Source organism: Aquamicrobium sp. LC103, from assembly GCF_001014615.2.
GTDB lineage: Bacteria > Pseudomonadota > Alphaproteobacteria > Rhizobiales > Rhizobiaceae > LBCQ02.
Window position 1 is genome coordinate 112,320 of record NZ_LBCQ02000013.1, and the last position, 111,452, is coordinate 223,771.

Genomic DNA, 111,452 nt, shown 5'->3' on the forward strand with positions numbered 1-111,452 from the left:
ACGTCGCGGCCGCGGCCGGCGTCCACTACCTGGACCTGACCGAGGACGTTGCCTCGACGCGCGAGGTCAAGAATATCGCGGCGAGGGCAGGGACGGTCTTCATCCCGCAATGCGGGCTGGCGCCCGGCTTCATCTCTATTGTCGCCAATGATCTCGCCAAGCGATTCGACACGCTCGACAGCGTCCGCATGCGGGTCGGCGCGCTGCCACAATTCCCGTCGAACGCGCTCAACTACAATCTCACTTGGAGCACCGACGGCGTCATCAACGAATATATCGAGCCTTGCGAGGCGATCGTCGACGGACAGCTCGTCGAAACGCGTGCGCTCGAAGAGCGCGAGGAATTTTCGCTCGACGGCGTACGGTATGAAGCCTTCAACACGTCAGGCGGATTGGGAACGCTTTGTGACAGTCTTCAGGGCAAGGTGCGCACGCTCAACTATCGGACGATCCGCTATCCGGGCCACGTCGCGATCATGAAGATACTGCTCAACGATCTCGGGCTAAGGGACCGACGCGACCTGCTGAAGGACATCCTGGAGAACGCCCTGCCTTCGACCAGCCAGGACGTGGTCGTCATCTTCGTCACGGTGAGCGGGCAGATCAACGGCCGCGCCGTGCAGCAGACCTATGCGAACAAAATCTACAGCCAGGTCATCGGCGGGCGCCTCTACAGCGCGATCCAGGTGACGACCGCCGCTTCGATCTGCGCCGTTCTGGACATGGTGGCGCAGGGAGCGCTTCCCGCGAAAGGTCTGATCCGCCAGGAGGAGATCGGGCTCGATGCGTTCCTGTCAAACCGCTTCGGCGGGTATTACGCCGAGCAGCCGAGCTTGCGCGCGGTGAGCTGACGACGCGCAGCAAGGCCCGCCGATTGGATTCGGATCAGGGCGCGGGCGGGTGGGTTCGTCCGCGCCTTGGTCGGCGTTGTTGATCTAGTCACAGCAAGCTTTCCGACGGGGCGGGAAGCGACAGTTTGCTCAGGGACGCATTCCGATCTCCCAACCGTTCACGCGATCACCCTTTGTCGGGGTGTAGTCGATGTTATCGGCTACACCCCAGATCAGATTGTGGTTCCACAGGAAGCACGCGGCGTCGTCGGCGACGATGGCGTCCATCGCGTCGGCCAGAAGCCCGCGACGAGTATCGAGGTCGAACTCGGTGCGCTCGCGCTTCAAAAGTTCGTCTACCTGAGTGTTGGAGTATTTGAGACGCGGCGAGCCGCCGGTCTCGAAATACTGCGCCAGCGCGGGGGAGGGATCGAGCATATTGCCGCGCCCCATGTAGTAGAACTCGACATTGCCGGCCTGCACGCCGCTCCACAGCACCGGCCATTCCGGCGTGTGCAGGCTGATATTGAGGCCGACATCCTGAAGCATCGAGACCACGGCTTCGGAGATCTGGCGATCGGAAGTGTAGCGGCCCACCGGCGTCTGCAGCTGGAGCGGTGCGCCGTCATAGCCGGCTTCTTCTAGGAGGCTGCGGGCGAGGTCGGGGTCGAAGCCCTGCATCTCCTGCGGGTTCTCGCGGAAGCCGAACTGGCCCTCGACCACTGGTCCGTTGAGCTTGGTTGCGTTGCCACCCAGCAGCGCGGCGATGATGGCATCGCGGTTGATCGCATGGCAGATAGCCTTGCGCAAGCGCGCATCGTCGAAGGGAGCCGCCGTGGGCTGCATGGCAAGGAACATCATCTCCGCCGAAACGACTGTCTTGGCCGAGGCGTTCGGCAGGCCGTCAACGCGCTCGCGCAATTGCGGCGGGATGCTCTGCGCTATCTGGATCTCGCCGTTGGCGAGGGCGGTGACGCGCTGCTCGGGTTCGATCATGACGCGGAAGATCATACGGCGGGGATTGTCCGGGCCGACGAGCGGATGGTCATCGACGCGCTCAAGCACCATGTGGCTATCGGCCTGCAGGTCGACCAACCTGTAGGGGCCTGCGCCGTAGGGATGCAGCCGGTCGGCGTCGCGCGCGCCATACCGCTCGTGGACGGCCTTCGACGTGATCTGGATCGTCGCCAGATAGTTCGGCAGCGTTGCGATCGGCTCCGTTGTCAGGATGCGCACGGTGCGGTCATCAACGATCTCCACGCTTTCGATGTAGTGGACAGATGCTTGAGAAACACTGTCTGGATCGGACCTTGTCCGCTCGATCGAGTGGACGACGTCTTCGGCTGTGACTGCATCGCCGTTGTGGCGCGGCCAGTCGTCGCGCAGCCGCACGAGCCAGCTTTTCTCGCCGTCCGGCCGAACCTCTTCGGCAAGGAAGGGCACGAAACGCCCCTCATCGAAATCCCAGCGTGTCAGGCAGCCATAGACCTGGCACCAGGTCATGCCGACGAGCACAGCCGAATTGGCATAGGGATTGTAGCCGGTGATGCCCTCGGTGATGGCGATGGTGACGTCGCCGTCGTTGGCCTGGGCGCTCGCCGCAAGCATGCTCGACGCGACGAATGCTGCATAAAAACTGCGCTTTTTCATTGATAGTACCTCGTATTGAGTTTGTATGTAAGGATCAGGCGTCCGCGCGGACGAAGTGCTGGTGGCTGACTTCCCGCATTGGGCTCGTTGGGTGATCCGCGCCCAGCGGGCGGATCGGGCTCATCATCGCGCGGGCCTCCATCTGCCTTGCCTTGCGCAAGGCCGGGTGTGCCACGGGGACAGCGTCGAGCAACTGCCTCGTATAAGCGTGGCGCGGGTCGCGCAGCACGGCATCGCGCGGGCCGATCTCGACGATCTCGCCCAGATGCATCACCGCAATGCGGTCACTGACCTTCTCGACCACCGCCATGTCGTGCGAGATGAACAGGATACCAACGTCGAAATCGCGCTGGATTTCCTCGATCAGCGCGAGGATCTGCGCCTGGATCGAGACGTCGAGTGCTGAGACCGGCTCGTCCGCGATGATCACGCTGGGCCGCAACGCGAGCGCGCGGGCGATGCAGATGCGTTGGCGCTGGCCGCCGGAGAAATTGTGCGGATAGCGCTTCGCCGCCGCGATCGGCAGGCCGACCCGCTCGATGAGCTCGGTGACCTGTGCGCGGCGCGAGGCGGCATCGCCGCGCTGGTGGATTTCCAGCGGCTCGGCGATGATCTGCTCGACCGTCATGCGTGGATTGAGCGACGCATAGGGGTCCTGAAAGATCATTTGGATATCGGCGCGCGCCGCCATCATCTGTGCCGCCGTCAGCGACGCGATGTCCCTCCCGTGCAGCCGGATCGCGCCGGAGGTCGGTTCGATGAGGTTCATGAGCGCCTTGGCGGTGGTCGACTTGCCGCAGCCGCTCTCGCCCACGATGGCGAGCGTCTCGCGACGGTGCACCTTGAACGAGACGTCCTCGACCGCATGGACATTGGCGGCGACGCGCTGGAGCAGACCCTTGCGCACCGGATAGCGCACCACGAGGCTGTCGACCTCCAGTACCGGGGCGTCGTCCGTCACCGGTTCGAAGGCGGGCGCCGCATCCGCACCCGCGCCGAGCTTGGGCGCGGCTGCGAGAAGCGCGCGGGTGTAGTCGTGCGTGGGTGCCTCGAAGATGGTACGGACATCGCCGGTCTCGACGCGATCGCCGCGCAGCATGACGACGACTCGGTCGGCGATCTCGGCGACCACCCCCATGTCATGGGTGATGAAGAGGACGGACATGCCCGTCTCGCGCTGGATCGTCTTCAAAAGCGCGAGGATTTCGGCTTGCACCGTGACGTCGAGTGCCGTGGTCGGCTCGTCGGCGATCAGCAGGTCGGGCTTGAGCGCCAGCGCCATCGCGATCATGACACGCTGACGCATTCCGCCGGACAGTTCGTGTGGATATTGCTTGAGCCGCTGCTCGGGCTCCGAGATGCGTACCTGCCGCAGCGCCTCCAGGCAGATGCGGTCGGCATCTGCCTTTGACATCGTCGCATGGCGCAGCACCGCCTCACGCAGCTGGAAGCCGATGGTCAGGACCGGATTGAGCGAGGTCATCGGGTCCTGGAAGATCATCGAGATGCGCGACCCGCGGATCGAGCGCATCTCGTTCTGGTTGAGGCGGAAGAGGTCGGTCCGCCCGCCGTGGTTGTCGTAGAGCCATGCCTCGCCGCTGGCGATGCGCGCGCCCGAGAACTCGACGAGGCGCATGATCGACTTCGCCGTGACCGACTTCCCCGAACCCGATTCACCCACCAGCGCGACCACTTCGCCGCGCGCGATGTCGAGGTCGAACGATTTCACCACGGGCTCGGGAATGAGCCCGAAGGTAACCTGCAGGTCGCGCAGGCTGATGAGGGGGCTCGGGGCGGTTTCGGTCATGGTGCGGCGTAGGCCCTGATCTCGACGAGGCAGTCGCGGCGCGCGGTGGTGCCAGTCACCACCGACAGCGCGGGCGGCTCGTGGCCTTCGATCCACGTGTTCCAGGCATCGCGGAACTCGGCGAACTGCGAAATCTCGGCCAGCCACACCTGCACCATCAGGAGCTTCGCGCGCGAGGAGCCGACCGTCTTGAAATGGCTTTCGATGACGTCGAGGATCCCGATCGTCTGTTCGGCGAGGGTGCCGGACTTGTCAGGTGCGGTGAGGCAGACGGAGACGAGTTCGGACGTTGCCGCACCGAGCGCGATGTTAGGACCTCCAGGCCGCGTGACGCGGCCGAGCTTGACGATGTCCATGTGCTCATTCTCCCCCGTTGCGGCAGGCGGTGACGATGAGTTCGACGAGAAGATCCTCGCGGTAGAGATCGCCGGAGACGCAGGTGCGCGCCGGCGGGTTCTCGGCATCGGCCCATTCGTTCCAGACCGAATTCATTGCGCTGAAATAGCGCATGTCCTTGAGCCAGACATGGACGACGAAGATCGAGCCCTGGTCCTCGCCCATCTCGGCCAGCAACGCGTCGAGACGGGTGAGCGCCGAGCGCATCTGGTCCTTGATGTCGCCGTCCAGCGTCTCGGGATGGATGCCCGAGAAGAAGATCCAGTTGCCCTGTGCAACGATCTGCGACCTGCGTGCGCCGTCGAGCGTGTCGATGTGTCTGCGTTCGATCATGATATCGGCTCCTATATGTTCTTGAGTTTCGGATCGAAGTGGCTTCTGAGTGCGTCGCCGACAAGGTTGATCGCCAGGACGGTGATGAAGATCGCGAGGCCCGGAAACAGCGCCATCCACCAGGAGGTGCTGATGTAAGCGCGCGAATCCGCCAACATGCTGCCCCAGGTCGGAATGGTGGGCGGGACACCGAGCCCGAGAAAGCTCAGCGACGCCTCCGAGATGATGGCGGTGGCCATGGCGAAGGTACCTACCACCACCATCGAAGGCACGATGTTGGGCAGGATGTGACGCGTCAGGATGCGCGCGGGCGATGCGCCGAGCGAGCGCGCGGCGACGACGAATTCGCGGTCGCGTAGCGCCATCGCCTCGGCGCGGGCAAGGCGGCAATAGGGAATCCAGCGCTGCGAGGCGAGCGCGATGATGATGATGCCGAGGCCCTGGCCGAGAAAGGCGACGATGGCGATGGCCAGCAGCAGCGGCGGGAAGGCCCAGAACACCTCGAGCATCTTCTGGATGAGCGAATCCGTGCGTCCGCCGAAATAGCCCGAGATGACGCCGAGGAAGATGCCGACGGCGCCCGACACGAGCACGACCGCGACCCCGATGGCGAGCGAGATGCGCGAGCCGTAGATGATGCGGCTCAAGAGGTCGCGCCCGACATGGTCGGTGCCGAGCAGGTGCGGCCCGCCCCATTGCGGCGCGGTCATGGCGCGCATCAAATCCTGCCGCGCGGGGTCGTGCGGGGCGATCCAGGGTGCGAAGATCGCCGCGGCGATCAGAAGCGCGATGACGGCGATGCCGAACACCACTTTCGGGGCCAGCAGATAGTTGAAACGGTGGCGGAAGCCGAGGGTTGCGGCGCTCATGGTCATTTCATCCGGATGCGCGGATCGATGATCGTGTAGAGGATGTCGATCGCTACGTTCACCAGCACGAAAAGGGTCGTGTAGATCAGCACGAGGCCGACGATCAGCGGATAGTCGCGGAAGGTGATGCTCTGGATGAGCAGCATTCCGATGCCAGGCCACGAAAACACCGTCTCGACGATGATCGCGCCGGAGATCAGTGCGCCGAACTCCAGGCCGATGATGGTGACCACGGCGACCAGCGCGTTGCGGAAGGCGTGGCGCCAAAGCACCAGCCGTTCGGAAAGCCCCTTGGCGCGCGCGGTCATGACGTAGTCCTCGCGCAGCGCCTCGGCGACCGTGGCGCGGGTGAGCTGCATGATGATGCCGGTCATCGAGGTGCCCAGCACGATGGCGGGCAGGGCGAGATGGCGAAGTGCTGTCCACAGCACGTCGAAACGTCCTTGTATCAAAGCGTCGATGGTGAGGAAGCCGGTGATCGACGGCAGGTCCATACCCCACGGCTCGCGCCCGCCCGAAGGCAGGACATTGAACACGCCGGCGAAGACGAGGATGAGCAGGATGCCGAACCAGAAATTCGGCATCGACACCCCGAAGAAGCCGACCAACGAACCGGCATTGTCGAGCAGCGAGTTCGGCCGTGCGGCGGAAAGCACGCCCAACGGAATGCCGATGATGACGGCGAGCAGCGTCGCGTAGACGGCAAGTTCGATGCTGGCGGGAAGCCGCGCCAGCACGAGGTCCATCACCGGCTCACGGTAGCGGAAGGACGAGCCGAAATCGCCCAGCACGGCGTTCTTCAGGAAGCTGAGATACTGGACAGGGGCGGGGCGATCGAGGCCCCACGCCTCCACGATCTTCTGCCTGTCCTCCGGCGAGGCTTCGTCGCTGACCAGCATACTGACCGGATCGCCCGGCGCGAGCTGGGTCAGTGCGAAGACCATGAGCGAAACCATGAAGAGGACCGGAATCACCCCGATCAGACGTCGGACGAGATAGCTGGCCATGTCTGCTTCCTTCGGGAATGCCCGCCGCCCCAATCCGCTTGAGGGGCGGAGGCGAAACGGGCGGTTGCTGCCGTCAGTTCTTGCGGATGTGAATGTCCCAGCCGTCGACGCGGTCGGCCGGGCGGGGTGTGAAATCGATGCCGTCGGCAACGCCCCATGCCATCTGATGCAGCCATAGGAAATGCGCCGGCGCGTCCTCGGTGATCAGTCGCATGGCCTCGCGCATGGTGTCCAGGCGCTCGTCGACGTCGAAGGTGCGGCGCTCGGCCTGAAGCAAACGGTCGACTTCCGGGTTGGAGTAGTCGAGGCGCGGCGAGCTGTCGGTCTCGAAATACTGCCGCAGCGCCCTCGACGGATCGAGCATCTGTCCGCGGCCCATATAGTAGAACGGCACGCCGCCGGCCTGCACGTCGGCCCATAGCGTCGCCCATTCCGGCGTGCGCAGGTTCACCTTGAAGCCGACATCCTCCAGCATCGGCACCATCGCCTCCGCGATTTGGCGATCGGCCGTGTAGCGGCCGACTGGCGTGTAGAAATCGATCTCGACGCCTGACAGGCCTGCCTCCTCCAGCAGCGCGCGACCACGCTCGGGATCGTAATTGTAAGGGGTCGTATAGCCGGGCTCGTAGCCGAACTGCCCTTCGCCGACCGGTCCGTCGAGCAGCGTCGCCCGGCCTCCCAGAAGTGCGGCGACGATCGCCTCGCGGTTGATGGCGTGGGCGGCCGCCTGCCGCGCCTCTTTCACGTCCCACGGATGGGTGCTCGGGTTCATCGCCAGGAACATCATCTCGACGGAATTGGCGAAAGCGGCGTGCGCGTTCGGCAGGCCGTCGACGCGCGCCACGAGCTGTGGCGGTACGCCCTGCGCGATCTGGATCTCGCCATTGGACAGCGCCGTAACACGTTGCTCCGGCTCGGCCATGATGCGGTACATAATCTGGCGGGGATTGGTCGGCGACACCATCGGATGGTCGTCGACGCGCTCCAGGATCATGTGATTGCCGACCGACACCTCGACCAGACGATAGGGGCCGGCGCCGTGGGGATGATTGCGGTCGGCGGCCTGCCCGTACTCGTCGTAGAGACGCTTCGAGGTGATCGGAAGGAGGCTGAGATTGTCGGGCAGCGTCGCGTCCGGCTCCTTGGTGGTGATGCGCACGGTGCGCTCGTCCACGGCCTCGGCGCTCTCGATGGAGACGACGACGAACTGGCGCATCGAATCGGGATCGCTGCGCGAGCGCTCGATCGAGTGGACGACGTCCTCGGCCACAACCGGGTCACCATTGTGACGCACCCAGTCGGAGCGCAGCTTGACTTCCCAGACTCGCTCGCCGACCGCTTCCATGCTTTCGGCGAGAGAGGGCACCATGCGCCCCTCCTCGAAATCGAAACGCGTGATGCAGCCATAGACCTTGCACCACAGGCTGCCGATGAGGACGACCGCATCTGCATAGGGATTATAGCCTGCAATCGTTTCGGTGATGCCGACGGCGATCCTTTCGCGCGTCATTTCTTCAGCCTGCGCCGGTGGGGCTGCTGCGAGAAGCGCGGCGACGGCAGCGCCCATCAGAATTCTGCTATTGCTCATTCCTGCCTCCATTGTGGACCGCGCCGACCGCTCCTTTGGAGTTCTGTGGCGCGGCTAAACCCAGTGTTCCCGTCAGCTTCGGTTGCGAGCCCGAAGCGGCGGGACCATTACACGGCTTTCCCGATAAGTAAATACTTACTTACGTCATTTTATCTGCTAGAATGGCATTCGCTGTAAAGCTGCAGACCGGATAGACCAGGGGTGGGATTTGCGCGAGCGCAGAGGGAGGATCGTCATGCCAGAAGCGACTTCGCAGGAGAAACAGATGTCGTCGAAGGATACCAAGGAGCGGATCCTGCAGGCTGCCCTGGCGGAATTCTGCGACCATGGATATGCGGGCGCCAACATCGCGCGCATCGTGGCTTCCGCAGCGTGCAATGTCCGGATGATCTATCACTATTACGACAACAAGGACGGGCTTTATCGCGCCTGCCTCGAGCGCGTCTATGCGGAGCTGCGCGAAAGTGAGGATAAGCTGCATTTCTGGGATTCAGCGCCGTCGGAAGGCATTGCCCAGCTCACCCGCTTCACGTTCGACTATATGTGGAACAACCCGCAATTCCCCCGAATGATGCTCAACGAAAATCTCAACGAGGGACGCTTCGTTCGAGAGATCACGAGCGTCAATTCCAGATCGCGCCCGCTGCTCGAGCACATTGGCCTCTTGTTGGAGCGCGGAGTGGAAACCGGCGAATTCAAGCGCAGGCAAAAGCCGCTTGACGTCTATCTGACGATCCTGGCTCTTTCCTTCATCCATATTTCCAACCTTCATACCTTGATGGCGACATTCAGTTTCGATGCTCGTTCGCCCGAGTTCCTGCATCGACGCAGGGATCAGGCCGTGGACATCGTGCTGGCGCATCTGCGCGGCGCCTGACCTTCCAACAGACCCAACCAGAGTTTCCTGATGACCCAACATGCACCCCAGCGCGACGGGGGAGTGCTCGCGACCGCCATGGTCACAAGCCCTCATTCGATCGCGAGCGAAGCCGGTCGAGCTGTCCTGGCTGCCGGCGGCAACGCCATCGAAGCCGCAATCGCCATGGGTGCGGTGCTTGCGGTCGTCTATCCGCATTTTTGCGGGCTCGGCGGTGACGCAGTCTGGATCGTAGCCGACGGTGAAGGCAATCGGACGAGCTTGCTCGGCATCGGGCAAGCCGCGGCCGCGCTGCAGGGCATCGAGGGCACCGTTCCGACTCGTGGGCCGCTTTCGGCTCTGACCACGGCCTGCGCTGTCGACAGTTGGGGCAAAGCCTACGAGTTCTCAAAAATCCGTTGGGCCGGAGGCCATCCCTGGTCGTCCCTTCTCGAACCGGCAATAGACCTCGCCGAGCGCGGCTTTCCCGTGAGCAGTTCGCAGTCGTTCTGGCTCGATTATCGGCGTGCTGAATGGTCAGACTGGCCCGGTTTCGCGGAGCTTTTCGGAAGCGCGGGCGAGGCCGGTTCACCATTCAAACAACCTCGCCTTGCCCGTGCTCTTTCACAGATTGCAGCCGAGGGGGCGCGCAGCTTCTATGAGGGGGATCTGGCGCAACGAATCGCAGCCGCCCTGAGGGAGGCCGGCTCCCCCATCCGCGCGAGCGATCTCGAGCGGACAGCGACACGTATGGCGGATCTCGAAAGCGTCGACTATCGCGGATTGACGCTTCTGGCGCCGACGGCGCCGACGCAGGGCGTGACGACGCTTTCCATCATGGCGACGCTAGAAAAACTCAGCATTGACGCGGTCGAGGAGGGCTCGGCCGACTTCTACCATTTGATCGTTGAAGCCATCAAACAGGCATTCCTGGAACGCAACCTGATAGGTGATCCGGACTATCACGCATTCGATGGATCGATGTTGTCTGAAGCTGCCATCGTCAGGAAAGCAGCAGCAATTGATCGGCAAAAGGCGCTCCCGTGGGCGAGGAAGTTTACCACCGGTGACACGGTCTTCTTCGCCGCCCACGACCGACAAGGTCGTAGCGTCAGCGTCCTGCAAAGCATCTATTTCGACTGGGGAAGCGGGGTGGTCGCCGGTGACACGGGCATCCTGTGGCAAAATCGGGGAGCTGCCTTCGCGCGTGCCGGCCAACCGGTCAACGGCCTGCGATCGGCGGCGCGTCCTTTTTATACATTGAACCCTGGCTTGGCATTGAAGAATGGCCGGCCACATCTGCTTTATGGAACGCAAGGCGCCGATGGCCAGCCTCAGACGCTGGCGACACTGCTGGTGCGCTTGATCGACCACAATCTGTCGCCGGCAGAAGCATTGGCGGCCCCGCGCTTTTTGCTTGGCCGCACCTTTTCCGACAGCAGGGACAATCTCAAGCTCGAGGAAGCCATTCCTGCAGGCACATTAAAGCAGCTCGGCGCAATGGGGCACGAGACGGCCCTTCTGCCAGCCCATAGCCCCCTTTGCGGGCTCGCCGGCATCATACGGGTGAACGATGACGGTGTCGTTGGCGCCCATGATCCTCGTGGCGATGGGTGCGCGGTCGGCGTCTAGCCCCAATGCGAGCCGAGCAAGGCTATTGCTGGAGCGCCTCACCACGAGAGCGGCGGCAAGCCTCGATGCGCGGCCAACGAACGTGATGTGAATTCCTCAAGCACTGGCAGACCCGGAGCCCTTATTGGTCGGCTGGCAGTCGACGCGGTAGAGCCTTCCGAAAATAATGACGCACCAGGAGCCGTCGCGCTCCAACTCGCCGTTGCATGATCCCCGGATGCCGTTTTCGAACTCCGAAAACGACGCCGATGACCGGGTGGCGCAACCCCTTCAGATGTGACGACGTCATCATCGAGGTTCCGCCGATCGACGCCATCGTGTTCCCGAGGTTCCGGCTTCCAAGACAATCTCGCCGATAGGGCAAAAAGCTCCACATTTTCGCCTGACGGTCCGGAACCAGCGGTTCTTGAGGATTGCCTGGGGCGCTCGCGCTAGGGACCTCGAAATAGGGCCTTCGCATTCGGGCGCAACTTGCGCGTTATCAAGAATGTATTCTCATTATGTCGTCCCCGCCTGTCGTTTCGGCAGGTGATCGACGAGAAATAGTGGATTTTTGCCGATTGACAAACCCAAATCGCTGCGGATAAAAATAAGAATGCATTCTCAAAACTGCAAAAACGCAGAGCGAAGATGCTTTCTTGGTTAATGGGGAACTGACATGAGATTTTTCGGCATTTCGAATGCTGCTGCGACCGTGGCAACGCTTGCGCTTCTGGGTTTTACCGGCGTCGCGAACGCGGAGACCGAACTCACCAAGCTTCTGCCGCAGGGCGTGCGCGATGCGGGTGTTTTGAAGGTCGGCGGCCCGACAGCGATCTCGCCTTATATGTATGTGGACGAAAGCGGCAAACTGGGCGGCGTCATCCATGATCTGATGAACGCCGTCGGCGAAAAGCTGGGCGTTCCGGTCGAATTCAGCAACATCAACTACTCGGCTCTCATCCCCGCCCTGCAGGCAGAGCGGGTGGATGTGGGTATCGGCACGTTCACCGACACGCTGCAGCGTCAGGAGCAGATCGACTTCGTCGACTACATCAAGACGAACATGGTTTTGATGGGTCGCCCCGAGACGGAAGAACGTATCAAGGCAGTCGCGGATCTGTGCGGTTTCACCGCCGCCTCGCCAAGCGGTACGACCTCCGAAATTGTGATGAAGGCGCAGGTGGATAAGTGCAAGGAAGAAGGTAAGCCGGGCATGAACGTGCTTATCGTCCCGAGCCCGGCAGAAGCCCAGCTTCAGGTGCAGACCGGCCGCGCAGACGTATTCATTCAAGCCTATGGCGTCGGCATCGGCATCCAGGCCAGCGGCCAGGGCCTCGAGATTCTCGGCGAGCCGTTCCGTCCTGAATACCACGGCGCCGGTATCAGCAAGGGCAATAAGGAACTTGCCGATGCGCTCATAGCAGGCTTCAAGGCCGTAATGGAGGACGGCAGTTATGCCGAGATACTGGCCAAGTACGACATCAGCGTGCTTGCGCTTGATGAGCCGGTCTTCAACGGCACCTCGACGAAGCCGCTGGCTGAGTAAGCCGTCGGCATTCGTAGAGAAGGATCGGATCATGGCTGTCCAGGAACCCGCTGAACCCATGCTGCTGCCGCCGCGCCATCACTGGCGCGCCGTTGCGGCCGTCGCAGTATCGGTGGTGCTCGCCGCCTTCGTCGCTTCATTGGCAGGCAATCCCAACATGCAATGGGATGTGGTAGGTAACTACTTGTTCAGCGGCCAAATTCTCGATGGTTTGGCCAACACGATCATTCTGACCATTCTGTGCATGGCGATCGCCATCGTGCTCGGGATCATAATCGCCATCATGGCGATGTCGGGCAATCCCGTGCTCTACTGGGTTGCCCAAGCCTATATCTGGTTCTTCAGAGGTGTGCCTCTGCTGGTCCAGCTTGTGTTCTGGTTCAATCTGGCGCTGCTGTGGCCGCGGATCGGACTATCGCTTCCCTTCACGGATATCGACTACACGATCTCCACCAACGTCCTCATAACGAGCTTCGTGGCTTCGGTGCTCGGTCTCGCTCTGCATGAGGCCGCTTACATGGCCGAGATCGTTCGCGCCGGTCTCCTCGGCGTGGACAGCGGACAGTCCGAAGCGGGTCGTTCACTCGGCATGTCGGACGGACAGCTCCTGCGCAGAATCATTCTGCCCCAGGCCATGCGCATCATCGTTCCACCGACTGGAAACGAGGTCATCTCCATGCTGAAAGCAACCTCGCTTGTCGCTTTCATTGCAGGCGGTGACCTCATGACCGCGGTGCAGAACGTCTATTCGCACAATTTCCGCGTCATGCCGCTGCTGATCGTTGCAAGCATCTGGTACCTCATCGTGACCACGCTCGCGACCTTCCTGCAGTTCTATCTCGAAAAGCGGGTCGGGCAGGGCTTTTCTTCCGTCGCCAGCCGCTCCAAGCGTGCCTAGGGAGCCCAACATGCAGGCAATGGTCCAGATTTCCCGGCTCAACAAATCCTTCGGCGCGCATCACGTCTTGCAAGACATCAACCTCGATATCGAGGCAGAAAAGGTGACCTGCGTCATCGGCCCCTCGGGGTCGGGCAAGAGCACGATGCTTCGCTGCATCAATCGCCTCGAGACGCCAAACTCGGGCACCATTACCGTGGACGGCGAATTGATCGGATACGAGCGCGAAGGCGCCAACCTTCGCGAACTCTCCACCAGGCGCATCGCGCAGCAGCGCGCCAGGATGGGCATGGTGTTCCAGCGCTTCAACCTCTTTCCGCATCTGACGGTCCTGCAGAACGTCATCGAGGCGCCAATCCAGGTTCGCAAGATGGCGAAGGCGCAGGCCGAGGCCGATGCGATGCGCCTGCTGGGCCAAGTAGGCCTGACGCAGAAGGCGTCGGCCTATCCATCCGAGCTTTCCGGCGGGCAGATGCAGCGTGTCGCGATTGCGCGCGCGCTCGCGATGAAGCCGCAGCTCATACTCTTCGATGAACCGACAAGCGCCCTTGATCCCGAACTTGTCGGCGAGGTTCTGGAGGTGATGCGCGAGCTCGCCACCACCGGCATCACCATGGTCGTCGTGACGCACGAAATCTCCTTTGCGCGCGATATCGGCGACAGGCTGGTGTTCATGGCCGATGGGCAGATCGTCGAGACGGGCGAGCCCAAGGAGATGCTTGCAAACCCCATTCAAGCCCGCACAAAGGAATTCCTGTCGCGCATCAAGTAGCGAAGATTCCAAAAGGAAGGGGAGCAATCATGAAGAAGGACGCGGCTCAGATGGGACGCGGGGCAGCCGCGCACCAGCGAACCGAAATGCGGCGGGCCCAGCTTCTGGAAGCCATGGCGGCAATGATGCGCAAGGGTACGTTGCCGCATACGCTCTCCGACCTGGCCAAGGCGGCAGGCATGTCCACGGCCACGTCGTACCGCTACTTCCAGTCGCTGGACGAAGTCGCGCAAGCCTATCTGGTGAAGGTGATGACCGAGTTGCGCGACTTCGCGAACTCGCGACCCGAGACCGGCCGCGAACTGCTTCATGTGGTGAGTCGCTTCTGGATCAATGTGGTGATGGAGCATGGTGCGGTGCTGGTCCAAATACGCTCCAGACGGGGCTTCTTCGACCGCCTGCACGGCAAGGTGGCGAGCACGGTGCGAGGGCATGAGGCACGCAAGCGCGCACTCTATGGCGTGCTCCTTGAAGAGGGCCTGCCGGTCAGCCTGCAAGAGGATGCGGCAATGCTTTACAATACCATGTTCGACCCTCGCGACATTCTCGATCTCATCAATCTGCGCGGTCTCGACCCGGACCGCGTGACCGATGTGCTCATCCAGTCCTTTGTCGGCGCCTTGAAAGGCTGGCACCGCGGCATGGGTGACCTTCATCCCGCGATCACCGCGGTAAAATAAGCCTACAGGAGCAGAGAATATGATCGGGTTCAGGGTGGTCGAGGTTCAGCGTCGCGTGTCACGCGATCTCGTCGAGCAGTTTCGCGAGCTGCCGGTCGCCAATGTGAGCGACTGCATGTCACGCATTTCGTCTCTTGGCCCGGAACTGCGACCGTTGCATGGCGGCGGGACGGTGCTGGCGGGACCCGCCGTGACGGTACGCACCCGTCCAGGCGACAACCTCATGATCCATAAAGCCATCGACATCGCCGAACCCGGCGACGTGATCGTCGTCGACGCCGGCGGCGACCTCACCAACTCCCTCATCGGCGAGCTGATGCTCTCGCACGCGATTACGCGCGGCATTGCCGGGTTCGTTCTCAACGGTGCGGTTCGCGATCTCGGATGGATCAAAGCTCATGACCTGCCGGTCTACGCGGCGGGTGTGACCCATCGAGGTCCCTATAAGGATGGGCCGGGCGAGGTGAACCTTCCCATCTCCATCAACGGCACCGTCATCATGCCGGGCGATCTCATCCTCGGTGATGAGGACGGCGTTCTGGCCGTGGCCTATGACGAGGCTGAAAGCCTGCTCCCGCAGGTCGCGGCCAAACATTCCGCCGAGGTCAAGCAGCTTCAGGCGATCAGCGAGGGGCGCAACAAACGCGAATGGGTGGACGATACGCTTCGCCAGCGCGGTTGCCTTATCGGCTGAGCCAGCCTCACCCCATTGTTTCCGGCGCTTGCCAACTGGCCGCGCCAAGGAGAATCGACATGCTGTATTTTGCGGATTCGCTGAAGCGAATGAAACCATCGGCGACGATCGCCGCCACAAGCAGGGCCCGCGAAATGAGAGCGGCAGGCCGCAGTGTCATCACACTCAGCTCCGGTGAGCCGGATTTCGACACACCCGATAATATCAAGGCGGCGACCTGGGAAGCCATCAAACGTGGAGGACTTGGCTACCCGCCCGTCGGTGGCATACCGCAGTTGCGCGAGGCCGTCAGCCGCAAGTTCGAGCGCGAGAACGGCCTGAGCTATTCATCGAAGGAGATCATCGTTTCAACGGGCGGCAAACAGGTCATCTCCAACGCGCTGCTGGCTACACTCAATCCGGGAGACGAAGTCATCATGTCGGCTCCCTATTGGGTCTCTTATCCGGAGATGGTCGCGCTGTTCGCCGGAACGCCGGTCGTCGTCCACACATCGGCGGAAGCCGGGTTCAAGATGACGGCGGCTCAGCTCGAAGCGGCGATCACGCCACGCACGCGTTGGCTGATCCTCAATTCCCCGTCCAATCCGTCGGGCGCGGTTTATTCCGAGCCTGAATTGCGGCAACTGACGGATGTGCTGTTGCGCCATCCCAATGTGATGGTGATGTCGGACGACATCTACGAACACCTCATCTACGAGGACGTGCCTTTCGCAACGCCGGCAGCGGTGGAACCGCGCCTCAAGGAGCGCACGCTGACGATCAACGGCGTATCCAAGGCTTATGCCATGACCGGCTGGCGCATCGGCTATGCCGGCGGCCCGGCAGCGCTCATATCCGCGATGGAGAAGGTGCAGGGACAGTTGACGTCGGGCGCCTCCGTTCCCTCGCAATGGGCAGCGGTCGAGGCGCTGAACGGCGATCAGGATTTTCTCGAGGAGCGCCTGGAGGCTTTTCGTGAACGTCGCGATCTCGTCGTTGCAATGCTCAATCAGGCCAGCGGCATCTCCTGCCCCGAACCTGAGGGCGCCTTCTATGTCTTCCCCTCCTGCCGAGGAACCTTTGGAAGGCGGACGCCGGGCGGAAATGTGATCGGGAAAAGCCAGGACTTTACCGATCTGCTGCTCGAGGACCAGGGCGTGGCGCTCGTGCACGGTGAAGGTTTCGGCACACCGGGTCATTTCCGCATTTCCTACGCGGCAGCGAAATCGCAACTCCAGGAAGCTTGCGAGCGTATCCAGCGCTTCTGCGCGAGTCTGCTTCCGCAGAACTGAGAAGGTAAAGAAGATGAACTACGCAGTTTCCGTCGGAACCGCCACCGCCAAACCGGGCGAGCGCGCGAAGGGCGTCATCGAGGTCAGTAGGCTGGCCAGCGGCGACATGGTCACGCTGCCGGTGCACGTCATCAACGGCGCCAAGGACGGGCCGCGTTTATGGATCAATGCCGCGCTTCACGGCAATGAGTTCAACGGTATCATCTCCGCTCTGCGTCTCGTGGAGGCCATCGATCCTGCGGAATTGTCCGGCGCGGTGATCATAACCCCGATCAGCAATCCGCTCGCCTTTTACGCGCGCGCGCGCTTCAGCCCGCAGGATGGCGGCAATCTCGGCGAAAGCTACCCGGGCGCGGCGACCGGCCCGATTACCAAGCAGATCGCGTTTCATCACTTCAACGAGGTGAAGAAGAATGCGGACTACCTGATTGACCTACATGCATCCGGCGTCACCAACCGTTCGAAGTCGTATTCGGTACTGAAATATTCCGGGCATCCGGAGACTGAAAAGCGTGCGCTGGACCTCCTGCTGGTGAACGGCATTCATCTGAACTGCAGCGTCGATACGCTCGGCAAGAACGACGAACCCGTACCGCTGACGGGCTCGCTGGATCTCGAGTGCATGCAGATCGGCATACCTTCCTTCATGCTCGAACTCGGGCATGCAAACCGCGTGGAGGAGGACGTCGTCCAGTCCGGTTTCAACGGCCTGGTAAATTCCCTCCGTCATTTGAAGATGATCGAGGGCGAAGTGGTAAAGCACGAAGGACAGGTCGTAACGACCGAGCGCTTCATTGTTCGCTGCAAGCGGAGCGGCCTCGTCGTACAGGCGGTCCAGCCTCACGACCATGTCCACAGGGGTGACATTCTCTGCCGCATATACGATCCGTTCGGCGAGCTATTGGAAGAAGTATGTGCCGAGAAGGATATGCACATCATCAGCCTCAAGGAAGATTGCGTGGCAAGCTCCGGCGATCGCGTCGCATTTGGCGCGGCTTGAGACCCGGTAGTACCGTCGCCGCCCTATAGGCTTAACGAGTGCATGAGTGGGATTATCGGCCGCGATTGCCAAAAAGCATTGCGGTCTCCCGCCCGAGCGGTGTTGTCAGCCTTCGGTTGCTCTTCTTCTAAGGTAGAAGTCGGCACGAGAACGCACGGATGGATTTCGATCGCTCGCAAGCAGTTGGGCGATCTGATCCATCTCTGCTGTTGCCTCGCCTCGCGTGACAATCAGAACATCACCTGCAACCTTGCGAACATGCGCTGATTTATCCTGCGCTGCGTTTTGCAACAATGCGTGGAAATCGACGGTGCGTTCAATGTGGCGCATTCCGAATTCGGCCGTTCGCCTTTTTAGGCCGTGGACTTTATCAGTCCATTCGTGCCTATAGCCAATGAACCACTTGGCACGTCGCATTAGCAGCGCGTCGATCGCGACAGCACGAACTCGCGGCAATGTGGCATCCTGTGCCAGTTCTTCAAGATGATGATCAAAATCTGATCGTTGTAGCAATTCCTGCAACGTGTGGCCGACCCTTCCGGCGCGGATGGTCAGAAACCGCTCCTTGAGTTGCATCAGGACTTCGGGCCGATAGATCGCATTCTCTAGCTGATGCTGTCCGTCCCGATCCCAGCGTTTGAGGATACGGGATTGCGGCAGGAGAAAGACGGCACTCTCAGCGACAATATCTGGTTCGGTGGTTGGGAATGCTTGCTTGGCGTAGTTGAGGGCGGCATTGCGGACATTTCCAACCCAGTCATTCAGTCGATAAACGATTGCCGAGAATTCAAATGGCGACACTGGACTGGCGGCCAGACGTTGAAGCGCGGCTTGCCGAACGAAGCCATTGCTATGGAACTGAAGGAACCATCCGAGATCGGGATGTTTGGTCAGTTGATCTAGAATGCGGGGTTGAGGCTTGAACAGCCGACGTAACCGCTCGGTCAAGTCGGTCGAGGGCTTCACGCCTTGATACATTTGCCCGATCTCACGGATTTCGTCGGAGGCTCGCGGAACGGCACAAGCGGGCACAGCACTCAAGCTGCTTCGGAAATGACTGAGCTGCTGGCAAATTGGCTGGTTCTCTCGGATGGCCTTGCCAAGATCGTGGGTTGCCTTTTGCGCTTCGAAGGGCAAGATCGATCGCTTGCGATGAGAAAATTGGGCGGGATAATCGATAATCTTCGGCACTGTTGCATTCCAAATTGCAAATCAGAAAAACAGTCCACCCGAAGATGCGGGTGTCAGTGCCATTCTTCAACGGCAGGATTGTCCATTCAATCCACAACCATAAGGCACCGGAATGCCCGCAGTCAGCTCGCTGCTGGTGCATTTCGGCAGAAGTGCCCAAAACCATTTGTAGCACTCGTTGGCGAAAATCGGGCTTTGGACGGGAACTCCGCAGATTGATCCGTTATTGCGGAAAGCCGCCGAGGTGTAAGCAGGTGCGCGAAGCGAGCACTGCCGCGTCATCCGCCGCCTGTCGCGATGTCTTGCCGGTGAAAATGGCATAGAGAAAGCCGGCCGCGAAGCTATCGCCCGCGCCGGTCGTGTCGAGCGGCGTTATCTTCTCCGCACTGCGCTCGAATGCGTTTTTCGAAAAGAAGATGGAGCTGCCCGCGCTGCCGCGGGTAAGCACCGCATTGCGTGCCCCTTTCGACAACAGACATCGTGCTTCGGCCTCGACTTGATCGTGGCTTCCCTCGAGCGAAGCGAAGACGATCGCTAGGCCCTCAACGCCGAGGTGCCGTGGCTGTGAATTGACGGAAATGTCCTGCGACACCGACACACCAGCTTTTGCCAGTCGCCGTCGCAGCGCACCTCCGTCATTGAGCCAGCCGATATGGACATGATCCATCGTCAGGAGCGCGTCGATTGCCGCGCCTGTCGGCGCGTAACCGTCGCAGGCTCCGAAATCCTCGTGGTCCATATGGCGGTCGCCGGCCGCATCCACCGAAATGATGGTGTGAGAGGTCGGCGCGGACCGTCGTACCAGATGGCTGGAGTTGACGCCGTTGGCGCGCAAGGCGGAGGCGACGAGGTCGCCTTGCTCGTCGCGACCTACCGCGCCGAAATAGAACGCATCGGCGCCGAGTCTTGCCAGTTGCACCGCCACGTTAAGGGCGTTGCCCCCCACCAGACGCCGGTCGATGGGTGGCAGCAGCACGTCGATGCAATTGTCGCCGACGGCGGCGATGCGGGGCTTTCGCTCAATAGGCGACACGGCGGTAGTAGCGGCGGGTCGTGAGGGGATGGTTGCGCAGCACTTCGAGATGTGCGGCGGCCCGCTCGAGGACCGTCGCCAGAAACGCCGGCGACAGCCAGGCCCGCAGTTCGTGCGACAGCCCGTCGGCGGTAAAGCTGTTCGTGTCGAGTACGGTCAGGCTTCCGCCGATCTGGGGCACGAAGCGCTCGACGCGATCCGCCAGCGGGCGCATCTCGTCCTCACCCTTCAAAAGCACCACGCTCACATCCTTCTCCACCAGTTCGAGCGTTCCATGGAAGAAATCGGAGGCGTGCACGGGGCGCGTCCTGATCCATTGCATTTCTTCGAGAATGCACATGCCGAAATAGAAAGCTTCCGGCCATGCATTACCCGCGCCGGTGAAGATATGATAGTCGCTTGCAGCCAACGTGCGTGCAAAATCCTCTGCCTGCGGCTCGAAGGCCTCCTTCATTGCCAGCAGGGCGGCCGGCACCTTCTTCATCTCGGCGAGAAGGATGTCGTGATTGTCGATTTCGCCGAGGTGCTTCATCACCGCCAGGGCCGCGATCAGCGATTGGATGTAGAAGCTCTCCGACGATGTGTCGTCGGCTGCGAAGTTGACAAACACATGGTCGCCGCCCTTGCCGAGCGGCGTGTCCGCGTGGCCGACCAGCGTGAGCACCGTCGCGCCTCGACCCTTGGCGAACTCCAAAAGCTCCACGCTTTCCTTGGTCGTGCCCGACAAGGAGGGCAGAATCACGATGGAACCCTTGGTCAGATTGACCGACCCGCCCGCCATGATCTCGGCGATGTTGTCCGAGAAGACCGGAAAGGTGGATTTGCGGCGCAGAAGCTGCACCGCCGGTTGCATCAGGATTGCGGCGCCGCCTGCGCCAAGGAAGTGAATGTTGGGCGCGCCCTCCTTCATGAGCCTGGTTATGGTCCTTTCCAAGTCTTCGGCGAGCGCGACGGCGCCGGACTGGATCTTCAGAAAGCGTTCCTTGTCGAAATTCAGCATCGTGTTTCCTTGTCGATGACGGTGTCGCAGCATGGCGTTCGGGCGTAAGTTGTCAGACAACATTGATGTGAGACTTTATGCGGCAAGTCAAGAGGTGGGAAGGAAGTCCATCGACGTCTGACATCGTAGGCCGTTGTCACTCGGCAAAAAAGCTGGCACCTCTTGGAGAGATTTATGAGGGTCTGGAGACGCGGAATGCTGGAAAACGGTGGTGCGGGAAAGACGGTGGCATTGCAGCTCAGGGATCGGATTCTCACGCTCTTGACGGAAACGGGAGTCCGACCGGGCGAGAAGATTCCGACCGAGGCGGAGTTGAAGGAGACGTTCGGTGGATCGCGCCCGACGATCCGCGAGGCGCTGAAGCTTCTGGAGCAGGACGGGGTAGTCCGCGTCGAGCATGGCCGCGGCCGGTATCTGACGGCAGCGGGGTCACTGCATGTCGATAGGCCGATCACCAAGTTCGAGAGCATAACTCATATGGCCGCGCATTATGGTTATGCTTTGGAAAACAAGGTGTTATCCATTCAGGAAGAGAAGCCGGAGCGTGACATCGCGCGTTTGATGGAGCTCTCTGCCGAGCAGACGGTGATCCGGCTGGAACGGTTGCGCCTGCATGGGCGAGAGCCGCTGGTCTATTGCGTCGACTTCGTGCGCCGGGACGTGGTCAGCGACCGCATCTTCGATGTCGACTGGTCGGGATCCCTGCTGGACGTCCTGGAGGGTTATGGCGCGCGTCCGCGCATGTCATCGGCCAAGGTGCGGGCGCAGATGCTGCCGGACGATGTCGTGCTGCGCCATGATTTGCGCGACTTCGGCCCGGCCCTCGTGATCGAGGAGACGACGTTCACTGATGCCGGTGTTCCGGTGAACCACGCGATGGATTTCCACAGGGGCAGCCATTTCGCTTTCAGCCTGCTGAGAAAGTGAGAACGCAAACAAAATTCTTGACAGACGTCTGACAACAGGTTCCGATTACAACGAGCGTCGCGGATCAACGCGTGCCAAGGGGAGCCGATCGTATGGACGACACAACGCCTGCACTGAGCACCGAACAGACAGCGCTGCTGGATTCCAGGATCGATGCCCTGGCGGTCGAGGCGATCGAGCTTCTCCGGCGTCTGGTGAAGACCAACAGCGTGAACCCACTGTTTCCTGGCATCCAGCGTGAAGACGTGGTGGGCGGCGAGACCGCCTGTGGCGCGCTTCTGGCAGATCACATGGGCCGGTTCGGCTTCGTAACCGAGACGGTGGCGCCCGATCCACAGCGCGCGAACACGATCATGCGCAAGGCGGGTGCGGGTGGCGGCCGGTCGCTATTCATCAACGGCCATGTCGACACTGTCGCGCCGTTCCGTCCGGCAGAATGGATCGGTGGTGGTCCGTGGTCCGGTACGATCCGCGACGGCAATCTTTACGGACTCGGCTCGACCGACATGAAATCGGGACTTGTCGCTGCAGCGCTCGCAGCGTCTGCGATCGAGGCGGCGGGACTGCGCCTCAAGGGCGAATTGCAAATCCACGCTGTCGTCGGCGAAGAGACCATGAGCCATGAACTCGGCACCACCGCCGTGCTTGAGGCCGGCTTTGGCGGTGATGCGGCGATCGTGGTGGAACCCACCTCTCAACCGCGCCCGCTTTCGGTTACCGCCGTGTCGGCCGGCAATTTCAACCTCCAGATCGACGTCAAGGGATACGGCACGCATTCGGGTAATCGCGGCCCGTCTATCCGCGCGGGCGGGGAAGGCAACGCAGCCGGCGTCAACGCTGTCGAAAAGGCGATCCTCGTCGTCCAGGCGCTGCAGCAGCTCGAACAGGAATGGGGTATCAGCAAGTCGCATCCCGCCTTCCCGGCCGGTATCTTTTCCATGGCACCGGGTGTCTTCCACGGTGATGCCGGCGTTCCGAGCGTCGGCTACCTGGCCGAAGCCGCCACGATCGGCTACCTCGTCTGGTATCCGCCGAACGAGAAGCCGGAAGATATCCGGGCCGAGATCGAGCGGCACGTGCATCATGCAGCCCAGCTCGACAGCTGGCTTCGGCACAATCCGCCCGTGTTCCGCTGGGAAAGCCACTGGCCGGTGTTCGATACGCCGGTGGGCCACCCGCTTGTACGCTCGCTCGTCGCCGACCGCGCGGCGGTGCTCGGACCGTTGCCGGCGGGCGTGGCGCAGACCCATTCGTTCAATGCGGTCTGCGACGCATCCTTCATCGCCGCCAAGGGCGTTCCCGTCGCCACGATGGGACCGGGCGACCTTCGCTGCGCCCATGCGGTCAACGAGTTCGTGCGGATTTCCGAAGTGACGGACTGCGCGCGCATCCTTGCGAGAACCATGGTGAGGTGGTGCGGTGTCGCCTGAAACCGTCAATTTCAACCGGCGAGGACGCGACCTCGACTTCGGCAATCCTGCACGTGGCGTGGCCACGTGCGCAAAAAACCAGCCAGGGGAGTAACTGCATGGCATCTCCGATCCTTCAGGCCCGCGACATTCACAAGAGCTACGGCTACATACGCTCGCTACAGGACGCCAGCCTCGAGGTATTTCCCGGAGAAGTCGTCGCACTTATCGGAGATAACGGTGCCGGCAAGTCGACCCTGACGAAGGCATTGTCGGGCGTCATCCGCATCGACAAGGGAGAAATCCTCGTCGACGGCAAGCCCGTCACCTTTGCGACACCGCAGGATGCGCGCGAACACGGTATAGAAACGGTCTATCAGGATCTCGCACTGGCGGTCGATCTGAATCCCGCCGAGAATGTCTATCTCGGCCGTGAAATCCCCCGGCCCGGTTTCCTCGGCAAACTCGGCTTCATGGATCGCAAGGCGATGCAGCGCGAAACGGAGCGCCGTTTCAGGGATCTCGGCGTCAACCTGAAGGATATGCGCAGCGCGGTGGCCAACCTGTCGGGCGGCCAGCGCCAGGGCGTTGCGGTCGCCCGCGCGCTGATCTGGGCCAAACGCGTCGTCTTCATGGACGAACCGACCGCGGCACTCGGTGTCGCCCAGACGCGCAATGTCCTCAACCTCATCAGGCGGGTACGGGATCAAGGCGTCTCCGTGGTGCTGATCAGCCATTCGATGCCCGATGTCCTGGCGGTGTCCGACCGCATCGTCGTCCTGCGCCACGGCTCGACGGTGGCGCGATTCCAAAAAGGCGATGCCAAATCCGACGACCTGGTCGCAGCGATGACCGGATCCCTGCAGATGGAAGGAGCTGCCTGATGAGCACGATCGAAAGCAGCAAAGACAACGCAGAGGTCAACGACCCGGCCGCACGTCCGCAGCCCTCGCTGCTGCGCCGCTTGCTGGTGGACCGCCCGGAAATGATGATCATTCTCGCATTGGTGATCATCGCCGGCTTCTTCGTTGCGGTGCGTCCTGACGCGTTCTTGAGCGGCATCAACATCCGCAACATGTCGATCGAGGCGGGGATGATGATGTTCCTCGCCGTCGGCATGACCTACGTCATCATTACCGCAGGCATCGACCTTTCCGTCGGCTCGCTTCTGGTGCTGTCGGGCGTGTGCGCGGTGCTGGTGATGCGCATGATCGGCATCGACCATCCGGCCGCGCCCTGGGTCGGGCTACTCGTCGCGCTCGGATGCGGAACCTTGTGGGGGCTGCTCAACGGCTTCTTCGTCGCGGTCACAAGGCTGTCGCCGCTCATCGTCACGCTAGCCAGCATGGGTATCGCGCTCGGCATCGCGCGGCTGCTTTCGGGCGGCGTTGATATCACCGGTGTGCCACGCTCCGTGGTCAACACCATCGGCATCGGCCGGGTCATGGGCATTCCGGTGATTTTTTTGATTGCGACCGCTTTCGCGGTCTTGGCGGGCGTCATTCTGCATCGCACCCGCTTCGGGCTGCACACATTCGCCATCGGCTCGAATCCGCAGGCGGCTGAACGCGCCGGCATCAAGGTGCGCCGCCATCTCGTGATGGTCTACGCGATCTCCGGCTTCTGCGCGGGCCTTGCCGGCTACATAACCCTGTCGCGTTTCGCGTCGACCACCATCGCCGGTCATTCGATGGACAATCTGCGCGCAATCACCGCCGTGGTTCTGGGTGGTGCGAGCCTGTTTGGCGGTGTCGGCACGATGTTCGGGACGTCGGTGGGCGTTCTCATTCCGGTGGTACTGGCTTCGGGGCTGGTGATCGTCGGGCTCCCGAGCTTTTGGCAGGAGGTTGCCGTCGGCATCGTGCTTCTCGCCGCGGTTCTCGTCGACCAATGGCGACGTAGCAGCCGCAGTCGATGACCGCTCCTCGATCGCGAGCACCGGCCTGCCTTTGACAGCGACAAGAATACATAGAGGCGGGAAGCAACCTGCCCGCGAACCTTAAATCCAGATGGAGACGAACATGAAACTTGCTCGATTGGGAATGGCGGTTGCCGCGATGGCGGTGCTGGTGGGACAGTCGCATGCGCAGGAGGAGCGTCCCAAGGTGGAACTCGTCCTGGGAATTCAGATCGGCTTCCATGAAGCCATCGCCTGCGGTGCGCGTGCCGCTGCCGAAGAGTTCGGCGCTGACGTTACGGTTCAGGCGGCAAAGAACTACGGCCCTGCCGATCAAGTGCCGTTGCTGAACTCGGTGCTGGCGCGCAGCCCCGATTTCATCATCCTCGATCCAACCAACCGCACCTCGCTGGTGGCGCCGTTGATGGATGTCGCCTCGCAGGGCGTAAAGGTCATCGCGGTGGACACCACGCTTGACGACACGTCGATGCTGACTGCTCGCATCGGCACCGACAATGTCGAGGTGGGCCGCCAACTCGCGCGTGCACTCGCCGAGCAGGTGGGTCCCGAAGGCGGCAAGGTCGTCATGGTCGGGTCCAGCCCGGGCATCTCTACCGTCGACCAACGCATACAGGGCTTCGAAGAGGAAATCGCCACCATCGAGAACATCGAGTTCATCGGCACCCAATATGCCGGCAACGAAGTCTCGCAGGCGCAGAACATGTTCTCCTCGCTGCTGTCGGCAAATCCCGATCTCGTCGGTGTCGCCTCTCCGTCGGAAAACCCGTCGATGGGGGTGGCGGGCGCGATCCGCAATGCCGGTGTGAGCGATACGGTGTCGGCTGCCGGCGTTGATGCGAGCGAAGCGCAGATCGAGCTGTTGCGCGAGGGCATCCTCGACGCCCTCGTGATCCAGCAGCCTTACGAGATGGGCTATCAGGCCGTCGAGGCGGCGGTGAAGGTCGCCAATGGCGAGGAGGTTGCCGCGGAGTCGGGCACCGGCGCGATCATCGGCACGCAGACCAACATCGATGATCCGGAGGTCTCCAAGTACCTCTACAAGGGCAGTTGCATCTGACCGCCGGCACCGCGTCCGGGGTGCAACTCGCGCCCCGCGACGCTACTTCAAACATGGGACCATGCGACTGAAAATGAGCACTGTGCTTGGAATTGATATCGGCGGCACCTTCACCGACCTGATCCTGATGCGCGACGACGGCGCTGTGGTGGAGAAGGTTCCGAGCACGCCCTCCAACCCGGCGCAGGCGATCGTCGATGGGCTGCGGGTACTGAAGGAACGGCACGGCGTAGATCTGGCAACGCTGGACCTCTTCTGCCACGGTTCGACAGTGGCGACCAACGCGCTTCTCGAAAGCAAGCTGCCGGCGACCGCGCTGGTCGTGACCAGGGGCTTTCGCGACGTGCTGGAAATCGGCTCGATGATGCGGCCGTCGCTGTTCGATCTCAAGGCGCAGAAGCCGCGGCCGATCGTGCCGCGCGAATTCGTCTTCGAGGTTGAGGAGCGCATCGGTCGGACGGGCGAGATCGACATTGCGCTGACGCAGGCAGCCATCGACGGCGTGATCGAGACCTTGCGCGCGGCGTCCGTGCGCTCGGTGGCGATCTGCCTTCTGTTCAGTTTCCGCAACGACGTGCACGAGCGCGCGCTGGCGCAGGCGATCCGCGTTGCGTTGCCGGACGTGTCGGTGACGGTCAGTACCGACGTCGCCCCGGAGATCAACGAATATCCGCGCGCATCGACCACGGCGATCAGTGCCGCGCTCGAACCGCTGGTGGCGCGCTATATCGACGAGATGAGGTGCGGCGTCGTCTCGGAAGGGCTGATGGCGCCGGTCTATGTCATGCAGAGCTCGGGCGGGGTGATGACGGCGGAGGAAACCGCCGTCAACGCGCATCGCATGATCCTGTCGGGGCCCGCGGCGGGCGTTCTGGCCGCGCAACGGCTCGCCGAATCGACGCCCTATGCCGACATGATAACCTTCGACATGGGCGGCACCTCGACCGACATCTGCCTGATCAAGGACGCTCGCGCCGATCTGGAGCGTGAATCCATGTTCGAGGGCAGGCCGCTGCGCGTGCCGCAATTCGCCATCCACACCATCGGAGCGGGCGGCGGTTCCATCGCGCGCGTCGATGCCGCCGGCATGTTGAAGGTCGGCCCGGAAAGCTCAGGCGCGATGCCCGGCCCTGTCTGTTACGGACGCGGCGGCACGCAGCCGACCGTCACGGACGCACATGCCGTGCTGGGTCGCATAGATCCCGGCAATTTCCTCGGCGGCGAGATGAAGCTGGACGTCGAAGCGGCCCGCCGCGCCATCGAGGAGCGGATCGCAAAGCCGCTGGGGCTGAGCGTCGAAGAGGCCGCGCAAGGCATTCTCGACATCGCGGACGCTGCCATGGCGCGTGGCGTACGCGTCGTCAGCGTCAACAAAGGCCACGACCCGCGCGACTTCGCGTTGATGCCCTTCGGCGGTGCGGGTGCCATGCACGCGCTGACCGTCGGCGCGCTGGTGGAAGTGGGCCGCGTGGTGGTGCCGCAGCGCGCGGGCATCTTCTCGGCGGTCGGGCTAGCCAGCTCCGACGTGAAATACGACTTCATTCGCATCGTGGAAAAGCCGCTCGACACAATGCCACCAGAGGAGTTCCAGGCGATCTATGAGCCGCTGGATCGGCAGGCGGTGGAACGTCTCAACGACAAGATGCCGGCGGGCGCATCGATCGACCTCGTCCGCACGGCGCAACTTCGCTACATGCGCCAGGACAATAAGGTCGAGATCGAGTTGTCTTCGGGCGATATCACCGCCGAGGCGCTGGAGAAGCTGGCGACGGAGTTCCACGAGGCGCATAGCTTCCAGTTCGGACACAACGATCCGGAAGGCCGCATCGAACTCGTTTCGCTGTCGCTGGAAGCGTTTGGCCGCATGGGACATGCCCGCTCCGAAGCGATGGCTGCGCCGCCCGACGCTTTCGTCGCCGCGCCGCGCTCGACGCGGCGCGTCTATTTCAGGGAAACCGGTTGGGCGGACGTCGGCGTCTATGACCGGCGCGACCTGAAACCGGGAGCGTCACTGACGGGGCCGGCCGTGGTCGAGGAGCGCGAGGCGACCATCATCGTCACGCCGGACGTTTCGGGCCGCGTCGATGCAGGCGGCAACATCATCCTCGAACGCATGCAGGCCGGGGCAACAGAATGAAGCACGATCCGATCACCACAGAAGTCGTGCGCCACGCGCTCGAGACCATCGCCGAAGAGATGGGCACGTCCATGCGGCGCACGGCCATCAGCGTCGTCATCAAGGATCTGCGCGACTATTCCTGCGCGGTGTTCGATGCGAAAGGCCGGCTGCTGGCCTGCGCTCTGGATATTCCGGGCCTGATGGCGGCGATGGCGCCGGCGCTGCAGGCGACGCTGGCGAAATGGGGAGACGACGTCGCGGAAGGCGACGTGTTCATCACCAACCATCCCTATATGGGCTGCGCGCATACGTCCGATATCAACGTCTTCGTTCCCGTCTTCGGCGACGATGGCAAGCTCGTCGGCTTCACCGGCGCGATAGCGCACCATGCCGACTGGGGCGGACGCGTGCCGGGCACGGCGGCCTATGACAGCCGCTCGCTCTATCAGGAAGGCGTGGTTCTGGCGGCGCTGAAGCTCTACGAGGGCGGCAAGCCGGTTCAGGCCATCTTCGACATTATCCGCGAGAATGTTCGCCATCCCGACCAGAACATGGGCGACCTGCGTGCGCAACTGGCCTCGGCGCGTGCGGGACGCGACCGTTTCGCCCGGCTCGGCAAGTCCTACGGCGCGGAAAATCTTCGCGCGATCCTCGCTGGCCTCATCGACTACACGGCCCGGCGCGTGCGCGCCGAGCTGGCCAGCCTGCCGGACGGCACCTGGAGCGCGGAAGGCGCCATCGACGATAACGGCATCACGCCCGGCGCGCGGGTGCGCTACGTCGTCGACGTGACGCTGAAGGGGGAGGCGATCACCTTCGATTTTTCGCGCGGCGACAGGCAGATGCCGGGTGGCATGAACATTCCGTGGGCGTCTCTGCGCTCGGCGGTTCAATATGCGCTGACCTGCATCCTCCCCGACGACATCCCGGTCAACGAGGGCGTCATGGACGCGGTGGAGATCCTCGCGCCGGTGGGCGGGGCGGTGAACCCGGCGCATCCCGCCGCAGTCGGTGACAGGCACATCGCCTGCGAGCGGCTGTGCGACGTGCTGGTGAATGCCATGGGCAAGATTTCGCCGGAACGGACATCGGCCGGCTGGTGCGTGGGCTTTCCTGTGTTCATCTGCGAAAGCGTCTCTCCCAAGACGGGCGACAGCGCCGTGCTGCTGGGCATCATCGCCGGAGGCGCGGGTGCGGCGAACGACCGTGATGGCGCCAGCGGCATCGACGTGCATCTGTCCAACTGCGCCATCATCCCGGCGGAGAGCATCGAGAGCAACTACACGCTGCGCATCGACCGCTACGAGCTGATTCGCGACAGCGGTGGCGCGGGCGAGTTCCGCGGCGGGCTCGGCATCCGCGCCGATTACCGCAACATCTCCGGCAAGGCGATGGACGTGCAGACCGAGGTCGAGCAGAGCGCGGCCGACTCGCCGCCATGGCCGCTGCCGGGCGGACAGCCGGGCACCAACTGTTCGGTCTGGATGCTGGCCGACGGCAAGGAGGAGGCCCTGCCTTCCAAGGGATATTTCTCGATTCCACCCGGCGGCGTCGTGTCGATGCGCGGCGGCGGCGGCGGCGGCGCGGGCGATCCGCGCACGCGGCCGGTGGAACATGTGTTGGCGGACGTGAAGGCGGACCTCGTCAGCGCCGAGGCGGCCAGAAGCATCTACGGCGTCGATCCGGCAACCGGAACGAGGGTCTGAGAGCGATGGAACAGGCGCGCCGGAAGGGTACGGCCTTCGGCACACCCTATTGGAATGAGGGAGTCGACAGGGCGGCGACCACGCCGGTCGCCGAGCTGTCTGCCTCGGCCGACCTCGTCGTCATCGGTGCGGGATATACCGGCCTCAACGCCGCGCTTGCGGCAGCAAAAGCGGGGCTCGACGTGGTGGTGCTCGACCGCGAACATCCGGGCACGGGCGCCAGCGGCCGCAATGGCGGCCACGTCTCGACATCGATGAAACCGGGTCTGGCCGAGCTTTCGGCGAAGGTCGGCAAGACGAAAGCCCGCGAGATCCTTTCGCTCGGCTTTTCGGCCGTCTCCTACCTGAACAGGCTGATTGTCGACGAGGGGATCGACTGCCAGCTCGAAAATTGCGGTCATTTCACCGGTGCGCACAAGCCGTCCGCGATGGCGGGCCTGAAGGCCTGGGCCGACGAGCAGCAGGCGCTCGGCAATCCTGTCGAGATGGTCGCGAGGGAGGACCAGCGCGCCTATTGCGGCAGCGACCATTTTCATGGTGGCGTTTTCATGCCGGCCTGGCAGTCGATCCACCCCGGCCGTTATGTGAACGGGCTTGCGGCGCGCGTGATCGCCGCGGGGGCGCGGGTCTTTTCCGGGCAGGACGTCGTGGGGCTGACGCAGTCCGCGGCGGGGGTGGAGGTCACGCTCGCCGGCGGCGCGACGATCGGGGCGAGGACGGTCGTCGTGGCGACGAACGCGCATACCGGGTCGATCACGCCGCGCCTGCGCCGGCAGATCATCCCAATCGCCTCGGTGCAGATCGCGACCGAACGCCTCGATCCGGAACTGGTGCGGCGGCTGCATCCGCGCCGGGCGATGAGCTACGACAGCCGCCGGCTGGTCACCTATACGCGCCCGTCGCCTGACGGGACCCGTGTGCTGGTGGGTTCGCGCGTGCGCTTCACCCCCGGCGATCCGGAAGCCTCGCGCGCCCCGATGCATGCGCGGATGGAACGGTTCTTTCCCGAGCTCGCCGGCATGCGCAGCGACTATCTCTGGGGCGGGCTGGTCGGCTACACCTTCGACCATCTGCCGCATATCGGCACCGACGGCGCGATTCACCACGCCATGGGCTACTGCGGCACGGGCGTGGCGATGGCGAGCTATTTCGGCCACCTGCTCGGCCGCCGCGTGGCGGGGGACACGGATACGGTGACGCCGCTCGACGGCATGCCTTTCGCCTCCGCGCCGTTCTACCGCGGCGAGCCGTGGTTCCTGCCGTTCGCCTTCGCCTGGTACGCGTTCAAGGATCGCTTCGGGTGAGGTCGCTCACGATTCCGCTGGACGACCTGCCGTTACGCGAGGAACTGCCGGCGGATCTGGTCGAGGATGGCGGCGAGCTCTGGCAACGCGGCGCCCGCCTCGTTGACAGGAGCGTGCCGGGACACGGGCGCATCACGGCGGGAAGCTGGCTCAGCGGCCGGTTCGAGACGAAGCCGTTCGTATTCGGCGGTTGCGAGTGGCTGTTCGTGCTTTCGGGCCGCATCGTCTTTATCATTGAGGGACAGCAATACGAGATCAGGCGGGGAATGAGCGCGCTGATCCCACGCGGGCTTTCCTGCCGCTGGGTGCAGCCCGAACCGGTGCTGAAATATTTCCTGCGCTGGGACCATGACGGCGACGATCAACCGCAGCGATTCTGGTCGTCGGCGATGCTTGGTGTAGACGCTCCGCGCGGCGTGTTTTCCATCTCGGCAGGCGAGGCCTCCTGGCGGCAGGGAACTTCGTTTGTGACTTTGCTGACACGGGCGGGGCATCTTGAACTTGCCGGCGTCTTTTGCGCTCTCGGAGCCTGAAACCGGCAGCAGCCCAGGGGCTTCATGGCTCGGAGTGGGAAGCCGCCATACGTGCATGACAACGGTGGAGCCGTTTGCTGCCTATCCGGTTTTGACCGAGGGATCAGTCAAAGCCGTCTTTCGGCTGACGACCCCTTCCAAGACGTTCATTGGGCTTGATCAGACGACCACAAACCGGACATTCTGCTCCGAAGAAAACCGTGTCGCGGGTATTGGGATTTTTGCTACAGGAAGCTTATGGAATGGCCTCTGTAAAAGACCTTTTCGTTGTAACCCATACAGAGTCCGTCCACCATCTGGAGAATAGGGTTGGGGGTTGGTACGACACTGATCTAACTCCTCGTGGCAGGTGGGATGCGGAGGCCACGGCCGAACGTCTGGCCGTGTTGGTTGGTCAGAGACAGGTTGAAATCTACAGTTCCGACCTTCGCCGAGCGTCCCAGACGGCCGCCGCTGTTGCTCGGCGCTTCGGCGTACATGTGACGGAAACCGCCGATCTGCGCGAGATCAGCTACGGTGTGGCAGGCGGACAACCGCAAGATTGGCTTGATGCTCGCTATAATCCTGTCTCAGATGGCAATCGGCTAGATCACCATTGTGGGATTGAAGGCGCCGAAACCCGCCGGGAGGTTGCAGCCCGCGTATTTCCTCGTGTGAATGCGATTGTGGATCGACCGTGCGGAACTCAGATCATTGTGACCCACGGCTTCACACTTAGTTTCGTCATCGCTGCGTGGATGAAGATACCGATTGATGGGACCGGCTTCCTAAGTTTTCCCGCGAAATCAGGAAGCATCACGCATCTGCGTGAAGACGACTTTTTCCGAAGCCGGGCTTTGATCAGGTTTGCTGACGCGTCCCACTTGAACCCGGAATCGTCTCAGAAAGCCTAAGTTCCGCGACTGAATCGAGACCGCTGATTCTTCGGAGAAATTTCTGTCGCGAAAGTCGGGTGCAAAAGTCCGACTTGTCCGCCAGATTTTTGCGACGCTGGAAGACCGCTTCCACCCTCTGCGAGCCCGAAACCTGCCTTTCCGCATTCCACCCAGACCTTGCCGATTGTGGTTCGTCGGGTTCGGGGTCGGTAACTGCCGGCCCGCTTTCCGGGCGCGATGTAGCGTCACCGCAGCTACCGAAAAGTTTGAGATGCCTACTGTGTACCGCTTGAAGCCAAAGAGATTTATCGACCTCAATCAAATGTCATCCAGCGGCCAGATCGGCCGCCTTGTGTTCCTGTAGGGCCGGATGAAGAAGTTCTTGGTCGAAAGCGCACCCGTATCGACCTCGATCACCTTGCGGGCGATCGGTTGGAACGCAGCACGGAAATGCTGCATCGACTTGACGACAAGTGTGGATTTACGTTGCGGCTCCACGCCGAGGGAAGTGAATTGCGCCAGATCCGTTGCCTGGCCATTGTTGGTGATCACCGCGATCTCGACCCCATCAACCCGCAGAAGCGCGCTGAGGCCATGATTGCGCCATGCCCCACCACCCATGGGACCATAGGCGATGAAACGGCCATCCGACAGCGTGACGACCTCCGCCGTGATGTCTAGAGGCGAGCCGCCGACGGTGGGGTCGACCTTGCCGCCCAATTTCAGGCGCACCCTGTTGCCCACGCCTGCTTCCTGTGCCCTCAGGACCGCTTCGGGATCGCAGATGGCATAGAAGCCGACATTGGTGAGCCTCGCGTCGAGAATTGCGCGGAGCAAGGTTGTCGCGTCGCCATAGGCGCCCGATCCGGGATTGTCGGAATAGTCGGAAATCACGAGAGGCTTGCCTTCGGTTGACGGCAGGGCCGCCTCGGCGATTGCCTCCTCAAGTGGCGTGAAGGTGATCGTGGACCAGTGGCGTTCCTGCCAGACATAGTCCATCAGCTCTTCCGCAATCGCCCGGGCCCGGGTTCCGTCTTCGGCGGTGACGGCGATCGAGGGGCCGATGTCATGGACATCGGCCGACGAGAAGCCTGCCTGGACGCTTACGACGAGCGCTTCGCCGGAAGCCTCCAGCGCGTCCGCCCGCTTCAGCAGTTCCACCATCGGCGCGGACGTCGTCCGGCCGCCATCCATGGCGTAGAGGATAGGGCGGCGGGCGATGGCGACCTTCGGCCGGATCGCGCCCTGCATGGCACGATCGAGCAGGGCGGCCGCTTGGTGGCCCCGCTCATACTGGTCGATATGCGGATAGGTGCGATATGAGATCAGGGCGCTGGTGTTGTCGGCCATGCGCTGCGTCACGGTGGCGTGGAGATCGAGCACGACCACGATCGGAATGGCAGGGCCGACGGTGGCCCGGATGCGCGCAAGCAGCTCGCCTTCGCCGTCGTCATGACTTTCGGTGGACATGGAGCCGTGCAGATGCAGCAGGATACCATCCACCTCTCCGGTCGCCGCCAGAAGGATCGCCGCGAATTCCTCGAAGCATGCGTCCGTTACGCGTCCAGCCGGCGTGGCTCCGGCAACGAGAGGGGTGACGATCGTCCAACCGAATTCTTCGGTCGCCTCATAGCCCGCGCCCATGAAGGTACGGGTATTCACGAATGCTGCGGATATTTCGTTCTCCAGATAAAGACTGCACTTCTCGAAACTGGTCCGGTCGGTCTTCTGCACGCTGAACGTGTTCGTTTCGTGCATGAACTCGGCGATCAATACGCGTGCAGGCATATGTCGAGGCCTCTTGTTGAATGAGCGTCGGTAGCGCCGAGGTCGGACGTGACGGGCACCACTATAGCCAGAAGCAGAATTCACGCTTCAGATATCATTGTTCCAGAGAGCGCAGGTGGCGTGGTCTGGCGTGCCGGTCTGGACCGATGACGCGCGGTCTGCAACATCTATGCAGACCGGGCATGGCGCGCCATGCGGAGAGAGAGACGAGGAATGGGGGAGTGGGATGGCGACCGCACGTGAACTGGGGCTGGTGACAGGAGGCCTGCGCGTCGGCCCGCTCAACGCGATCACGGATGTGAACGGCGTTTCGGTCGGCCATCGCACGCTGTCGGGTGACGGGCTAGCGACGGGGGTCACCGCGATCCTGCCGCACGCGGGCGATCCGTTCCGGCTCAAGCCGCGGGCGGCCGTCGACGTCATCAACGGTTTCGGCAAGTCGGCGGGCCTTATGCAGGTTGCCGAGCTTGGCACGCTCGAAACGCCGATCCTGCTGACGAATACATTTGGCGTTGCCGCCTGCATGCAGGAACTGATCCGCAGGGCGATCGCGGCCAATCCTGGGATCGGGCGCAGCACCTCCACGGTCAATGCGCTTGTCTGCGAATGCAACGACGGTGGCATCAGCGATATTCAGGCCATGGCCGTCACGCCCGAGGACGCCGGCGCCGCGCTGGATGCCGCGAAGCCCGGTCATGTCCCACAGGGTACGGTCGGCGCGGGCACGGGCATGACCGCATTCGGCTTCAAGGCCGGCATCGGCACGTCCTCGCGGCTGATGCGCATCGGCGACGAGGACTTCACGCTCGGCGCGCTGGTTCTCGCAAATTTCGGACCGGTGGGGCAACTGGTGCTGCCAGACGGTCGCCGCCCCGTGCCTGGCGCGGTTGCCGAGACGGAAAAAGGCTCGGTGATCGTCGTTCTGGCCACGGACCTGCCGCTGGGTGACCGGCAGTTGCAGCGCGTGGCGCGCCGGGCCGGGGCGGGTCTGGCGCGTCTTGGCGCGTTCTGGGGCAACGGCAGCGGCGATCTGGCCATCTGCTTCACGACTGCCGATCCGGTCGAGCACGAACCGAAATCCGCCTTTGCATCGCTGCGCCGGCTGGACGACGGCAAAATCGATCTGGCTTTCCGCGCGGCTGCCGAGACCACGCAGGAGGCGGTCCTGAACGCGATGTGCGAGGCTCAGGCGACCCGCGGTCGCAACGGCCGCATTTATCCGGCGCTGGCCGACTGGCTCAAGGAGAACCGTTGACATGAAGATCTTCATTTCCGCCGATATCGAGGGCACTGCCGGCATCAATCATTGGGACGAGACGATCCATGGCCATGCCGACTGGACGGAATACCGCGCCCTGATGACTGCCGAGGTGCTTGCCGCCTGCGAAGGCGCACGTGCCGCCGGCGCAACCGAAGTGGTCGTCAAGGACGCGCATGACAGCGGCCGCAACCTGCTCGTCGAACGACTGCCCGACTATGTCCGGATCGTGCGGAATTGGTCGGGGCATCCGGACCAGATGATGTTCGGTGTGGATGACAGCTTCGCCGCCGCCATTTACACGGGTTACCATTCCAAGGCCGGGACCGAGGACAATCCTCTGGCCCATACCTCTAATCTGAAAATCTCGCGGCTGCTGCTGAATGGCGAGGTGGCGTCCGAATTCACCATCAACGCGCTGTGCGCGGCGCTCTACGGCGTGCCATCGGTGTTTCTGGCGGGAGACGCCGGCATCTGCGCCGACGCGCGTGCGATGATCCCCGGCATGGCCACCGTGGAAACGCTGTTCGGCGCCGGTCCGGCGTCCAATTCCATCGCGCCGGCACGCTCCTGCCGGCTGATCTGCGAAGGGGTCGAGGCGGCGCTGGCGAACGGCGCCGGCGGCGTTCCTTCGACCAACGGTCCATGGGAGGTGGTGGTGGAATTCGTGAACCCGGTCAACGCGTATCAATCGCGCTGGTATCCGGGGGCGACGGCGCATGGCCCGCGGGCGGTGGCCTTCGAGGCAAGCAATTTCTTCGAGATCTTGCGCGCCCTGCGGTTCATTAAGGGGTGAGGGCTGCCCGGATCTGCGCGGCGGCATCCCACATCGTCTCGACCGCCTTCATCCTTTTGGCCGAGTGGCGGTAGAGCCGGATTTCCAGATCGAGCAACCACTCCCGGGAGGCGCTTGCGGCGACCAACCTGCCATCGGCCAGTTCCTTGGCGACTAGGCTTTCGGGCAGCCAGCACAGGCCGGATCCGGTGAGGGCGACGGTCTTCAGGCCGGCGCTAATGGTGTTCTCGTGCACCGTCCGACGTCCGAATGGCGGGCGTTTCGCCAGAAGCTGGGCAAGGGCCACGCCGAAAAAGGACGAATAGCCGTAGGAGAGGCAGGGCACCACCAGCTCGCCGGATACCGCCCGGTCGAGGATGCCCGCCCCCGGATGAAGCGCGTCGGCGATGCGCACCTGCGGTGCTGCCACCGGGATCAGGCGGTCACGGCCAATGGTCAGATATTCGAACTTGTCCCGGTCGAGGTGAAACGGCACCTCGGGATGCGCGTAGGTCAGGAACAGGTCCGCCTCGTCCATCACCATCGCCTCGACATTGGCCTCGATGCCGCCGCGGTCGGGGATGAAGGCGGTGCCGAGCGGCCCGGCTATCGACTCCAGCCGTCCGAGCCAGTCCGGAAAGAAAGTCAGTGTGAGCGTGTGCAGGGCGGCGATGCGAATGAGACGCGCTTCCGGGGCAGGGCGGAGCGTTTCGCGCATGGTGTAGAAGGTGCGGATCGTCTCTTGCGCCACCGGCAGGAAGCTGCGGCCTTCAGGGGTCAGTTCGGCGGGCATGGTGGCACGGCTGATCAGGGTGACGCCCAACCATGCTTCGAGCTGCCTGATCCTGCGGCTGAAGGCTGATTGCGTGACATTGCGCAGTTCCGCCGCACGGGAAAAGCTCGAGGCGTCGGCGAGCGCCACGAAATCTTCGAGCCACTTGATTTCCAACGCAACGCTCCTTTCCGCTCGGCAGGAATATCAACTGCGCGTCGTGGGACGACATCGGCCGTTAGTTATACTGATTTTGCATAATCATTTGTCAAAAGCGAATTTGCCAAGCGCCGCTTCGGGGTTCCACTGTTGGTCGCAACGCAAGGGCGCAGGAAGACGCCCGAGACACTATGAGAGGGGAATGTATGGTGGGGATTGCCCGGCGATCGGGGAAATCCGGCCGATGTGGTGCGGGGTCGGGGTGTGGCGTTATCCGTTGCAAGCCCGTTGCTGTACGTCCAGACCGCGGTCCGACGCTGCAATCGTCCAGTTCCGGGGGGTATCTTGTCCAACAGCATCCTTGCTGATCTCATTCTGCACAATGGAGACATCTGGCGTGGCCGCGAGGACGGCCGCTGTCAGGCACTTGCCGTATGGCAGGGCAAAATTCTCGCCACGGGTTCGGATGCCGGCATCCTTGCGCTGAAAGGACCGGAGACCGAGGTGATCGACCTTGAGGGACGCTTCGCGAGTCCCGGCCTGATCGACAACCACCTGCATCTGATCTCGACCGGGCTGGTGATGGGGATGGTGGATGTCACCCCGGATGCCGTGCCGACGCTGGAAACTATGGTCGAGGCGATCGCGACCCGCGCCGCCCGGACCCCGAAGGGCGCCTGGGTGCTGGCCCGCGGCTACGATCAGGTCAAGCTCGACACCGGCGCGCATCCGACCCGCGAAGACCTCGACCGTGCCGCGCCCGACCACCCCGTTCTGGTTACCCGCGCCTGCGGCCATATCGCGATCGCCAACTCGAAGGCGCTGGAGCTCGCCGGCGTGTCGGAATCCACACCCACGCCCGAAGGCGGCGTCATCGGGATGGATGGAAACCGGCTGAATGGTCTTCTGGCGGAGAACGCCATCGGCCTTGTCAGGTCCGCCATTCCGGAAGTGCCGGAGGACCGGCTGGTCGAGGCGATCGAGCTGGGTGGCCGGCTGTTGCTTTCCTACGGCATCACCAGCACCATGGATGCGGCGGTCGGGCAGGTGTCCGGGCTGCCGGAGATTCGCGCCTACGAGCTGGCGAAGCTGGCGGGCCGCTTGCCGGTGCGAGTCTGGCTGACGCTGCTCGGCGATCCCGGCAAGTCCATCGTCGAGGATTGCTGGAAGATGGGGCTGGTCTCAGGGGCGGGGGACGACATGCTGCGCGTCGGCGCGGTCAAGATCTTCCTCGATGGCTCGGCCGGTGGTCGCACCGCCTGGATGACCCAACCCTACAAGGACGAGCCCGAAAACCTTGGCGTCCAGATGCTGCCCGACGAGCAGGTCTTCACTCTGGTGAAGGACTATCACGGCAAGGGCTATGCGCTGGCCTGCCACGCGATCGGCGACGGGGCCATCGAGCAGCTCATCACCGCCTACGAGAAGGCGCTTGCGGCGTCGCCCGATCCGGAGCGCCGGCACCGGATCGAGCATTGTGGCTATCCTAGCGCGGAGCAGAACCGGCGGATGAGGGCCGCCGGCATTCTGCCGGCGCCGCAGCAGGCCTTCATCTACGATTTCGGCGACAGCTATGTCTCCGTGCTTGGCGAAGAGCGTGCCGCGGGATCCTATCCGATCGGCACCTGGATGCGCATGGGTCTGCGGCCCTCGACCGGGTCCGATTCGCCGGTGTGCTCGCCCAATCCATTCCCGAACCTCTACACGATGATCACACGCCGTACCTGGAAGGGTACGGTCCTGCGCGAATCCGAGTGTCTGAGCCGCGAAGAGGCCTTGCAGGCCTTTACCGAGCATGGGGCCTACTCGCAGAAGGCCGAAGGCGTAAAGGGCCGGCTGGTGCCGGGGCAATGGGCCGATATCGCGGTCTTCAGCGAGAACTTGCTGGAGGCTGCCCCCGAGACCTTGCGGGACACGACGCGCTGCGTGCTGACTCTGCTTGCAGGCCGCGTCGTCCATGATGCACGATGAATAGAAGGGCGGCCCGCATAGAATTGCCGCCACGGAGGAGACAACGACAAGAATAATAAACTGCGCCGGAGCGTAACGGGCCAGCGCGCCACCAGAGGAGAGACGAAATGCTGAAGACCCTTTCACTCGCCGCGTTGCTGAGCCTCGGCACCGCGACGCTGGCATGGGCGGACGAGCCGCGCCATGGCGGCACCTTCAACTTCACGGCGCCCTACGGCTCGGCCTTCGCGACGCTGGACACCCATTCCAGCCCGAACATCCAGGAACAGTTCCTCACCTTTGCCATTCACCGCAGCCTGTATTCGTGGGATTCCCATGCCAACACCCCGGTGCTGGAACTGGCGGATTCGGTCGACGTGTCCGAAGACGGCACCACCTACACCTACCATCTGAAGAAGAACGCGAAGTTCCACAACGGCACGCCGCTGACCGTGGATGACTTCATCTTCACCTATGAGCGCCTGGCGACCGCCTCGAACGCGCTGCCCGGTGCCAGCTACATCAACATCATCAAGGGCGTGCAGGAATTCGGCTCGGGCGCAGCGACGGAGATCGAGGGTCTGAAGAAGATCGACGATCACACGCTGGAAATCACCCTGGATGCGGCCGGCAATCCCGGCTTCAACCTGATGGAACCCACCACGGCGATCTATCCGGCGGACGTGCCGCTGGAGCAACAGGCGATCAATCCGGTCGGCCTTGGCGCCTTCGTCTTCAAAGAGCACGTTCCCGGCTCGCAGATCGTGGTCGAGCGCTTCGACGACTATTACGAGGAAGGCAGGCCCTACCTCGACAGGGTCAACATCATCGTCATGGCCGAAGGCTCGGCGCGCGACGTCGCCTTCCGCAATCAGGAAATCGACGTCTCGATCCTCGGGCCGGTCCAGTATTCCGCCTATCAGGCCGACCCCGCGCTGAAGGACAACATTCTCGAGGTGGCGGAAACCTTTACCCGCAACATCGGCTTCAGCCAGACTCAGGTCGAGGCGTTCAAGGACAAGCGCGTTCGCCAGGCCATCAACTACGCGATCAACTCGGATTTGATCATCGAGCGTCTGGTCAAGGGCAAGGCCGTGCGCGCCACGAGCTGGTTGCCGTTCGGTTCGCCCGCCTTCGACACCGAGGCCGAGCCCTATCCCTACGATCCGGAAAAGGCCAAGGAACTGCTGAAAGAGGCCGGCTACGAGAACGGCTTCGAGTTCGAGGTGACCGCAACGTCGAACGAAAGCTGGGGCGTACCGATCGTTGAGGCCATCCTGCCAATGCTCGCAGAAGTGGGCGTCACCGTGAGGCCGCGTCCGATCGAATCGGCAGCGCTCGGCTCTACCATCTCCGCAGGTAATTTCCAGGCTTATATGTGGTCGAACCTGACCGGGCCGGATCCGCTGACGGTGATGCGCTGCTACTGGTCGCAGACCCCGCAATCGGCCTGCAACTACACCGCCTACTCGAACCCTGAATACGACAAGATCTACGAAGCAGCCCGTGCCGAGCGCGATCCTGAAAAGCAACTGGAGTTGCTGAAGGAGGCCAACAACTTCATCCAGGAAGAAGCGCCGGTCTGGTTCTTCAACTACAACAAGGCGGTCATGGCCCATCAGCCCTGGGTCCACGGGCTGGTTCCGAACGCGACCGAGCTCGCGCTCCAGCCGTATGACGATATCTGGATCGACGACACGGCACCCGCCAGCCGCCAGTAGGAAGGCGACACCGTCCACGAGGGGAAGTTCCCCTCGTGGACTGCCCTCGGATTCGTTCGCGGGATAGTCGCCACCCATCCCCGACGCGGCCTGACCGGGACCAGCTCATGCTACGTTTTGCGCTTCGACGTATCCTCCAGATCATCCCTACAGTGATCGTCGTCGCCCTGTTGATCTTCGTGATCTTCAGCGTCGTTCCAGGCAGCTTCGCTGCCAGCCTTTTCTCGGACGGCCGGACAAATGCCGATCCGCAGCTCGTCGCCCGGCTCACCGCCGAACTTGGTCTCGACAAACCGCTGCACGAACGGTTCTTCACCTATCTGTGGGACCTTGTGCGGTTCGATCTGGGCACGTCCTTCCGCACCCGCCTGCCAGTGATCCAGATGATCAACGAACGTATGTGGGCCTCGCTGGAGCTGGCCGCTGCAGCCATGGTGTTCGCCATCGTGATCGGCGTTCCGCTCGGCTTCATGGCTGCTCTGCGTCCCGGCTCGATCCTCGACACCGTCACGATGATCGGCGCCGTCTCGGGCCTGTCGCTGCCGCAGTTCTGGCTGGGCCTGCTGATGATGATGCTGTTCGCGCTGCATCTGAACTGGCTGCCGAGCTTCGGCTACGGCGGCGGATCGTTCCGCAACCTGATCCTGCCGGCCATGGCCCTCGGCGTGACCCCGCTCGCGCTTTTGGCGCGTACTACCCGCGCCGGCGTTCTGGACGTGATGAACTCGGACTTCATCCGCACTGCCCATGCCAAGGGCATGAGCGAGAGTGCCGTCGTGCGCCGTCATGTCGCCCGCAATGCGCTCGTGCTGATCGTCACCACCGTAGGCCTGCAGTTCGGGTCGCTGATCGGTCAGGCCGTGGTCATCGAGAAGTTGTTCGCATGGCCGGGCATCGGCTCGCTGCTGGTCGACAGCGTGGCGATCCGCGACATCCCGGTGGTCCAGGGCACGATCCTCGTCATCGTGCTGTGGTTCCTCGTCATCAACACGCTGGTCGATCTGCTCTATGCAGCCATCGATCCACGGATCAAACAGGACTGAGCAGCGATGCGTCTTGGCTTCAACCTCGTCTTCGGAGGCTTCCTGACTGTCGTGGTCATCCTCGCCGGCATTCTTGCTCCTTGGCTTGCTCCGTTCGATCCGGTCATGGATGCGAACCTGATGAACGCGGAGCTGCCGCCCGACGGTGAATTCTGGTTCGGCACCGACAGCCAGGGCAGGGACGTCTACTCCCGCATCCTTTACGGCGCCCAGATCTCGCTGACGGTCGGCATTGTCTCGCAGGTCATCAATTCGCTCATCGGTGTGACGCTGGGAATGACTGCCGGCTATTGGGGCGGCTGGTGGGACGACCTCGTCAACGGGATGACCAATGTCATGCTCGCCATCCCCTCGCTGATCTTCGCCCTGGCGGTCATGGCCGTGCTCGGACCGGGCCTCGTGTCGCTCCTGATCGCGCTTGGCTTGACCAACTGGAGCTGGACATGCCGGATCGCCCGTTCCTCGACGCTGTCGCTCAAGTCGCAGGGTTATGTACTGGCGGCGCAATCGCTCGGCTATTCCGACCTGCGCATCATGTTCACGCAGATCCTGCCCAACATGATGGGGCCGATCCTGGTCATGGCGACGCTCGGCATGGGTAGCGCGGTGCTGTCGGAGGCGGCGCTCAGCTTCCTTGGTCTCGGCATCCAGCCGCCGTTCCCGTCCTGGGGTTCGATGCTGACGGATGCGCGCGAGATGATCCAGCTCGCGCCCTGGGTCGCCATCTTCCCCGGCCTCGCCATTTTCCTGTCCGTGCTGGGGTTCAATCTGCTGGGCGACGGCCTGCGAGACAGTCTCGACCCCCATATGAGGACCCGCAAGGCATGACCGTTCCGCTACTCGAGGTCAAAGACCTTCACGTCGGCCTGCCTATCGGCGGCGGCCAGACATACCCGATCCTAAAAGGGGTTTCCTTCCAGATCATGCCGGGTGAGGCTTTCGGGCTCGTGGGCGAGTCGGGCTCTGGCAAATCGGTGACCTCGCTGGCCGCGATGGGTCTCCTGAAAAAGCCCCTGCGCACCACTGCGGGGCAGATTCTGTTTCATGGTCGCGATCTGCTGAAGCTGTCGAGGCGCGAGATGCGCAAGCTGCGGGGTGACCGCATCGCGATGATCTTTCAGGAGCCGATGACCGCGCTCAACCCGCTGGCCACTGTGGGGCGGCAGATCGCCGAGATGTTCTACCTGCATCAGGGCAAGTCGTGGGCGGAAGGCGAGAAACTGGCGGTCGAGGCCTTGGCAAACGTGCGCGTGCCCAACCCCGACCGCCGGGCGAAAAACTATCCGCACCAGATGTCGGGCGGCCTGCGCCAGCGCGTGATGATCGCCATGGCCTTGGCCTGCGATCCCGACCTGCTGATCGCGGACGAGCCGACCACCGCGCTCGACGTGACGGTTCAGGCCGAGGTGCTGCGTCTCATCAAGGAGCTTTGCACCGAACGCGGCACGGCAGTGCTGTTCATCAGCCACGATCTCGGCGTCATCGCTTCGACCTGCCAGCGTGTGGGTGTGATGTATTCGGGGGTGTTGGTAGAGGAGAACTGGACCGAGGCGCTGTTCACCGATCCGCGGCACGAATACACCCGCGGACTCTTGGGCGCGCTGCCGCGTCTCGGCAGCCGTTCCACACAAGGCCGGCACCGGCTGGTGGATATCGACAGCATCATCCCCGACCGCTCGATCCTGACACAGACGCGCTTCATCAGCCCGCGCGGGGAAGGAGCGTCGGCTTGAGCGCGCCCATTCTCGAGGTCGATGACCTGCACGTCCGCTTTCCCATCTCCGGACGCGGCATACTTGGTGCTGGAAAGCGCACGCTCTATGCAGTGACCGGCGTCAGCTTCTCGCTTGCCAAGGGCGAGTGCCTGTCGATCGTCGGCGAATCCGGGTGCGGCAAGTCCACCACGGCGCTGTCCATCATGGGACTTCAGGAGCCGACCGAAGGCACGATCCGCTTCAGAGGCAAACCGATCACCGGACCCGGCGCGCCGAGCCGCATGGCCCGCGCCAAGGCTGCGCAGATGGTGTTCCAGGATCCCTATGCCAGCCTCAATCCGCGTCAGACGGTGAACGCGTCTCTGGCCCAGCCTCTGAAACTGCACGGCATCGCCGGCTCGGAAGCGACCGACCGCATCGCCGCCATGCTCAGGAGCGTCGGCCTCACCGCCGAGCAGGGCAGACGATATCCTCACGAATTTTCGGGAGGCCAGCGGCAGCGTATCGGCATCGCCCGGGCGCTGATCCTCGAACCAGAGATCGTGGTGCTCGACGAACCCGTCTCCGCGCTGGACGTGTCGATCAGGGCGCAGATCATCAATCTTCTGCAGGATCTGCAGGAGCAGTTCGGCCTGTCCTACGTGATGATCTCGCACGATCTGTCGGTCGTCGAGCACATGAGCGACCGGGTACTGGTGATGTTTTTCAGCCAGATCGTCGAGCAGGGCGGCTGGGGAGAGATATTCGAAAATCCACAGCATCCCTACACCAGACGCTTGATCGACGCGATTCCCGATCCCGATGCCGCGCTCGGCCGTGCCCGCAAGGCGACCGAAAAGGTCCACCCCGTCCCGCCGCCGGGCTGGCGCTTCAGTTCAGACGGCAGTGTGGCGCCAGACGTATTCTCGCCACCGGAGGCATCCGAACTCGTCGATATCGGGCCCGACCACAAGGTCCGCCTGTTGCGCGCCTGACGCTAGGCCGAAGGTCCCGCTCGCTGTTTTGTCTACGACGGCGGAGATGGCGGAACGAAATACCGTTCAGCCGAAGCGCCAGACCAACCTTGCCACGCAAGGTTTGGACTTGCCGCTCGCCACCAGCCACGAGGATCGCCTGATCCACGCCGGGTACAGGACAACAGGCCGCTCAGCGGATCATTCAGTACCAGTTGCAGGTTGTCCCGGCTCCATCTTGCGAGATGTCGGATAGCCCAGGATGCCTGTCGGCGCGAATACGTAGCAGTTTGTCCGAAGCGGATCCCCGGTCACGGCGATCATGAAGTCCTCGGGATCATGCACGATCGGCACAAGCCGCTGCGGATCTTCAGTTTCGAGAAAGCTGGCCGGCGTCTTACCCATCCGTACATAGTCGGCGATGTTCCAGATCGCTTTACGCGTCTCGTCCCCGAAGACAAGGTGCTTCTCGAAATCATCGGCCGGAATGCGGCAGTGCTCGAAGAGACAGCGCTTCAGATCGCTCTTGCTCCAGCCGCCTGCGGCGATCGATCGAGCGATGATCGGGGTGAGGAGCAGCAGCGGCCGCAACATGCCGTCGCCGAAGCCGAGCGTGTACCGCACCTGCCATGTGATCATTTTGCGAATGGCGCCGGCCAGCACCACTGCGATCTCCTGCGGCCGGCTGCCGGAGACGTTGGGCAGCACGTCGCCGCCGGAATAGCGAGCGATGGTCACGACACTGTCATCCTTGCCGTAGCCGGCCTCCTCGGCGATGGAGGGCCAGCCGATCTCGGCCAGCACGTCCTCGTTCTCGGCCATGACCACCCGCCAGGTATTGCCGAAGGTGGCCTTGTCCCGTTGGTGAGGCAGGAAGCCGGCGACGTTGCGGAAATAAAGACGAAAGAAACGGCCGACCGATGTGTTGGCGCGAAAGCCGTCGCGCAATACGCCCTGCTCGAAGTTGAAGCCCAACTCACCGATCGCGGGACCGTTGAGCATGATCAGCGTTTCGGCTCCGCTGCTCGAATTGCGCTCGATGCCGAATGCGGGGTCGCACATCGCCTCGGCGATGGCGATGAGCGCCGGCATATGTTCCGGACGGCAGCCTGCCATCACGCCGTTCACGGCAACACTCCACACAGTTGCCGCGCGATTGTCCGACACCATGACGCCGACCACCTCGTCCGCCTTGCGTCCCGTATGTTGCAGGAATGCCTCGACACGCTCGATCGTGGGCGGGATGATGGGCAGACCGTCGGACCACCCCTGCCGTTCGTAGTGGCCGAGAACGGCATCGAGATCGCCTTCGAAGACGATCTCCCGCGGCTCGTATTCCACTGTCGTGGCCCGAGCCGGTGCCGGTTCGACCGTCGATACTGCCGTGACGATCGCATCGGCTGTCGTCTCCGACACGGCCCGTCGCAGCTCGTCCGTGGACATCACGTCGACGTGGCCGGGAATACGTGCGAGTGCCAGACCCGGCAGACCTAGCCCTTCGGCGTTGACGGAGGCCTGGCCGAGAAACCCTTCGCAGATGAGCGAAATGGTCGGAAAGCCCGCCTTCTCGCAAGCCAGCGAGGCTCTTAGCACCGCTGGGGTGCAGGAGCCGCAGCAACCGATGCCCGAGAGCACGAGGTCAACGCCAGCCTGGCGGAGCCGGGCGGGAAGAGCAGCGAGTACTTCGGCCTCATCGCCGCCATGAGTGCTGCCGAACGTTCGCCATGACACGAACTCCGCGCCCGGCAGTCGTTCCCTGAGGGGATCCTCCAGCATCTCGAAGATCTCGTCTCCGCGGAACAGGAAGTCCCACAATTGCGCGATACGCAGCCCTTCCATCTTTGTGGGGCGCGCCGCATAGCGGGCATCCGCGGCCACGCGGACGCTCCCCGGCCATACCGTCCGGAAGTGCCCGGGATTGTCGCCTAGCATCGATGCACAACCACTCAACATGTATAGACAAGATTGGTTGAGATGCTACATTGAAGTAGGGTTAAGTCAATGCCCAAGGGAGCGGACGTGGTCGGGCTGCTGCGGCGAAATCGATACGATCTGGCGGTGGTCGGTGGCGGAACGGCGGGTCTGACGGCGGCCTGGCATGCCGCCCAGCGCGGCCTGTCGGTCCTTCTGATTGAAGGTGCATTGCAACCCGGTGGGCAGATCGCAACGGTCGGACAAATTGAAGGCATGCCGGGTATCGCGCTGTCCGGGCCGGAATTCGCGGCGTCGCTACTCGCGGACGGTAGGAACGCTGGAATCCGCCTTCTGATGGCTGAAGTTTCGGCGATCGAAACGGCGCATGAGGGCTTTGCCCTGCACCATGGCGGAGATTTTGTCTTAGCCCACAACGTCGTGCTCGCGACTGGCGGGAGGTCGCGCAGCCTCGGTGTCATCGGTGAGACGGAATTCCAAGGGCGGGGGGTGGCGCATTGCGCCACCTGCGACGGTCCCCTCTGCCGCGGCCGTGACATTGCGGTCATAGGCGGTGGCGATGCGGCCTTGCAGGAAGCCCTGCTCCTTTCGGCGTATGCACGGACGGTGACGGTGGTCATACGCGGACGCGCACGCGCTCGACGCCATTACCTCGAACGGGCAGAAACGCGAGCCAATCTGCGTTTCGAGTGGGATTCCACGGTCACCGGGATACGGGGTGCCGACGGCGTCGAGGCGATCTCGCTGCGCCACGCGGACGGCCGTGAGAGCGAGCTCGAATGTTTTGCGATCTTTCCGAGGATCGGCTGCATGCCAAACAGCGAGATCGCCGGGGGCATGGTCGACAAGACCCCAGATGGATACATCCGCACGGGCGCCGGTCTGGAGACCAGGACAGCGGGACTGTTCGCGATCGGGGCCGTTCGCGACGGCTTCCCGGGCGACTTGGTCGAAGCAGCAGCGGAAGGAGCCGCGGTAGCGCGCAGCGTGGCGGGCCGGGCTCGCCATTCTTATTCACGCTTCAATGGAGGAAACCAGCAATGACCATCTTCTCTGAATCGAAGCGGCAAGCCCTGCTTTTGTTTGCTGGGGCCGCCCTGGGCATCGGCGCGGCCGGCACCGTGTCCGCTGCGGATACCGTCCGGTACGGTATCGCCGGCCTCTCCGCCAATCATGCGCCTGCGCTGCTCGGTGAAGCCCAACCCGAGGTTTTTGCGAAGCACGATATCGACATTGAGATCACGGACCTTCGTGGCAACAGCGCCAACTGCATAGCGGCGTTGCTGTCGGAAGCGATCGATGTCTGCCAGGTGGGCTCTCCGACGGGCGTTGATGCGATCGTGGAAGGCGCGCCGCTGAAGGCTGTGGCCGTGACCGCCGGGCCGGTGAGCGAACTCGTCCTGTCGAAGCAGACGGCCGACCGACTGGGTATAGCGGCGAATGCGCCGGTCGATGACCGCATTGCGGCCCTCAAGGGGTTGCGCATCGTGTCGGCGGCACCCGGATCAGCCCACTACATCACGCTCGACCGGATGCTGCGAGAGGCAGGGCTGACTATCTCCGACGTGCAGTATCGGACGCTGGGCGACGTGGCTGCCATGATGGAGTCGATCCGCAACGACCAGATCGATGGGGCGATGTGGGGCATCGGTGGTCTAGGCGGAGTTCTGGCGGACGGCAGCGGTGTGCGGTGGATCAGCCTTGCCGGCGGCGACGTGCCGGAGCTGAAGGCGGTGCCTTACGTCACCGTCTACGCGCGCACGGCCTGGATCGATGAGAACACCTCGGTTGTGAAGCGCCTGCATGCGTCGCTTGCCGACGCGATCGCGATGATCAAGTCCGACCCGGATGCGATCTCTCCGGTGATCAAGGCGAAGTATTTCGAGACGCTGGACGCGAATCTCTGGCACGACGGCTTCCAGCAGGCCGCGGGCTCGTTCCTCGACGGCGCCAAGGTGACGCGCGCCGGCTGGGAGCTACTCCTCGAGCTCCAGGCCGAAAGCACCGGCAAGGATTATGGCTCGGCCGGATACGAGGCGGTGATCCTGGAGATCGCGCGTACCGAGTGAGGACCGAATGGCCGGGCGTCTTGCGACTGCTGCTGCTGACCCGGTCGGCAAGATAACCAACGGGATTTGTGCCGGCGGCGGGTCACCGCGCGCTTCGTTCAATTATCATAGGAGGAATCTACATGGCAGGGCAGGCCAACTGGCTGGAACTGGACGGCAAGGTCGCCGTGGTTACGGGCGGTGCCGGGGGCATAGGGAGTGCGATCATTCGCCGCCTCGCGCATGCGGGCGCGGTACCGGTCGCGCTGGACCGCGACGAGGAGCGGCTGGCCGCCCTCAAGTCCGAAATGGCGGCGGAAGGCCACGAGGTGCTGCCAGTCCAGTGCGACCTCGCCGACGAGAAGGCGATCGAGACGGCCGCTGCCGAGATGCGCCAGCAGGTTGGGCCTGCGGACATACTGGTGAACAATGCGGGGTTGGCCAAACCCGGCCGGCTCATGAGCCTGCCGCTGGAGGACTGGCACGCGCTGCTGGCGGTCAACCTGGATTCGTACTTCCTGTGCGCCCGCGCTTTCGGCGCGCACATGGTCGAGAAGGGCCGGGGCGCCATGGTGCATATCGCATCCGTCGCCGCGCACAATCCGCGCGTCGTCGGCGGCGCCTACAGCGTCAGCAAGGCGGGCGTGCTCATGCTGTCATCGCAACTCGCCGGTGATCTCGGCGCATCGGGCGTCCGTAGCAACGTGGTCAGTCCTGGCCTCTTCATGACGCCGATGAGCGTCGCCAACTACGAGAACGATCCGACCATCCGCGAACGGCGCGAGGCCATGATTCCCCTCGGCCGCATCGGCGAGACGCAGGAAGTGGCGGACGCGGTGCTGTTCTTCGCGAGCGACCGATCGAGTTACATGACCGGCCAGTTCCTCGTGGTGGACGGCGGGATGAGCCAGGGCATACTGACCTTGCTTCCCTGATCGTTGTCCTCAATCGGCACGGACCTGCCGCGGCGGGATGCCGTAGAAGCGCTTGAAGGCCCGGCTGAAACTGGAGGCGTCACCAAAGCCCCAGCGATAGGCCGTGTCGGTCACGGAGGCGCCGCGTGCCAGTTCTTGCCTGCACATCTCCAGCCTCCGCTGCAAGATGGTGCGGCCGACGGTCGTTCCCTGCTCCTGGAAAGTGGAGTGCAGGTGGCCTGCCGTCACGCCGAGTTCCGCCGCGACGGCGCTCGCCGCCAGGCCCGGCCGATGCAGGTGGGCTTCTATCAGCGTGACCGCGCGATCGTAGAGCTTTCGCGGAGAAGTAGGGCGATATTCGCTCTGGCGGCCGCCGCACGCCGCGGATACCAGGCGCAGCGCGTTGGACAGCAGAAAGTCACGTTCGCTTTCGCTGAGGGCGTCGATCTCATGCCAGACCGTTTCCAAATAGCGCAGCGCCACTGCGCCGGAGCCCCTGCTAGTGGCGATCGGAACCGCGCAGAAACGCTCCGGCTCGGGCATCATCTGGCGGACCATCTGGCCGGGAAGCTGGTGGCACATGAATGCCCCGGAGGTCCGCCGTTCGAACTCGTAGGGAATACGAGTGTTGAGCAGTACGGCGCTTCCCGGTTCCAGCATCGCCTCGCGGCCGAACTGGCGATAGACCAGCGAACCGGTCTGCGGTCCGATGAGGATGAACTGGTCTTCCGCCCTCTGTTCGATGCTGGACGCATTGCGCGAACCGCGTATCGGGTCGGGGTGATAGACGAGGCCTTCCGTCACCGCGAACGCACCAGCCTGTCGCCGGCGCAGACGCGTCGACACGGGCGTACGCATGCCGTCCACCACGACGGGGAAGAAGACTTCCTGCACCGCGCGGCAATAGCCTTCGAAGGAATTAGCGGTTCGCGCCTGCACTCTGCGTCTCCGGATCTTGGAGGCATGGGCGGTTTCGTAGCAAGACCGACCGTCCCCCACAGTATCAGCCCACGCTTTACCATAGCCCTTGCCTGACTCTCGGACAAGTTGGCCCGACTCCCTGTCATGTGCGGCTGCGTTCCAAAGCCTATCCTACAGGCATGGTTTCGACACATGACAATACACAGGCCACGTTGCCTGCCGACGCCGCTTCAATTCCGGCGCATGTCCAGTCTCGCCTGGTCTACGATTTCGATTTCGTGCTTGCCCCACTCGGCGCACGGGAGCCGCAGCGCGAGGTCGGGAGGCTGCTTTTCGCCGAGGCGCCGGAAATATTCTTCACACCGCGCAATGGCGGCCATTGGGTGGTGACGCGTGCGGAGGTCGCCGTCGACATGCTGCGCAAAAGCGAGCTGTTCTCGGCAAATCCGCGGCACAACCCGGTGCGCGCATTCAAGCCGCCGTTACTCCCCGTCCAGTCCGATCCGCCGGATCACACCGAATACCGCAAGGTGCTGGGCGCCTTCTTCGCCCCCGGCAACATGCGCAAGCTAGAGCCGGATATCCGCACCTTCGCGGCCTCCCTCATCGACGGTGTGTTGGGCAATGGCGGCTGCGAGTTCATCGAAGAGATCGGCGAGGTCTTCCCGATCATCATCTTCCTGCGGCTGGTAGGCGCGGACATGCGCGATCGTCCGAGGCTTCTGGCCATGGCGCAGAAGTTCACGCGTTCCACCGATCCGCAGGACCGCGCGGCCGCCATCGCGGAGCTCGCCGCCTATCTGCGCGGGTTGCTCGAACAGCGGCGTGGCGAATCGGGAGACGACATCCTGAGCCGCTTCATCAAGTCGGATTACCAGGGACGTCCGCTGCACGCTCACGAGGAAGAGGGGCTGTCGACCCTGCTGTTCCTTGGCGGGCTCGACACGGTGAAATCGGTGCTGTCGTTCATCATGCTCTACCTCGCCCGCAATCCCGACCAGTTCGCAAAGCTGGTCGAGGAGCCGGACAAGATACCGGCAGCCATCGAGGAACTCATCCGAATCAACGGAGTATCTGTTCCCGAGCGCGGCGCTACGCATGATTTCGAGTATCGCGGCGTGCGTTTCCGCGAGAACGACAGGGTCATCTTCCTAACGCAGGTGATGGGTTTCGACGACCGAGCGGTCGCGGAGCCGGAGCGGGTGGATTTCGACCGGGAAGCGAGTCCGCACCTGAGTTTCGGCGCTGGCCATCATCGATGCGCCGGCTCGCACCTGGCCCGCATCGAGATAAGGGTCTTTCTCGAAGAATGGGTGAAGCGCATCTCGTCTTTCAGGCTCGATGCCGAACGCGGGGCGAAGATGGCTCCCGGCGTCGTCTGGACGCCCGATCGCGCATATCTGAAATGGGAGGCTCCACAGCCATGAGCGACGAAGTAGCCGTGCTGACCGTGCGGGTCGACCGCAGCATCTGCGCCGGGCATGCCCTGTGCGCGATGCGCGCTCCAGAAGTCTATGAGCTCGACGCGGAAGGGTTCTGCGCCTCCGACGGCAGGCAGGTGTCGGCGGTGTTGCGCCAGAAGGCCGAGCTTGGCGCCCGAATCTGTCCTGAAGCGGCCATCACATTGGAAGAGATAGGGTGAGCGCGATGGCCGACATCAACGCGGACGCCGCCGCATCGGTCGTCGTCCGCTTCCGCCTTGCCAACGGCACGACCGTGGAGGCGAGCGGCGCATGCGGCGCCAGCGTCATGGAAACCGCAATCTCCGGCTCCGTTCCGGGCATCCTGGCCGAATGTGGCGGCGCGCTTTCCTGTGCTACCTGCCATGTCTACGTGGACGAAGAGTGGCTCGACCGCTTCGGTCCGATGGATCCATTCGAGGATGAGATGCTGGAGGGCACCGCGTCGCCGCGCCAACGAGGCAGCCGCCTGTCGTGCCAGATCAGGCTTTCACCGGAACTGTCCGGAATCGTGTTGACGATCCCGCCGACACAATACTGACAGTCCGGTCCGCATGCGTGCCATATCATAGCTAGCCGACTGGGAGGATAAGCCAGTGAACCGCGTAGTGAAGTCAATATTGGGTGCGGGGGGCACGGTATTGTCCCTGGCGGCGGCATCGACCGCAAACGCCCAGGATACAATTCGCTGGGGAAACATCTCGGCCGCCGCGCTCAGCCACATGCCCTCGGTCATTCTCGAGCTCGACCCCGACATCGCCGCCCGACACGGCCTTGAGGTCGAGATCGTCGACTTCCGCGGCGGCAATTCGAACTGCATCGCCGCGCTGCTCAGCAGGGCCGTTGAAATCTGCCAGAATGGCGTATCCAGCGGCATGCACGCGATATCCGAAGGGGCGGGCATCCAGGCTTTCGCGACGATTTCCGGCCAATATGTTGAGATCGTGCTGACGGACGACGCCGTGGAGCGGATCGGGGTAGGCCCGGACGCGCCGGTTCAGGAGCGCCTTGCGGCCCTGAAGGGCCTGGAGATCGCGTCCGGCCCGGCCAGCACGACGATTTACTACATGTTGCAAGGCATGTTGGAGCAGGCGGGGATGGATGCCTCGGAGCTCAACATGCGGGTGCTGGTCGATCCGGTGGCGATGGTCGAGGGCGTGCGCAACAACCAGTTCGACGGCGCCATGTGGGCGGTCGGTTCGCTGGGGCCGACGCTTGCCGACGGTTCGGGCGTCCGCTACCTCTTGATGAGCCGCGACTTCCCGGAGATTGCGCAATATGCGGCGGTTGCGGCCTTCGCAAACGCCGATTGGCTTGAAAGCAATCCGGATCTTGCGAGGCGTGCTCGGGAGGCCGTGTCCGATGCCATCAAGGCGGCAAAGGCGGATCCCGCCAGATACTCCAAACTGCTGAAGGAGAAGTACCAGCCAGACCTCGAGCAGGTGGTCTGGGACGATGCTTTCGAACAGGCGCTTGCAATCTATATCGACGACGTCAACGGCAGCCGAGAAGGCTGGGATTTCTGGTTGAAGCGCATGGCGGCCGATACCGGAAAGGACTATTCCAACGTCTCCTACGACAAGGCTGTGTGGAAAGAGGCACAGTCCGATTGAGGCTGGGGGCCGTGACTCGTGTGAGCCGGTCCGCCCCGCCGACACCGCATATCAGGCCAGGGAATCTTGCAATGAACTACATCTATCGGATGCCGGTCGGTTTCGGCCCGTCATGGGGACCCCGGCAAGGGCCGGGCGGCAGGCGCTTCGAGGGATCTGTCTCGCGCACGACCTTCCTCACCTGGACCTACGCCACCGAGCCGGACCAGATGGCGCAGTGGCTGCCGCCGGGTTTCAGGCCCGCAGCCGATCCCGTGGTGACGATACGAGGCCTCTACAACAAGGATTTCGCCTGGCTCGCCGGGCGCGCCTACAATTATGTCGAGGTGCTCTTCCGTGCCGTCTTCAAGGGCGCGCAGGATGAAGTTGAGGGCGACTATGTTGCGGTCATGTGGGAGGGCATGGCGGACGCCTGCCTCGTCGGCCGCGACGAAGCGGGCCATCCCAAAATCTACGCCGAGGTGCCGGACACGGAGACGCGTGACGGCAACACTTATGGCGAGATGAGCTGGGAGGGCTTCAAGTTCTTCGAACACGAATATGAAGGGCTGGTGCTCGGCCCGTGGCCGCACGACAAGGAGGCGACCACGCCCATCGCTCCGATGGAGCAGAGCACAATGGTGCGGCCGCGGCTGCACTACAAATATTTCGCCAATGCCGAGACTATGGAGGTGCCGGATGTCGCCTATACGGTGATGACGCCGGCCGGCTCCTATGAGCAGCGCATACTGGAGCGCTGGACGGGTCCTGCGCGTGTCGAGTTCGTTCGCTCGTGCTGGGAGGATCTGCCGACATTCGGCTACATGTCCAATGCGATGGCCGACCTCCCCGTGGTGGAGGACAGGGGTGGTGCTATGACCCGCGTCCTGCGTGGCTTCAACGATCTGCGAGGCAGCCTGAAGATACTGAAGTAGGCGGTGCGGCATCCGGCTGGGATCGCACGATGACGTCTGTCCGCCGGCGGCGGAGGAGGGGGAGGAGCAGGGACGATGTTCAAAGGGTTCGAGCGCAAGCTGGTCGATGTCGGCGAGGTATCCATTAACTGCGTGACGGGCGGGCAGGGCTCGGCGGTTCTGCTGCTCCATGGCTACCCGCAAAGCCTCGTGGAATGGGCAAAGGTAGCGCCCTCCCTGGCCAGGGAGTTCACCGTCGTCTGTGTGGATCTTCGCGGCTATGGCGACTCGTCGAAGCCGCGCGGACAGGCTGATTTCTCGAACTACTCATTCCGCGCCATGGCGGCCGACCAAGTCCGGCTCATGGCAGCGCTCGGCTTCGAACGATTCCACGTCGTCGGGCATGACCGCGGCGCACGCGTTGCACATCGCATGGCGCTTGATTGGACCGATCGCGTCCTGTCGCTTGCCGTGCTCGACATCGTGCCCACCTATGACATGTACAACAACGTCACCCGTACGCTCGCGGCAACGTTCTGGAGCTGGTACTTCCTGCCGCTCGCTGAGCCGCTGCCCGAGCGAATGATCGGTGCCGATCCGGACTTCTTCTACGAAAGCCTGATGGCACGCGTCGGCGGAAACGGACCGCAGTTCTTCGAGCCGGAGATGATGGACGAATACCGCCGCTGCTGGCGTGATCCCGACGCGATCCACGCTTGGTGCTGCGACTATCGCGCGGGTGCCTCCATTGACCTTCAACATGACGAAGCCGATCTCGGGCGCAAGATCGGTTGCCCCACGCTGGCCCTGTGGGGGGCTGACGGCAAGATGTGCAAAATCTTCGACATCGAGGCGCATTGGCGTGAGCGTTGCTCGCATCTCAGCACCGCTTCCGTGCCGGGCGGCCACTGGTTTCCCGAACAGAGTGCGGCGGAAACCGCCGCCATCCTTGCCGCGCATCTGCGGGGAGAACTGCCGCCAGTGTCCTGAACCTGACACGATCGCGAATACGGGAGGAACACGCATGACACATCGATCCCACAAGATCGCTTCACGATTCGTCGCACCCGTCCTTGCGGCCGGGTTCGCGCTCCTTATGGCCAGTTCTGCCTTCGCCGAGCCGGCCAAGATCCGTTGGGGCAACTCGTCTTCCGCTTCCATGGCGCTGTCGACTGCCGAAATGGTTGCGCTCGATGAGGAGTTGCAGCGCAAGCACGATATCGCGGTGGAAATGACCGATTTCCATGGTAACTCAGTTAACTGCATTGCCGCGCTCGTGGCGGATGCAGTCGACATATGCCAAGTGGGCATCACGACTGGCTTGAACGCGATCGCTGAAGGCGCAGAATTCAAGGCGATTGCCGCACTCGGCGGGCAGGTGATGGAGATCGTCATTTCAAAAGACGTCGCCGAACGTGTCGGCATGGATTCCGACACGCCGCTGGACAACAGGATCGAAGCGTTGAAGGACTTGCAAATCGTCGGAGCCGGGCCGGGCACACCAACCTATATGCTGCTGGACGCGATCATGCAGCGTGTCGGAATGACGGTCGTCGAAGACCTGAATTTCCGGACCCTTACAGATACGGCGGCGATGAACGAGGGCATTCGCGGTGGCCAGATCGACGGTGCGCTGTGGTCTCCCGGCGGGCTGGCGCCCGTCCTGTCGGATGGCAGCGGGGTGCGGGTGCTCAGCCTGGCCACGGCGGATATCCCGGAGATGAGCAACATCGCGTTGACCGGCGTCTTCACCAAGAGCGCGTGGCTCGACGGCAACCCGGATGTCGCCCGGCGCGCCAAGGCAGCACTGGTCGAGGCTGTGGCCAAGCTGCGGGCGGACCCCGAGGGCTACAGCGCGGCCTACAAGCAGGCGCAGCTCCCCGAATTGCCGGAAGAGATGTGGCAAGAGGTGCTGACCCAGAACCTGCTGGCTTTCTTCGGCGACATGACGGGCACGAAGGAAGGCTGGGATTTCTGGATCGAGCAGATGACGGCGGAAGGCAAGGAGAACGCGGAGCGCGCGTCCTTCGACAATACCTTCGTCGCCGTCGAGTAGACTTCGGAGAGAATTGTCTCCAGTCTAGGCCCGGACGCGTCGGCCTGCGTCCCGAGCAAGGCTGCGTAGAACGATGTAAGAACGATTTTGGAGGCTCCGGTTTGACCGGGGCCTCCTTTGGTTGCGCGCCGATGAGTTGCGTGCCGGCAACCCGCAGGGGGCTGGAGGAGAGGGCCGAGCCGGCCGCTGCCCGCGATGCGTACGACAACGGTATTTGCATGAAAATGGCCACCCCGTTTCCGAGGCGGCCATGCTGTGTCGATCTGCCCTGCTTCCAAGATAGTTCGGAGCGGAGGAGCTCTCCGTTCCGCTGTCGCGGATCAGCTATTCGAGCGTGTCGAAGGCGTGGGCGAACGCGGCCTTTTCGGAACCTTCCTTGCCCTCGGTTTTCATGATGTCGATCCAGAAGTCCCAGCCGGGGGCGGTACCGGTCATGTCGTCAAAGAACGCCACGAGGTTCTGGTCGACGATGTTATTCCACGTTTCGTCAGGCATGGCCTCGAGATAGGTCTTCTTGTATTCCTCGCCGTAACCTCGCGGATCGGCACGCCACTTCTGGAGCGCCTCCACCATGGCGGCCTTCGCACGCTTGGCGGTGTCCCGGTTTGCTTCGAGCCACGAGGTGTTGGCGTAGATGGCCGTCAGCGCGACGCCTTTGAATTCCGGGAAGTCGCCGCGTGCCAGGCTGATGACCTGAACGGCGCTGCCGTCCCCCAATGCCGGGCCTAGAGCTCCCAGCGACCACCACACACCGTCGATCGCGCCATTGCGCACGCCCTCGTTCATCGCGGTTATATCCACCAGCGTCCGGAACTGCAGGTCGTTGATGCTGAGGCCCGCTTTTTTCAGCATGACATCGAGCAGCATATAGTTCGGCGTGCCCGGGCCGGAGCCGGTGATCTGGAGGCCCTTGAGCTTGCTCAGGCGCTCCTTGATAGGCTCGTCGGCGGTCACAGCCACGCGCTCGGCGGTGGCCTTGTTCAGGGCGAGCTCGCCGACCTGGCCGCCCATCATAGAGAACGACTTGATCGCCGCGCCCTCAGCGATGGCATAGAGGCCCGTCGAGATTCCGGTCTGGCAGAAGTCGACCGCGTTGCCGATCAGGGCGGCCATGCAGTTGGACGAGTTGCCCTGGAAATTGATCATCTCGACCTTGATGCCGTGCTTCTTCTGCAATTCGGGGTCGAGCGCGAGAATGGCCGAAAGCGCGTGCGGCACGGCCGCGGGCGCGGTATTGCCCCAGCGGATCGTCACTTCCTGAGCGCTTGCCGCCGGAACGGCAAGCGCCAGCGCGACGCCGAGCATTACAGCTTGCGCGCGACCCCGAAGGCCGGCCTTGAGAACGGTCATGTGATTTCCTCCCGAATGCAGCGATCTCGCTGAAGCATTTCACTGGCATGTACCGGCAGCGGTCTTGCGGCTCGAAAGCCGACATTGTGCGCCTTCTCCCCCAGCATGCCCGAATTCACGATAACCAGGGAAACGATGCTGCGTCAACAATAGAGAATAGTATTCTCTATTCAGAATATAACGACCTAGCGATGCTCAGGTTCGGAAATGAGATCGGCCGCCTTCTCCGCGATCATCATCGTAGCCGCCATCGTATTGGCCGAAACCATCGACGGCATCACCGACGCATCGGCCACGCGCAAGCCGTCAATGCCGTAGACACGCAACTGGGCATCCACCACCGCCGTCGGGTCGCTGCGCGGCCCCATCCGTGTCGAACCGACCAGGTGGTAGGTTCCATGTCCGCCGGCGCGCGCATAGGAAAGCAAGTCTTCGTCGCTTTGCGTAGCTGGCCCCGGCGTCGTTTCGCTCTCGACCATTCGAGCCATGGCGGGTGCAGCCATGATGGAGCGGGCAAGCTTCATGCCTCCCACGAGGACCTGCTTGTCGCTTTCTTCCGCCAGATAGTTCGGTTGGATCGCGGGCGGAACGGAAGGGTCGGGCGAGACGATGCGAACATAACCGTGGCTGTTGGGGCGCAACTGCCACACACCGACCGTAAAGCCAGGAAATGCGTCCAGCTTGCCGGTCAGGCCCTCGGCGAAGGATGCCGGTGTGAAGGTTATGACGATATCCGGCCGGTCAAGATCCGGCCGCGATTTCCAGAAGACGTTGCCCAGCACCAGCCCGAAACTCAGGACGTTGGGACGCCCCGCCAACCATCGCGCAATCTGTCCGAGCAGACGCGGTCCCCGGGTCAGTTCGTTGATCGTGGTGACGCCGCGGGAGCGGTAGACCATGCGCGCGGCGTAGTGATCGCGCAGGTTGAGGCCGACCCCGGGCAGCGCTTGCTGCGCCGGTACGCCTATGTCAGCGAGATGTGCCGGATCGCCGATCCCGGAAAGTTGTAGCAGCTTGGGTGTGTTGATGACGCCGGCGCAGAGTACCACCTCGTGTTGGGCGCGGACCTGCATCTGTTGCCCATGCCGCCGGTATTCGACGCCGGCTGCGCGCCTGCCGTCGAGCAGGATGCGTGTCGCCGGCGCGTTCGTGCGGACATCAATGCGTCCGGAGCGTTGCGCGGGTCGCAGCAGACGTTTCAACGCATTTTGCCGCCATCCGCGCTCGATCGTATATTGATAGCGTCCGGAGCCGTCCTGTCGTGCGCCGTTATAGTCCGGGTTGAACGGGATGCCGACCTGCCCGGCCGCAGAGACGAACGTGTCGACGGTTTGCTCGCGCCACTGGAGATCGGTTACGGGAATCGCGCCAAGCCCGCCGCGGTACTGGTCGTCGTCGGCGATACCGACACGCCGTTCCGTCTTCCGGAAATAGGGCAGCACGTCCGCATAGGACCAACCGGGATTGCCCCCGGCTGCCCAACTGTCGAAATCCTTTGCCTGCCCGCGCACATAGATCATGCCATTGATAGACGCGGAGCCGCCGAGCACGCGGCCCTGAATGGCGGATAGTCGCCGTCCATCGATGTGCGGCCCCGGTTCGGTCTGGAATCCCCAGGTGTAGCGTGTGCCGAAGACCACCTTGATAAATCCGGCGGGGATGTGAAGCCAGGGGTCCCGGTCGCCCGGACCAGCTTCCAGCAGGCACACGGTGACGCCCGGTCGTTCGGCCAGACGCGCCGCGAGAACACAGCCCGCAGCACCACCGCCGACGATCACATAGTCGAATTCTTCCGCCATGGGATTTGCACCAGGTTCTCAAAACGAGCGCGGTAATCCGAGTATCTTCTCCGCGATGTAGGAGAGAACGAGGTTTTGCGAGATCGGCGCGATCTTCCAGACGCGCGCTTCGCGAAAGTAGCGTTCGATGTGATATTCACGCGCATAGCCGTAGCCGCCCAGCGTCTGCATGGCGCGGTCGGTCGCCTCGAACGCGGCTTCCGTGCCGAGATATTTGGCGATGTTGGCGAGATCGCCGCAGGGTATGTCGTTGTCGTAAAGCCAGGCCGCCTTCAGCGTCAGGATTTCGGCCGCCTCCAGCTTGGCGAGCGAATCCGCCAGCGGGAACTGGACGCCTTGGTTTTGTCCTATCGCGCGGCCGAAAACGGTGCGTTCCCCCGCATATTGCGTGGCGCGACGGATTGCGGCGCGACCAAGCTGGATCGCCGAGTAGGCAACGAGAATGCGCTCGGCGTTAAGGCCGTCGAGCAGATGCTGGAAGCCGCGCCCTTCCTCACCGATCAGGTCGCTTTCGTGCACGCGCAGATTGTCGTACCAGACCTCGCAGGACGAGATCGCGTTGCGACCCATCTTCGGGATCGGGCGGATGGTCACCGCCGAAGGATCAAGATCGGCGAGGAACAGCGTCATACCGTCCGTCTTCTTCTTGCACTGGTCGAGCGGAGTGGTACGCGTGAGCAGCATCACCTTGTTCGACTGCTCGGCCTTGGAGGTCCAGACCTTGCGTCCGTTGATGGTGTAGTGATCGCCGTCGCGCTTGGCGGAGGTGGTGATTTTGGTCGTGTCGGTGCCGGCATCGGGCTCCGTCACGCCAAAGCAGACATGCAGATCGCCGGACACGAGGGAGGGAAGGTACTTTTCCCGCATCGCATCAGAGCCGAACTTGACGACAGGGCTCATGCCGAAGATGCCGACATGGACCGCCGTGCAGCCGGAAAGGCCCGCACCCGAGCCGGAAACCGCGCCCATGATGAGCGCTGCCTCGGTCAGGCCAAGGCCAGAGCCACCATATTCCTCGGGAATCGTGACGCCAAGGAAGCCGTTCGAGACGAAGGTGTTGTAGAACTCCCACGGGAATTCATGCCGGTCGTCCTTGCCTTCCCAGTATTCGTCCGGGAAGTCCGTCATGATCGCCTCTACCGCGGAGCGAATGGCGACCTGTTCTTCGGTAAGGTTGTAGTCCATGGCAGGTCCTCCTCCGCGATGGATAGGTCCACGGACCGAACGCATGTTCGGCCCGCTTCATGTCAGGCTAGTTCGACCGTGCAGCTTCGAGCACGACGTTCTCGAACACGGCGCGCGTGTAATCCTTGCCCGAGCTCGTCTGCTGGATTTCAAGGAAGCGCTGCCAGCTTTCCGCATCGACGCCCGCGCCCTGGATGAAGGTCGGGATCGCCTGCTCGTATCCGTCCTTCCAGAGTTCGGCCTCAAGGTCCGGGAAGTATTTGGCGCGGATCAACTCCGCCGACTCCTCCGGCCGGTCGCGCAGGCGTGCATTGGCATCTGCATAAGCGGCGTGGATACGCCGCGCCACGTCCGGATGCTGCTCCACCCAGTCCTTTCGTGCGAACGCGGTAATGAAAGGCAGGCCCTGGAAATTCTCGACGTCGCCGCGCGCGAAGCTGATCCAGCGCACGCCCTTGCCTTCCAAGACGACCGGGCTTAGTGAGCCCACGGTCCACAGCGCGCCATCGAGGGCGGCGTTGCGGATGCCCTCGATCATAGCGGGCACTTCCGCCAACGTGCGGTAGCGAATGTCGGAGATCGAAAGACCGACCGTCTGCATCATGGAGTCGAACATCGTGTAGTAGGCGCTGCCCGGCGCGGAGGTGACGATCGACAGGCCGGAGAGCGCCCGGATACGGTCCTCCACCGGAGCGTCGGCATTTACCGACAGCGATTCCACGGCTTTCGACGACAGCACGAACTCACCGTTCGGGCCCGACACGATAGCTACAGCCACGAGATCAGCGCCTTCTGCAATCGCATCCGTGCCGGTCGGCGTGCCAACCTGGCAGATCTCGACAGCCTCCGAGATCAGGGCGGCGATGCAGTTGGGCGACGCTCCGCGCAGGTCGGTGACCTCCAGTTCCAGGCCTTGGGCTGCGAAGATTTCAGGATTAGCGGCCGCTAGCGCGATCGGCGCGTGCGCGATGTTGATGGCCGCTGCGGCGACGCGGACCTTGTCCTGTGCTTGCGCGAATGATGGCAGTGCGGCCATCGCCCCCGCGATCGCGGCGGCTGCGATAACCGACTTTCCGAGATTCTTAGACATGAAATCCTCCCTTGAGTGCGCACGCGCCCGGCCATCGGGCCGCTCCCGCGAAGCTATAGCGGAGCGCAGGGTATACCTCAATCAGTATTCTTTATAGGGAATATAATTCTCTATTGAGTAAGGCGGAAATCTTGAATGGTGGACGGCCGAGGCTCTCTTGGAGGGGCTATCGCTGGCGGCGTGTTGTTTAGTCCTGTGAGCGTATTGCGCCCGATTTCTTGAGCATCAGGCCGGCGCGAACCGCGGTGACGACCACTTCGTCGCGCTGGTTGTAGCCGTAGTGCTTGAAGATCACGACGCCGGCGTTCGGATGCTTCCTGCTCTCGCGCCTGGAGACGATGTGGGTCTCGCCGCGCAGCGTGTCGCCAATCCGCACCGGGTTGGGAAAGCGGATTTCCTCGTAGCCAAGGTTGCCGAGCGTCGTGCCGAGCGTCGTGTCTCGTACCGAAATGCCGCCGATGAAGGACAGCGTCCACAGGCTGTTGACGACACGCGTGCCATGCAGCGTGTTCTTCGAAAATTCGTCGTCGAGATGCAGCGGTTGGTCATTGTGCGCGAGCGCGGTGAACAGGATGTTGTCGACATCCGTGACGGTGCGCGTGACGACATGCTTGAACACCATGCCCGGTTCGAGTTCCTCGTAATATTTGCCGCTCATCGCTGGCTCCTTGCATATCTGAAATTGCAGCTGCGTCAGCTGACGAAATCGGCGAAGCGCTTCAGCTCGTCGATCTGCTCGCGCGCCGACTTGCCGGTGAAGCGGGCATGAAGGTGCTTCGCGCCCAGGTCATGCAGCGCCTTGATCTCATCCAGTACCTTCTCCTTGGGCTTGCCGCTTGGATGAATGCCGATCTCCAGTGCCAGTTCGGTCTCGGGATCGCGGCCCAGGTCGCGAGCGTATTGGTTGACGCGGTTGATGGAGGCGATCGCCTCGTCGTTCAGCGTGCGCTCTCCATTCGGCACTGCGAAAAGCGGGCACCAGCCGTCAGCCAATTTGGCGATGCGCTTCTCCGCGGCTTCCGGCGGCACCGGATTGTCGGTACGGCCGGCGCCGAGCCAAATCGGGATAGGCTGCTGCAACGGCTTCGGATTGATGCCGACATCGCGCATGGTGTCGAACATGCCCTCATGCGTCACGGTTTCCTCTGTCCACAGCCGGCGCAGGAGAGGGATTTGCTCGTCGGCGCGCTTGCCGCGATCCTTCAGCGACCAACCCATCGCCTCGAACTCGACGGAATTGTAGCCAAGCCCGCAAGCAAGGAGCGCACGACCGCCTGATAGGAAGTCGACTTCCGCCGCCTGCTTCGCGACCAGCGCCGTCTGGCGCTGCGGCAGATTGAGCACGCCCGTCACGAGCTTGATGTTCTTGGTAAGCGCCGCGAGATAGGCCATCAGCGTGAACACCTCGTGATGGGCGCTTACGTGCGTGTAGGGCGTCTGGTCCATCTCCGGGTGCTTTTCGGCGACCACGCCCACCACGTGATCCACGAAACGCATCTTGTGATAGCCGAGCTGATCGGCCGTGGTGATGAACTCCATCATGCCGTGCCAGTCAGCATTATGCGTGAACTCGTTCACGTTCACTGCGAATTCGACGGTTCCGTCACCCAGCAAGGCTGCCTCCCAATCAATAGTTATCCATACAACTTTGTATCGTAGATAGAAAGATGTCAAGGCATATGACCGTGCTGTCGTTGGATATCGATGTAGCTGCCTGTTCCGCACGAAAACGTGCCGATGGCTGATTTATGGGCTTCGATCTAGTTGCCGCCGGCTTGACCAGACAAGATGGCTTGATCGGACCATCTTTCCAGCGCTTCACCAAGGCTGAGTGACACGCGTCGCTCGGTGAATATCCGCGAAGGGGTTCGGGAAAAGCGCGGCGCTGGAGCCGGCTGCGTCAATCCCTCATGCTCGACGAACGTTCCCCGCGCGGCAAGGTGAGGGTGCTTGGGCGCATCGCCGAGGGCGACGACTGGCGTGAAGCAGGCATCCGTGTGCTCGAGCATCGCCAGCCATTCGGCGCGAGGCCGCGTTGCAATGCGCTCTGCAAGTCTCCCACGCAGGGTAGCGAAGGCCGCCGAGTCCATCCGGTCCGTGAAGTCCTTCGCCTCGAAGCCGAGATGGCGCAGCAGCTCGGCATGAAACTGGGGTTCGATCGCGCCCACCGCTACTTCGAGCCCGTCGGCGCAGCGGTAGACGCCGTAATAGGATGCGCCGCCGTCGAGCATGTTGGCCTCGCGACGGTCGGCCCACATGCCGGCGCAGCGCATTTCCACGAATAGCGACATCAGCGAGGCCGCGCCGTCCACCATGGCCGCGTCCACGATCTGCCCGCGGCCGGTGCGAGCGGCGGAGATAATGCCGGCCAGCACTCCAAGCGCCAGATAAAGCGCGCCGCCGCCATAGTCGCCAACGAGGTTGAGCGGCGGCACCGCGCGCTCCGCCGTGCCGATCGCTGCGAGCGTGCCGGTGACGGCAATGTAGTTGATGTCATGACCGGCATAAGAAGCAAGTGGCCCTTCCTGCCCCCAGCCCGTCATGCGGCCGTAGACCAGACGGGGGTTCAGGGCGAGCAGGGGCTCGGGGCCGAGCCCGAGCCGTTCCATGACGCCTGGCCGGAAGCCTTCGATCAATGCATCCGCGCCGGCCAGAAGCGCCTTGACCTGCTCGATGTCGTCCGCGTTCTTGAGGTTGGCGGTGACGGTCGGGCGGCTGCGCCCGGTCACCTTGTCGGGAACGATCGGGCTGGCGTTCGGGCGGTCGATGCGCACGATGTCGGCGCCCATATCCGCAAGCAACATCGCAGCGAAAGGGGCAGGCCCCAGTCCCACGAATTCCACGATGCGCAATCCGGCAAGCGGGCCTTCCGCCTCGTCGCTCATCGTGCTTGCGGGGCCGCTTTATCCGCGTGGGGCTGGATCATGTGTAGGCCTGAGCCGAGGTGGGCAGCTCCATCGATCTGGATCAATTGGCCGGTCATCAACGAGCCCGCCGGGCTGGCGAGAAAAGCGACCAACTCGGCAACCTCCTCGACCGATGTCGCCCTTCGCATCGGCGTTGCCTCGATCAGTGAAGCGAGCATCGATTGCGCAGAGGGATTGTCCAGTCCCTCGCTCATGACCACGCCGGGACCGATGCAGTTCAACCGAACGCCGTCGGCAGCCCATTCGAGCGCCATGGTGCGTGTCATGGCCAATACCCCCGCGCGTGCCGCCAACGAATGGGCCAGCCCCATGGACCCGCGATCGACTCCGGAGAGCGAGATCGAGATGACGGCTCCGCGCGAGCTTTTCAGGAAAGGATAGGCAGCCCTGGTGACGGTGAAGATCGCGCTGAGGTTGACGTCGATCACGGCATCCCAGCCTTTGCGGCTGATCTCGGCGGCGGGCGCGTAAAACTGTCCACCTGCATTGTTGACGAGCAGGTCTATCCCGAACTCCTCCCCCGCGCCCGCGACAAGAGCTTCGGCTGCCTCGGGATCGCGGAGATTGCAGGGCTTGTAGACGAACCGACCGGGCAATGCGACCGCCATCCGGGCCGTTTCCTCAAGCTTGTCATCGCGCCTGCCGGTGCCGAAAACCGTCATGCCGAGTGTTGCGAGCCTGAGCGCGATCGCCCGGCCGATGCCGGAGCCGGCGCCCGAGACAAAGGCGGACTTCCGTTCGAGTAAGCCCGGATGCAGAACCTCGCAGGCCTGTCCGAGAGCGTTATCGCGCATGATGTTTCCTCCCGTAACCAGACAGCCTAGCGTTGCCTCCGCATAGCGGCAAGAGATTATCTCTATACAGAACGATATTCTTGATAAAGAATATATTCGATACATAGGAGCGCGTATGATCGATCCGCGTGAACTGCTGCGTCTCGACATTCCGGTGACCGAGCAACGCTGGGACGAGCGGGACTGCGCGCTCTATGCGCTCGGCGTCGGCCTCGGTGCCGATCCGTTGGACGGGCGGCAACTGTCTTTTCTCGACGAGCGACGGATGATCGTGGCCGCGCCCACAATGGCCACCGTTCTCGCCTACAAGGGGTTTTGGATCGAGCAGGTGCCGGCCGGGGTCGAGGTCGCCGGTGTGCTGCATGCCGAGCAACGTCTTGAACTCCATCGTCCCTTGCCCTGCCGCGGATATGCATTGCGCAAGACGCGGCCGACCGGCGTGGTGGACCGGGGCGATCGAGGTGCGCATATATTCATCCGGGAAACGATCGAGCATGCCGAGGATGGCGGTCCACTGGCGACGCTCTCTTCCCGCATCGTCAGCCGAGGTGATGGCGGCTGCGGTTCCACCCGCGAGGCTCCGGGGCGGCGCAGGGCCGTGCCTGATCGGGTACCCGATCTTACCTTCGAAGTGCCGACGCTGCCGCAACAAGCGCTGCTCTATAGGCTCTCCGGCGATCACAACCCGCTGCACCTGGATCCGACTTTCGCTCGCGGTGCGGGTTTCGGACGTCCGATCCTCCACGGGCTGGGGACGTTCGGCATGGTCGGCATGGCCCTGCTCGGCCGACTGTGCGACTTCCGGTCCGAACGCTTCCGGTCACTCGACGTGCGGTTCAGCGCGGTCGTGTTTCCCGGCGAAACGCTTGAGGTTTCGGTTTGGTCGACAGGCGAGGGCGAGGCGATGTTCAGTGCGGGGGTGGCCGGACGCGGCGCCGTGCTGGACGCCGGCGTGTTCGGTTTCGCGCCGTGACGCTACTTTCCCGTGTATGAGGGCGCGCGCTTCTCGACGAGCGCCGCTACGGCTTCCGCCTGATCGTCGGTGTTTTGCACGATCGCCTGGAAAGCCGCGGCCAGTTCGAGGCTGTCCGGTAGCGACATGGAAGCCGACTGGCGCATAAGGCGCTTGTTGAGGCGGACGCTGCGCGGAGGGAAAGTGGCGATCTTCTCGGCGACCGCAATAGCTTCATCGAGCAGGTTCTCCGCCGGGACGATGCGCGTCGCCAACCCCCAGCGTTCTGCGCGCTCCGCCTCGACCATCTCGCAGGTCAGGGCCATCTCGACCGCTCGTGGCATTCCCACAACCCGCGGCAGGAACCATGCGCCGCCATCGCCGGGAACCAGGCCCACGCGAAGAAAGCTCTCGGCGAACCTCGCGGCGGGCGATGCGATGCGGATGTCGGCCATGCAGGCGAGGTCGCAGCCGGCGCCGATCGCGACGCCGTTCACCGCCGCCACCACCGGAACATCGAGGGCATGAAAAGCCAACGGTATCTGCTGAATGTGGTTGCGATAGCCTTCCTGCATGTCATGCGGGCTGCCGGCGAACATTTCGTGCGATCTGTTGTACATGTCCTGTACGTTGCCGCCGGACGAAAACACTTCGCCCGCGCCGGTCAGGACGATTGCGCTGAGCGAGGTGTCGGCGTTTGCATCACGCAGGAACGAGACGAGGTCGTGAATGATGCCACGGGAGAGCGCATTTCGGGTCTTCGGTTCGTTAAGGGTGAGGACCGCGACCCGTCCGTGGCGCTTGATGATGACTGGCTGTTCCGACATGCACTCCTCCAATTCAGGCCGCCGCCCGATCAACGATGGCCGACCACAGGCCGTCTCCGCCTGCAGCGCAACCTATGCGGCCGATCTCTGCCTCGCACCAGCCCTGCGCGCCCCAGCGGTCACGCCAAGCCCAGAGACGTTTGGTGAAACGATGGAGGTGATGTTCGTCGGTGAAGCCGATCGCTCCCATCACCTGATGTGCATTGGCCGCGATGACGGTGGCGGCGCGAGCCGCCTGTGCCTTTGCGGCCAGCCAGTCTAGCCTTGTCGCAGTACCACGATCGATGCCGGCGAGCGCGGCTCCCACGGCGGCTTCAGCGATTAGCCGCTCGGATGCGGCGTCGGACAGCATATGTTGGATCGCCTGGAATTTGCCCAATGGGCGACCGAACTGCTGGCGCGTGTTTGCATGATCGGTGGCGATATCGATCACGGTCGACATCGCCCCCAGCATTTCGGCGGCTTGCAGCAGGATCCCGCCAACGGCAATCCGCTCGACTGCAACCGGATCGGCGTCGATCTTGCGGGATGCGCCGAGCGCGGCCATGGGCTCATGCGCCAGAGATTCAGCCGCGGCGCCGCCGATCGTCCCCGTATGCAGGTTTGCGCCGCTCGTTTCCAAGGTCACGACGAATGCCGTTTGCGCTTCGTCGAAGACCGGCACGGAAGACGGAAGCAGATCGTTGACACCCAAACCGGCGCTGTAAGTGGCTGCCGTCGCGTCGAACCCGGCGAGTACGGCGAGAGGCGCGGCAACCAGCATCTCCACGATCGGAAGCGGCGCGGCAGCCTGTCCCCAGCGGTAGGCGATCGCGGATGCTTCCCGATAGCTCACTCCAAGGCCACCCGCATCCTCTCCGGCTAGGGCGAGGAGCAGGCCTGCCTCCAGGATGGCATTGCGCAGGATCGGTGCCTGCGCGTTCCGCTCCAGTATGCGAGCGGCCGTCTCTTCCAGCATTCTTGCCGTTTCGCTCACCTGAGACCGAGCTCCCTTGCGATGATGCCCTTGAGGATTTCACGTGTTCCGCCGCGTAGGCTGAAGCACGGTGCGTTCAAGATGGCGGTTGCAAGCGCCGCTTCGAACGGTGCGCCTGTCGCTGCCGGCACGATGTCGAGCATGCGGCGTGCGACCTCGGGTATCTCCTGTTCCAGCGTGGTGCCCATGTCTTTCATGGCCGTCGCCATGCCGGTGACGGGCAACCCGGCGGAAAGGCGCCCGGAGATCGCGACCGAGAGCGCGCGAATGCTGACGACCCGCGCCAGCAGCCTGCCGATGGCTGCTGCGTCATGGCGGTCGGGATTCCGGCCGGCGGCCTGCGCCATGATGGTCAGCACGCCCATGGTGGAGAGAATGCGATCCGGGCCGCTACGCTCGAAGCCGAGTTCTTCAGTGACCAGTTTCCATCCATCACCGCCTTCGCCCAGCAGGTTCTCGGCTGGAACGAAATTCCCGTCGAAAAGCACTTCGTTGAGTTCGTGCACGCCAGCGAGATTAACCAGCGGGCGGACAGACACCTTGGGGTCGTCGAGCGGGACGACGAACTGCGAAAGCCCGGCATAACGGTTCTCGCCCTTTTGCTCGGTACGGCACAGCACGATCAGGTAGTCCGCATGCTGCGCGTTGGTGGTCCAGACCTTGCGGCCGTGGAGCGTGTAACCGCCGTCCACCCTTTCCGCGCGGGTACGGATCGACGAAAGGTCGGAACCGGAATCCGGCTCGCTCATGCCGATACCGAAAGTGCATTCTCCAGCCGCAATGCGCGGAAGGATGGATTTGCGGACCGCCTCGGTGCCGTGACGCAGGATCTGCGGTCCGCTCTGGCGGTCGGCGATCCAGTGCGAGCCGAGCGGTGCACCGGCAGCCAGCAATTCCTCGCAGACGACATAACGCTCCGCTGCGCTCCGCTCATGCCCGCCATGTTCGCGCGGCCACGTCATGGCGATGTAGCCGCGCTCGGCGCAGCGGCGTGAAAATTCACGGTCGAAGGTCGTCCAGGTCTGCTGACCAAACGTAATGGAGCCGGCCTTGCGCTCCTCCGCCACGAACGCCCGCACCTCTTGGCGCAAGGAGTCGAGACCAGCCAGCGGGTCGTGTCCGTCGCCGAGATGCGGCGGAAGGGACATAGCGGTCATTCGGTATCTTGTCCTCCGTTGCCTGGGGTGGCCAGCTTCCTGCGCGGTCGTTCTATCGCGGTTCCAATTCCTTATCAAGAATGATATTCTCTATTGGAAAAATCAGAAAAGCCCACGAGATTGTCAGCTTAATCTGGCAAACATATATTCTCTATGGCGAAAACTTGCTAAAGCGACCTTGGGATTCTAGGAGCTGATGATGAGCAGGGTGTCCGCACAAGCGGTCGAGAAACCGGTCCGCCGACGGTTGCCGCAAGACCTTGACGGCGACGATGCCGCCAAGATAGCCCCCTCGGGTAAGCTCGTCGGCGCGGTGACCGGGGCGGTCAAGATCCTGCGATATCTCAGCAATGCGCGAGAGCCGGTTGGCGTATCGCGGATCGCCAAGGACACGAAGGTCAACACCTCGACTTGCTTCAACATCCTGCGCACGCTCGCGGTGGAAGACCTCGTCACATTCGATCCCTTATCCAAGACCTATTCGATAAGCCTCGGCATAATGGAGCTCGCCCGTGGGGCGACCGCGCTCGGTGGTGACCTGTCGGTGGTGCGGCCGCTAATGGAGCGTATCGCCAACGCCCGGAACGTGACGCTCACGCTCTGGCAGCCTGTTTCCGCGAGCAGGAAGGTACTCGTCTACAGCGCGCTTGCACGCAGCGCGATGCGCATCCACATGGCCATCGGCCAGCGCATGCCGCTTTTCATCGGTGCGACAGGCCGCCTGTTCGCTGCGTTCACCGATATTTCCGAGCGCGAGCTGGAGACGCGGTTTCGTGAAATCAACTGGAACTTGCCGCTGACATTCGACGAGTTCAGGAAGCAGGTCGAAGAGGCGCGCGAGTCCGGCTGGGCTCGTGACGACGGCAACTTTGCCGCTGGCACGATGTCGATCGCGGTGCCGATCCTGGATCGCGATGGCGTGGCTGTCATGGCGGTAACGGCGACGATGTTCGCCGGCCACTACAGCGACGACAGCCTGCCGGAACTCGTGAACGACCTGCGGGAAGTGGCCGCTTATGTCGCGCGTGTGATCGAGCACTGATCCAGTGCGCAGCGCCGATCAAGCCGTCATTGCTCTTCGGCAGCCTTCCATACGCGCGATCCGGCGATCGCCTCGGGCGACAAGATAGATGCGAGCTCGTCGAGTTCATTGCGGCTCAGCCGGATCGCTTCTGCGCCCACGTTCTCTTCCAGATACCGGATGCGCTTGGTACCCGGAATCGGCAAGATGTCGTCGCCCTGACCGAGAAGCCAGGCAATGGCGATCTGACCCAGAGTGGCTCCCTTTTCAGCCGCCAACGACTTGATCCTCTCCAGCAGGACGAGATTCTTGTCCAGATTCTCGCCACGAAAGCGGTCCGCGTTGAGGCGCAGATCGTTGCTGGCAAGCGTCGAGGTGTTGGTGACCGCCCCGGTGAGGAAGCCGCGGCCCAGCGGGCTGTAGGCGACGAATGTCGCGCCGATCTCACGACAGGCCGGAAGGATCTCGTCTTCCACGTCGCGATGCCACAGCGAATACTCGGACTGTAGCGCGGAGATGGGATGGATCGCATCCGCGCGGCGCAACACGTCCGCACTGATCTCGGAGAGGCCGATGGCTCGGATCTTGCCGGCCTTCACCAACTCACCCAGCGTGCCGATCGTGTCCTCAAGCCTGGCGGAGTGGTCCATGCGATGGATGTAGTAGAGATCGATGTGGTCGGTACCCAGCCGCTTCAGGGAAGCGTCGCAGCATTTGCGGATATAATCGGGCGAATTGTCCAGGTCGCGATCGTAAAGGCTGCCGCTCGGGCCGTTCGGATCCCGCACGACACCGAATTTGGAAGCGATCACCAGCTTGTCGCGCCTGCCGGTCGCGAACTTGCCGACAAGCGTTTCATTGTGGCCGCGCCCGTACATGTCGGCCGTGTCATACATGGTCACGCCGATCTCGAAGGCGCGCTCCAGCGTGCGCATGGAGTTCTCATCGTCGCGATCACCGTAGAACTCCGACATGCCCATGCAGCCGAGGCCGATTGCCGAAGCGTGAATGTCGGTCTGCCCGATACGTATCCGGCGCATGAAAACCTCCGATTTTGCGATCAAAGTCGCTCAATGATCGTTGCGGTGCCGAGCCCGCCATTGCAGCACATGGTCTGCAGGCCATAGCGGCCGTTGCGCTGCTCCAGTTCGTTGATGAGCGTCGTCATGAGACGTGCGCCGCTGGCACCGAGCGGATGACCAAGCGCGATGGCGCCGCCATTGACGTTGAGCTTTTCTGGATTGCCGCCGGTTTCCGCAAGCCACATCAGCGGTACAGGCGCGAAAGCTTCGTTGACTTCATAAAGATCGATATCGTCGATCTTCAGACGGGCACGGGCAAGCACCTTGGACGTGGCAGCGATGGGGCCGGAAAGGACCAGTTCCGGATCCGATCCCACCGTGGTCATGGACACGATGCGCGCTCGCGGCTTGAGACCCGCGCGTCGCGCCGTTTCCGCCTCCATCACGAGCAGAGCGGCCGCACCGTCGGAAATCTGCGAGGCATTGCCTGCGGTCACGCGACCGTTCTCGCGAAAGCTCGTCTTCAACGTGGCGAGCTTCTCTCGCGAGGTGTCGCGGCGGATGGTCTCGTCTTTCGCCAGAATGGTATCTGTCGCCTCAGCGCTTCGCTCATGCCAGTCGCCGATGCGGATCGGTACGATCTGGCTGTCGAACCTGCCTGCATCGGACGCTTCAGCTGCGCGACGGTGGCTTCCGATCGCATAATCGTCGAGCTGGTCGCGCGACAGGTTCCAGCGGTCCGCCAAACGCTCCGCGCCTTCGCCCTGCGACACCGTCTCGAAGCGATCGAGCACGGCGAAGCCGAAGGGGTCGCCATGAATGTCGCGGTTGCTGCCCATCGGCACGCGGCTCATGTTCTCGGCGCCGCCAGCGACGACAATGTCGGCGGCGCCGCTGACGATCGAGCCGACGGCATTGTGCAGCGAGACCTCGGACGAGCCGCATTTGCGGTCGATCGTTAAGCCCGGCACGCTGATCGGCCACCCGGCTGACAGCAAAGCCGTGCGCGCGATGTTGGCGCTCTGCTCGCCGATTTGAGTGACGCAGCCGAAAATCACGTCGTCCACAATCGCCGGGTCGATACCGTTGCGCTTCACCAGGGCGTCCAGGACGATAGCGCCGAGATGATCCGCGCGCACCCCGGCTAGCGCGCCGCGAAAGCGGCCGATGGGCGTGCGTACGGCGTCGACGATGACTGCTTCGCGCATCAGAACGGCCTCAGACCGGAGCCGGGGACCTTTTGACCGTCCTCGTATCTGTAGACGCCGTGCCCTACCTTCCGCCCGTACCTCCCGGCCTTCACCATTTTGATGATCAGCGGGCAGGGGCGGAACTTCTCACCGAGCGTGCCATGCAGGTAGTGCAACACCGATAGCCGCGTGTCCCAGCCGGTCAGATCGCCCAGTTCAAGCGGTCCCATCGGATGGTTGAAGGCCATTCGGAGCGAAGTGTCGATGTCCTCGGCGGTAGCCACGCCTTCCGACAACATCCACATGGCCTCGTTGCCGAGAAGCGCCGAGATGCGGCTGGTAGTGAAGCCGGGGGCCTCGTTGACGACGATTGTCGTCTTGCCGATAGCTGCCCCGATCGATTGCGCGCGCCTCACGGTCTCGTCGGCGGTCGCGATGCCTCGGATGATCTCCAGCAGCTTCATCTTGTGGACTGGATTGAAGAAATGCATGCCGACAACACGCTCGGGATGCTGCGAGGCGGCCGCGATCTCGGTAATGCTAAGCGCTGAAGTGTTGGTGGCAATGATCGCGTTGCTGTCCAACACCGTGTCGACGGTACGGAAGATGTCGAGCTTGACCCCGATCGATTCCGAGGCTGTCTCCACGACGAGCGTAGAGCCGCGGGCGGAGCTGGCGAGATCGGTGGAGACGGTGAGGCCGTCAGCCACGCGCTCTGCGACCGATGCATCCACCTTGCCGAGGCGGATGCCGTCGTCGACGATCCTCGTGACGGTGGCCTTGGCCTTCTGCAGCTGGTCATCCTTGATGTCGACCATGACGACCGGGGACCCCGCCACCGCGAATGCGTGCGCGATACCCAGGCCCATCTGACCCGCACCTACCACGACTGTCTTGCCCAGCGTTGTCACGTAGTTTTTCCTCATGCACTGTGGAGCGCGGCATCCCGTCGACGCCGCCTATTTTCCGGTGAAGACCGGCTTGCGCTTTTCCTTGAAGGCGCGCGCGGCCTCCATCCTGTCGGATGTCGTCGAAAGGAGCGCGAACAGGTTGCGCTCGAACGCCTGGCCTGCCGCGAGCGGAAGGTCGCCCGCGGCGCGCGCCGCTTCCTTTGCATAAGCGGTCGCGCGTGGTGCGCGCGTCGCGATCCGTCCGGCAAGCGCGATGGCTTCTTCGAGCAGGTTCTTGCGATCGGCGACCAACCTGGTGACGAGACCTATCCGAAACGCTTCGGCGGCGTCGATGCGATCGCCCGTCAGGAGCAGATCGAGCGCGCGACCGTGGCCGACGAGGCGCTGCAGACGCTGCGTGCCGCCAGCGCCGGGAATTAGGCCGAGGCCGGTTTCGGGCAGCGCAAAGGTCGCATCGGCACAGGCGACGCGGATGTCGCAAGCCAGCGCCATCTCCATGCCGCCGCCGAGGCAGTGACCGTGAACGGCTGCGATGACAGGCTTCGTGACGCGGTCGAAGGCATCGATCCAGGCGCGCCGCATATTACGCTCGCGCACCTCGATCGAGGTTTCCGCCTCCCGAATCTCCTTGATGTCGGCGCCCGCACAGAAGCCACGCGCCGTGCCTCCATGAAGGAGGATCGCGCGTATCTCGACATCGTCTTCCAGTCTCTGCAGCGCCTGCGGAAGCTGCAGCCGTATCTCCTCGTTGATCGCGTTGATCTGGTCGGGTCGATTGAGTGCGACAACTGCGACGCCTCCCTCGATTGTGACCTCGACAGCACGAGGGTTGTTCTTTGTCGTTTCGGTGTTCAGCATGCCTCGATCCATCCTGTCGGTCGGGCACGGACGATTGTCCGACCACGCCTGCCATGTGTCGTCGGTTCAGACATTCTTGCGTTGTCCTGAGGCGCTCCCGGTCAAGCGCTGGCGGTCCCAGGTCGCGGGGGTTACGCCGGCTTCCCGAAGCTCCTTCTTCTTCACCTTCTCGGAAGGAGTCTGCGGCAGGCTTTCCATCACCTCGACATATCGCGGCACCATGTAGCCAGCCATTCGCTCTTCGCACCAGGCGATCAACGCGTCGTATTCGAGGGCGCCGCCGGGGTCTTTCAGGATGACACAGGCCTTCACTTCGTCCTCGCCGCCGGCTTCGTCCGCCTTCACGCCGACGACAGCGCATTCGGCGATCGCGGGGAACGAGCGCACCACCGACTCTACCTCGAAGGACGAGATGTTCTCGCCTCGACGACGGAGCGCATCCTTCACGCGATCGACGAAAAAGTACCAGCCGTCGGCATCGCGCCGCAGAGCGTCGCCGGTATGGAACCACAGGTTCCGCCAGGTCTCCACCGTCTTCTCCGGCATGCCGAGATAGCCGTTGGAGATAGTGCCGGGACGCTTGTGGCGCATGACAAGTTCGCCGATTTCACCCTCCGCAACCTCCTCATCGGTTTCGGGGTCGACCAGCCGTACCTCGAACCATTGGTCGACCAGCACGCCGGAAGCACCCGCCGGGCGTTTTGCGCCACGCGGCGTCATGAAGACGTTGGAAATCTCGGTCTGGCCGAAACCGTCCATGAATTCGATCGGGCCGAAACGCTCGACGAACTTCTCCGCGAGATCGACCGCCAACGGCGCGGCATAGATCATGCGCAGTTGGTGATCCTTGTCCTCAAACGAAGGGGGCGTAGCCATGATGAAAGCCATGGTGGCGCCGAGAAGGTTTGCTTTCGTCGCTCCGGAACGGCGCGCGCGGCCGAAGAAGTCGGAGGCGCTGAACTTGCGATACAACACCACATGCGCGCCAGCGATCAGCGTCGGGTAGATCGTCAGGAACTGGGCGTTGCCGTGGATGAACGGGAACGCCGTCATGTAGATGTCGTCCTCGGTCAGCGCCATCAGCTGCAGATCTTCCTCGGCGAAGAAGTAGAACTGCGAGTGCGGCATGATCACGCCTTTGGACCATCCCGTAGTGCCGGAGGTGTAGAGTATTGCCGCCGTGTCGAAGCGGGTCACCTCGATGCCGGGATTGGATTCGTCGTCGCTGTAGAGCTCCGCGTGGTCATGCAGGCGGATACGCTTCAGGGCGTCGGCTGCAAGGCCTTCCAAGCCGCCGATGACATAGCAGCGCTCGACCGTGGAGATGCTGTTCTCGACCTCTGCCACGCGCGCGACCAGTTCCGGCTCGGTCACCAGCACCTTGGCCTGCGTAAGCTTGATCTGGTGCTCGAGGAAGGCTCCTCGCTGCATCTCGCCCACCGGCGCCTCGACCGCGCCGATTTTTTGCAACGCGAACCAGGTGAGTACGAATTCCAGCGAGTTCGGCAGGTAGAGCACGACGATGTCACCCTTGCGCACGCCGCTGGCAGACAGGCCATGCGCGATGCGGTTAACCTGCGCATTGACCTCACGGTAGGTCAGCGGTTTGCCTTTGTCCGTCCACTGCAGGAACGGACGGTCGGCGCGCTTCTGGGCCTGATGTTCGAGAATCTTCGGCAGAACCCACATGTCCTGCGGAAAGGTCGGTTCGAAATGCGGATAAGTAAGCATGTCGTTTCCGTTCAGCCGTCACCCCGCCGTGCGGGCAGAAGCCGGTACAAGGAACTGGCCGATCTGGGGAGTTGCCCGCGGGCGCGTGTATCTCGCTGACAATTTTTCGTTGCTCCTCCCGGTCGGACACCCCTCCGGCGCTTCCAGCCAGATTGCAGTCTCATCGACTGTGCAATCAGCCTCATGCTGTCTAACTTCCGCGGACGAGGAATTCAAGCATAATTCTATATACAGAATGACATTCTTTATTGAGATAAAGCTGACACATGATAGAACCGTCCAGCCGGCAGGCCGGCGCAGGGTGGAGTCGGGAGGTTTGCGATGAGCGAATGGCACCTATGGCCGTGGCCTTTTTTCGAGGCTGCGCATATCGAACTGGCTGAGCGCGCGGCGGCATGGAAATCGCCCGTCGACCACGAGGTTTCCGAGGCCGAGTTTCCCACGGCGTGTCGCGAGATCGCACGATCGCTGGGTGATGCCGGCCTGCTCGCACCCGCCGTACCATCTCGGGACGCGGAAGGACGCTGGAACATCGACGTACGTTCACTCTGCATCGTGCGCGAGGCGGTGGCCTATGAGAGTGCGCTGGCGGATGCGGTGCTGGCCATGCAGGGCATCGGCACGGGCGCGATCTGGATGCATGGCAGCGAGGAACACAAGGCGCGCTATCTCGATCGCGTGCGCCGGGGCGAGGCAATCGCGGCCTTCGCTCTGACCGAGCCGACTACCGGCTCAGACGTTGCGAGCATCACGACCACGGCCCGGCGCGAGGGCGACCATTACATTCTCGATGGCGAGAAGACCTTCATCTCCAACGCCGGCATCGCAGACCACTACATCGTCGTGGCGCGCACCGGAGAGGCGCCGGGATCGCGCGGGCTGACCGCGTTCATTGTCGATGCCGACAATCCGGGCGTCGAGTATGGCGCGCCGATCGAACTCATGGCACCGCATCCGCTGGCGCCCATGTCCTTCCGCAACTGCCGCGTGCCGGGGACCGATGTGATCGGGGAAGCGGGGCGCGGCTTCGGCGTAGCCATGGCGACCTTCGACGTTTTTCGCACGTCAGTGGGTGCAGCGTCCGTCGGCATGGGGAGGCGCGCCTTCGACGAGACGCTGGCGCATGTGCGCACGCGCAAGCTGTTCGGCGGCGCGATGGCCCAGATCGCCGGCGTTCAGACCAAGATTGCGGACATGTCCATTGATCTGGAGACTGCGGCGCTTGCGGTTTACCGGGCTGCATGGGTGAAAGACACGGCGGGCGGACGCGGCACACGCGAGGCGTCGATGGCCAAGCTGATGGGTAGCGAGGCCGCGGGTCGCGTGATCGACTCTGCCGTGCAGCTCTTCGGCGGCCTGGGCGTCACGCGCGGCTCCATCGTGGAGCAGCTTTACCGCGAGGTGAGGCCGACCCGCATCTATGAGGGGGCGTCGGAGGTGCAGAAACTGGTGATCGGACGTTCGCTGGTCGAGGGCAAGGGATGAGTATCGCTCGCAAGACCGCGCTCGTCGGCGTTGGTTCCACGCCTTACTACAAGCGCGGCAAATCGCTGCCGCAGACCATGAACGAGCTTGTCTGCAAGGCGATCCTCGCGGCGGTGGACGATGCGGGCCTGTTGGTTGGCGATATAGACGGCTTCGCCTATTATTCCGGCGGCTTCGACACGCCTTATCTGATGGAGACGCTGGGAATCCCGGAGCTGCGCTTCAGCGCGACCGTGACCGCGACAGGCGGCGGCTCTGCCGGAGCGGTCCAGATGGCGGCGATGGCGGTGGCGAGCGGCGTCGCAAAGACCGTGGTCGTCGTCGGCGGCAATCAGCAGGCGGCGCTTCGCTTCGGCGCTTTCACGTCCGGTTATGCGCCGAGCGCGGAGGGGGCGTTCTTCGCGGCCTCCGGGCTTGTCGGTCCGGGTCATATGTTTGCGCTGCTTGCGCGGCGCCACATGCATGTCTACGGCACGAAACGGGAGCATTTTGCCGAAATTGCCATGGCGATGCGGGCGCATGCCATCGGCAATCCGAATGCGGTGATGCAGAAGCCACTGACGCTGGACGACTATTTTGCCGCGCCGCTGATTGCCGATCCGCTCTGCCTCTACGATTTCTGCTTGGAAACCGATGGCGCGATCGCGGTGGTTGTCACCTCGGCCGCGCGCGCGCGAGATCTCAAACAGGTCCCGGTGGTCATTCACGCTGCGATGCAAGGCGGCGAACGCGGCTGGGGTCGTTCGCTCTACTGGATGAACATGCCCGAAGAGCACTTCCTCACCTCCGGTCACCGTTTCGTGGCACGCGAACTCTACCGGATGGCGGGGCTGACGCCTGCTGACATCGACACCGCTCAGCTATACGATCACTTCACTCCGATGGTGATCGCGCAGTTGGAGGATTACGGCTTCTGCAGGCCTGGCGAGGGGGGCGAATATGTCGCCAGCGGAGCGATCCGATATGAGGGAGGTTCGCTGCCGGTCAACACGGATGGTGGCCAGCTGTCCTGCGGTTATATCTGGGGCATGACCCATATACGCGAGGCGATGGAGCAGATTCGCGGCACCGCCTTCAGGCAGGTGCAGAATGTGAATTTCGCGCTCGCTACCGGCGGACCCTCGAACCTGCCGCTCAGCGCCGTGATTCTGGGGAAGTGACATGACGAGCGACACCGCCAAGGTTCCGGCCGAAGAAATCTTCGAACTCATTACCGACCAATGGACCGGGCCTTACTGGGATGCGGCACGCCGGCATGTGCTCACCGTGCCGAAATGCGCGTCCTGTGGAAAGTTCCGCATGCCGCCGACGCCGTTCTGCCCGCACTGTCTCTCGCAGGAAATCGAATGGCCGGAGCTTTCGGGCGGGGGTACCATCTACAGCTACACGGTGGTCACCCGCGCTATCATCCCGCAGATGGAGACGACGCTGCCTTACGTTCCCGCGCTGGTGGAACTTCCCGACGCGCCGGGCGTGCGGCTCGTCACGAATATCGTCGACGTGCCCGTCTCCGAAATCAAGGTCGGCCAGGCGGTGAAGGTACGTTGGCATGACCGGCGCGACGGCGTGACGGTGCCCTGTTTCACCTTTTGAAGATGTCCTCGGCGACCGGAGATGCTGCATGCCGCGACTTCTGATGATAAGCTTTAACAACGCCAAACCCGGTCGGGATGACGACTTCAACCGCTGGTACGACGAGCAGCACCTACGCGACGTCCTGGGCGTGAAGCATTTTGTCAGCGCGCAGCGTTTCTGTATCGATCCGGCGGCCGGCGGTGCAAGTTTCGCATTCGGTTACATGACGATCTTCGAGGTCGATTCCGACGATATCCCGGCACTTACTGCAGCTCTGGCTGAACGCAGCGGCACCGATCTGATGCCGCTCACCGATGCGATGACGGACCAGCGATTGCGGCTGTGGGCCGCTCCGATCGGACTTGAAGAGGCCTCCACTTCTAGGACGAATCCACATTCAGCACTGTAGCGAAAGCACAATCGCTGCGAGATGGGTGATGTTGTGCCGACGGACCGCCTCTGTCGTCGCCTCTCGTGAAGATGGCGGCATCAAAGTTCAGGATCGATCACCTAGCTCGCGCTACGTTTCAGAAGCAACGCTGCCGCTTCCGGTGTCCGCATGCCTTTCCTCACGCCGGCCGCGGCTGCAAGCGCGTTGGCCGCGCTGATCGTCCCGTCGTGATAGGTGCTAAGGCCGTCACCCATCCGTGCGGTGCGTCCATCGACGCAGGCAACAGCGAGATCATGTGCCTCCACGGCGAGCATGCCCTGAATGCCAGAGCGGTCACGCCCCATGCATCCATCGGAAGCGATGAAGCCGAAGGGGCGGGTACGCAACATGTTATGCACGGCCCGTAGAGCCGTATGCCCGCCCGAGACGAGTACGTTCCGGTGATCGATTTCCGGAATGCCGAAGGCGATCGAATCGAGACAAACGATCTGCCGCCCGCCGGGCGTCTCACTGATCACGGTCCGGTTGGTGATCTCGTCGGGTGCCTTGGGCTGTGGATCGATGTCGAGCAGCATTCGCGCCGCGTGCTTCACGCTCATGCCACGAACGACGCCACAGTCGCGGGCGAGTTGGTTCATGAAGCTGATGCGCCCATTCTCGTACATGTCGCGCGAGTCGCCGAGCAGGACGGTCATTACGTCGGCCATGGCACAGGGAATGCCTAGCGCCTCCAGATAATACATTCCGCTGATTGCATATCCCTGGGGGCCCCCGCAGCAGTCAACGCTGATAACTGCGCGCGGCCTGTACCGGCCGATGAAGCGGGCGGGAAGGATGCCACCATAGGATGCGTTGACGATCACGTCGCGATCGCGGTTATCGCCGTCCACATCATAGGCGGCGTCAAGCGCCATGATCCGGCCGCGCCGCGTCGCCAGAACCTCATGCTGCTCCAGTATAAGTACCATTCCCTACTCCTCCCGCGATCGCAATCTGCGCCAACGTATCATTCTGATTAGAGAATGCTATTCTCATTTATTGACTTGGCCGGATGTCGGTCCGAATGTGTCCAGGTCCAAAGGGAGGATTTTGACATGAGAGGATTCTTGACCATCGCACCTCGCGGATGGCGCGCCTTGGCACTGGCCTGTTCCGTCGGCTTCGTCGTGGGGTTGGCAGGCGTTGCCGGCGCACAGGAAACGGTTCGCTACGGGCTGGCCGTGGCGTCGCTCAATCATGGGCCGGCCCTTCTTGCGGGTGCCGATCCCTCCATCTTCGCCGGCCATGGGTTGAGCATGGATGTCACGGATTTTCGCGGTTCGGCAAACAATTGCGTCGCGGCCCTGCTATCGGACGCGGTCGATCTCTGCCAGATCGGCACGACCACCGGTGTCGACGCGATCGCCGAGGGCGCCGATCTCGTTGCGCTTGCGGTTACAAGCGGGCCGGTGGCTGAAATCGTGCTCTCGTCCTCGGCCGCCGCGAAACTGCCGGTCGCGGCAGACTCGCCGATGGAAGAACGACTGCGGGCGTTGAAGGGGCTGCGGCTCGTTTCGGGTGGAACCGGAACGGCGAATTACGTGATTCTGCGCCAGATGCTGAGCGATGCCGGTCTCTCAATCGACGATATCCGGCACAGCGCGTTGCAGGATTCGGTGGCAATGCTTGAGAGCCTGCGTCACGACCGAATAGACGGCGCGATGTGGGGCGCCGGTGCCACCGGCAAGATGCTGGACGAGGGCGTTGCAGTGCGCTGGATTTCCACCGCTAGCAAGGATCTCCCGCAAATCAGCAGCATCCCCTTCGTGACGATCTTCGCCAAGCGATCCTGGACTGAAGCGAATGCTCAGAAGGCGGAGAAGATCCATGCCGCGCTGGTCGAGGCGATCGACCGCATGGTGACGGATCTCGAAGGTAGCTCGAGGCTCTTGCGCGAAACCTATTTCCCCGAACTTGATGAGGCCATCTTCAAGGATGGTCTGACACAGGCTGTCGCAGCCGCCGGCAATTTCCCGGAAGCGAAGGCGACGGCGTCCGGCTGGCAAACGTTGCTTGACCTGCAGCAGGCGAATACCGGCAAGGATTACGCGAACGTGTCTTTCGAAAGGGTGATCATGCCCTTCGCGCGCGCCGACTGATCGAGCGCTGAATTGCCGCCTTCCAGAAATCGTCAAGCGGGTTCGGAGGGCCCGCTTGCTGCACGCGCGCTGAGCACGGCGAAGGCGAGCGCGCTGATACCCAGCGTCGAGGTTACGCAGAGGACCAGGGCCGTCGAGACGAAGATCGAACCGCCGAGACCGCTGAACACTACGCTTGCCGAGGCGGTCAGCATTTGCGCGCAGCCGAAAAGTCCGGTAGCCGAGCCGATCATCGTGCCGCTTTCCGATACCGCGCGTGTGAGGGTTAGCGGGCTAAGCAGGCCCACGCAGACGGTGAAGAGGTAGCTCGGTATGATGAATCCGGGCACGGTGAGCGTGCCGGTCAATCCCTGAACGAGCAGGCTGGCGGCCATCATGAACGCCACCGCCGAGCCGTAGGCGAGCAGTCGCTCGAAACTCATACGGCGCACCAGTGAGCGCGAGACGAGGCCCCCCGAGATGATGCCGGCGATGAACACGATGTAGAACAAACTGACTTCCCAGGCCGGGCGGCCCAGCGTGCCCGTCACGATGAAGGGGGATGCCGTCAGCAATGCGAATTGTGGTGTCGTGCACAGCGCGCCTCCCGCGACATAAGCGAGGAAGCGGGGCCGGCGAAGAAGAGCCAGGTATCCCGAGAAAAGGTCGGTAAAATTCGCGATGCGGATGGCTGAGGTTTCCCGCAGCCACAAGATCGTGCCGGCCGCCACGCACCAGCCCATGAGCGACAGTGCGAGGGGAATCGCGCGCCAGTCGAAGGCTGCGGCGAGCCATTGGCCGATGATCGGTGCGGCGGCGGGTGACAGCAGGATGAAGTTGTTCACCGACGCCATCCGTGCGACGGCGTCGTAGTCCTTGGCGGTGTCTTGGATGACCGCGCGGCCGAGCGTGAGTCCCGCACACCCGCCGAAGGCCTGCAGCATTCGGGCAACGATCAGCGTGGCGAGGTTGGGAGCGAGCGCGGCGGCGATGCTCGCGGTCGCGTAGAGGCACAAGCCGGCGATCAGTACGGGGCGCCGTCCGAACCGGTCAGAAAGCGGCCCATAGATCACCTGTCCGAACGCCAGCGAAAGCATATAGGCGCTGATGACCAGTTGTACCGAGCCCGCGCTGACCCCGAAATCGGCGGCGATCATCGGCAGTGCCGGCACGAAGGCGTGAATCGCCAGGGTCCCTGATCCGGTCACGAAGACGATCAGCCAGAAGGGGTAGGGAGCGGGTGGTGGGTATGCCTTCACCGGGATTGCCGGGCTGCGTCAGGCCAGATCCCACAGTTCGAGGAATTCCCGCGCGGTGACTGCATGGGCAATGTCGATATGCTCGCCTCTGTACATGACAGCGCCATCGCCCTTCTTCTCCGCCTCGGCGAAGGCCGCGATCAGACCCCGGTAGTGGTCTATCTCTTCGGCGCTGGGCGAATATATCTCGTTGACGACGACGACCTGCGCCGGATGCAGTACAATCTCGCCCGTGAAACCGAGCTGCTTGTTGAATTTCGCCTGTCTGCGCAGACCCTCCGCATCGTGCACGTCCTGCCACATGCCGCCGATCGGGAACGGCTTCTTCGCTGCCCTGCTCGCGATGACCGCGCGCGAGCGGTGATAGAGCGTCTCGGTGCCTTCAGCCGTCCAGGTGAAGCCAAGGTTACGCTCCAGATCCGCTCCGCGTGCGGATACGGCTATCAGGTGGTCGAGGCGCGGATGCGAGGCGATTTCGAACGCGAATTGGGACGCCCCGGCGGTCTCGATCGGCACGACGAGCCGGGTCGAGCCGATAGCCATGCCTTTCTTCTGCTCGATCTCCGAAATCAGCCTATGCAGCAACTCGATATCCGTGGGGTCCTCCGCTTTGCTGACGAAGATGCCGTTCAGCCCCGGCTGCACCACGGCGCGCAGATCGTCCACGTCATAGCTGTGGTGGCCGCGGTTGGTCCGCACGAACAGCTTCGACTTGCCGCCTGCAAGATCCGGGATCGCGGCCGCGACCGTTGACCGGGCTTTCTCCTTGAGGGCGTGCGGGACGCTGTCCTCCAGGTCCAGAACGATCGCATCCGCGCCGAAAGTCGGTATCTTAGCGATCCAGCTCGCCTTGTGGCCGGGGACGAACATAAGGCTGCGTATAGGTTTCAAGGTAGCCTCCCAGCTATGCGCCCCGGCGCGGTGCCTGGGCTGGAACTTGTCTGCACAAGATTTGCATTGCCTCGGCATGCGGTCAAGGCGGTTTTATTGTCAAAAGGCGCGGATTTTTAGCGGCTAGCGCTTGCGAGAACCAAAGCTGAATTGACAGTTGAGGGCCAATGATCCTAAAGATGTCCCATCAACTTACGGTGCTAGACACGCGATAGGAGGAGGCCTTTCATGCTCGAAGGAATCAAAGCCGGACCGAGGTCGCGTGACGCGATTGCTGGGCTGTTCGAGACCAGGGCTCTCGCGATTGTCGGAGCGACGCCAGATGCCGGCAAGCTCGGCAGTGCGCCGATGGCGGCGATGCGCAATCTGGGTTTTCAGGGCGAAATCTTCGGCGTCAATCCGCGTTACGAGGAAGTGCAGGGCTTTCCCTGCGTGGAGTCGGTTGCAGACCTGCCAAAGCATGTGACGGCCGCCATGGTTCTGGTTTCGGCCGAGCCCGCCATGGAAGTGGTGGAACGATGCGGCGCACGCGGCATCCGCTCCATCGTCCTTATCCCGCAGGGGTTCGGAGAGGCAGGTGGCGTGGGGCTCGAGCGCGACGAGCGCATCCTGGCTGCCGCTGACAAATACGGCATGGCGATTGTCGGACCGAACACCAACGGCATCAGCAACGTGGCCACGGGGATGGCGATGTCGATGGGCCCTATCTTCGCCATGAATGACAAGGTAAAGCCTGGCCGCGTCAGCGTCGTTTCGCAGAGTGGCGCAATGGTGTCGAACATGCTGAGCAAGATGGGCGCGCGGGGCATCGGCATCGCCAAGACAGCCACCTGCGGTAACGAGCTCGTGCTCACCATGGCCGATTACCTCGGCTACATCGCCGACGACCCGGAGACGGACGTGGTGGTGCTGCTCGTCGAGACGATCCGTGACCGTGAAGGTCTTCGTAACGCTCTGGCGCGTTGCCGCGCTTCCGGCAAGCCGGTCGTCGCGGTGAAGACGGGCGAATCCGAGATGGGCCAGAAGGCTACGCTTTCGCATACGGGCGCAATCGCCGGCTCGTTCAAGAACACGGTCGCCTTCCTGGAAAGGGAGGGCGTGATCGTCGCTTCGGACATTGAGATGATGGCTGCGGCTGTGGAGCTGCTGGTGCGCCACAAGTGGCCGCTCGAAACACCTCAGCGCATCGGCATGGTGTCGATATCAGGCGGCTTTGCGGCACTCGCGGCCGACGAGATGGCGCGGCTCGGCCTGTCGCTGGGCGAGCTGTCGGCCAATGCGGTGGCAGAGTTGCAGCAGCTGCCGAACCAGAGCCACGCGATCAACCCATATGATTTTGCGGCTCAAAACGCGATCATCCCGAGTGTGCTCGATATCTTCCGGCGTGATGGCTACAACCAACTTGTCTTTGGGCTATCGCTTCTCAAGGACGGTATCCGTGAAACCGTGCAGAAGATGGTGATCGATGCCAAGAAGGCGGGCTACGATCAGATATACGTCGTGTCCCCGGAGACAGAACCGGATGAGAAGGCGGTTTTCCAGGAGGCCGGCATCACCGTTAGCGAGGATACTCGCCCGCTTTTCGATGCCATGCGAGTGCTGGGCCGCTGGCGCGGGCCGTCGGCTGCCGTCGCGGAGCCCATCCGTTCCGACTGGGTGTCGGTCGACCTGCCCGCCGCGGACGGGCTGATGGACGAGGTCGCCAGCAAGGCGGTGCTTGCCGAGCTGGGCTTGAAGATCCCCGTCTCGCGCGTCGTAGGCACCACCCCGGATCTCTTGGCGATCGAAGGACTGTCACGGCCGCTCGTGATCAAGGGACTTTCGAAGACGATCGCCCACAAGACCGAACACGGCATCGTCGCGCTGGGCCTGAAAAATGACGAGGAAATAACCGCCGGGTGGAAGAAGGTGGCCGAAGGGCTGGCCAGGGCCGACCCGTCCAGTGACCGCCTGTTGGTCGAGGAGATGTCGTCCTCCGGCCTGGAAGCGATAGTCGGCATGCAGAACGATCCGGCCGTGGGACCGGTCATCATTATCGGCGCCGGCGGTATCCTGGTCGAACTGATCGCCGATGCAGCCATCCTCATTCCGCCATTCACCCGCGAAGAAGTACTTGAAAAGCTCGACCGCACACGCTTCGGCACGTTGCTGCGCGGTTATCGTGGCAAGGTCTTCGACCGCGAGGCGCTGGCCGATGCGGCGGTTGCGCTTGGTCGGCTCGCGCTGTCCGAGCCGCGGCTGGACTCGATCGACATCAATCCGGTCTTCGTGCATGAAAGGGGCGTTGTTGCCGTGGATGGCAAGATCACGCTTAAAAGCTGAGGGTCGGCACGGTCATCAACAGGCTAGCATCGTTCCTCGCTTGCGTTTTCGTTGAAAACCTAAGGGCTAGGCACTAGCCTGCCTGCATCGAGGTTCGAGGCTGGGGGTGTAGCAGATTTCTGAGGAAACCGACACGCAAGAATCCGGTGGCGCGAAAGGTTCGCGAGGCTCCATGGGATATCGGCAGATCGCCTCCACGCTGATCGACGAAATTCATCGCGGTAACTGGTCCCTCAACGAGCGGCTGCCGTCGGAAATGGATCTCGTTGAACGTTTCGGCGTGGGCCGCAACACGGTGCGCGAGGCACTGCGCGAGTTGCAGGATCTCGGTTATCTCAGCCGGCGCCGCGGAACGCGCTCGGTACTCATTCGCACCACACCGGAGAGCAGTTTCGTCAATTCGGTGCGTTCCGTCGACGAATTGCTGGAATACGCCAATACCACGCGCACTACCCTGCTTGCCTCGGAGAACGTTATCCTGTCGCAGGACAAGGCGCGGCAGCTCGATTGTCCGCAAGGCAGCGAGTGGCTGCGGCTGCAATTGCTACGCCGGCGAGAGGCCGGCGGGCTGCCGTTCTGCTACTCGGAAGTCTATATACATCCGAAATACCAGGACGTACTGCCTTACGTGGATGGTGAGCACAACATCTACACGATCATCGAACGGCGCCACAATATCGTTATCCGACGCGTGGTTCAGGAGATCGAAGCGGCGGCGGCGGATGAAAACATCGCCTCGCGCCTGCACGTACCGGCCGGTTCGCCGATTCTGCTTGCTCGCACGAAATTCCATGCCAGCGACAACGAGCTGGTCGAGGTCGGGATGGCGCACTTCGCCACTGGCCGCTATCGTGTGCGCATCGCTCTGGATCGCAAGTCGCGGCCCGACTGATCAGGCCTACGCAAAACGCGCCGGCTGGATTAGTTCGATGCTGATGCCGTCGGGATCGCGCAGGTAGACGGCGCGCGCGCCGACATTCGGCCCTGCTGTGCTGACGATCATGCCGCCTAGGGGATTGAGTTCGAACGACGCGGCCTTCTCGACCATCGCGCCGATGTCGCTGACGTCGTAAGTCAGGTGGGCGAAACCGGTATCGCAGGGGCGCGCATCGAGCCTGGAGCGATCGTTTGGGCCGAGATAGCTTATCAGTTCGACACCGACCAAGCCGGGCTTCCGCAGATGGGCGACCATGATGTCGGCGCCTTCGATGCCGGTGAGCAGCGCTACGTTCCCAGGCTCGCGCGGAGCGAGGGAGACGAGGTCGTAGCCGAACAGATCGCGAAACATCGAGACCGAGCGCTGTAGGTCTGAAACGGTGAAGCCGACATGATTGGTGCCGACGACGAGTTCGCTCACATTTCCCTCCTTACACCGGCGAAGCCATTTCGGGTTGTTGCAGGATTCTGCGCCAGATTTCGAGATCCCTGGGCTCATCGATGTCGTGCGCCAGCGTAGGCTCACGAACGATGCGCGTGCACAGGCCGGCTTCCGCGGCCGCGGCAAGATGCCGATCGAGGCTGCCGGCGCCGTAGAGGAATGGAAAGTGGCGGAAGGCAGCGTTCGTCATTGCGAGCAGGTTCGTACCGTCGTCGGCGCGATCGGGTGCAATGGTCACATCGGCGGCGTGCGACAGGAAGCGCGTGATCGCTTCCGTATCAGCCAGGGGAAGATCGGTAGGCATTATGAGCACGCGCTTCGCGATTCCCGGCAGTGACGCGCGAGCCTGCGATATTGCTGGGTTCAGACCTAGATCCGGATCACCGATTGTTGTAGCGCCCGCTGAACGCGCTATCTCGGCCGCCCTGGGATCGGTGGTCAGCACCACGATCTCGGGCGCCGGCAGCAAGGCGTTCAGCCGACACAATGTAGAGATGAGGAAATCTTCGCATAGCTCGGCGCGCTCGCCCGTGGACAAGACGGGCGCGAGCCGCGATTTGCCGAGCGCGAAAGCCTTGCAGGGAACGATTGCAACCAGGTCAACCATGGCGCAGCGACCTCGCGAAATCCAGGGTTTCCCGCGCCAGCCGGATGCGATCCGCTTCGTCGCGCATCAGCGCGTCGGTAACGAGCACCTTCATGCCGAGCGCCTCTATCGCCGGCGCTTGTTCGGCGTCGGCATGGTCGATGACAAAGCCGTCGGCAAGCCCTGCATAACGTTTGGCGACGGCGAAGGCCGTCGCCGGCATGTCGAGCTCGCGCATCATCTTGGCGGCCGGTCCTTTCACAGCCTGCCCGGCGATGATCGGCGAGATCGCAATCACTGGCACGCGCTCGAGCTCCGTTCGCATGCCGGGAACCGACAGGATGGGTTCGACGCTGACAAAGGGATTGGAGGGGCAGATGAGAATGGTGTCGAGATCGGGATGCCGCATCGTGGTCAAGATTTCCGGCGTCACCGATGCCATCTCGATGCCTGCGAGACGAAAGCCGCTCACAGGTATCTCGCAGCGTAACCGCACGAAGTAGTCTTGAAAGGGCAGTTCGCCATCACCGGAGAGAACCATGGTCCGTACCGGTTCATCGGCCATGGGCAGGATGACAGCTTCGATGCCGAGTCTGGCCGCGAAGCGGGCGACGATGTCCGTCAGCCTTTCGCCGCGCGCCAACCCCATGGTGCGCAGGACATGCATGGCGAGATCCCGGTCGCCGAGCCGGAACCAGTCCGGGCCGCCCAGCCTGCCGAGTTGGTCGAGGAAACTCCAGCTTTCGCCTTCGATGCCCCAGCCTTGCACGCGATTGGCGATACCTCCCAGCGTGTAGAGCACTGTGTCGATGTCGGGGCAGATCGAAAGCCCGACATGTTCGAAATCGTCGCCCGTGTTCACGATGACGCTTAGGTTTTCGCCAAGCAGGTTGGCAAGACCGTGCACCAGCTTGGCTCCACCGACCCCGCCGGCAAGTGCGACGACCCGGCGACTCATCGGAAAAGATCCATGGTCCTCGCCCGGACGAGTTCCCGTGCACTGCCCTTGCACAGGGGGTAGGGAAAACCGCGCATATGCACTACGGGTGTGCGCTCGTCAGCCTGACCCATGACGAGAGAAGCAGCGGCGGCGAGCTCGTCCGCTACTCCGAGTTCCGTGGTCAGCAGCGGACGTCCGTTCATGTCCGGATGGCCGCGCATGTCGATCAGGCCCGGCACGCCGGCCACGCCGATCGCCGTGCCGGTGGTGCCAAGACGCCAAGCGCGCCCGAAACTGTCGATGATGACGATGCCGATGTTAACGCCGGTTCGGGCTTGCAGATCGTCACGCAGACCCTCAGCGCTGGCGTCAGGATTCTCGGGCAGCAGCAGCACCGTCTCTCCGTCGACGGTCACGTTCGACGCATCTATGCCGGCATTGGCCATGACGAAACCGCGGCGATCTTCGACGATGATCACGCCCGGTCGACAGCGCAGGACCTCGACGGATTCGCCCAGGATCAATTCAACGAGGCGTGGGTCCTTCTGCGCCGTTGCGGCCAGTTCGCGGGCGCGTCGGCTGGGCGTGACATCGGCAAGCCTCACCGCGCGGCCCTCAGCCTTCGACACGATCTTCTGCGCCATAGCGATCACATCGCCGTCCGTGATCGCAATGCCGCTTGCCTCGAGCCCGGTGAGGATTAGCCTCGTCAGGTCATCGCCCTCAGAAACTGCCGGCATGTCCGGCAATGGGGTGATCACGAGCGGCGTGCGGGAAGCCATGGCGTCAGCCGCGCGGCTCGGCCGGCCGATCCATGCCGGTGATGCGAATGCCCGAGCCGGCGAGCTTGTAGCGGCGGTTGATGGCGATCAGCACCGAGGTCAGCGCTTCAGCGGCAGCCGAATTGCAGACCGGCCCGCCATAGATGCCGCGCAGGCCCATAGTGCCCACCAGACTCACGACCGTGTCGCAGGCAGCGCCATCGTCGCCAAAAATAAGCACGTCGCAATCGACCTCGTGGTCGAGGTCGTCCAAATTATGCGCGGAGACGTTTTGGAACGCCGCCACCACCCTGACCCCGGGGCCGAGCTTCTCCTGCATCGCGGCGACGGCCGAACCGCCGGCCGGAAGCTGCACGCGGCTCACCTTCGGCGGTACGAGTGGCACCGTCGCGTCCACCAGGATCTTGCCCTCGAGCTCGGCTTTCACCTGCTCCAGCGTACCTGCCTGTGCGGTGAAGGGCACGGTGAGGACGACGATCTCGCCCGCCGCCGCCGCACCTTTCAGGTCGGCGCCCGAAACGGAACCGCCGCCCACGCGGGCATTGATCTCGGCAGCGCGCGCCTCTGCCTTGGCCGCGTCTCGCGAGCCGATGATGACCTTGTGCCCTGCCACAGCGAGCCGTAATGCGACGCCCCCGCCTTCGCTGCCAGTACCGCCCAGTACCGCGACCGCCCCAATGGTTTCCATCAATATTTTTCCTATGCGATTTCGGCCGTAGCGGCCGTGCGTTTCTTCCCAATCGGGCCCATGACCAGAGGCGCAAGTTGCTCGGCCTCGTAGGAGGCGGCAACCTGCCCGGCCGCCGGCTTACCGTATAGCGTCGTGCGCTGTTCGGCCCGTCGATGCGCGCGCGCGATCAGGGTGTCCATCGCCTCCGGCGGCAGCTCCTGACCGTGTTGGGTGCCGGCCGCACGCGAGATGCTTTCGTTCATCAGTGTGCCGCCCAGATCGTTGGCACCGGCTCCGAGGCAGGCGAGCACGCCTTCCGCGCCGAGCTTCACCCACGAGACCTGAATGTTGCCGATCAGCGGATTGAGCACCAGCCGAGCCACGGCATGCATGAGCATCGTCTCGCGGAAGGTGGGGCCCTTGCGCGCCTGCCCCTTGAAATAAAGTGGCGCTTCCATGTGCACGAAAGGCAGTGGCACGAACTCCGTGATGCCGCCGGTGCGTTCCTGCAAGTCTCGCAGCGACAGCAAATGGCGCGCCCATTGCCGATGCGTGTCCATGTGACCAAACATGATGGTTGAGGTGGTGGGCAAGCCGGTGCGATGCGCGGCCTCCACGACATCCAGCCACTTCGCAGAATCCAGCTTGTCCGGGCACAGGATGCGTCGGGCCTCGTCGTCCAGAATCTCGGCGGCCGTACCGGGAAGCGAGCCGAGGCCAGCGTCACGAAGCCTGCCGAGAAAACGATCGAGCGTGATGCCGAGCGTCGCTGCTCCATGCGCGACCTCCAGCGGGGAAAAGGCATGGACATGGATGGTGGGCGCGCCACGCTTGGCGGCCGCCAACAGGTCGAGATATGCCTGACCGGTGAAAGCAGGATGGATACCGCCCTGCATGCAGACCTCGGTGGCGCCGCGCTCCCAGGCCTCCGCCGCCCGCCGCGACACTTCTTCCAGGCTCACCGCGTACGGCTTGCCCCGCAGGTGCTCGGCCCCCTTGCCCTTGGAAAAGGCGCAGAAGCTGCATTTATAGGTGCAGACATTGGTATAGTTGATGTTGCGGTTGACGACGTAGCGAACCTTGTCGCCGCTCACCTTGCGCCGCAGGACGTCGGCCGCGGCCACCACGACGTCGAAGTCGCCGGCTCGCGCCGCGAACAGCCTCGCGATTTCCGTCTCGTGCAGCCGCTCACCCGCCATCGCCCTGTCGATCGATGCCTCGATGCCGCTTCTCGCCAAACGCGTGATGGCCGGGGTAGGGCGCTTCGGTGAGACCAGGGTTCCTGGGGACCATGGATCGGCGCGTGCCCAGCCCTCCGCATCCGAATGCTGGAGCGCGGCGGTCTGCATGGCCGGCGTCAGCCAGTGCTGCCGCTTTGCCAGATAGGAAGGATAGATCGGCAGTCGGGCAATGAGCGCCGCGCCTGATCGTTCGGTTGCGATGCGTAACTTTTCCAACGTCGGCCACGCCGCTTCCGGGTTCACATGGTCCGGCGTGACCGGCGATACGCCGCCCCAGTCGTTGATGCCAGCCTCCAACAGGCGTGGGAAGTCGTCGAAGCTGAGATTGGGCGGTGCCTGGATGTTCATCCGCGGCCCAAGCACGATGCGCGCCACGGCGACCGTCCACAGCATTTCGTCCATCGGCAGCGCAGGATGGTTGGCCATGCGGGTGTAGGGCTTGGGCTGGAAATTCTGGACGATCACTTCCTGTATGTGGCCGTGACGCTCCTGCAGCGCGCGAATGGCGAGCAGGCTCTCGATCCTGTCCTCACGCGTCTCGCCTATACCGACGAGGATACCGGTGGTGAAGGGAATGGCGAGGCGTCCGGCCTCCTCCATCATCTCGATCCGGACCCGCGGATGCTTTCCCTTCGAGCCGAAATGCGGCCCGCCGCGCTCCAGCAAGCGCGATGACGTGCTCTCCAGCATCAGGCCTTGCGAAACGCTGACGTCGCGCAAGCGCGCCATCTCCTCCCCCGACATGATGCCGGCATTGATATGTGGCAGCAGGCCGGTCTCCGCGACGACGCGGCGCGCGACCTCGATCAAATAGTCGATCGTGGTGGCACATCCGAGTTCCGCCAGTTCCTCGCGCGCGACACGATAGCGCTGCTCGGGCATTTCGCCCAACGTAAAGAGCGCTTCGGTACAGCCCGCGGCGGCCCCGGCGCGAGCGACCTCCAGTACTTTTTCAATAGACATGAACGCGCGCATACCCGCGTGCGGGGGATGCGCGAAGGTGCAGTAGCCGCATACGTCACGGCAAAGTTGCGTCAGCGGCAGGAACACCTTCGGTGAAAAAGAGACGGAAGCGCCATGACCAGCCGCCCGCAGCTCCCGAGCCTGCGACATGAGTTCGCCGAACGGGCGCTCTAGAAGCGCCGAATGGTCCACCGCTAAGTCTGAGAGGTCGAGTCCCAAGCCGCTCATATACAATCCCTTGAAGCCAGTCGGACAGGTGCCTTGAGGTGCGCCGCAAGCTAGACATGTTGATATACGTTCTGTCAAGATGTCCAGACAACATGCGAAGCATGGTTCCCGGCCGGCGGCTTGGAAAATCTTATTAGATAGAGAATGATATTTTCTATCGAGAAAGAAGCTTGCCTTCGGAATTCGTTTTGATATGGTCCTCTTGGGAGAAGCGTGGGCATGGCCTGCGCGTGTTCGCATCGGTATGCGCCAAGACTCGTCGAGCCTTGGGGTTCATGGCGCAACGGTTGCTCGTGAGGAGGAAAAAACAATGAAATATGCTTCGATCGGTTATGGCATCGCTGCGGCTTTCGTGGTCGCCTCCGCGGGGTATGCGACCTCGGCGACCGCCGAGGATCTTGTTCGCATTGCCACTGCTTCGACCTCCGTGGCACATGGCCCGCTGCCGCTCAGCATGGCCGATCCCTCCATCTTCGGGAATAACGGCATCCGCATCGAGGTTACCAATCTGAACGGGCAGTCCGCGAACTGTATCGCGGCGCTGCTCTCGGAATCGGTGGAGCTGTGCCAGGTGGGTACACCGACCGGCACCGACGCCATAGCCGAGGGCGCCAAGCTCAAGGCGGTCGCCGTCGTCACGGGACCCATCAATGAGATATTCATCTCCAAGAAGGCCGCCGAGGCTTCCGGCGTGTCTCCGGATGCGCCCGTCGAGGAGCGAATCAAGGCTTTGAAGGGCCTCAACCTCGTCACCGCGGCGCCCGGTACCGCGCATTACCTGACGCTCGCGGCCACGCTCGAAAAGGGCGGCTTCACCATGGACGACGTGCGTTACCGCACGCTCGGTGACGTAACGGCCATGATCGAATCCATTCGCGCCGGCCAGATCGATGGCGCGTTGTGGACGATCGGCTCGTTGGCTCCGCTGCTCATGGATGATTCCGGCGTGCGCTGGATCAGCATGGCGCGCGGCGACATCGACGAGTTCAAGACGCTCCCTTATGTCACCGTCTATGCGCGGGCCGACTGGGTTGATGCCAATCAGGATCTGGTCGAGCGTCTCCACAAATCCTACGCCGACGCCATCCAGCAATTGAAGACCGAACCGGAACGTACGTCCAAAGTGTTCAAGGATGCGTTCTTCCCCAACCTCGATCAGGCGTTGTGGGACGATGGGTTCAACATGGCGCGCCAGGCATATCTCGACGGCGCCAAGACGACTGCAGCCGCCTGGCAGCAGTCATTGGACATGCAGGTGAAAGGCACCGGCAAGAACTACGAGGCTGCCAGTTTCGAGGCTATCGTCATTCCTGCGGCCAGGGCCGAGTAATTACTATAGAGGTGTACGGCGCGGTGTCGTTGAGGAAGGCCGTGCCGCATGACAATTTCGGGAGGATTCAGCATGTTGCTCGAATTGCGCGACATATATTTCCGGTATCACGGCGAGGCGCCGATCCTCGAAGGCTTCGATCTCGAGGTGCAAGACGGCGAGTTCGTCGCGCTGCTGGGTCCAAGCGGCTGCGGGAAGTCCACATTGCTGAACCTCGCGGCCGGCCTGCTCGATCCGCTTTCCGGCGAAGTTGATTTCGAGGGCAAGGAGCTCAAGGGGCTCAACCGAAATGCCGGCTACATGACCCAAGGCGACACGCTGTTGCCCTGGATGACCGTGACCAACAACATCGCGCTACCGCTCGAACTCAGAAATTTTCCGAAGGCTGAGCGTCAGCAGAAGATCGAGCGCGCACTCAGGCTGGTGAATTTATGGGACGCCCGCGACAAGTTTCCATCCGAACTTTCCGGCGGCATGAAACGCCGTGCCCTGCTTGCCCGATCGATCATCTATGATCCACCGATGCTGCTGATGGACGAGCCCTTCGGCGCGCTCGATGCACAGATGCGCGAGACGATGCATCAGGAATTGCTCGACACGGTCGGACGCACCGGCGAAGGCGTGCTCTTCGTCACGCACGATATCGCCGAAAGCATCCTGCTCGCCGACCGCATCATCGTGCTCGGCGGCAAGCCGCTCAAGGTGATGGAGGAAATTCATATCAAGTGGGGCAAGGATCGGGATCTCGACCAGATCCGTAAGGACCCCGAATACACCGCGCTCGAGACGCGGCTGCGCGACCTGCTGCGCGCTGCGCATTCGTGACGTCATGATGGCCCAAACCCAGGAAGGCAGGCCCGCCATGAACATGATGACCAAGGTCGAGTCTGACAAAGAGTTGGCACAATCGACCCGGGCGAAGCCCCGCGGCCTCACGAGACCCGCTCCGGTGCGAAAGAGTCCCGCCCGCTACCGGCTGGAGAATCTTGCGTTGCAGGTATTGCTGATCGGCGGCTTCCTGCTCCTGTGGGAATACGCCTCTGATCGTTGGGTGCCTAAGCTGATGGTTAGCAAACCAAGTGAAATCGGCGCCATGATGCAGCGCTGGCTGATGGATGGCACCTACATGACAAACTTGTGGGTCACCATACAGGCGACCTTCTTCGGCTTCACCTTCGGTGCTGGCGCCGGGATGATCGTCGGTTTCCTGACCGGCTCGTGGCGCAGGCTCGGCGATATATTGCAGCCGATCGTGACCGCCTTCTACACGCTCCCGCGCTTGGCGCTGGCGCCGCTCTTCCTGCTTTGGTTCGGTCTCGGCATCGAGTTCCGTATCGTCTTCGCCGCGACGATCGTGTTCTTCCTAGTCTACTACAACACTTATTTCGGTGTGCGCGAAGTGAGTCGCGAGCTGATCTCCGCCGTGCGCATCATGGGTGCATCGCGGCTCCAGGTGATGACGCGGGTGATCATCCCCTCCGCGCTGGTGTGGGTCGCGGCCGGCCTCAAGATCTCGGTCCCGTATGCACTGGTGGGTGTCGTCGTAGCGGAGATGCTGGCGTCGGACCAGGGAATGGGCTTCCTGCTGTCCCGCTCGGCCAGCCAGTTCTCGGCTTCCGGATCGTTCGCGGCGATCGCCGGCCTGTTGGTCGTGGCGCTGATCGTCGACTGGATCATCACGAAGATCACTGACCGCGCCCTGCGTTGGAAGACAGTGGCCGAGCAGAATTAAGGTTTGCAGTCCTCCCACGACTGACCTGGAGCGGCCCCCGGGCCGCTTCTTTTTTTGCAGTCGTTCTTCGGCTTGCTCAAGACGCGTCCGAGCGACGCACCGGCATGCGTCAAACGTTCGACATAAAAAGAAAAAGGGCGGCCGTCGAGCCGCCCTGTCGCTCCTGCGCCATATTGCGGACCCGTCAAGTCTTGGCGATCGCCACGTTCTTGATGCGGATGTATTCCGCCAGCCCGTCGCGTCCGCCCTCGCGGCCGTAGCCGCTGAGGCCAAGTCCGCCGAAGGGAGCGTTCTCGCGCGCGGTCGCCGCGCCGTTGACGATGACGTTGCCCGAATGCAGTCGGTGAACGAGATTCAGCGTGCGCGGTAGATTGGCCGAATGGATGTAAGCACCGAGCCCGAACCTGGTAGCGTTGGCGATCTCGACAGCCTCGTCCTCGTTTCGGAAGGGGATCACCGAGATGACCGGGCCGAAGCACTCGTTCTGGCCGAGTGAGCTTTCGGGCTTCACGTTGGCGAATACGGTTGCCTCGACGAAGGCGCCGTTCTCCAGATGCCTCGGCTTGCCGCCGCCCATCAGCAACTCGCCGTCGCCGTCCGACTTCGCCTTTGCAATGGTGGACAGGAGTCGCGACTGGGCCTGGAAATGCACGACCGGACCGAGGTCGGTCTCCTCGTCCATCGGATCGCCCATCTTCAGCGAAGCAACCTCCGCCATGACCTTGTCGAGAAAGACCTCGGCGATGCTTTGCTCAACCAGCAGTCGGGTCGGTAGAACGCAGCCCTGGCCGCTTAGGAAAAGCGGCTGGCGAGCCGAATGGCGCACCGCCACATCCATGTCCGCGTCGGCGAAGACAAGGTTCGCCGACTTGCCGCCGAGTTCGTAGAGGGCGGGCTTCGACTGGGGAGCGATCGCAGCGGCGATGCGGGAAGCGGTGTGACCGCCGCCGGTGAAGGCGACCTTCGCCACACGGTCATCCAGCACCAGCGCCTCGCCGGCCTCCGCACCTCCGGTAACCAGGTTCAGCACGCCTTCCGGAATGCCTGCCTCTTCCGCAAGCTGCAGCAGCAGGGCGGCCGTAAAGGGCGTGAACTCCGGTGGTTTGATGACGACGGTGTTGCCGGCGGCCAGCGCAGGGCCGACCTTCATGGCCAGGCCCATCAGTGGCCCGTTCCACGTTACGATCATGCCGATGACGCCGAAGGGCTCGCAGATCGTGTAGTCGAAGACGTTGTCGTCCTGGAAGGTGGAGACTACCCGGCCTTCCATCTTGTCCGCCCAGCCCGCCGCATATTTGGTCCAGGCGGCGAACTTGCCGGGGATGGCGCGCACGGACTTGATGGGCGTGCCGACCTCCTTTGCACCAATCCATGCGAAACGTTCCGTCTCGCGCAGCACGAGATCGGAGAGTTTGAAGAGCAGGTCGCGGCGAATGGCCGGCGACGTAGAGCGCCAGCCGGGCAAGGCTTTCGCAGCGGCGTCGATCGCGGCTTTCACCTCCCTGGCGCCTGCGATCGGCACTTCTGCCTGCTGCTCTCCGGTGGCGGGATTAATGTGAATATGCGTTCCGCCGGAAGACTGCCGCAGCAGGTTTCCGCCGATGACCAGCCCGGCTTGCGGAAGGCTGAACTGCGTGGCTGCCGCCTTGACGTTCATGATGTTTCCTCCTTGCCACTGCTATCCGGCGCGGATCATGTCGGCGGTCTTCTCGGCGATCATCATCGTCGCGGCGTTGGTGTTGCCGGACACGACAATGGGCATCACCGACGCATCGACGATACGCAGACCATCCATGCCGTGCACCCGCAACCCGCTGTCGACGACGGCCATTGGATCGTCGGCGCGGCCCATGCGGGCGGTGCCGCTCGCATGGTACCCGCAAAGACCCTGGCTACGGGTATAGGCAAGCAGTTCCTCGTCGCTGTCCGTCTCGATGCCGGGCATCGTCTCCGTTTCGGTCAGCGCCGCCATCTGCGGCGTGGCCATGATCTTGCGCGCTATTCTGAGCGCTTCCACCGCCGTGCGGCGGTCGCTTTCTTCCGCCAGGAAGTTCGGCTGGATCGATGGTTTGGCCATCGGATCCGACGAGACGATCTTCATCCAGCCGCGGCTGTCGGGCCTTAGCTGCCAGACACCGGTGGTCATGCCGGGGAAATCGTCGAGACGGCCGAGGAAACCCTGCTTGAAGGTGCCTGGGGTGAACGTCACCACGATGTTCGGGCGGTTGAGCTCCGGCCGCGTCTTCCAGAACGCCGCGCCGAGGACTACGCCCATGCCAAGGATGCTGGGCATGCCCAAGCCCCAGCGGAGCATCTGACCGAGGAGACGCGGGCCCGAAGCAAGGCCGTTGATCGAAACGGCGTTCTTCGCACGGTAGGTGAGCCGAGGGGTATAGTGATCCATATAGTTCTGGCCCAGCCCCGCGAGCTCATGCACCACGGGCACTCCGGCATCGTTCAGGACGGTGGATGGGCCGACGCCCGAGAGCATCAGCAGCTTCGGCGAGTTGACCGCACCGCCGCAAAGAATGACCTCGCGTCGCGCGCGCACGGTCCTCGTCGTCGAGTCGCCCGTCTTGCGGTATTCGAGGCCTACGGCCTTCCTGCCTTCGAATACGATACGGGTTGCGAGCGCATCGGTGCGCACCTCGAGATTGCGACGCCCAGCCGCCGGTTTGAGGTAGGCTTTTGCGGCGCTATATCGCTTGCCGCGATCGATATTGTACTGGTAGCGGCCCACGCCTGCCTGATCGCGACCGTTATAGTCGGCATTGTAGGGGATGCCGATCTCCTGCGCTCCCGCCATGAAGGCATCGACAAGCTTGTTCTTCCACGACAGGTCCATGACCGGGATGCCGCCTGCGCGGCCGCGAAATTCCGCCTCGCCCTCGCCGATGCGCCGTTCAAGCTTGCGGTAGTAGGGTAAGATGTCGTCATACGACCAGCCTTCGTTGCCAGCGGCCGCCCAGTCGTCGAAATCATCGCGCTGGCCGCGCACCCACACCATGCCGTTGATCGAGCCGGACCCCCCGAGCAGCTTTCCCTGGATCACCGGCAGCTTGCGATTGTCGATGTGAGGGCCGGGTTCGGTTTCGTATCCCCAGGTCAGGCCCGGATCGAAGATCACCTTGATGAAGCCTGCCGGAATGTGGATGAACGGGTTCTTGTCCCGGGGGCCCGCCTCGATCAGGCAGACCGACACTTCCGGCTTTTCCGAAAGGCGCGCGGCGAGGATCGCACCCGCCGAACCGCCGCCGACAATCACATAGTCAAACTCTTCGCCGCTGGTGACGCCCATGTCCTTCCTCCAGATCAAGGCCGCCGGAGCTGCTCAACGGCGCCGCCGCCCCTCCCGGGCGTTCCGTTCGACGTTTCTACAACCGGTGGAAACTCGCCGCAACTTGTTTTCTCATGGAAGAATGATATTCTTTATATGGAATATTGGAATTGCGGTGCAAATGGCCGCAGCGGAGCAAGGGGAGGAAACATGACGGACAAGGAGATCGCAACGCGACTAAGGCGTCTGGAGGATCGCGAGGAGATACGCGTCTTGGTCGCGCTCTACAGCAAGCATGTCGATGACCATGATTTTTCGGCGCTGGCGACGCTATGGGCGCCCGATGCACGCTATTCTTGGAAGGATTCCCCAGACGTCACCATCGGCGGCGAGAAGGTCGCGGCTCTCCTGAAGAGCAGGATCGAACCGACGGGACCGAGCTTTCACGTCAACCACGACCACGTGATCGAATTTGGCGACGATCCGGATCATGCGACAGGGCTGGTCTGCGCGCATGCCGAGACATCCGGCCCGACGGGGCAGAACATGGCCGCGATACGATATCACGACCGGTATGTCAGGCACGGTGGACAGTGGAAGTTCGCGGAGCGGGCCCTCGCTTTCCTCTATTTCACACCGGTCGGCGACTATCACGAGATCATGCGAGCAGAACACCGGATGCGTCTGCCGAATGGGAAAACCCTTCTGGCGCACTGGCCGACGTTCCAGAGCTAAGGCCGGGATCTAGGGCCGGGATAGGATCACGAAAGTGCCGCCTCGCTTCGCCGCATCTTGCGTTTCGCAGTTGGCATTCGCCACCACATGGGCTGTTCAAATGAGGGCTGCGCCTCTGGACGCACAAACTTGCTTCGCGAATTCGACATGCCGCTAGAGATTCTCTATAGAGAATTATATACTGTATTGAGAATGACCTATCGATACTGGCGGCCAATGACGGGAGGAGATTTTTTATGACTACGAGACTCCGCGCCGAAGATGGCGCGCTGGTTCTGTCGCTTGCCCGTGCGGCTTCGCGGCGGCTCACGATGGTGGCGCCGGATGCGAATATCCCGGTGATCTCGTCCGCACAGACCCTCGACAGGTAGCGGTGATGACTGGTGCGATGACTGGCAAGGGATCGCACTTCGTGAATCCCTTTTTTGAAACCATGCCACGCGACGCGCTCGACGCTTTCGTCGAACGCGCCGTGCTCGGCCAATTGAAGGCCGCCGCCCGCGACGTACCTTTCTACAAATGGTACTATGCGCGTGCCGACTTCGACCCGGCGCGGCTTTCCACCCTGGCCGAATTCCGCGCAGCGGTGCCGTCTGTGACGAAGCGGGACTTCCTTGCTTTCCAGTCGGAGCATCCGGACGCCGGCTTCGATCCACGTGCGCGACAGGTCCATCTGACCAGCGGCACCAGTGGCGTGGGACGCGAGGTTCACACGCGCACGCAGCACGACCTCGCTGCGATTGGCACAGGTGGCGGCTACGAATTCATCTGGGCTGGGATGCGCCCCGGCGACCGCGTCATGCTGACCATGCCCTATTCACAGACCATGGCCGGCCCCTATTTCCAGGGGTCGTGCGAGGCTGCCGGCGTCGTGCCGATCAACGCATTCGCGGCGGACACCACCGAACGGCTTGAGCAGCTCTACAGGTTCCGGTGCGCGGGCCTGGTCGCCACTCCTTCTTATGTGCACCGCTTGACGATCGCCGCGCGCGAAGCGGGCCGAACGCCGGCGAAGGACCTGCCGGAACTGCGCGCTATCTTCGTTTCGGGTGAAGCCTACGGGCTGGAATGGGCAGCCGAAACCATGGCGTTCTGGGGTGCGCAGATCGCGGAAGGCTGGGGCGCCACGCAGACGCTCGGCGTCGCGATGGCAAGCGCCGGGTCGGGCGCCGTCGAGATCGGGCCCGATGGTACGCCGCGCCGAGGTCGGCTCTACGGGATCGACCATCGCTGTTACATCGAGGTGCTCGAACCGGGCACCGACACGCCTGTGTCCGCTGGCGAGTATGGCGAGATCGTCGTCACCACGCTGCGCACATACGGCTTGCCCTGCATCCGCTTCCGCATGGGCGATCGCGTGCGCCTTCTGGAACCATCCGGGGCCGTGCAGCGGCCGTTCTCCGCCTATGAGGCGGGCTCGATCACGCGTGTCGACGACATGATCAAGATGCGCGGCATGAACATCTGGCCGAGCGCCGTGGACGAGATCGTGATCGGTGGGCCGGTGAGCGACTATTCCGGCCGCATCTATACCGATACGGGCGGCCGCGAGGCGATCGAACTGCGCGTCGAACTCGCCGATTCGGTCGAGAGGCCAGATGAATTCGCCTCGGGACTTTCGCGAAAGCTCAAGGAGAAGGTCGGGGTCAAGATGGACGTCGTGCTGATAGAGAAAGGTTCGATCGGCGAGGTCCAGTTCAAGGCGCAGCGGTGGCGCGATGAAAGGGCGGTGCGGCGATGAGCGAAGAAACCCGTGATTCCGTTGCCTCGCTCGAGGATGTCGCCGCACATCTCCAGAACCTGCGGTTGGGCGCGCAGCGGCTCTCGCAGGCGGCCGCGAAGCTCGAGGCTACCGATATCGTCGTCCGCTTTGCGGAGCGCATCGAGGCGCTTGTGGCCGAGGCGGCATGGGAGTTGGGCATCGGCGCCGATCCGGACGAGCAGGTGCGCGTCGCCGCACCGAATCTCGATCATATCGGCATCGCGGTCCCGGATCTGGCTGCGGCAACCGCATTGTTCGCGGATTGCCTAGGCGGGAAACTCGTCGCGGGCGGTACGACACCTGATGGTGTGTTGACGAGCACGCATGTACAATTTCCCGGTGGCGGCAAGATCGAGCTTCTGGTGCCCGCTGGTGATCACCCCATCGGTCGTTTCATGGAGCGCGAGGGCCCTGGCATCCATCACCTGACATTCGTGGTGAAGGATGTCCGTGCGGTGGCGCAGCGCCTGTCGGAGGCCGGCCACCGTGTCGTCGATGCGGATTTCGAGAATGCGGAATGGCGCGAAGCCTATGTCAGCCCGCGCACGGCTTTCGGTTGTCTGATCCAATTGGTCGAGCCGCTGGAGGATTATGGCGATCCGGTGGAGGGGATCACCATCGAGGAAATAACGGGAGGCCGCTGGACTTGGGTGAACCATCACCCGGCCAAGCGCGCGGAGGGCTAGGGAAGGCGTTCGTGATCGGCTTCCCGCCGGTTTCCGACGCATGCCGAGACGCGGGATCGAACCCTGATCCTGACCGTGTTGAGGAGATAGCGGCATGATTGTCGATCTGCAGCCATTGGTGGGCGCGGTTTTTGCCCGTAAGGTAGGCGCCGAGCCGGTTTCCGAAGTGGGCATCCGTCGCTACGTCGAGGCACACGAACTGGAATCTCCACTCTTCCACGACCGTGCTCAGGCGCGCGAGGCGGGTCACAACGACATCATCGCCCCGTGGTCCATGCTGCTCACCATGGCGATGGGCGCTTACTGGAAGCCCGGCGACCCGACCATTGAGCCCGGCATGTGGCCGCCCTTCGCATGGGGCGAACTTTCTCTTCCTGGCGGCGAGATGGTGACCAGCGAGGTCGGACTCGAATTCTTCGAACCCCTGCAGCTTGGCGACATCATCCACTCCGAGTACCGGATCGCGCGGGTGACGCCGAAAAACACAAAGGTCGGCTCGGGCGATTTCATCGACTTCGAGATCAACTTCACCAATCAGCACGGCAAAACGATCGCGGTGGAGCGCTGCACCGTCTACCGCTACATGCCGCACGGGCACGGAGAGGACGTTGCCAATGGTTGAGCCAACGCGCGTCGACGAGATCGTGCCCGGCGCTTCCTTCGGCACCAGTACGCTGCACCTCTCCCTCCACCGCCTGATCATGATCGCGGGCGCGAATCGCGATTTCGCGCTCAGCCACAGCGACAACGAGGCCGCTCGGCAAGCCGGCGCGCCCGCCGCCTTCGCCGATGTGATGCTGTGCTTCACCCTGTTCGAGCGGCTGCTGCTTCAATGGTCGGGACCCCGCGGGCGGGTGAAGCGGCTTGGGCCCTTCAAGATCCGGGACTTCGTCACCTGCGGGCAGGATTCGGTGACCACAGGCACCATTATCCGCGTCGATGAGGTGGAAGGTCCCGATGGCGAGCCGTGGCTGGAGGTGGAGGGCACGGTCGAGATCCGGCAGCCTGATGGCCGCACGCCCGTTGCCGGTAAGGCCACGATGCTGGTACCGCGCAACTGATATATTTTCCTGGAAGTGGCGGCGGTTCGGCGCCTGTGGCCGGCGTGCCCACGATCGCCGCGAAAGCGCTTCTCGCTTGCGGACTTCATCATCCATCGCCGACTTTCAAATAAAAAGCGCTGAGTCCGATTTGAGGGAAAACCCCAAAATCTTAAATCGCTAGTCGGGCTGAGCATCCAACGGATTGGGCACCGCTTCGGCGTCATGGGCGCCGCCGAGGGATTGTTCCTCGCCATGGATGTAGCGGCGCGCGGCACGGGCGGTTGGCGCCGCCGGCGCCGGGCCGAGCGTCCGGCCCTCCACCAGGTCGCGTTCGTTCTCGACCATGAGCTGCAGATTGTAGGCGTTGGCGCAGCCTGGGGCCAAGTGGGGTCCGAGCTCGGGAACGAAGGTCATGTCAGTGGCGGCAGGTGAGGGGGGATTGTCCGCCGGCTCGCCAAGGCAGGCATTGGGCACGAGCATCGCGCCGCTGACGCCTTTTGCGCCGCCGGTGGACGCGTCCGTTGCGACGTAGCTGTAGTCGGGAGAATAGTCCTGAATCTTTCCGGCGCAGCCGGCAAGCGCGGCGATCGACAAGGCAGCCATCACCTGCAAGCGGATCGAGGGGCGGATGAAACCGTGCTGCTTCATTTGACAATCATCCCCATTCCGGACGTCTTTTTGGGCCTGGGCTGCGCCGCGGGGCGGTCCATGGGCGTTGCCATGCTGCGGGAACTGACGGGTCTGACGAGATAAGGCGTGATCAGGATGACCAGCTCCGTCTCCTCCTTTTGGAATCGCTGTGACTGGAAGAGGGCGCCTAAAATCGGAACGTCGCCGAGGATCGGGAATTTCTCCAGATTGCGGGCGAACCGCTGCTGGAACAGGCCGGCGATCGCGAATGTCTGACCGCTCGCCACCTCTACCGTCGTGTCGGCACGCCGCACCACGAAGGAGGGAAGGCTGAAGCCGCTGACATTGACGCTGCCGCCGTCGGAAAGCGAGCTCACTTCCGGCTGCACATTGAGCGCGATACGATCGTCGCTGATCAGCGTGGGCGTGAAGCCGAGCGAGACGCCGAAGGGCTTGTACTCGACGGTGACCGTCTGGTTGCCTTGCGGAATGGGAATCGGAATCTCGCCGCCGGCCAGGAAGCTGGCGGTGCTGCCGGTGACAGCGGTGAGGTTGGGCTCGGCAAGTATCTTGACGATCCCGTTGCGCTGCAGCGCCTCCAGAAAAACCTCTATGTCGACATTGTTGGACTTGATGCCGAAGCCGAGGTTGGGCTCGCCCGTACCTCCCCGCTTGAACATCCCGAAGCTGAAATCGCCCTGGGTAACGGACGCACTCCAGTCGAGGCCATAGGAAAGCAGCTCGGAGCGGGAGACTTCCGCGAAGCGCACCCTGATATTGACCTGCTGCGATCCGGCAATCGCCGTGTTGTTGAGGGGCGCATGTTCGGGCGGGGAATAGGTGCGCGCGACATTGTCGACGTCGACCGCCTCCTCTACGCTTCGCACGTGCCCCGTGGCCACGATGCGATTTCCGAAGATCGACAGATCGACCGCGGATTCAGGTTGCAGCTTGCGGTTGGCGTCGCGGGCAGGACTGTTGTCGACGCTGACGCGAAATTGCATCGAGGCTTCGATGCGCTGGTCCGCGGTGATTGCAATGAGGTTGGTCACGCCCGGTTTGAGGCCGAAGACATAGACCATGTCGGAGGAGACGATCTGGAGATCAGCCACAGTCGTGTCGGCGATCAGAACGGATTCGACCGGCTCGTTGAAACGCAACAGGCGTCCCTGTCCGACATTGAGATCGGTGCTCGTCTGCCCGGAGGAAGCTGAAAATGTCTGCGCCGATGACGCGCCGGAGCCGGCAAGAAGCGCCAGGCCAAGAAGCGCGATCACCAGAAACGGCGCGATCAGCGACCGGCCTCTTCGAAACCGTTGGTCCGACACGCAGATGACACCCCGAATGCTCATCCCATCCCCTCTTCAAAGCGTATTGTATGCATTGTTTTTGCGTCACCGACCGAGCCTGGAATCGTCCTGCGGCCCTGCAACGGACAAAGGTTCCCGCCTGCGAAATTCATCTTTGCGAAGAGTGATGGTCGCAAGCGGCTGCACGTTGAATTCCGGCGCCAGTTCCTGGAAGGAAAGCACCGGCAAGTCGATGCCTCGCTGCAGAAGCAGGGTCCGCAGATGACGGCGCAAATCCATCGATGTCAGGACGACCGGATCGGTGTCGGCGGAAGTTTCCGACAATGCCTGCTCTATCTGACCGACGATGGACTGGACGTCTTCGTCGGGAAGACTCAGGAAAGTGCCGGACGGCGATGACTGGAGTGCGCCCCGCAGCGCCTCTTCCGTTGAAGGTCGCACGATATAGGCCGCGATGATGTTGTTGCGGTCGGCCGCCCTGAAGCTGATCTGCCGTTTCAGCGCGGTGCGTACATATTCGGCGAGCACTGCGGGGTCGTCCTCGCGCCGACCCCATTGCGCAATCGATTCAAGGACGATGCGCAGATTGCGGATGGGTATGTTCTCGGCGACCAGCCGCCGCAGGATCTCGGCAATCTTCTGGAGCGGCACGGCCTCCTGGGCTTCCCTCAGAAGATCGGCGTATTCCGCCTCCAGCTGTGACAGCAATTTCTTCGTCTCCTGAATACCGACGAAATGGCTGGCGTAAGCGCGCAGCGCCCGTTCGAGCGCATGGGCGACGATGTCCGCGGGCTGGAGGAAATCGATGCCGGCTTCCGACAAAGTGACAACATGGCTGGTCTCCACCCACGCTGCCTTCCGCCGACCACGAGGATCGCCGGTTTCTTCATAGGCGATGCCGAGCAGGTCCAGATGCTCCGGATCTCCGATGGCCAGCATGCGGTCGGCGGGAATGTCGATGGTGACGATAGGGGCGCCTTCGAGATCTATGCGCGCGCGGCGCGCGTCCAGTCCAGAATCCACATGGACGCCGATTGTGGGGACATCCATGCCGAGATCGGAGAGAAGTTCGCCGCGTATGCGCTCGCCATTCGCCCGAAGCTCCTCCACGGAGGCGGTTTGGCCCACATCCGCGCCGAGCCGCACCAGGATCGAGGTGGCCGGCGGAGAGGCCGAGAACTGCGCCTGCGATACGATTTCCCCCTCGATTTCCCCCTCCCGCGAGATCGCGGCAGAGCTCTGCTCACCTTCCTGCTTCTTCGTGTTCCGATGAACGCCATATGCTCCGGCCCCGAGAATCGCGCCCAGCATCAGGAAGATGAGCGTGGGGAAGCCGGGAACGAGGCTGAGGCCTATCAGGATCACCGATGCGAGGGTGAGAACGCGGGTATCGCGCAAGAGCTGGCTGGAAATCTGCTCTCCGAGGTCTCCACGTTCGTCGATGCCGGCCACGCGGGTGATCAAGGTTCCCGATGCTATGGCCGTCAGAAGGGCGGGGATCTGCGCAACCAGCCCGTCGCCGACGGTCAGCAGGGAATAGGTCGCTGCGGCCTCGCCGATCGACATTCCATGCTGAAGGGTGCCGACTGCAAAGCCGCCAATCAGATTGACCAGTATGATGACGATGCCGGCGATGACATCGCCCTTCACGAATTTCATCGCACCGTCCATGGCACCAAACAGCTGGCTTTCACGCTCGAGTTGCTTGCGCTGCCGCCGCGCCTCGGCCTGGTCGATATCTCCGTTGCGCAGTTCGGCGTCGATGCTCATCTGTTTGCCGGGCAACGCGTCCAGGGTGAAGCGCGCGGCCACCTCCGCGACCCGCTCGGAGCCCTTCGCGATCACCACGAACTGAGCCACCGTGATGATGAAAAAGACGACCAGCCCCACGGCGATGCTTCCCCCGACAACGAAAGTGCCGAAGGCGGTGACGATTTCGCCGGCGTCCGCCTGCAGAAGGATCAGCCGCGTTGTGGTGATCGTGATCGCCAGGCGAAATAGAGTGGCGATCAGGATCACCGAGGGCAGCGAGGAGAATTCCAGCGGATGGGTGACATAGATCGCCGACAGAAGGATCAGCACACTGATCGCGATGTTCATCGTGATCAGCAGATCGACCAGCTCCGTCGGCAACGGAATCAACATCATCACGACGGCGACCAGCATCAGGGTCGCGATGACAAGATCGCTACGGCGCGCGCATTTCGCAAGAAGCGGTAATATCCGCTCAGACAGGGTCGACATGTTCACGCAAGGTAAGAAAGCTGCGGAAAGAGCGGCGTGCTTCCTCCGCCTCGCCGGCTACGAGCAGCGCCCGGCTCTTCATCAAGGCAAGCGCGGGATGATCGGCACCTTCCAGTCGCTCCAGCCGGGAGATGGTGGTGAGGGCTCTGTCTGCCTGCCGGTCGAGAATGAGAAGATGCGCTAGCGTGCGCAGAATGCGTGGGTTGTCCGGTGACAACTGAATCGCGATCAGCAGATAGGCCACGCCGCGCTTCGCTTGGCCGTGGCATCCGTAGAGATAGCCCAGCAGGTGGAGAAGCTGTACCGTGTCGCGTGCCTCGGTCAGAACCGGCGTCCTTCCCCCAACCTGGCCTTCAGGTCTTGATGACGCTCAATCTCCTCCTCCATCAATGCGGTCGCGAAATCCCGAAGCTGCTCGCCACCCTCGAGGGTGGGCACGAGATTGGTTACGCAGTGCTGCAGTATCGAAGCCGATTCACGCAGGATTGCCGGATCGGGAATGTCCGGCGAGATGAAGTCGAACAGCATGTCGTTGATGGATCGGCGCGGCGCCGCCCCGGCTGAGTAGGACGTCTGATGTTGGGATATCGCCGAAGCGGATGTTCCATCCGAGTGGCGTATCCGGCCGGACTGACGTTCCACGGCGTTCGCATGCGTGCGCCTCCGGGCCGAAAGAAGGCTCTCGATGCCCTGGCCGGTCGGACTCGGCTTGGGAGCATCGATCCGGGGTGCATCCACACGGCGTGTCATCGATAGTTCAGTGCGATCGTGGAATTGTCCTTCGAAAGCACGAGCTTCTGCTCGCCGATCTCTTCGATGATCCAGCCTCCGTTGACGAACGAACCCTCGTGATAGCGCGCGCCATCCGCCGTGATGATGTAGGGTCGCTCGCCGTACCAGATCGCCTGCAGGGCAAGGCGCGGGGCCACGGTGTTGCTGTCGCCGACCATCACATTGGAGACGAGAAGGATTTTCTGGCCATGTGTCCGGTCGAACCACGATTGCGCGGCAGTCCACGCCGCGCTCTGCGCTCTGGGGATGGTCCCCGATACGACGATGCGGTCGTCCGCGACGTCGATGCCGAGTCCGCCGATCCCGACTTGCTGCAACTGACCCTCAAGCTCCCCGCGCGCCTGCTCGACCGCGGATGAGCCAGTCCGGCTCGCGAGCGTCGCTTGCGGCGGCGCCGTGCCAGCCAGCGCGAAGACACCGCCTGTATCGGCCCGCTGCTCATTGGTGTCGGGCGCGGCCCGCGACAATGTGTTGGACGCGATCGACAGGGCGAAAACCGCCACGAACAGGCCGGCAGCGACCATGATCGGGCGATTGGAGGGTTTGGCGTCGACGGTGATACCCGCCGGGTTGGCAAGCCTTACCCGCGCATTCCCCAGAGCGAGCTCGATCGGCAGTTTGCACCGGCGGCCCTGGCCGTGTGGAACGAGATCGCCGTTCGCAAGACGCACCGGTCCGCCAATCGCCTCTATGTCGACCCGGTCGTGCCGGAAAAGCAATCTCGCATGGTCGGCCACGACGCCGTCGTCGATCAGCACGATGTCCGATTCTGTATTGGACCCGATGGTCGCCACGCGCGCATCGAGCTGCGCCCTGGCCCCCGAATGAAGGCCGCCGACGACGTCGAAAGCTATGGGCGCGGTGGTTTCCGCGCGGGGGATCAATGCCGCCGTCGCTCGTGCTGCCGCCTTGTCGCGAAATCCGCCCAATTGTCGCGAAACTCGGCGAAGGGTCGCCGTTTCGGGCAGCCTGGCCAGTAGTCTCGTCAGTTCCGCAGCCATTGGTCACAGCCTCCCAGGACAAACCTCGGGCACAGCTCGGCGAGCGCGCATGAACCGGTGGGATCAAGGATGTGCCGTCGCGCAAGCCGACGGCACATCCGCAATTTTGATGCGGAGCTTAGGCTTTCTGGCCGGCTTCGCCCATTTTCCGCGAGATGCTCATGTTCACGTCATGCTGCGACTTTGCCATCTCGGACTTGATGCTCAGCGCAAACATCTTTTCCTGATGCTTGATCATCTTGTCGAGATTGCCCTCGTTCGAGCCGGGGGTGATTCCTGGTAGTTCTGACATCGCCTGCTCCTACAACACAGTCCGTTCATGAATGCCCGGGAGCGCTCACTCCCCAGCGTTCGCAATGCAGCCTACGGTAACGAATTCGAGAATGAAAGTCCATTTGGAATGTACATGGTAAAAGAATTCCAAGTGTTGCATTCCGACCTGTGGGAGGTTAGGTTGTTCGGTGGGGCATTTTGGGGCTTTTGAGATGGAACGAGGACCTTTGACGGAACTGCTTATCGAGCGTTTTGAGACGCTGCCGCCGCAACTGAAAGTCGCGGCGCGTTTCGTGCTTGATCATCCCGACGACGTGGCGTTGATGTCGATGCGCGAGCAGGCGGGGCAGGCGGGCGTGTCGCATAGCACCATGATGCGCCTGGCGAGATGGCTTGGGCTGAACGGCTACGAGGAGATGCGCGCCCTTTATGCCGAAGCGTTGCGGGAGTCGCGCCTGTCGGGTCATGCGGACGTCCTGCACGACTATCCCGACGGAGAAGAAAGCAACTATTCCACCGTCGGAAGGGTGGCGGACACGCTTGCCGCCCAGGTCGCGGCATTGGGCGACTATGTCAATGCGAGGCAGTTGCTGGCCGCCGCCGACAGGCTGGCGAGCGCGCGGCGGCTTTTCAGCCTCGGCTTTCGGCGGGAGCACGCCGTGGCTCATCATTTCGCCAGCACGCTTGTCATGACGGGCAGGCAGGTCGCGTTGCTCGATGGAATAGGTGGAACGGGGATCGAGTTGCTCGGCGATGCGGGACCGGAAGATGCGATGCTTGCATTCGCGCTTAAACCCTATGCGCGTGCGACGGTCGAAATCGCGCAGCAGGCGCAGCGTCGCGGTGTCGCCGTGGTGGCCGTCACCGATAGCAGCGTCTCTCCTCTGGCGCGCCTGGCAAGCGAAAGCCTGATCGTGACCGCAAGCTCGCAATCCTGCTTTCAAAGCGTCGTGCCGGCGCTTGCGGCCGCGGAGATTCTCGCTGCCCTGATTGTCGCCCGCGATGGCGCCGGCGCCGAACAGGCGCTGAGGGCGGCTGAAGAACGGCTGGCCGCCTTGAACGTCTATTGGAAGTCGCCGTGAAGCGTTCGAGGGTTGCCTTGCTGTTTTGAGTTCCGTCTGCACGCCTTTGATCCGGTTTGAAGCATTGCGGGATTTGGAGGGAT

Annotated in this window: 105 protein-coding genes (1 of these 105 only partly in view); 57 read left to right on the top strand and 48 right to left on the bottom strand. The window is 62.9% G+C overall.

Annotated elements, in window-relative coordinates:
* A protein-coding gene (locus tag XW59_RS23645; RefSeq protein WP_047148165.1) for a saccharopine dehydrogenase family protein crosses the window boundary here: on the top strand, positions 1-851 show its 3' portion. The gene continues 250 nt to the left of window position 1, outside the view; only the last 851 of its 1,101 coding nucleotides appear in the window; its start codon lies beyond the left edge, outside the window; the stop codon is at positions 849-851.
* 129 nt (positions 852-980) lie between these two features.
* On the opposite strand, the gene XW59_RS23650 is transcribed toward XW59_RS23645, so the two are convergent.
* From XW59_RS23650 to XW59_RS23680, 7 genes are all read right to left on the bottom strand, one after another.
* Positions 981-2,480, bottom strand: a complete 1,500-nt coding sequence (locus tag XW59_RS23650) for an ABC transporter substrate-binding protein (protein ID WP_047148166.1) — start codon at positions 2,478-2,480, stop codon at positions 981-983.
* 34 nt (positions 2,481-2,514) lie between these two features.
* Positions 2,515-4,287, bottom strand: coding sequence for an ABC transporter ATP-binding protein (locus XW59_RS23655; protein WP_047148167.1), 1,773 nt, complete (start codon positions 4,285-4,287; stop codon positions 2,515-2,517).
* The gene (locus tag XW59_RS23660; protein ID WP_047148168.1) at positions 4,284-4,643 is read right to left on the bottom strand and encodes a Rid family hydrolase; all 360 of its coding nucleotides are present in this window, start codon (positions 4,641-4,643) and stop codon (positions 4,284-4,286) included. Before XW59_RS23660 ends, XW59_RS23655 begins: the two co-directional genes overlap by 4 nt.
* Before the next feature lie 4 nt (positions 4,644-4,647).
* Positions 4,648-5,016 (bottom strand): RidA family protein, encoded by a 369-nt coding sequence (locus tag XW59_RS23665; RefSeq protein WP_047148169.1) that lies wholly within the window; start codon positions 5,014-5,016, stop codon positions 4,648-4,650.
* An 11-nt stretch (positions 5,017-5,027) separates the two neighbouring features.
* Positions 5,028-5,885 (bottom strand): ABC transporter permease, encoded by an 858-nt coding sequence (locus XW59_RS23670; RefSeq protein WP_047148170.1) that lies wholly within the window; start codon positions 5,883-5,885, stop codon positions 5,028-5,030.
* A 2-nt stretch (positions 5,886-5,887) separates the two neighbouring features.
* Positions 5,888-6,892 (bottom strand): ABC transporter permease, encoded by a 1,005-nt coding sequence (locus tag XW59_RS23675; RefSeq protein ID WP_047148171.1) that lies wholly within the window; start codon positions 6,890-6,892, stop codon positions 5,888-5,890.
* Positions 6,893-6,965: 73 nt separating this feature from the next.
* On the bottom strand, positions 6,966-8,480 hold the full coding sequence (locus tag XW59_RS23680) for an ABC transporter substrate-binding protein (RefSeq protein ID WP_206077740.1): 1,515 nt from the start codon (positions 8,478-8,480) through the stop codon (positions 6,966-6,968).
* A 265-nt stretch (positions 8,481-8,745) separates the two neighbouring features.
* On the opposite strand from XW59_RS23680, the gene XW59_RS23685 reads away from it, so the two are divergent.
* The 9 genes from XW59_RS23685 (at position 8,746) to XW59_RS23725 (ending at position 17,811) form a co-directional block, all read left to right on the top strand.
* Positions 8,746-9,357, top strand: a complete 612-nt coding sequence (locus tag XW59_RS23685) for a TetR/AcrR family transcriptional regulator (protein WP_052958428.1) — start codon at positions 8,746-8,748, stop codon at positions 9,355-9,357.
* Between the two features lie 78 nt (positions 9,358-9,435).
* The gene (locus XW59_RS23690; RefSeq protein WP_047148264.1) at positions 9,436-10,968 is read left to right on the top strand and encodes a gamma-glutamyltransferase; all 1,533 of its coding nucleotides are present in this window, start codon (positions 9,436-9,438) and stop codon (positions 10,966-10,968) included.
* A gap of 658 nt (positions 10,969-11,626) precedes the next feature.
* Complete coding sequence (locus tag XW59_RS23695) at positions 11,627-12,496, top strand: ABC transporter substrate-binding protein (RefSeq protein WP_047148174.1); 870 nt, start codon at positions 11,627-11,629, stop codon at positions 12,494-12,496.
* 31 nt (positions 12,497-12,527) lie between these two features.
* Positions 12,528-13,394, top strand: coding sequence for an amino acid ABC transporter permease (locus XW59_RS23700; RefSeq protein ID WP_047148175.1), 867 nt, complete (start codon positions 12,528-12,530; stop codon positions 13,392-13,394).
* 10 nt (positions 13,395-13,404) lie between these two features.
* The gene (locus XW59_RS23705; RefSeq protein ID WP_082137771.1) at positions 13,405-14,166 is read left to right on the top strand and encodes an amino acid ABC transporter ATP-binding protein; all 762 of its coding nucleotides are present in this window, start codon (positions 13,405-13,407) and stop codon (positions 14,164-14,166) included.
* Positions 14,167-14,195: 29 nt separating this feature from the next.
* Positions 14,196-14,846 carry a TetR/AcrR family transcriptional regulator gene (locus tag XW59_RS23710; RefSeq protein ID WP_052958430.1) on the top strand — a complete coding sequence of 217 codons (651 nt, stop codon included), beginning with the start codon at positions 14,196-14,198 and terminating at the stop codon, positions 14,844-14,846.
* Positions 14,847-14,865: 19 nt separating this feature from the next.
* Positions 14,866-15,540: an RraA family protein gene (locus XW59_RS23715; RefSeq protein WP_047148177.1), complete on the top strand. Its 675-nt coding sequence runs from the start codon at positions 14,866-14,868 to the stop codon at positions 15,538-15,540.
* A 59-nt stretch (positions 15,541-15,599) separates the two neighbouring features.
* The gene (locus XW59_RS23720) at positions 15,600-16,811 is read left to right on the top strand and encodes a pyridoxal phosphate-dependent aminotransferase (protein ID WP_047148178.1); all 1,212 of its coding nucleotides are present in this window, start codon (positions 15,600-15,602) and stop codon (positions 16,809-16,811) included.
* Positions 16,812-16,824: 13 nt separating this feature from the next.
* On the top strand, positions 16,825-17,811 hold the full coding sequence (locus tag XW59_RS23725; protein ID WP_047148179.1) for a M14 family metallopeptidase: 987 nt from the start codon (positions 16,825-16,827) through the stop codon (positions 17,809-17,811).
* A 105-nt stretch (positions 17,812-17,916) separates the two neighbouring features.
* Here XW59_RS23725 and XW59_RS23730 read toward each other — a convergent pair whose 3' ends face one another.
* The 3 genes from XW59_RS23730 to XW59_RS23740 all read right to left on the bottom strand — a co-directional run bounded on the left by XW59_RS23730 (position 17,917) and on the right by XW59_RS23740 (position 21,035).
* Entirely contained in the window at positions 17,917-19,002 is a 1,086-nt protein-coding gene (locus tag XW59_RS23730) for a hypothetical protein (RefSeq protein WP_136068454.1), read from the bottom strand.
* Between the two features lie 223 nt (positions 19,003-19,225).
* Positions 19,226-20,035 carry a PfkB family carbohydrate kinase gene (locus XW59_RS23735; RefSeq protein WP_246666190.1) on the bottom strand — a complete coding sequence of 270 codons (810 nt, stop codon included), beginning with the start codon at positions 20,033-20,035 and terminating at the stop codon, positions 19,226-19,228.
* Complete coding sequence (locus tag XW59_RS23740; protein WP_047148181.1) at positions 20,022-21,035, bottom strand: SIS domain-containing protein; 1,014 nt, start codon at positions 21,033-21,035, stop codon at positions 20,022-20,024. Before XW59_RS23740 ends, XW59_RS23735 begins: the two co-directional genes overlap by 14 nt.
* 195 nt (positions 21,036-21,230) lie before the next feature.
* On the opposite strand from XW59_RS23740, the gene XW59_RS23745 reads away from it, so the two are divergent.
* From XW59_RS23745 to XW59_RS23790, 10 genes are all read left to right on the top strand, one after another.
* Positions 21,231-21,962 carry a GntR family transcriptional regulator gene (locus XW59_RS23745; RefSeq protein WP_047148182.1) on the top strand — a complete coding sequence of 244 codons (732 nt, stop codon included), beginning with the start codon at positions 21,231-21,233 and terminating at the stop codon, positions 21,960-21,962.
* 92 nt (positions 21,963-22,054) lie between these two features.
* The gene (locus XW59_RS23750) at positions 22,055-23,392 is read left to right on the top strand and encodes a M20/M25/M40 family metallo-hydrolase (protein WP_047148183.1); all 1,338 of its coding nucleotides are present in this window, start codon (positions 22,055-22,057) and stop codon (positions 23,390-23,392) included.
* A gap of 98 nt (positions 23,393-23,490) precedes the next feature.
* Complete coding sequence (locus XW59_RS23755) at positions 23,491-24,255, top strand: ATP-binding cassette domain-containing protein (RefSeq protein ID WP_047148184.1); 765 nt, start codon at positions 23,491-23,493, stop codon at positions 24,253-24,255.
* The gene (locus XW59_RS23760) at positions 24,255-25,289 is read left to right on the top strand and encodes an ABC transporter permease (RefSeq protein ID WP_137327086.1); all 1,035 of its coding nucleotides are present in this window, start codon (positions 24,255-24,257) and stop codon (positions 25,287-25,289) included. The genes XW59_RS23755 and XW59_RS23760 overlap by 1 nt, the downstream gene beginning before the upstream one ends.
* Before the next feature lie 103 nt (positions 25,290-25,392).
* Positions 25,393-26,346 (top strand): ABC transporter substrate-binding protein, encoded by a 954-nt coding sequence (locus XW59_RS23765; protein WP_047148268.1) that lies wholly within the window; start codon positions 25,393-25,395, stop codon positions 26,344-26,346.
* A 73-nt stretch (positions 26,347-26,419) separates the two neighbouring features.
* The gene (locus XW59_RS23770) at positions 26,420-28,483 is read left to right on the top strand and encodes a hydantoinase/oxoprolinase family protein (protein WP_047148185.1); all 2,064 of its coding nucleotides are present in this window, start codon (positions 26,420-26,422) and stop codon (positions 28,481-28,483) included.
* Positions 28,480-30,171, top strand: a complete 1,692-nt coding sequence (locus XW59_RS23775) for a hydantoinase B/oxoprolinase family protein (protein WP_047148186.1) — start codon at positions 28,480-28,482, stop codon at positions 30,169-30,171. The genes XW59_RS23770 and XW59_RS23775 overlap by 4 nt, the downstream gene beginning before the upstream one ends.
* A gap of 5 nt (positions 30,172-30,176) precedes the next feature.
* Positions 30,177-31,475: an FAD-dependent oxidoreductase gene (locus XW59_RS23780; RefSeq protein ID WP_047148187.1), complete on the top strand. Its 1,299-nt coding sequence runs from the start codon at positions 30,177-30,179 to the stop codon at positions 31,473-31,475.
* Entirely contained in the window at positions 31,472-32,008 is a 537-nt protein-coding gene (locus tag XW59_RS23785) for a cupin domain-containing protein (RefSeq protein WP_047148188.1), read from the top strand. The genes XW59_RS23780 and XW59_RS23785 overlap by 4 nt, the downstream gene beginning before the upstream one ends.
* A 242-nt stretch (positions 32,009-32,250) precedes the next feature.
* Positions 32,251-32,901 carry a histidine phosphatase family protein gene (locus XW59_RS23790; RefSeq protein WP_047148189.1) on the top strand — a complete coding sequence of 217 codons (651 nt, stop codon included), beginning with the start codon at positions 32,251-32,253 and terminating at the stop codon, positions 32,899-32,901.
* A gap of 300 nt (positions 32,902-33,201) precedes the next feature.
* Here the strand turns inward: XW59_RS23790 and XW59_RS23795 are convergent, their stop codons facing one another.
* The gene (locus tag XW59_RS23795) at positions 33,202-34,671 is read right to left on the bottom strand and encodes a M81 family metallopeptidase (RefSeq protein ID WP_047148190.1); all 1,470 of its coding nucleotides are present in this window, start codon (positions 34,669-34,671) and stop codon (positions 33,202-33,204) included.
* 226 nt (positions 34,672-34,897) lie between these two features.
* Here XW59_RS23795 and XW59_RS23800 point away from each other — a divergent pair, with 226 nt between their 5' ends.
* Both XW59_RS23800 and XW59_RS23805 read left to right on the top strand, forming a co-directional pair.
* Entirely contained in the window at positions 34,898-35,926 is a 1,029-nt protein-coding gene (locus XW59_RS23800) for a P1 family peptidase (protein ID WP_047148191.1), read from the top strand.
* Between the two features lies 1 nt (position 35,927).
* Positions 35,928-36,725, top strand: coding sequence for a M55 family metallopeptidase (locus tag XW59_RS23805; protein WP_047148192.1), 798 nt, complete (start codon positions 35,928-35,930; stop codon positions 36,723-36,725).
* Here XW59_RS23805 and XW59_RS23810 read toward each other — a convergent pair.
* Complete coding sequence (locus XW59_RS23810) at positions 36,715-37,653, bottom strand: LysR family transcriptional regulator (protein WP_047148193.1); 939 nt, start codon at positions 37,651-37,653, stop codon at positions 36,715-36,717. The genes XW59_RS23805 and XW59_RS23810 overlap by 11 nt on opposite strands.
* 327 nt (positions 37,654-37,980) lie before the next feature.
* On the opposite strand from XW59_RS23810, the gene XW59_RS23815 reads away from it, so the two are divergent.
* From XW59_RS23815 to XW59_RS23840, 6 genes are all read left to right on the top strand, one after another.
* Positions 37,981-39,606 carry an amidohydrolase gene (locus tag XW59_RS23815; RefSeq protein ID WP_047148194.1) on the top strand — a complete coding sequence of 542 codons (1,626 nt, stop codon included), beginning with the start codon at positions 37,981-37,983 and terminating at the stop codon, positions 39,604-39,606.
* A 107-nt stretch (positions 39,607-39,713) separates the two neighbouring features.
* Entirely contained in the window at positions 39,714-41,306 is a 1,593-nt protein-coding gene (locus XW59_RS23820; RefSeq protein WP_047148195.1) for an ABC transporter substrate-binding protein, read from the top strand.
* A 107-nt stretch (positions 41,307-41,413) separates the two neighbouring features.
* Positions 41,414-42,349, top strand: a complete 936-nt coding sequence (locus tag XW59_RS23825; protein WP_047148196.1) for an ABC transporter permease — start codon at positions 41,414-41,416, stop codon at positions 42,347-42,349.
* Positions 42,350-42,355: 6 nt separating this feature from the next.
* Entirely contained in the window at positions 42,356-43,177 is an 822-nt protein-coding gene (locus XW59_RS23830) for an ABC transporter permease (RefSeq protein WP_047148197.1), read from the top strand.
* Positions 43,174-44,082 (top strand): ABC transporter ATP-binding protein, encoded by a 909-nt coding sequence (locus XW59_RS23835; RefSeq protein ID WP_047148198.1) that lies wholly within the window; start codon positions 43,174-43,176, stop codon positions 44,080-44,082. The genes XW59_RS23830 and XW59_RS23835 overlap by 4 nt, the downstream gene beginning before the upstream one ends.
* On the top strand, positions 44,079-45,038 hold the full coding sequence (locus XW59_RS23840; RefSeq protein ID WP_047148199.1) for an ATP-binding cassette domain-containing protein: 960 nt from the start codon (positions 44,079-44,081) through the stop codon (positions 45,036-45,038). The genes XW59_RS23835 and XW59_RS23840 overlap by 4 nt, the downstream gene beginning before the upstream one ends.
* 180 nt (positions 45,039-45,218) lie before the next feature.
* Here the strand turns inward: XW59_RS23840 and XW59_RS23845 are convergent, their stop codons facing one another.
* Positions 45,219-46,895: a hypothetical protein gene (locus XW59_RS23845; protein ID WP_052958434.1), complete on the bottom strand. Its 1,677-nt coding sequence runs from the start codon at positions 46,893-46,895 to the stop codon at positions 45,219-45,221.
* A 123-nt stretch (positions 46,896-47,018) separates the two neighbouring features.
* Between XW59_RS23845 and XW59_RS23850 the strand changes: the two genes are divergently transcribed.
* The 3 genes from XW59_RS23850 to XW59_RS23860 all read left to right on the top strand — a co-directional run bounded on the left by XW59_RS23850 (position 47,019) and on the right by XW59_RS23860 (position 49,932).
* Positions 47,019-47,993 carry an FAD-dependent oxidoreductase gene (locus XW59_RS23850; protein WP_052958436.1) on the top strand — a complete coding sequence of 325 codons (975 nt, stop codon included), beginning with the start codon at positions 47,019-47,021 and terminating at the stop codon, positions 47,991-47,993.
* Positions 47,990-49,018 (top strand): ABC transporter substrate-binding protein, encoded by a 1,029-nt coding sequence (locus XW59_RS23855; protein ID WP_047148200.1) that lies wholly within the window; start codon positions 47,990-47,992, stop codon positions 49,016-49,018. The genes XW59_RS23850 and XW59_RS23855 overlap by 4 nt, the downstream gene beginning before the upstream one ends.
* Positions 49,019-49,140: 122 nt before the next feature.
* On the top strand, positions 49,141-49,932 hold the full coding sequence (locus XW59_RS23860) for an SDR family NAD(P)-dependent oxidoreductase (protein WP_047148201.1): 792 nt from the start codon (positions 49,141-49,143) through the stop codon (positions 49,930-49,932).
* 9 nt (positions 49,933-49,941) lie between these two features.
* Here the strand turns inward: XW59_RS23860 and XW59_RS23865 are convergent, their stop codons facing one another.
* Positions 49,942-50,850, bottom strand: a complete 909-nt coding sequence (locus XW59_RS23865; RefSeq protein ID WP_052958438.1) for a helix-turn-helix domain-containing protein — start codon at positions 50,848-50,850, stop codon at positions 49,942-49,944.
* A 161-nt stretch (positions 50,851-51,011) separates the two neighbouring features.
* Between XW59_RS23865 and XW59_RS23870 the strand changes: the two genes are divergently transcribed.
* From XW59_RS23870 to XW59_RS23900, 7 genes are all read left to right on the top strand, one after another.
* Complete coding sequence (locus XW59_RS23870) at positions 51,012-52,259, top strand: cytochrome P450 (RefSeq protein WP_052958439.1); 1,248 nt, start codon at positions 51,012-51,014, stop codon at positions 52,257-52,259.
* Positions 52,256-52,474 carry a ferredoxin gene (locus XW59_RS23875; RefSeq protein WP_052958441.1) on the top strand — a complete coding sequence of 73 codons (219 nt, stop codon included), beginning with the start codon at positions 52,256-52,258 and terminating at the stop codon, positions 52,472-52,474. The genes XW59_RS23870 and XW59_RS23875 overlap by 4 nt, the downstream gene beginning before the upstream one ends.
* Positions 52,475-52,479: 5 nt before the next feature.
* The gene (locus tag XW59_RS23880) at positions 52,480-52,833 is read left to right on the top strand and encodes a 2Fe-2S iron-sulfur cluster-binding protein (protein ID WP_082137775.1); all 354 of its coding nucleotides are present in this window, start codon (positions 52,480-52,482) and stop codon (positions 52,831-52,833) included.
* Positions 52,834-52,888: 55 nt separating this feature from the next.
* Positions 52,889-53,905, top strand: a complete 1,017-nt coding sequence (locus XW59_RS23885) for an ABC transporter substrate-binding protein (protein WP_136068456.1) — start codon at positions 52,889-52,891, stop codon at positions 53,903-53,905.
* A 71-nt stretch (positions 53,906-53,976) separates the two neighbouring features.
* Positions 53,977-54,819: an acetoacetate decarboxylase family protein gene (locus XW59_RS23890; RefSeq protein WP_047148203.1), complete on the top strand. Its 843-nt coding sequence runs from the start codon at positions 53,977-53,979 to the stop codon at positions 54,817-54,819.
* Between the two features lie 75 nt (positions 54,820-54,894).
* Entirely contained in the window at positions 54,895-55,788 is an 894-nt protein-coding gene (locus tag XW59_RS23895; protein WP_047148204.1) for an alpha/beta hydrolase, read from the top strand.
* Between the two features lie 106 nt (positions 55,789-55,894).
* Positions 55,895-56,854, top strand: a complete 960-nt coding sequence (locus XW59_RS23900; RefSeq protein WP_047148205.1) for an ABC transporter substrate-binding protein — start codon at positions 55,895-55,897, stop codon at positions 56,852-56,854.
* 324 nt (positions 56,855-57,178) lie between these two features.
* On the opposite strand, the gene XW59_RS23905 is transcribed toward XW59_RS23900, so the two are convergent.
* The 8 genes from XW59_RS23905 to XW59_RS23940 all read right to left on the bottom strand — a co-directional run bounded on the left by XW59_RS23905 (position 57,179) and on the right by XW59_RS23940 (position 65,999).
* On the bottom strand, positions 57,179-58,204 hold the full coding sequence (locus XW59_RS23905; RefSeq protein WP_047148206.1) for an ABC transporter substrate-binding protein: 1,026 nt from the start codon (positions 58,202-58,204) through the stop codon (positions 57,179-57,181).
* Positions 58,205-58,389: 185 nt separating this feature from the next.
* Positions 58,390-60,003 (bottom strand): GMC family oxidoreductase N-terminal domain-containing protein, encoded by a 1,614-nt coding sequence (locus XW59_RS23910; RefSeq protein WP_047148207.1) that lies wholly within the window; start codon positions 60,001-60,003, stop codon positions 58,390-58,392.
* Between the two features lie 18 nt (positions 60,004-60,021).
* Positions 60,022-61,188, bottom strand: a complete 1,167-nt coding sequence (locus XW59_RS23915; RefSeq protein ID WP_047148208.1) for an acyl-CoA dehydrogenase family protein — start codon at positions 61,186-61,188, stop codon at positions 60,022-60,024.
* Positions 61,189-61,255: 67 nt separating this feature from the next.
* Entirely contained in the window at positions 61,256-62,224 is a 969-nt protein-coding gene (locus XW59_RS23920) for an ABC transporter substrate-binding protein (RefSeq protein WP_170990204.1), read from the bottom strand.
* Positions 62,225-62,465: 241 nt separating this feature from the next.
* The gene (locus XW59_RS23925; protein ID WP_047148210.1) at positions 62,466-62,936 is read right to left on the bottom strand and encodes a MaoC family dehydratase; all 471 of its coding nucleotides are present in this window, start codon (positions 62,934-62,936) and stop codon (positions 62,466-62,468) included.
* A 35-nt stretch (positions 62,937-62,971) separates the two neighbouring features.
* A complete protein-coding gene (locus XW59_RS23930; protein WP_052958443.1) occupies positions 62,972-63,892 on the bottom strand; it encodes a TIGR03619 family F420-dependent LLM class oxidoreductase in 921 nt (306 codons plus the stop codon).
* Between the two features lie 146 nt (positions 63,893-64,038).
* Positions 64,039-65,163: a CaiB/BaiF CoA-transferase family protein gene (locus XW59_RS23935; protein ID WP_047148211.1), complete on the bottom strand. Its 1,125-nt coding sequence runs from the start codon at positions 65,161-65,163 to the stop codon at positions 64,039-64,041.
* Positions 65,160-65,999 carry an SDR family oxidoreductase gene (locus tag XW59_RS23940; protein WP_082137777.1) on the bottom strand — a complete coding sequence of 280 codons (840 nt, stop codon included), beginning with the start codon at positions 65,997-65,999 and terminating at the stop codon, positions 65,160-65,162. The genes XW59_RS23935 and XW59_RS23940 overlap by 4 nt, the downstream gene beginning before the upstream one ends.
* Before the next feature lie 115 nt (positions 66,000-66,114).
* On the opposite strand from XW59_RS23940, the gene XW59_RS23945 reads away from it, so the two are divergent.
* On the top strand, positions 66,115-66,972 hold the full coding sequence (locus XW59_RS23945) for a MaoC/PaaZ C-terminal domain-containing protein (RefSeq protein WP_047148212.1): 858 nt from the start codon (positions 66,115-66,117) through the stop codon (positions 66,970-66,972).
* 2 nt (positions 66,973-66,974) lie between these two features.
* On the opposite strand, the gene XW59_RS23950 is transcribed toward XW59_RS23945, so the two are convergent.
* The 3 genes from XW59_RS23950 to XW59_RS23960 are packed head-to-tail and all read right to left on the bottom strand — an operon-like array spanning position 66,975 to position 69,911.
* Complete coding sequence (locus XW59_RS23950; protein WP_047148213.1) at positions 66,975-67,778, bottom strand: enoyl-CoA hydratase-related protein; 804 nt, start codon at positions 67,776-67,778, stop codon at positions 66,975-66,977.
* Positions 67,779-67,791: 13 nt separating this feature from the next.
* On the bottom strand, positions 67,792-68,736 hold the full coding sequence (locus XW59_RS23955) for an acyl-CoA dehydrogenase family protein (protein ID WP_206077741.1): 945 nt from the start codon (positions 68,734-68,736) through the stop codon (positions 67,792-67,794).
* 14 nt (positions 68,737-68,750) lie between these two features.
* The gene (locus XW59_RS23960; protein WP_082137778.1) at positions 68,751-69,911 is read right to left on the bottom strand and encodes an acyl-CoA dehydrogenase family protein; all 1,161 of its coding nucleotides are present in this window, start codon (positions 69,909-69,911) and stop codon (positions 68,751-68,753) included.
* Between the two features lie 199 nt (positions 69,912-70,110).
* On the opposite strand from XW59_RS23960, the gene XW59_RS23965 reads away from it, so the two are divergent.
* Positions 70,111-70,953, top strand: coding sequence for an IclR family transcriptional regulator (locus XW59_RS23965; protein WP_170990205.1), 843 nt, complete (start codon positions 70,111-70,113; stop codon positions 70,951-70,953).
* A gap of 26 nt (positions 70,954-70,979) precedes the next feature.
* Here XW59_RS23965 and XW59_RS23970 read toward each other — a convergent pair whose 3' ends face one another.
* The 5 genes from XW59_RS23970 to XW59_RS23990 form a co-directional block, all read right to left on the bottom strand.
* A complete protein-coding gene (locus XW59_RS23970) occupies positions 70,980-71,972 on the bottom strand; it encodes an aldo/keto reductase (protein WP_047148279.1) in 993 nt (330 codons plus the stop codon).
* Between the two features lie 20 nt (positions 71,973-71,992).
* Positions 71,993-73,162, bottom strand: a complete 1,170-nt coding sequence (locus tag XW59_RS23975; RefSeq protein WP_047148215.1) for a thiolase family protein — start codon at positions 73,160-73,162, stop codon at positions 71,993-71,995.
* Positions 73,162-74,055 (bottom strand): 3-hydroxyacyl-CoA dehydrogenase, encoded by an 894-nt coding sequence (locus tag XW59_RS23980; protein ID WP_206077742.1) that lies wholly within the window; start codon positions 74,053-74,055, stop codon positions 73,162-73,164. The genes XW59_RS23975 and XW59_RS23980 overlap by 1 nt, the downstream gene beginning before the upstream one ends.
* A gap of 48 nt (positions 74,056-74,103) precedes the next feature.
* Positions 74,104-74,913, bottom strand: coding sequence for an enoyl-CoA hydratase-related protein (locus XW59_RS23985; protein ID WP_047148280.1), 810 nt, complete (start codon positions 74,911-74,913; stop codon positions 74,104-74,106).
* 66 nt (positions 74,914-74,979) lie between these two features.
* Positions 74,980-76,644: an AMP-binding protein gene (locus XW59_RS23990; RefSeq protein WP_047148217.1), complete on the bottom strand. Its 1,665-nt coding sequence runs from the start codon at positions 76,642-76,644 to the stop codon at positions 74,980-74,982.
* Positions 76,645-76,965: 321 nt separating this feature from the next.
* Here XW59_RS23990 and XW59_RS23995 point away from each other — a divergent pair, with 321 nt between their 5' ends.
* Genes XW59_RS23995 through XW59_RS24010 form a run of 4 tightly spaced genes read left to right on the top strand, consistent with a single transcriptional unit; the run spans position 76,966 to position 80,113 of the window.
* Positions 76,966-78,129, top strand: coding sequence for an acyl-CoA dehydrogenase family protein (locus XW59_RS23995; protein ID WP_047148218.1), 1,164 nt, complete (start codon positions 76,966-76,968; stop codon positions 78,127-78,129).
* Entirely contained in the window at positions 78,126-79,289 is a 1,164-nt protein-coding gene (locus XW59_RS24000; protein ID WP_047148219.1) for a thiolase, read from the top strand. The genes XW59_RS23995 and XW59_RS24000 overlap by 4 nt, the downstream gene beginning before the upstream one ends.
* A gap of 1 nt (position 79,290) precedes the next feature.
* Complete coding sequence (locus XW59_RS24005) at positions 79,291-79,722, top strand: OB-fold domain-containing protein (protein ID WP_047148220.1); 432 nt, start codon at positions 79,291-79,293, stop codon at positions 79,720-79,722.
* Positions 79,723-79,750: 28 nt separating this feature from the next.
* Complete coding sequence (locus XW59_RS24010; RefSeq protein ID WP_047148221.1) at positions 79,751-80,113, top strand: hypothetical protein; 363 nt, start codon at positions 79,751-79,753, stop codon at positions 80,111-80,113.
* Between the two features lie 101 nt (positions 80,114-80,214).
* On the opposite strand, the gene XW59_RS24015 is transcribed toward XW59_RS24010, so the two are convergent.
* On the bottom strand, positions 80,215-81,063 hold the full coding sequence (locus XW59_RS24015) for a hypothetical protein (RefSeq protein WP_047148222.1): 849 nt from the start codon (positions 81,061-81,063) through the stop codon (positions 80,215-80,217).
* A 126-nt stretch (positions 81,064-81,189) separates the two neighbouring features.
* On the opposite strand from XW59_RS24015, the gene XW59_RS24020 reads away from it, so the two are divergent.
* Positions 81,190-82,233: an ABC transporter substrate-binding protein gene (locus tag XW59_RS24020; RefSeq protein ID WP_170990206.1), complete on the top strand. Its 1,044-nt coding sequence runs from the start codon at positions 81,190-81,192 to the stop codon at positions 82,231-82,233.
* Between the two features lie 32 nt (positions 82,234-82,265).
* Here XW59_RS24020 and XW59_RS24025 read toward each other — a convergent pair whose 3' ends face one another.
* Both XW59_RS24025 and XW59_RS24030 read right to left on the bottom strand, forming a co-directional pair.
* Entirely contained in the window at positions 82,266-83,420 is a 1,155-nt protein-coding gene (locus XW59_RS24025) for a Bcr/CflA family efflux MFS transporter (protein WP_170990207.1), read from the bottom strand.
* Between the two features lie 69 nt (positions 83,421-83,489).
* Complete coding sequence (locus XW59_RS24030) at positions 83,490-84,362, bottom strand: CoA ester lyase (RefSeq protein ID WP_170990208.1); 873 nt, start codon at positions 84,360-84,362, stop codon at positions 83,490-83,492.
* A gap of 228 nt (positions 84,363-84,590) precedes the next feature.
* Here XW59_RS24030 and XW59_RS24035 point away from each other — a divergent pair, with 228 nt between their 5' ends.
* Together XW59_RS24035 and XW59_RS24040 are read left to right on the top strand one after the other, a co-directional pair.
* Positions 84,591-86,684 (top strand): acetate--CoA ligase family protein, encoded by a 2,094-nt coding sequence (locus tag XW59_RS24035; protein WP_047148226.1) that lies wholly within the window; start codon positions 84,591-84,593, stop codon positions 86,682-86,684.
* 172 nt (positions 86,685-86,856) lie between these two features.
* A complete protein-coding gene (locus tag XW59_RS24040; RefSeq protein ID WP_047148227.1) occupies positions 86,857-87,576 on the top strand; it encodes a GntR family transcriptional regulator in 720 nt (239 codons plus the stop codon).
* 6 nt (positions 87,577-87,582) lie between these two features.
* Here the strand turns inward: XW59_RS24040 and XW59_RS24045 are convergent, their stop codons facing one another.
* From XW59_RS24045 to cofH, 6 genes are read right to left on the bottom strand one after another with little or no spacing between them, the layout of a single operon-like run.
* Positions 87,583-88,041 carry a VOC family protein gene (locus tag XW59_RS24045; RefSeq protein ID WP_047148228.1) on the bottom strand — a complete coding sequence of 153 codons (459 nt, stop codon included), beginning with the start codon at positions 88,039-88,041 and terminating at the stop codon, positions 87,583-87,585.
* 10 nt (positions 88,042-88,051) lie between these two features.
* Positions 88,052-88,669, bottom strand: a complete 618-nt coding sequence (gene cofC, locus XW59_RS24050; protein WP_047148229.1) for a 2-phospho-L-lactate guanylyltransferase — start codon at positions 88,667-88,669, stop codon at positions 88,052-88,054.
* Positions 88,662-89,606, bottom strand: coding sequence for a 2-phospho-L-lactate transferase (cofD, locus tag XW59_RS24055; protein ID WP_047148230.1), 945 nt, complete (start codon positions 89,604-89,606; stop codon positions 88,662-88,664). The genes cofC and cofD overlap by 8 nt, the downstream gene beginning before the upstream one ends.
* Positions 89,603-90,370, bottom strand: a complete 768-nt coding sequence (gene cofE, locus XW59_RS24060) for a coenzyme F420-0:L-glutamate ligase (protein WP_047148231.1) — start codon at positions 90,368-90,370, stop codon at positions 89,603-89,605. The genes cofD and cofE overlap by 4 nt, the downstream gene beginning before the upstream one ends.
* 4 nt (positions 90,371-90,374) lie before the next feature.
* The gene (gene npdG, locus XW59_RS24065; protein ID WP_047148232.1) at positions 90,375-91,058 is read right to left on the bottom strand and encodes an NADPH-dependent F420 reductase; all 684 of its coding nucleotides are present in this window, start codon (positions 91,056-91,058) and stop codon (positions 90,375-90,377) included.
* An 11-nt stretch (positions 91,059-91,069) separates the two neighbouring features.
* Positions 91,070-93,712 (bottom strand): 5-amino-6-(D-ribitylamino)uracil--L-tyrosine 4-hydroxyphenyl transferase CofH, encoded by a 2,643-nt coding sequence (cofH, locus tag XW59_RS24070; protein WP_348639331.1) that lies wholly within the window; start codon positions 93,710-93,712, stop codon positions 91,070-91,072.
* Here cofH and XW59_RS24075 point away from each other — a divergent pair.
* From XW59_RS24075 to XW59_RS24085, 3 genes are all read left to right on the top strand, one after another.
* The gene (locus XW59_RS24075) at positions 93,666-94,802 is read left to right on the top strand and encodes an ABC transporter substrate-binding protein (protein WP_082137782.1); all 1,137 of its coding nucleotides are present in this window, start codon (positions 93,666-93,668) and stop codon (positions 94,800-94,802) included. The two genes, cofH and XW59_RS24075, sit on opposite strands and share 47 nt — an antisense overlap.
* 72 nt (positions 94,803-94,874) lie before the next feature.
* On the top strand, positions 94,875-95,627 hold the full coding sequence (locus XW59_RS24080) for an ABC transporter ATP-binding protein (RefSeq protein WP_047148235.1): 753 nt from the start codon (positions 94,875-94,877) through the stop codon (positions 95,625-95,627).
* 37 nt (positions 95,628-95,664) lie between these two features.
* Positions 95,665-96,534 (top strand): ABC transporter permease, encoded by an 870-nt coding sequence (locus XW59_RS24085; protein ID WP_047148281.1) that lies wholly within the window; start codon positions 95,665-95,667, stop codon positions 96,532-96,534.
* Between the two features lie 184 nt (positions 96,535-96,718).
* On the opposite strand, the gene XW59_RS24090 is transcribed toward XW59_RS24085, so the two are convergent.
* A complete protein-coding gene (locus XW59_RS24090; protein WP_047148236.1) occupies positions 96,719-98,191 on the bottom strand; it encodes an aldehyde dehydrogenase family protein in 1,473 nt (490 codons plus the stop codon).
* A gap of 21 nt (positions 98,192-98,212) precedes the next feature.
* Positions 98,213-99,832, bottom strand: a complete 1,620-nt coding sequence (locus XW59_RS24095; RefSeq protein WP_047148237.1) for a GMC family oxidoreductase N-terminal domain-containing protein — start codon at positions 99,830-99,832, stop codon at positions 98,213-98,215.
* 189 nt (positions 99,833-100,021) lie between these two features.
* On the opposite strand from XW59_RS24095, the gene XW59_RS24100 reads away from it, so the two are divergent.
* The 6 genes from XW59_RS24100 to XW59_RS24120 all read left to right on the top strand — a co-directional run bounded on the left by XW59_RS24100 (position 100,022) and on the right by XW59_RS24120 (position 104,055).
* Positions 100,022-100,546 carry a nuclear transport factor 2 family protein gene (locus XW59_RS24100; protein WP_052958456.1) on the top strand — a complete coding sequence of 175 codons (525 nt, stop codon included), beginning with the start codon at positions 100,022-100,024 and terminating at the stop codon, positions 100,544-100,546.
* A gap of 236 nt (positions 100,547-100,782) precedes the next feature.
* Positions 100,783-100,917, top strand: coding sequence for a hypothetical protein (locus XW59_RS29830; protein ID WP_281406248.1), 135 nt, complete (start codon positions 100,783-100,785; stop codon positions 100,915-100,917).
* Positions 100,918-100,958: 41 nt separating this feature from the next.
* Complete coding sequence (locus XW59_RS24105) at positions 100,959-102,287, top strand: AMP-binding protein (RefSeq protein WP_170990209.1); 1,329 nt, start codon at positions 100,959-100,961, stop codon at positions 102,285-102,287.
* Complete coding sequence (locus XW59_RS24110; protein WP_052958459.1) at positions 102,284-102,994, top strand: VOC family protein; 711 nt, start codon at positions 102,284-102,286, stop codon at positions 102,992-102,994. Before XW59_RS24105 ends, XW59_RS24110 begins: the two co-directional genes overlap by 4 nt.
* A gap of 94 nt (positions 102,995-103,088) precedes the next feature.
* Entirely contained in the window at positions 103,089-103,616 is a 528-nt protein-coding gene (locus XW59_RS24115; RefSeq protein WP_047148238.1) for a MaoC family dehydratase N-terminal domain-containing protein, read from the top strand.
* Entirely contained in the window at positions 103,609-104,055 is a 447-nt protein-coding gene (locus XW59_RS24120) for a hypothetical protein (protein WP_052958460.1), read from the top strand. The genes XW59_RS24115 and XW59_RS24120 overlap by 8 nt, the downstream gene beginning before the upstream one ends.
* Before the next feature lie 159 nt (positions 104,056-104,214).
* On the opposite strand, the gene XW59_RS24125 is transcribed toward XW59_RS24120, so the two are convergent.
* The 7 genes from XW59_RS24125 to XW59_RS29420 form a co-directional block, all read right to left on the bottom strand.
* Positions 104,215-104,685 carry a hypothetical protein gene (locus XW59_RS24125; protein WP_047148239.1) on the bottom strand — a complete coding sequence of 157 codons (471 nt, stop codon included), beginning with the start codon at positions 104,683-104,685 and terminating at the stop codon, positions 104,215-104,217.
* On the bottom strand, positions 104,682-106,019 hold the full coding sequence (locus XW59_RS24130) for a type II and III secretion system protein family protein (protein WP_052958464.1): 1,338 nt from the start codon (positions 106,017-106,019) through the stop codon (positions 104,682-104,684). The genes XW59_RS24125 and XW59_RS24130 overlap by 4 nt, the downstream gene beginning before the upstream one ends.
* A 42-nt stretch (positions 106,020-106,061) precedes the next feature.
* The gene (gene sctV, locus XW59_RS24135; protein WP_047148240.1) at positions 106,062-108,221 is read right to left on the bottom strand and encodes a type III secretion system export apparatus subunit SctV; all 2,160 of its coding nucleotides are present in this window, start codon (positions 108,219-108,221) and stop codon (positions 106,062-106,064) included.
* Positions 108,205-108,465 carry a hypothetical protein gene (locus XW59_RS24140; RefSeq protein WP_246666194.1) on the bottom strand — a complete coding sequence of 87 codons (261 nt, stop codon included), beginning with the start codon at positions 108,463-108,465 and terminating at the stop codon, positions 108,205-108,207. Before XW59_RS24140 ends, sctV begins: the two co-directional genes overlap by 17 nt.
* 77 nt (positions 108,466-108,542) lie before the next feature.
* Positions 108,543-108,749 carry a hypothetical protein gene (locus XW59_RS29705; RefSeq protein WP_246666195.1) on the bottom strand — a complete coding sequence of 69 codons (207 nt, stop codon included), beginning with the start codon at positions 108,747-108,749 and terminating at the stop codon, positions 108,543-108,545.
* 218 nt (positions 108,750-108,967) lie between these two features.
* Positions 108,968-110,014: an EscD/YscD/HrpQ family type III secretion system periplasmic domain-containing protein gene (locus XW59_RS24150; protein ID WP_082137785.1), complete on the bottom strand. Its 1,047-nt coding sequence runs from the start codon at positions 110,012-110,014 to the stop codon at positions 108,968-108,970.
* A gap of 118 nt (positions 110,015-110,132) precedes the next feature.
* Positions 110,133-110,306 carry a hypothetical protein gene (locus tag XW59_RS29420; protein ID WP_170990210.1) on the bottom strand — a complete coding sequence of 58 codons (174 nt, stop codon included), beginning with the start codon at positions 110,304-110,306 and terminating at the stop codon, positions 110,133-110,135.
* A gap of 208 nt (positions 110,307-110,514) precedes the next feature.
* Between XW59_RS29420 and XW59_RS24155 the strand changes: the two genes are divergently transcribed.
* Positions 110,515-111,369, top strand: a complete 855-nt coding sequence (locus XW59_RS24155; RefSeq protein WP_246666196.1) for a MurR/RpiR family transcriptional regulator — start codon at positions 110,515-110,517, stop codon at positions 111,367-111,369.
* Positions 111,370-111,452: the final 83 nt, after the last annotated feature.

Excerpts from the sequence above, each read along its gene's own strand:
- XW59_RS29420 (WP_170990210.1), bottom strand. The coding sequence starts at position 110,306 with ATGTCAGAACTACCAGGAATCACCCCCGGCTCGAACGAGGGCAATCTC.
- XW59_RS24120 (WP_052958460.1), top strand. The coding sequence starts at position 103,609 with ATGGTTGAGCCAACGCGCGTCGACGAGATCGTGCCCGGCGCTTCCTTC.
- XW59_RS23945 (WP_047148212.1), top strand. The coding sequence starts at position 66,115 with ATGATCGATCCGCGTGAACTGCTGCGTCTCGACATTCCGGTGACCGAG.
- XW59_RS24020 (WP_170990206.1), top strand. The coding sequence starts at position 81,190 with ATGAGAGGATTCTTGACCATCGCACCTCGCGGATGGCGCGCCTTGGCA.
- XW59_RS23920 (WP_170990204.1), bottom strand. The coding sequence starts at position 62,224 with ATGGCCGCACTGCCATCATTCGCGCAAGCACAGGACAAGGTCCGCGTC.
- XW59_RS23925 (WP_047148210.1), bottom strand. The coding sequence starts at position 62,936 with ATGAGCGGCAAATATTACGAGGAACTCGAACCGGGCATGGTGTTCAAG.
- XW59_RS23780 (WP_047148187.1), top strand. The coding sequence starts at position 30,177 with ATGGAACAGGCGCGCCGGAAGGGTACGGCCTTCGGCACACCCTATTGG.
- XW59_RS23900 (WP_047148205.1), top strand. The coding sequence starts at position 55,895 with ATGGCCAGTTCTGCCTTCGCCGAGCCGGCCAAGATCCGTTGGGGCAAC.
- XW59_RS23990 (WP_047148217.1), bottom strand. The coding sequence starts at position 76,644 with ATGCTTACTTATCCGCATTTCGAACCGACCTTTCCGCAGGACATGTGG.
- XW59_RS23805 (WP_047148192.1), top strand. The coding sequence starts at position 35,928 with ATGAAGATCTTCATTTCCGCCGATATCGAGGGCACTGCCGGCATCAAT.
- cofE (WP_047148231.1), bottom strand. The coding sequence starts at position 90,370 with ATGGCTTCCCGCACGCCGCTCGTGATCACCCCATTGCCGGACATGCCG.
- XW59_RS24015 (WP_047148222.1), bottom strand. The coding sequence starts at position 81,063 with ATGGTACTTATACTGGAGCAGCATGAGGTTCTGGCGACGCGGCGCGGC.
- XW59_RS23670 (WP_047148170.1), bottom strand. The coding sequence starts at position 5,885 with ATGAGCGCCGCAACCCTCGGCTTCCGCCACCGTTTCAACTATCTGCTG.
- XW59_RS23725 (WP_047148179.1), top strand. The coding sequence starts at position 16,825 with ATGAACTACGCAGTTTCCGTCGGAACCGCCACCGCCAAACCGGGCGAG.
- XW59_RS24090 (WP_047148236.1), bottom strand. The coding sequence starts at position 98,191 with ATGAACGTCAAGGCGGCAGCCACGCAGTTCAGCCTTCCGCAAGCCGGG.
- XW59_RS23720 (WP_047148178.1), top strand. The coding sequence starts at position 15,600 with ATGCTGTATTTTGCGGATTCGCTGAAGCGAATGAAACCATCGGCGACG.
- cofD (WP_047148230.1), bottom strand. The coding sequence starts at position 89,606 with ATGAGTCGCCGGGTCGTCGCACTTGCCGGCGGGGTCGGTGGAGCCAAG.
- XW59_RS23880 (WP_082137775.1), top strand. The coding sequence starts at position 52,480 with ATGGCCGACATCAACGCGGACGCCGCCGCATCGGTCGTCGTCCGCTTC.
- XW59_RS29705 (WP_246666195.1), bottom strand. The coding sequence starts at position 108,749 with ATGCTGTTCGACTTCATCTCGCCGGACATTCCCGATCCGGCAATCCTG.
- XW59_RS23685 (WP_052958428.1), top strand. The coding sequence starts at position 8,746 with ATGTCGTCGAAGGATACCAAGGAGCGGATCCTGCAGGCTGCCCTGGCG.
- XW59_RS24040 (WP_047148227.1), top strand. The coding sequence starts at position 86,857 with ATGGGATATCGGCAGATCGCCTCCACGCTGATCGACGAAATTCATCGC.
- XW59_RS23855 (WP_047148200.1), top strand. The coding sequence starts at position 47,990 with ATGACCATCTTCTCTGAATCGAAGCGGCAAGCCCTGCTTTTGTTTGCT.
- XW59_RS23830 (WP_047148197.1), top strand. The coding sequence starts at position 42,356 with ATGCGTCTTGGCTTCAACCTCGTCTTCGGAGGCTTCCTGACTGTCGTG.
- XW59_RS23760 (WP_137327086.1), top strand. The coding sequence starts at position 24,255 with ATGAGCACGATCGAAAGCAGCAAAGACAACGCAGAGGTCAACGACCCG.
- XW59_RS24150 (WP_082137785.1), bottom strand. The coding sequence starts at position 110,014 with ATGGCTGCGGAACTGACGAGACTACTGGCCAGGCTGCCCGAAACGGCG.
- XW59_RS23700 (WP_047148175.1), top strand. The coding sequence starts at position 12,528 with ATGGCTGTCCAGGAACCCGCTGAACCCATGCTGCTGCCGCCGCGCCAT.
- XW59_RS23690 (WP_047148264.1), top strand. The coding sequence starts at position 9,436 with ATGGTCACAAGCCCTCATTCGATCGCGAGCGAAGCCGGTCGAGCTGTC.
- XW59_RS24125 (WP_047148239.1), bottom strand. The coding sequence starts at position 104,685 with ATGAAGCAGCACGGTTTCATCCGCCCCTCGATCCGCTTGCAGGTGATG.
- XW59_RS23790 (WP_047148189.1), top strand. The coding sequence starts at position 32,251 with ATGGCCTCTGTAAAAGACCTTTTCGTTGTAACCCATACAGAGTCCGTC.
- npdG (WP_047148232.1), bottom strand. The coding sequence starts at position 91,058 with ATGGAAACCATTGGGGCGGTCGCGGTACTGGGCGGTACTGGCAGCGAA.
- XW59_RS23915 (WP_047148208.1), bottom strand. The coding sequence starts at position 61,188 with ATGGACTACAACCTTACCGAAGAACAGGTCGCCATTCGCTCCGCGGTA.
- XW59_RS23960 (WP_082137778.1), bottom strand. The coding sequence starts at position 69,911 with ATGACCGCTATGTCCCTTCCGCCGCATCTCGGCGACGGACACGACCCG.
- XW59_RS23745 (WP_047148182.1), top strand. The coding sequence starts at position 21,231 with ATGCTGGAAAACGGTGGTGCGGGAAAGACGGTGGCATTGCAGCTCAGG.
- XW59_RS23765 (WP_047148268.1), top strand. The coding sequence starts at position 25,393 with ATGAAACTTGCTCGATTGGGAATGGCGGTTGCCGCGATGGCGGTGCTG.
- XW59_RS23950 (WP_047148213.1), bottom strand. The coding sequence starts at position 67,778 with ATGTCGGAACAGCCAGTCATCATCAAGCGCCACGGACGGGTCGCGGTC.
- XW59_RS23675 (WP_047148171.1), bottom strand. The coding sequence starts at position 6,892 with ATGGCCAGCTATCTCGTCCGACGTCTGATCGGGGTGATTCCGGTCCTC.
- XW59_RS23750 (WP_047148183.1), top strand. The coding sequence starts at position 22,055 with ATGGACGACACAACGCCTGCACTGAGCACCGAACAGACAGCGCTGCTG.
- XW59_RS23775 (WP_047148186.1), top strand. The coding sequence starts at position 28,480 with ATGAAGCACGATCCGATCACCACAGAAGTCGTGCGCCACGCGCTCGAG.
- XW59_RS23715 (WP_047148177.1), top strand. The coding sequence starts at position 14,866 with ATGATCGGGTTCAGGGTGGTCGAGGTTCAGCGTCGCGTGTCACGCGAT.
- XW59_RS23975 (WP_047148215.1), bottom strand. The coding sequence starts at position 73,162 with ATGCGCGAAGCAGTCATCGTCGACGCCGTACGCACGCCCATCGGCCGC.
- XW59_RS24095 (WP_047148237.1), bottom strand. The coding sequence starts at position 99,832 with ATGGGCGTCACCAGCGGCGAAGAGTTTGACTATGTGATTGTCGGCGGC.
- XW59_RS24085 (WP_047148281.1), top strand. The coding sequence starts at position 95,665 with ATGAACATGATGACCAAGGTCGAGTCTGACAAAGAGTTGGCACAATCG.
- XW59_RS29830 (WP_281406248.1), top strand. The coding sequence starts at position 100,783 with ATGACTACGAGACTCCGCGCCGAAGATGGCGCGCTGGTTCTGTCGCTT.
- XW59_RS23740 (WP_047148181.1), bottom strand. The coding sequence starts at position 21,035 with ATGCTGAATTTCGACAAGGAACGCTTTCTGAAGATCCAGTCCGGCGCC.
- XW59_RS23890 (WP_047148203.1), top strand. The coding sequence starts at position 53,977 with ATGAACTACATCTATCGGATGCCGGTCGGTTTCGGCCCGTCATGGGGA.
- XW59_RS23965 (WP_170990205.1), top strand. The coding sequence starts at position 70,111 with ATGAGCAGGGTGTCCGCACAAGCGGTCGAGAAACCGGTCCGCCGACGG.
- XW59_RS24010 (WP_047148221.1), top strand. The coding sequence starts at position 79,751 with ATGCCGCGACTTCTGATGATAAGCTTTAACAACGCCAAACCCGGTCGG.
- sctV (WP_047148240.1), bottom strand. The coding sequence starts at position 108,221 with ATGTCGACCCTGTCTGAGCGGATATTACCGCTTCTTGCGAAATGCGCG.
- XW59_RS24115 (WP_047148238.1), top strand. The coding sequence starts at position 103,089 with ATGATTGTCGATCTGCAGCCATTGGTGGGCGCGGTTTTTGCCCGTAAG.
- XW59_RS23895 (WP_047148204.1), top strand. The coding sequence starts at position 54,895 with ATGTTCAAAGGGTTCGAGCGCAAGCTGGTCGATGTCGGCGAGGTATCC.
- cofC (WP_047148229.1), bottom strand. The coding sequence starts at position 88,669 with ATGGTTGACCTGGTTGCAATCGTTCCCTGCAAGGCTTTCGCGCTCGGC.
- XW59_RS24035 (WP_047148226.1), top strand. The coding sequence starts at position 84,591 with ATGCTCGAAGGAATCAAAGCCGGACCGAGGTCGCGTGACGCGATTGCT.
- XW59_RS23665 (WP_047148169.1), bottom strand. The coding sequence starts at position 5,016 with ATGATCGAACGCAGACACATCGACACGCTCGACGGCGCACGCAGGTCG.
- XW59_RS23870 (WP_052958439.1), top strand. The coding sequence starts at position 51,012 with ATGGTTTCGACACATGACAATACACAGGCCACGTTGCCTGCCGACGCC.
- XW59_RS23910 (WP_047148207.1), bottom strand. The coding sequence starts at position 60,003 with ATGGCGGAAGAATTCGACTATGTGATCGTCGGCGGTGGTGCTGCGGGC.
- XW59_RS24000 (WP_047148219.1), top strand. The coding sequence starts at position 78,126 with ATGAGTATCGCTCGCAAGACCGCGCTCGTCGGCGTTGGTTCCACGCCT.
- XW59_RS24005 (WP_047148220.1), top strand. The coding sequence starts at position 79,291 with ATGACGAGCGACACCGCCAAGGTTCCGGCCGAAGAAATCTTCGAACTC.
- XW59_RS23825 (WP_047148196.1), top strand. The coding sequence starts at position 41,414 with ATGCTACGTTTTGCGCTTCGACGTATCCTCCAGATCATCCCTACAGTG.
- XW59_RS24100 (WP_052958456.1), top strand. The coding sequence starts at position 100,022 with ATGACGGACAAGGAGATCGCAACGCGACTAAGGCGTCTGGAGGATCGC.
- XW59_RS23795 (WP_047148190.1), bottom strand. The coding sequence starts at position 34,671 with ATGCCTGCACGCGTATTGATCGCCGAGTTCATGCACGAAACGAACACG.
- XW59_RS23695 (WP_047148174.1), top strand. The coding sequence starts at position 11,627 with ATGAGATTTTTCGGCATTTCGAATGCTGCTGCGACCGTGGCAACGCTT.
- XW59_RS23860 (WP_047148201.1), top strand. The coding sequence starts at position 49,141 with ATGGCAGGGCAGGCCAACTGGCTGGAACTGGACGGCAAGGTCGCCGTG.
- XW59_RS23935 (WP_047148211.1), bottom strand. The coding sequence starts at position 65,163 with ATGAGCGACGAGGCGGAAGGCCCGCTTGCCGGATTGCGCATCGTGGAA.
- XW59_RS23850 (WP_052958436.1), top strand. The coding sequence starts at position 47,019 with ATGCCCAAGGGAGCGGACGTGGTCGGGCTGCTGCGGCGAAATCGATAC.
- XW59_RS23970 (WP_047148279.1), bottom strand. The coding sequence starts at position 71,972 with ATGCGCCGGATACGTATCGGGCAGACCGACATTCACGCTTCGGCAATC.
- XW59_RS23660 (WP_047148168.1), bottom strand. The coding sequence starts at position 4,643 with ATGGACATCGTCAAGCTCGGCCGCGTCACGCGGCCTGGAGGTCCTAAC.
- XW59_RS23985 (WP_047148280.1), bottom strand. The coding sequence starts at position 74,913 with ATGCTGAACACCGAAACGACAAAGAACAACCCTCGTGCTGTCGAGGTC.
- XW59_RS24110 (WP_052958459.1), top strand. The coding sequence starts at position 102,284 with ATGAGCGAAGAAACCCGTGATTCCGTTGCCTCGCTCGAGGATGTCGCC.
- XW59_RS23755 (WP_047148184.1), top strand. The coding sequence starts at position 23,491 with ATGGCATCTCCGATCCTTCAGGCCCGCGACATTCACAAGAGCTACGGC.
- XW59_RS23835 (WP_047148198.1), top strand. The coding sequence starts at position 43,174 with ATGACCGTTCCGCTACTCGAGGTCAAAGACCTTCACGTCGGCCTGCCT.
- XW59_RS23905 (WP_047148206.1), bottom strand. The coding sequence starts at position 58,204 with ATGACCGTTCTCAAGGCCGGCCTTCGGGGTCGCGCGCAAGCTGTAATG.
- XW59_RS23955 (WP_206077741.1), bottom strand. The coding sequence starts at position 68,736 with ATGCTGGAAGAGACGGCCGCTCGCATACTGGAGCGGAACGCGCAGGCA.
- XW59_RS23820 (WP_047148195.1), top strand. The coding sequence starts at position 39,714 with ATGCTGAAGACCCTTTCACTCGCCGCGTTGCTGAGCCTCGGCACCGCG.
- XW59_RS23800 (WP_047148191.1), top strand. The coding sequence starts at position 34,898 with ATGGCGACCGCACGTGAACTGGGGCTGGTGACAGGAGGCCTGCGCGTC.
- cofH (WP_348639331.1), bottom strand. The coding sequence starts at position 93,712 with ATGCGAACACGCGCAGGCCATGCCCACGCTTCTCCCAAGAGGACCATA.
- XW59_RS23770 (WP_047148185.1), top strand. The coding sequence starts at position 26,420 with ATGAGCACTGTGCTTGGAATTGATATCGGCGGCACCTTCACCGACCTG.
- XW59_RS23705 (WP_082137771.1), top strand. The coding sequence starts at position 13,405 with ATGCAGGCAATGGTCCAGATTTCCCGGCTCAACAAATCCTTCGGCGCG.
- XW59_RS23875 (WP_052958441.1), top strand. The coding sequence starts at position 52,256 with ATGAGCGACGAAGTAGCCGTGCTGACCGTGCGGGTCGACCGCAGCATC.
- XW59_RS23710 (WP_052958430.1), top strand. The coding sequence starts at position 14,196 with ATGAAGAAGGACGCGGCTCAGATGGGACGCGGGGCAGCCGCGCACCAG.
- XW59_RS23650 (WP_047148166.1), bottom strand. The coding sequence starts at position 2,480 with ATGAAAAAGCGCAGTTTTTATGCAGCATTCGTCGCGTCGAGCATGCTT.
- XW59_RS24080 (WP_047148235.1), top strand. The coding sequence starts at position 94,875 with ATGTTGCTCGAATTGCGCGACATATATTTCCGGTATCACGGCGAGGCG.
- XW59_RS24075 (WP_082137782.1), top strand. The coding sequence starts at position 93,666 with ATGGTCCTCTTGGGAGAAGCGTGGGCATGGCCTGCGCGTGTTCGCATC.
- XW59_RS23995 (WP_047148218.1), top strand. The coding sequence starts at position 76,966 with ATGAGCGAATGGCACCTATGGCCGTGGCCTTTTTTCGAGGCTGCGCAT.
- XW59_RS23655 (WP_047148167.1), bottom strand. The coding sequence starts at position 4,287 with ATGACCGAAACCGCCCCGAGCCCCCTCATCAGCCTGCGCGACCTGCAG.
- XW59_RS23940 (WP_082137777.1), bottom strand. The coding sequence starts at position 65,999 with ATGCGCGATAACGCTCTCGGACAGGCCTGCGAGGTTCTGCATCCGGGC.
- XW59_RS23680 (WP_206077740.1), bottom strand. The coding sequence starts at position 8,480 with ATGAGCAATAGCAGAATTCTGATGGGCGCTGCCGTCGCCGCGCTTCTC.
- XW59_RS24130 (WP_052958464.1), bottom strand. The coding sequence starts at position 106,019 with ATGAGCATTCGGGGTGTCATCTGCGTGTCGGACCAACGGTTTCGAAGA.